Origin of the sequence: Teredinibacter turnerae T7901, from assembly GCF_000023025.1 — a bacterium.
GTDB lineage: Bacteria > Pseudomonadota > Gammaproteobacteria > Pseudomonadales > Cellvibrionaceae > Teredinibacter > Teredinibacter turnerae_B.
Genome location: NC_012997.1, coordinates 576,716 through 692,058, shown reverse-complemented (window position 1 = coordinate 692,058; position 115,343 = coordinate 576,716). Strand labels below are relative to the sequence as shown.

The following is a 115,343-nucleotide window of genomic DNA, read 5'->3' as shown; positions in this document are numbered from 1 at the left end:
GCGCCGGGCACGTCATCGCCAAGCCAAGCCACCAATTTTCAGGCAAAAAAAACCACACCCGAAAGTGTGGTGAGCAAGCTACAAACTCTAAACCACACTCAGTACCCCGAGAGGTAGCTGAGTGTGTAATCGAGGGCTATGTCTAATTAGAAACTGGCTCGAATACCCAGTGTGTAAGTCGCGCCAGGATAACGCAGGTTAAAGGTGTTGCCATCGCTCTCAAACACTGAACGCATGGGTTCGTTGGTCAGATTGTAGGCGTCCAGCGATACAGTCACGTTGTAATCGCTAAACATCGGCAGATCGTAGCTCGCAGATAAATCCAACTGCGCGCGATCATCCGCCAGCAACGGCGACCAACCACCTCCGGTTTCCGTACCCTCTTGCAAGGTGTAAGTCACACGGGTTTGAAAACCGAAATTTTCATAGTATGCGGTGAAGTTGGTGGTATCGCTGATACCGAAGATCTCACCATCCGGGTCACTGGCGTCCTGATCGATTTTGTTCATACTGGCGTTAAAACCTAAGCCCTGTACGATGAAATCCAGCGGCATAACCCAAATGGCTTCCCAACCAGTGAGGGTGGTAACACCTTCGATGTTCACATCGTCAGAGATGTTTGTCATGCACGTACCTTCTTCAATACCACCGCAATCGGCAACCGCAGCCAGCTGAATATCGGTCAACGAGTCTTCGGAAACTTCGAAGTCATAGCCAAGCGCTTCCACAGCGGCTTGAACTTCGTTCAGCGGAATCTGTCTGTCGCGTGGTTTTACGAAGCCGGTAATGTCTTTCTGATAGTAATTCAGGCCGACATAACCCAGATCACCGAAGTACCATTCGCCACCTAGGTCGAAGTTGGTGGATTCGAACGGTTGCAGCTGGTAGTTGCCCACCGCCACTTCGTCGACACCAGAACCATTCCAGGCGGCGGAGGGGAACATGGAAGACGGATTCGCACGAGTCAAACTGCGTGATGCACTACCGCGGACTTTAAAGCTCTCAGTGACGTCATATACAGCGTTAAAGCTTGGCAAAATACGGCTGTAGTCCGACGTTTTAGTCAAACCGTTGGCAGAGATGGTTTGCTCGGTATCGACCAAACGGACACCAAAGTTGGTACGGAACGGACGACCGGCAACTTCGCTCTCACTGTTACCTTCCACGTAGACCGCAAAGATTTTCTCTTCGATGTCGCCGATAGTGGAACCAAACTGGTCGCCGCCAGCGCTGCTGTCTGGTACGAAGTTGTCGTAATCAACGGCGTCCTTAACGGCCCCCCAGTTAACGCTCGCGATCCCTTTCACACCTTTACCGGTGAGATCAGTGATCGGCGAATCAATCACATAATTTGCGAAATTATCGTTGAGGTCGGAAGTGCGCACCCTGTTATTCCAATCATCGCCACCGGTAAAGCCCGTGGTATCAGAAATGTTTTCATCCCAGTGAACGCCGAACTTAATGCCGCTGATATCCGCGTCTTCACCCAGCGCGAAATCGGCTTTAAACGATGTGGTTTCGGTGGTGCGGGCATTGCGCTGAAAACGGAAGTCCCCCGCCTGGTAAGCATCGCCTTCGGTACCCGGGCCTGCGCCGAAGGTCCAACCGGAACCGGCACTAGCTACATCTACCGAGTGGGTGACCGTGGGCATTTTGCTGTTGTAATCGTGAGTCATTACCCCGGGCGCGGAGTAATAGAGCAAGTAGGGCTCATCGCGGTCAAAGTCAGATTCGGTGCGTGAACCGGACAGGTCCATCACAAACACGTCGCTTATCTGCCAGTGTAAGCTCGGCATAATCGAGGTATAGGTCAGCTCTTCTTCGTATGCCCGAGAACCGACCCAAGCGCGGTTGTTGTAAAAGGTTCCGCTTTGCACCACACCGTCATCATTCAACTGAATGTTTTCTGGAATCCAGGCGAGGCCATACTGCAAATAGTTGCGGCGATAAATGTTAACCAATTCGTTACGCACGAAGGAACGATCAGCTTCCGCACGCAAAATATCCAGCGATGCTTCGATGTTTTCGTTGGGTCGGAACTGCGCGGAGAGAATCATCGACAGGGAGTCGCGATCACCGTAGGTGTACATCGGACGGCCGATGTAAGGCAGCTTCATGTTATCCAGCTGTTCATCGGTTAAGCCAGAGACGGCATTCAGATCGAGTTGATCGCCAACATTAACGCCGGGATGCGCCGCTGCGTAATCGGCGGTCGCGATGTCGGTATAGTTGAAGGTGTTTGCTCCAGTGCTTTGATAGTAACCTTCACGCCCTTCCGTATTTCCGATACAGCCGGATTTACGTCCTAATGGCTGATCATCGTCATCAACGGCGTCATACCAATGCGCAACACAGCCATCCTGGTAATTACCCACGGACTCAAAACCATCGGTGCGCGATTTGCTGTTTTTACCTACGATACCAGCCAACACGCCGAATTTTTCGGTGTCATAGCCGTACATAAAGCTGTATTTCGGGCTGGTTTCGCCGCTCATTTCGTTGTAAGCCCCTTCCAGGCCTACGCGAAAGTGGGAGCCATCCCCCATATCAGAAGCTCGTATGGTACGCATATTCACATAACCAGACACACCACCTTCCACCTGCTGCGCGCTACTGGTTTTGTTTACCGCCAACGAGCTGAACAATTCCGGCGGGAACATATCCAGATCCACCTGACGTCCTTTCTGACCAGAGCCCAGACTGCCGTCGGATGCAACCGAAATGGAGTTACCATTCATCACCACTTTGGTAAATTCAGGCCCCAGGCCACGTACAGAAATCTGCTGACCTTCACCAGTAACTTCGCGCTCGATGCGCACACCAGGAATTCGCGACAGCGATTCCGCCAGGTTCTGGCTAGGCATCTTGCCGATATCGTCCGAGAACACTTCATCGGAAAACCCAACGGAATTGCGCTTTGCCGCCGTTGAATTGAGAAGACTGGCGCGATATCCCGTCACCAGGACCTCTTCTTCCAGATTTGATGAATTTTGGGCTTGAGCCATACTCGCCGCTACACAAAGGCTCAAGAATCCGGTTTTGCTAATTGAGAATCTATTTCTTATTTTCACTGAGATACCCTCAAGGGAATTTATTATTAGTTCCGCACTTCTAAATATCGAAACCTCTCCGAGCTTTGGAAGCCGGCAACTGAGGGAGCGCCATTATTAGAAACATGTTGGCACCTTAACGCATACATGTATACATGAATGCATGAGCGACACAATGCTAACCCTTTAGTATGTGCTGGTCAACGTATCGTTGTTGTTGGGTGCTTCTTTGGTCTGAGAGTTCAATCGAGAGTCTTACTTTTAACGGGCTAACTTATCCACAGCGAGGCTCAGGCGTAGATGGAAAGCAGAGGGCGATAGTCGTCGGCATACAAGGTAAAACAAGAAGATAAATACAAATATGAGATGTTTTTGACGCCAAAAATGGTTTTTTTGACCTCTCCGCCAGCGCGGCCGAAATCGGCAATCTCAACCAGCACCAGCCAATGACGGGGGCGATTTGACTCAGTATTTGCGCTGAAATTGCGACACTAGCTGCGCTGGAAATATCAGCGGCGAACCCCAATAATAGGCCGCTCAACCCGTCGGGAGCAGAATCATGCAAGCAAAACAGCCACGAGCCGTCGTCGCAGATCCGGTTTGGGAGACTATTCGCCAGGAAACCCTGCAAGAGGCGGAGCAAGAGCCAGCGCTCGCCAGCTTCCTCCACGCCACAATTCTCAATCACTCCACGCTGGAAAGTGCGCTGAGTTTTCACCTCGCCAACAAACTTGCTAGCCCGGCGCTAAGTGCGTTGCAAGTTCGGGAAATTATTGAGGACTCGCTGGAAAACCATTGCGATCTTGGCGATATCGTGCGCGCGGATATTAAAGCCGTATTTGATCGCGATTCTGCCTGCGATTCTTATCTACTGCCGTTTCTCTACTTCAAAGGTTTCCACGCACTGGAATCCTTTCGCGTGTCCAACTGCTTATTTAAACAGGGGAGAAAATCCCTTGCGTTTTTTCTGCAAAGCCACATTGCGTTAACGTTTGGGGTCGATATTCACCCTGCCGCCAAGATCGGCCGGGGCATTATGCTCGACCATGCCACCGGTATTGTGATCGGAGAGACCACCGTCGTTGACGACGATGTATCCATCATGCAAGCGGTAACCCTGGGTGGAACCGGTAAAGAAGCGGGCGATCGGCACCCAAAAATTCGTCGCGGTGTGCTGATCAGCGCGGGCGCCAAGATTCTGGGCAATATCGAAATTGGCGAAGGTGCCAAGGTAGGGGCTGGTAGTGTGGTTTTAAAACCGGTCGAACCTCACACTACCGTGGTCGGGGTGCCTGCGGTAACTGTAGGCAAACCCAATACAGATAACCCGGCGCTGGATATGAATCATCAAATCAGTTGTGATTGCTAGGGTTTAGTCGCATCGGGAGGTGCCGTGAAAACTCATAACCTCGCCAATATGTGCGCAGCCCGAGGCGCACATAAGCAGGCGATCAACCCCCAGAGCCACCCCGGCGCATTCGGGCAACCCGGCGTCCAGCGCAGCAAGAAAATCGTTATCTAGCGCCATTTCGGGTTTGCCCTGCGCGACCCGGGCTTTGTTGTCCTGCATAAACCGCGCTCTTTGCTCCTGTGCATCCACCAGCTCCCAATACCCGTTCGCCAGCTCGATTCCGCCCCAGTAAACCTCAAACCGGCGTGCGACCGGCACACCGGTTTCGTCTGGTACGACCCGCGCCAAGGCACACTGGCATGCGGGAAAATCACGAATAACCACCAGACCGTCTCCCAGTTGCGGCTCGACACAATGGGTAAAAAGCAGATCCAGCCACAAACCGCGAGGCTCATCGAACCAGTCCACCCCCAGGTGAGCACGCGCATAGTCCGCCAACGTCTCAGTACTGCAGGTGTGCGGATTCAGGCCAGTATGCTGTTCAAATACAGCGCCGTACTCGGTAACCACGACAGCAACACCCGGTTGAATCGCGCGGCACAACGAGACAACCTCGTCACTCAGCGCACGGTCATCCATACCGCAGCGATACCACTCCAGCATGGTGAATTCAGGGTTGTGTATGCGGCCGGATTCATCGGCGCGAAACGCCTTGCCCAGGTAATAGATATCACCAGAACCCGCAGCGAGAAGCCGCTTCATAAAAAATTCCGGTGAGGTCTGCAAATAACCGGATAGGGTGCTGCCGGCGCTCCCCACCGCACGAGTAACACACAGACTGTCCAGGTTGAGATCGGTCACGGTGGCTCGTCCGATCACCGGTACATCGACCTCCAGTACTGAGCGGGCAGCAAAAAACGCCCTCACCTGCTGAATCATTTGAGCGCGTCGCGCGAGTGCATCCATTGTTGCAGTGGGTTGCCAGCTCATACTCTTTCTTTTCTCAATCGCGTTAGACGAAAAAAAAGCTGACTTATGTCAGCTTTTTCTAGCAGTTTCGCGACGCAATAGGCATCGCAAATCGACCAAGGCGCAAATTACTTGTTCGCGCGCCCCAGGTACTCGCCAGTACGGGTATCAACGCGGACAGTCTCGCCTGTGGAAAGGAACAAAGGTACTTTAACCACGGCGCCGGTAGACAGCGTGGCTGGCTTGGTGCCGCCTTGCGCGGTATCGCCTTTCAAACCCGGGTCCGTTTCCACAATTTCCAACTCGACATGGTTAGGCGGCGTTACTGCCAGTGGGGAACCGTTATACAGGGTTACAACAACAGTATCCTGCTCGTTCAACCATTTTGCAGAATCACCGACCACAGACGCGTCGCCCTGGAACTGCTCGAACGATTCAGGCTCCATAAAGTGCCAGAACTCGCCGTCGTTGTAGAGATATTGCATATCGCGATCAACTACATCAGCACCTTCGAGAGATTCACCCGATTTAAAGGTGCGTTCCCAGACGCGGCCGGATTTCAGGTTTTTCATTTTTACGCGGTTAAACGCCTGGCCTTTACCAGGCTTTACAAATTCGTTTTCGACGATGGAACAGGGATCGCCGTCGAGCATAACTTTTAAACCGCTCTTGAATTCGTTGGTAGAATAGGTAGCCATTTTGACCTCAAAAGTACGTGAATCTTTGCTGTATAGAAAAAAGGCGCTAATGATACCTCACACCATTCCAACTTGGCAGCACAAAAGCTGGCAGGAACAACTTACTAATCAAATTACCAAACCCGCAGATCTCCTGTCGCGTCTCAGCCTGGACAACCAGTGGTTGCCAGCGGCAGAGCGTGCAGCAGCGCTGTTCCCGTTGCGCGTCAGTGAGGCCTTTGTGTCACGCATGCGTCCAGGCGACCCAAACGACCCGCTGTTGCTACAGGTATTACCCCTGGGAGAAGAATTCGCGGTAACGCCAGGCTATTCTGAAGATCCGCTAGAAGAAGAAAAAAGCAATCCTGCACCAGGGCTTATCCACAAATACCACGGCCGCGTGCTATTAATCGCCGCGCCTCACTGCGCCATCAATTGTCGCTATTGCTTTCGCCGGCACTTCGATTACCGCCAAAACACCCCCTCGCGCACCGAGTGGCAGGCGGCGCTGGCGTACATCAAAACTCGCCCGGAGATCGACGAGGTGATCCTCAGCGGTGGCGACCCCTTGATGCTGGGCGATAAACAATTGCGCTGGTTGTTAACCGAAATTGATGCCATCCCCCATATCACTCGGATCCGAATTCATTCCCGACTACCCGTTGTATTGCCGGATCGATTCACCTCAACACTGCTGGAACTGTTGAGCGCCACCCGCGCGCAAATGGTTGTCGTGGCGCACTGCAACCACTCGCAGGAAATCGACCAGAGTGTCGAGGCTGTCTTCGAAGCTCTCAAGCAGGCAGGAATAACCTTACTTAACCAGACAGTACTGCTAAAAAACATCAATGACAGCGCAAACATTCTGATCGAGCTAAGTAAACGGTTGTTCCAAAGCGGCGTACTACCTTACTATCTCCACCTGCTGGATCGCGTATCCGGTACCGCTCACTACGAAGTTGATGAATTAGACGCCAGGCGACTCAGAGAAGAGCTTCTCGCCCAACTCCCGGGTTATCTGGTCCCCACGCTAGTCAAGGAAGAGCCCGGAGCCCCGAGCAAAACACCCATTCGCTAGCTACTGCAATCTGACGCTAAATCCGCGAAAAACGGTGTCAGATGCAGAAACCGCTATACTTTAGCAAATGGATCGGGGATGGAGACACCCAGAGTTAGAATGAACCAGCCGAGTTTACCTGAATACATTAACGACCTGCAGTTGCCAACAACGGACCTCACCAAGTTGAGCTTCTGCGCGACTCGTCCGGCGAAAGTGGAAGAGTGGGCAAACGAATTTCGCGCCACTCAAACCACAGAAACCAGTATTCTGCTCTACCACAGCCTGCCCGAAGCTGCCCGTTTAAAATGCAGCTATGACACGCGTCTCGAGATCCTCGAAGCGTTGCGTCCAGCCGCGCAAAACGCGGTTCAGGGTCTAACCCGCAGCTTTCTGCAACAGCCGATAAACCTTCCGGAGAGCGCACAAAAAACCGCAATCATTGCCCAGGCAATTCAAAAATCGATGATTGACGGCTACGGCCGGTGCGTTTCGGATATTTGCGCCCAAAAGCGCTTCAAGCCCGTGGTTATGGAAGCGCTCGCCAAAGCGTTGCATCGCGCAATTACCGGCATCGGGTTGATCTTTTTCCGCAATTATCAACTCTATACCCAATTGCCCACGGGCTTTTGGCACCAGCTACACGTCTATTTCCAAATTGCAGAATACTTTGACCTGCTCGCCACTCCGGTAAAAGACCCGCTGCTGCTGAGCCGACCAGCGACCAATATCCAAACCGCGTATATGCGTGTGCTGTTGATGGCGACCGCCCGCATGAATCAATTGAGCCGCAACGATATCGCTCATATTTACAATGCACTCGAGAGCTGGTCACAATATGCGCGCCTGCATCCATCCGTGCTGCAGGACAAAGACAACTTTTATCTAATCAATTTAAGCCGCGATCAGGGGCCAATCTATAAGTCGCGCTTCAACGGCAGCGAGATGGACCGCGTATTGGAGTTGGACTTTAGAGTACTCGTTAACCAGCTAAGTAAATACGCCCCCTCGTCCGACGAAGATCCGGATGTTCCCATTGGTGGCTCAGCCGCTATATCGGTTCCATCAGGGTTCCCACCGCCCTTGCTTGATCATCTCATGCAAAGCTGGAGCAGTATTGCCCAGCGCAAACAAGAACGTCGCGCGGTGCAGTCCCTGGCAGAGGTCAGTGTAGGAATGGTCGATACCCACTACCTGCTGTGCGGTGAACAACCCTTCGATGAGTTTGCGGCAGAAGATGTGTTTGACGAGGGCTTTGAACACTCAGTTATCGATATGCTCAACACAGGTATCGGCTCCGGTGACGATAGCGTAACCAAGCGCAAAGCTTCAATTGTTTATCAGGTTCATATCCAAAACGTGAGCGCCGGGGGTTGCTGCCTGCTGTGGAAGGGTGAGATCCCCACAAAACTCCGTGCCGGGGAGATCATGTCTATTAAAGAAAGCGGTCGTCACAGCTGGAGCCTCGGTGTGGTGCGCTGGGTACGCCAATATCGCGGCCAGTCTCAGTTGGGCATTCAAACCCTGGCGAACCATCCCAGACCCTACGGGATCGCACAAGGGTTCGATATGGGCGGCTACTCGGACTATATGCGAGCCTTTTACCTGCCTGCGAGCAAAAACGGTCGTCAGCCCGAATCGCTGCTAACCGCCAGCGCACCTTTCAAAGAATTGGATAAAGTTAAGCTGTTTGATGGCGACAGTTCGGTCTCCGCAAAACTTAACAAACTGGTATTTGCGACCGGCGCTGTTCAACAATTTATATTTAACACGTTGGATGCACCACAAACCCAACCGAAACGCGTTGCAGGCAGCCGCACACAAGAACAATTCGACGACGAATGGGATTAATATTTCGCAACCCAATTCCATTAAAGTTGAGCCACGTCTGGGGCTACACGGGTATTTCTAGTACACTCGAAATTACGCAACGCATTAACTGGTCAGGGATTAGTCACTACAGTCCGGTTACAATTCATACGTACCTCTAAAATTTAGCTGCAGTTAGCCAATCTATGTCGCAAACCAAAACCATCAGGTTGCTTATTCTCAACGACTCTCGCGCTGAAGCGGAGCGCCTTATCAGCATGCTCCACAATGCCGGACGGCCGGTGCGTGCGCAACACGTAGAGAATGACGAAGCACTGAACAAATTGCTTCAGGAAAAGGTGTGGGACCTTATGGTCGGCCTCGACACCACGACCAATCTCAAACCTTTAGATGCTATTCGAATCATCCGCCGGTTGAACAAGGATGTACCGCTCATTCTCCAAACCAACGACGAAACCATTCGCGGTACTGTCGATGGCCTTAAACTCGGTGCGGTCGACGTAGTCAAAGTCGACGAAGACCAGCACCTGTTATTCGTTATTCAGCGGGAATTCAACAACCGCGAAGACCGCGATCGCCGCCGGGTCGCCGAGCGCCGTTACAACGAAATCGAGCGCCGCAACCAGCAGTTACTGGACAGTTCCCGCGATGCAATTGCCTTCGTGCAAGACGGCATGTTTCTGTATACCAACGACTCGTTCGTGGAGCTGTTAGATTACGACAGCCGCGACGATCTCGAATGTATGCCGGTGATTGATATCACCAAAGACCGCGACCAGGATAAAGTTAAGCGCTTTCTTAAAGATTTTATGCTCAAGGGCAGTGACATCGAATCCACCAAGCTGGAGTTTTCGGTGATCACCAAAGACGGCGCGGAACGACCTCTCGCCATTGAGGTGCGCAAATCCACGTTTGAAGAAGAGCTTTGCACCCAGTTCCTCATTCGCACCAGCACGGCGGACAGCCAGGAACTGGAAGCACAAATTCAGCAAATCAAAAGTCAGGATCTCGCCACCGGTTTATACAACCGGGGTTACCTGCTGGACACCTTACACCTGGTGGTGGAAAACGCGGCCAGCGGCGCCAACAACAGTGCGTTAATTCATATTGGCGTGGACAAGTTTCACGAAATCGTGGATGGCAAGCTGGGTATCGCCTCAGCAGATCTGGTGATTGGATCGATTGCCGATTTTGCGAAGTCTCAGGTGAAGGCCGACGACGTTCTGTGCCGCTACAACGATAATTCGTTCATGCTGGTTATTCCCAATATCGACCCCGAAACCGCGTTGGCGCGCGCGAAAACACTCTGTCAGAAGCTCACGTCCCACATTGTCGATATCGACGGCACCACTTTGCAGTTCGCCTACGCTATCGGCATCTCGGTCGTCAACGAGACAACCGCCGACGCAGAAACGCCCATAGGCCAGGCGGTAAAAGCCTACGAACTAGCGCGTGCAGAGAGCTCGAACAACGCCGAGGACAAAGTGCGCCTGTACGAACCGGAGACTCGCGAGGAAACCAAGCGCGACGTTTCCCACTCGGTACAAAAAGCGCTGGACGAGGGGCGCTTTAAACTGCTGTTCCAGCCAATTTTGAGCCTGCGCGGTTCAGACCGGGAACACTACGAAGTGCTACTGCGAATGATTGGTGAAGACGGCAGCGAAATTTCGCCGCAAGAATTTTTGTCCGCTGCAGCTAAAATTGGTGCGACCACCAAGATAGACCGCTGGGTGATTCTGGAATCCATTAAGCTGCTATCGGAGCATCGGAAAAACAGCACCAACACCCACCTGATCATCAATCTCAGCCGTGAATCCGTACTCGATGCCACACTACCGCCCTGGATTAAGGTCGCCTTCAAAGCAGCCAACCTTCCGCCAGACGCCTTGGTATTTCAGCTCAACGAAATTGACGTGAACGACCATCTCAATGTTGCCGCTACCTTCTCGGAGCAGGTGACCAAGCTCGGATCCAGCTGCAGTATCACCCGCTTTGGTTGCGCGTTAAACCCGTTCAACGCGCTCCAACACGTGAAGGCTTCACATATCAAAATCGATGGTTCTTTCACCCAGGAGTTGCAGGAAAATACGCCGGAAGCGGTTCAGGCACTGAACGAGTTGGTTAGCGAGCTGCATAAACTCGATAAAATCACCATTGTTCCGTTTGTCGAGAACGCCAGCGTGCTCTCGAAGCTGTGGCAATCGGGTGTGCATTACATCCAGGGTTACTACCTGCAGGGACCAGCCGAAGAAATGAACTACGATTTCGATACTGAGAGCTAACTGGCCCCGCAATCGTTAAGTGACGCGAATTTTCGCGTCACTCCATTTCCCGATCCCTGAACCCCATAAGATAGAGAATGGCATCAAGGCCCAGCGTAGAAATCGCTTGTTTGGCTTCTGCCCGCACCAAGGGTTTTGCGCGAAAAGCAATTCCCAACCCGGCAATACTCAACATTGGCAGATCATTCGCGCCATCACCCACGGCAACAACCTGTTCCAGACTAATGCCTTCCTGCTCAGCAAGGGAGCGCAACAACTCGGCTTTGCGCTGACCATTAACAATCTGACCGGTAACATTACCGGTCACCTTGCCATCGACAATTTCCAGCTCATTGGCAAACACATAGTCGATACCCAGTTTCTGCTGAATATAGCGACCAAAATAATTAAACCCGCCGGAAAGGATTGCGGTCTTGTAACCCAGTTTGTTCAGGGTGGACACCAGCCGCGCAGCACCTTCTGTCAGTGGCAATCGCTGCGCGATGCCGTCCAGTACAGATTCATCCAACCCTTTTAACAGCGCCATGCGGGCACGGAAGCTCTCGTTGAAATCCAGCTCGCCACGCATCGCAGCCTCAGTAATTGCAGCCACTTGATCACCCACGCCAGCGGCTTTCGCCAACTCATCGATAACCTCGGCTTCAATCAAGGTGGAGTCCATATCAAAACACACCATGCGCCGGGTGCGCCGGAACATGTTGTCCTCCTGGAACGCAATATCCACATCCATGTCCGATGCGATATCAGCGAGCGCCGCGCGCAGAACAGTAATATCCGCGACCCGGCCACGGGCTGAAAACTCAACACACGCCTGCCCTTTGTTTTCGGCATCCAGCGGCACTCGCCCGGTAAGACGGGAAATATTGTCAATATTTAGGCCGTGCTCAGCAAGAATTTCCGCGAGCGCAGAAATGTGGCTAGCTGTAATGTGGCGTGCGAGCAATGTCACAATATGGCGCTGTTTACCTTGCTGCCCCACCCAATCACTGTAACTCTGTTCACTGATAGGCTGAAAGCGCACTTGCATACCCGAGTCGTGCATTCGGTACAAAATATCTTTCACCGCCAGAGCCGAGGCTTCCTCCGACGGTAACTCGACCAACATGCCGAGCGACAGATGATCGTGGATCACCGCCTGGCCAATATCGAGTATGTTCGCGTTGTTGCGAGCGAGGATGGCTGTTACAGATGAAGTAACCCCCGGTCGATCTTCACCAGAGATATTGATAAGAATGAGTTCGCGCACACCTATTTCCTGTTGCCTGCAGCCCAACGAAACGCCGTTGGCCAAAACGACTGCGCATTATAAATGACTAGACCGCAAAAACGAGCATTTGCCAAGCCGCGCCAATCTCACTAATGTATGCGACAAAAACCCGCAGAGGATCGCCCGTTGCGCATAAAACTCGATTTCGCCAGTCTGAACCTCGGCCTGGCATTAGGTATAGCGCTTATTGCGATAGCCACCCTGCCCCATTTTAACCGCCTGCCCGAACGCTACCTCTCGGTGTACGGCCAAAGCCTCGCAACCATGGCAGCGGCACAGGCGATTGAGCCGACATTTAAAAACGATTTAATCAGCCAACAGGCCATTCTGCGGGAAGTGATGGGACAACCCAAAACATTGCTTGCCACCATTCACGATGTAGAACATCACCTGGTGGTGCAGGCGGGTGATTCCCGCTCATTAGACGCACACCTGAATGAGGCTTATACGGCACCGATTCTGTTGCACAACAATATCGCCGGCTACCTGAGCGTGCACCTCGCAGTAGAAAAAACCGGGGCAGAAACCGTGTTTGTGATAGCCGTGCTCGGCAGCGTATTGCTTGCGGCATTTTCCCTGTGGCAATTGCAGCAGCAGGGGCGGCTGCTCTGGCCCGCCTTACCACGGGCCCGCAAAGCGAGCCCGCCGCTAGACGTCGACAACGCTCCGCAAGCGCAGGAAGACGACACAGAAGAGCTGGAATCAAACGAACCCCGATTGGTATACGCGATCATCCATATAAAAAACCTCCGCGTTTTGCAACAGCAACTCAATGCAGATAATTTTCGCAAAACCCTATTGGCTGTTGAGCACACGATCAGCGACGTGCTCGCGCTCTACGGCGGTGACGGCTTCGAGTGGCGCCAAAACCTGGTGGAGTTGCGTTTCCTGGCCAACGACGCTGAAGATGAGGCGCTGTTTCGCGCTGTGTGCAGTGCGTGGTTAATCGTGGAACTGTGCAGTATCGTCAACACCATTCCGTTGGATTTGGCAGCACTGGTTTCTGCCAATCACCAGGATCTCACGCCGAGTGAACTCCAAATTTCCGGATTGGTTCTGGAAACCCAGGCCGCAAACGATGAACTCATCAGCAGGCGGCTGCAACTATTGGAACTGGGTGCCGAAGGTGGACGCATGATAGTTGCGGATATCGTGCAGCCCTACCGTACTCTATTGGAAAAACAGCGTTCACAACTCGCCCAACTCTGACGGGTGCTAACCAAGCACATCACTCGCTCGCCACAAATGCGCACCACCCCGATTTTCAGCTCCCGAAAAACTCGCTCGCCCACAGAGTGTTTGTGGCGATAGCGGGGTGCTCGCTAACCCCTGGACACAGAGCTGACACAATTGAGCGGCTGTGTTTGTCACATATTTTTCAATTAAATCGCATGCGTTTTTGGCGTAGACACTCGCGAGCATACGCCCCGGTAAACAGTGCGTGAAGGTGTGGTAACTAAACATTATCTGCAGCGTATGTTGGCATATTAAGAATAATAGTGAGAGCTGATGTGCCAAGAGATACCCGGCCGGGAACAATAATCAACAGGACAGGTCGATGGATTCAGTCGCAGAGTACGAGATCCGACGACAATCAATCCCGGCGACATTGTGCATTTTAAGGTTTAACCGGTAACGGGATTATTTTGTGAGGAATTCATTCATCGGAAAGTGCATGATATAACCCGTCTGAGAGCGTTTTTGTCATGTAGGTTTCACAATCTCACTTTAGCCTTAGCGCGAATTGGATGGCCCCAAAACCGACCCGTTGTAACAGCGTACGGAGTGCCTATTTGGGACGCTCCACGCGCCAGAGAAAGGCGACTGACCATCCGCACATCGCGCATAGGGATCATTTATGATCAACGTCGAACAAGCCATCACTAATAAATTTCCCACGTTTGCGAGCAAGCCTGCACTTATTCGCAAACCGACACTGTCGCTCCTGAAACGATTGATTCATGAAAATGAAATCAATCAGTTTCTAACCGATAATCAGTCCGCACGCGGTATCGATTTTATCGACAGCGTGCTCAACTACTTTAAATTTGAGTACACAGCAAGCCAGCGTGATATCAACCAGATACCATCAAAAGGTCGGGTTGTGATTATCGCCAACCACCCTATTGGTTCACTGGATGGACTGGCAATTTTGAAGCTGGTCAGCGAAGTGCGCAAAGACGTGAGAATCGTCGCCAACGACATGCTTATGCATTTTGAAAATCTGCGCGACCTGCTAATACCGCTGGATAACATGACCGGCGGCAGTGCGCGCCGCAGCTATAAACGCGTGATTGAGTCGTTAGAGAACGAGCAGGCGATTATCGTTTTTCCGGCAGGCGAAGTTTCCCGCGCTCACGCGACAGGTGTAAAAGACGGTGCCTGGCGCCCTGGCTTTTTACACTTCGCGCGCAAAAGCCACTCGCCTATATTACCCGTGCACATCAAGGCAAAAAATTCTCTGCTGTTCTACGGGGCGTCGGCGCTGTTTAAACCTTTGGGCACCGCACTGCTCGCTCACGAAATGTTTAATAAGCACTCGCGCCGTATCAGCTTCAGTATTGGCGAGCCAATCCCCCATGCTGCGCTGTTCACTGACCAGATTCAGGACCGCACTCTGGTCAAGCGCCTGAAAAAACACGTGTATAGCCTTGCGCACAAGAAAAATAATCCGTTCGCGACCCAAAAACGTCTCGCCGCACCTGAGTCACCGGAAGATCTGGAACGGGAACTGGCAAGCGCGCAACAAATCGGGATGACCCGCGACAACAACACCGTATACCTGGTCCGCTACCGCCCCCACTCCGCAGTCATTCGCGAAATCGGGCGTTTGCGCGAGCTGACATTTCGCGCGGCGGGAGAAGGTACCGGCCAAAAACGCGATCTGGACGAGTTCGACACTTATTACGAACACCTGGTGTTGTGGAATGCCAATGCTCGGGAAATTGCCGGTTCTTACCGTATCGGTAATGGTCAGCACATACTCGCGGAACACGGCATAAAAGGTTTTTACACCAGTACACTCTACCGCTTTGATTCGCGCTTTGCGGAATATTTTGCTCAGGGCGTGGAACTGGGGCGCAGTTTTGTTTCCCCCAAATATTGGGGTAAAGCCTGTCTGGATTATCTCTGGCAGGGACTCGGCGCCTACCTCGCACACAATCCTCATTTGCGCTACCTGATTGGCCCCGTAAGCATGAGTGCGGACTATCCGCGTGACCTGATGGATACCCTGGTATTTTTCTACCGCCGGTATTACAAATTTGAAGCGGACATTGTAAAAGCCAATCATCCGTACCTGCTTTCCACAGAACGCATGGCATTTTTGGATAAAGAGTTCGGCGACCGCGACGCGGATGCAGCCTTCGACTTTATGCAGGAAATTTTTAACGAGCGCGGCCACAAGTTACCGGTGCTATTCAAGCAATATACGGCGCTCTATGAAAAAGGTGGCTTCAAGTCACTGGTATTCAGTCGCGACCCGGACTTCGGCGACTGTCTCGACGGCTTGTGCATGGGCGACATTACTTACCTTAAACCCAGCAAAGCGAAGCGCTACATAGGCGAACCTAAAGTGCCGCTAAACCAGTAACAATAAAAAAAGGGGCGCATGAAACGCCCCTTTTTTATTCCTGATCCCCGACCAGATTAAAGTCAATTAACGCAACGCTTTTTTCGCTTTTTCAGCCAATCCGGCGCTGTAATTCATGATGTGGAAAATCACATTTTGTTCGTTACTGCCGGACACAAGCTCCGCTCCTGGGCCGCGAGCAAAAATAGCAACATCTTCACCCCCGTGGGTTTCTGCATTGAGTGGCACCAGGCTTTCCTGATGGAATCCCGGGTCTTGCGTGTTCACTTTTTCCAGGTTTTTTCGGCCGGCGTCTACCGGGGCTGCATAACGGGAGTCGGCGTCTCGCTCCCCTTCATCAAACGCGAATCCTCGGCCATTCAGGTAGCCCACAGTGGTGTACGGCAGTTTATTTACGTCGCGGGCATAATCACCATCGGCTTTGGGTTTGGACTTGCCTAGAATCGGGTTACCGCGCGCTGAGTAGCCCGCCATAACAAAAACGTGGCTATGGTCAGCAGTAACAATAATCAGCGTGTCGTTGGGGTCCGTCCGCTCGGCTGCCAGCGCGACAGCGTCCGATAACGCGACAGTATCCTGCAGTGCGTTATACGCATTACTCGCATGGTGCGCGTGGTCAATACGGCCAGCCTCCACCACTAACATATAGCCGGATTTATGCTTGCTCAGCACCTCTAACGCGGCATCCGTCATCTGCGCTAGCGAAGGTTGCTGCGCCGCCGCTTCTTCGTGCAGGCGTTGACTTTCATACGCCATATGGGAGTTGCTGAACAAACCGAGCACAGGCCCCTGGGGATTTTCGACTGCCTGCTGAAGACTTTCCGCATCGGATACAAATGCACCACCAGGGTTATTCTGTCGCCACTCTGCCACCAGGTTACGGCCATCCTTACGCTTACCGACAAACTGTTTGCCATCCATCGTCACCGGCGTTTCCGGGAAAAAGTTGCGAGCGCCGCCGCCGAGAATAATTTCCGGTCCATCGATTGCGGGCGCTTTACTCTTTTTACCCGCCAACTGCTGCGCCAACTGATTTAGGCTCGGCGTAAACCCGGCCAACTGCGCGGCAATATCCTCGCACCCAGCCGCTTTCGCCGCTGCTGGCATTTCCGCATCATTTTCCCAATCCCGGTCGGATGAGGTGGCGTAGGTCGCGCCGGGAGTCGCGTGGGTAATACGGGCAGTGGACACCACACCGGTCGCCATTCCCGCCAGCTCAGCCAGCTCAACCGCAGACGCCAACGAGTGATCGTACTGACCACTGCAAGCGCTGCGGCTGATTTCGTCACTGACACTCAACATTCCTGCACGACTCTTAACACCAGTGATCAGCGCCGTCATGGTGCCTGCGGAGTCAGGGGTTTGCATATCGGTGTTGTAGGTTCTCGACAGGCCGGTGTAGGGGAACTCGTCGAAGGCAAGGTTGAACTCCTCGCCAGACTGCCCCTGTAATTGCCCTGCAAAAATACGCGCGGCAGTTACCGTACTCACACCCATGCCGTCGCCAATAAATAGAATTACATTTTTAGCTTTGCCGCGGCTGCGGTCGTGCATCAGCGCCCGCTTTTTCTCAATCGCGTTGGCGCCATCGCTGTACCACTGACGGGCGTCACCGGTGTATTGTAAAAAATCGGCATCCGACAACTTCGCGGCAAGCACACTGGAAGCCGTGCAGCTACCAATCAGCGCCAACAACATAGCGTTCAAATAACATTTACGAATCATGGCTCTCACTTATCCAAACAGGAACACAAACGCTTCCTGCACAATTATTAACAGTGGGAGGAGTGTAACGAATTTCCATGACGAAAAGGGGGGGATTAACGGCTAAAAAAACCCCGTCCCATAACAGGACAGGGTGTTTGGGAATCCTGTGAGTGGATTCACGTCTAGCATCGTTGGGGTGCTGCTAACCGCAGCGGTTGTGATGGTTTGCATGCAACGGGAAGCGTCACTGCTGTGCATCACATATCATAAATATAGGCAAAAAGCCGTATTTTGCTAAAGATCGCTTTTATATGAGCTCCCCGGATTTTGCCATCACTCGGTATATCAGCGCACCATGTTGCGACGCTCGCTTGCCGCTGGCACCTGGGTTCACTATAGTCGCCACTGCGAAATTTGTTCTCAGCCCTCGGTCGAAATACCACCTAAAAAGGCACCAACATGCAACGACAATTCCCTGCGACTCGCATGCGTCGCAACCGTTTCAGCGATTTTTCCCGCCGTCTCGTCCGCGAGAACAGCTTAACGCCCAACGACCTGATATACCCAGTGTTCATAGTGGAGGGTGAGAAACAACGCCAGCCAATCGCGTCCATGCCCGGGCAATATCGGCTAAGCCTGGATGAGCTGGAACGCGAGGTCGAAGAGCTGCTCGCGCTGGGAATTCCCGCAATAGCGCTGTTTCCCAACATCGACGCCGCGCATAAATCACTGAACGGCGAAGCCGCTTACGACGAAAAAGGCCTGGTGGCGCGCGCGGTGCAACGCCTGAAAGCCGCGTACCCGGAAATGGGGATTATCTGCGATGGCGCTCTCGATCCGTACACCACTCATGGCCAGGATGGCATCATCGACGATAACGGCTATGTACTGAACGACATTACCGTCGCCGCCCTTCAAAAGCAGGCGCAAGTTTGCGCGGCGGCGGGTGCAGACATTATTGCCCCCTCGGACATGATGGACGGGCGCGTTGGCGCGATTCGCACTGCCCTGGACGAACAGGGCCACATCAATACCCAAATACTCGCTTACTCGGCCAAATACGCTTCGTCCTATTACGGGCCGTTTCGCGATGCTGTGGGCTCTGCGAACTCGCTGGGTGGCGGCAATAAATATACCTATCAAATGGACCCAGCTAACAGCGACGAGGCTCTGCACGAAGTTGCACTCGACATCAGCGAGGGCGCAGACATGGTGATGGTCAAACCCGGTATGCCGTACCTGGACATCGTGCAACGAGTGAAGCAGGAGTTCGGTGTGCCCACGCTGGTGTACCAGGTGAGCGGCGAGTACGCGATGCACATGTTCGCGATTAATGCTGGCGCCCTCTCTGAGGCCGTGATTATGGAATCGCTGATGTGCATTAAACGCGCTGGTGCCGATGGCATTCTCACCTATTTTGCCAAACAGGCCGCGCTTCAGTTACGAACCCCTTGAGCTACTCCTGGTACCAATCGCCACTAGCTGTGCGGCGAATAAACAGTTGCGAAAACCAGTAAAAACGATCACCCCCTGCGTGTGCGGTGCAGTTGTAGCGACTGCGCCCAACCGGCAGCGGTTTCTCGGCTTGGGCACTGAAACGACCACCTTTACCTTTCACTGAAATCGCGCCCTGACCAGAGGCGAAGCACTGAATTGGCCCGATATGGCCGAGAATCGGCGAACTCAGCTCCAGTATCGGTTGCCCTTCATCAGCGGGTAGCTCAGGCTCATGCAACTGGCGCCCCTTTGAATCACGCACGACCGTTTTCAGTTTCACAAAAGGGACAGAGGCCACTTTGGTACCAAACTGTTCCATAGCGCCGTAACTGCCTCCCATTGGAAATCGTGGGATCAACTGGCGGTTACCGTCCGCTGCCACCGGGCCGGATTGCTGACCGAATGCCAGGTATCCCCCGCGCTTAAGTAGCGAGAGTAACTCGCTGTCGTATTCGCCAAAGGGGTAGGCGAAGAATTTAGGCGCTGAGCCAATTTCCTTCTTGATTCGCCCCTGTGCAAAGGTAATTTCCTTCAGCCGGCGCTCGTTAAACGCCGTCGGAGATTCATTTGCCCGACGCCGGATAAGATGGCTGTGACTATCTGTGTGGTTCGCAATAGTCACACCGCTTTTATGTAACTCTTTGAGTTGCTCCCACGACATAAACAAGGGGTTTTTCTCGTCGTGCGGCTCGCTGTTAACAAACACTGCAAACGGCCAATGGTGCTTTTTTAGCAGCGGCCAAGCCGTGTCGTATATAGATTTGTAGCCGTCATCAAAAGTGATAACAACGGTTTTCTGTGGCAAACTTTTACCATTGGCCGCTGCATCCAAAAGCTTGTGCAACTCTGCCAGCGAAACCACACGATAATTGTGCTTGGCCAGGTAATCCAGATGCTGCTCAAACAGTGCGGGTGAGGTGCTGGTTGACGGTGGCGTAGCGTCAGCAATATGGTGATATTGCAAAACCACCAGCGCAGAACTGGCCTGCGCCCAACCAAGTGCGACTGCAGCCGCTAAACACAGCCCTGCTTTTTTCCAAATATCCAACTGCTGTAACCATGCCCGCATCTATAAATTCTCCCGCAAATCGATTTACCCACAATATTTTAAAAACCTGGCAACACGCAAACCGCACAAAAAACACCTGATATACCTGAGTTTATCCGCAAGTGCCTTTTGCATTTACTTCAGCGGTTAAACCCTACAGGCCGCACAGAGCTCTGCTCAAATCTCAGCGATGTTTAAAACGGTAATATCTGTGACATTCGCAGATGTGAAATGACTCCACAGCGCATATGACCAGCCGTTAATCACCCTGGTTTTTAGCGAGAGAGTCGTTGGCGTTAGTCATATACTCGTCGTAGCGCTGGCGTTGCAGCGCCAGATAATGATCCAGCGAACAGCTGGCGTGGCAGGCAAAATTTTCTGCTAACAATTCAAAATGGCGGATTCGATCCAGTCGAAATGCGCGGTAGGCAAGGCGCAACTCACACCAGCCTACCAATGTCCAGGTAGCTCCCCAAAAAAACAATCCCAGGGGTAAAACACAGCGGTGTGATAACTGGGCCTGCGCATCCTCGTAGTCGATAGCGATTTTTTGCTGACTGCGGATAGCCGCCCGAATTTGCTCACTGTGAACCGAAACACTGAGCTGTTGTTGATAGTCCGGCACCTTGATTGCCGAGGTTTCTTCCAGCTCCCGCAGTTGCGGTGGCAGCACCGCGAGAATCTTGTTGAGCGCACTGCTCGCAGCAGCCGCCAGCTGACGATCGCTCCAGGCGCGAATCATCCGCGCCCCCAACAGCAGAGCTTCCACTTCATCGCGATCAAACATTAATGGGGGTAGATCGAACTGACGCTGTAACCGGTAGCCAACGCCAGCTTCGCCTTCAATAGGTACACCCGACAAACTCAGCGCTTGAATATCGCGATACACCGTGCGCTCAGATACCGCCAGCTGCTCGGCGATTTGCCTGGCCGTAAGTACCGTACGCCGGTTGCGCAACAAGTTGAGAATCTGGAAAAGTCGTTCTGCTTTACGCATATCCAGGGCTGAGTTTTCCGATTATTGCTGTTTTTACGCGACTTCCATCTGCGGATACACCTGAGTCACAATCGAATTCGACTGAAAACTCACTGTGCGCTCATCAATCAAGCTGATAAATGCGTCGAACGCGGGACTGCTCTCAATACGGTTTCCCCGTACACGGGCAGCCTCGGAATTCCAGTACATTATATCCTGCCATTGACCGCCGTCGATCCGCGTCAGGGAGCGATACATAAATCCATCTATCCGCAGTAAGAGCGCGTCCACTTGCGCACTGGCACAGATCAATTGCTCCTCCGACACACCCTGATTTAACTCGAACGTGTAAATACTGACCTTACTCTTCTCCATTGCTGACTCCTTGATCAACATAAACTGAATTTCATCGAACTTTGCTCGCGACCAGCCTGGTTTGCGATGGGTTCAGTGTAATCAAGGGCTCCTGACAGCGTCCTGTCAGGAGGTTTAAGAAGCCGCCTTAGCCACTCGCTTTGGAAGCCGTTGAGGGTTCAGGCTCGGTTGTCAGGTTATTCATCCAACGGCGCAACCGAATACGAATTCGCACCGGCATAAATTTCGCCATATCCTCGACGTACATGAGCAAGTAGATCGCCAAAAAAGGCAGGTTCAACCACAACACCCCCAGCACAAACAGCGGTAGGCCAATACACCAGGTCACAACGGTGTCCATTAACAGGCAGAACCGGTTATCGCCCCCTGCGCGCAGCACGCCCAGAATGCGCAACATGTTCAATACTTTCACCCAAATCAAAAGGGAGAATATCCCCAGGGTATCTGTGAGGAGCGCGGCAGTAGCCTCGTCCATATTATTAAACACGCCTACAATCAGCGGACGGCAGATGAATACGGCCAGGCTGAACAACAGCGCAACGGAAAGTGTGAGGCGGTCGAAGAAGCGGTAGAGCCGCCATGCGTCGTCGTTGCGAGAACCCCCAAGCGCTCGCCCGATCATTACCGCAGACGCATTCGCAAGCCCGATAAACAAAGCAAAAAACAAGCTCTCGATCGGCACAATCACACCCATCACCGCCAGCGCATCGGTACCCGCGTAACCCGTAAGTATGTGATAAGTCGCGTTGCCCACCCCCCACACCACATGGTTAACAATGATCGGCGAGGCAAAATTGAAATACCGCATAAACACCTTGCGGTTTAGCGCCTCGGCAAAATGCGTAATCCGCAACCCAAATCCGTGACCACTCAGGTACACCCAGCACAGTATTCCCGTCAGCTGAAGTACCCGCGACAGTAATGTCGCCCAGGCCGCACCCGCAACGCCCAATGCGGGAAACCCGCCATTGCCGAAGATCAACAAGTAGTTGAGAACCACATTCAGCACCGCGGCGATAGCGGCCATTACCAGCGGCACACCGGTATTGCCCAGCGCCCGCAGACCAGCCTCAAAAATTACGATGATCTGGGTCGAGAGCAGAACTAACGCAGTGATTCGCAGGTAGGTGGCGGTGAGCGCGACCACCTCCGGGTCCGGATTGATCAGGCTCACCCAGAAGTGGCTGAGGAACCCAAACGCCAGCGTAAATGGCACCATCACAGCAGTGCCAAACATCAAGGTCAGCGCCAGCGTGCGCTGACAAGAACGAAAATCGTCCGCCCCGGAATACTGTGCAACCAGTACGCTGCATCCCGCACCTATACCTGCCATTAGCACCAACAGCAGAAATTGCAGTTTGGCGGCCAGCCCAACGGCGGCAATTGCAGTGGGCCCAAGCCCGCCAACCATAATCACGTCTGCCATACCCAGCAGAGATTGAAGTACCATTTGCGCCGCTACTGGCAGCGCAAGGGCTGCAACCCGAAGCCAGAAAGCACGATTGTTTAAGCCTGTTGAATCAGAAGTAGGGGTGGAGTTTGTTGTTGCCATCGAGATACCGCACTCAATGTTGTACCGGCGTACCGGGGTGGAAAAACGCCGTCGAGCGACACTAAAAAACTGGCCGCATTGTAGGTGCTTTCTGCCTTTGGGAATATGGGTTAAGCTCGCATCTTCTATGTGCATTCCTATCATTCAACAGGAGCCACGAGATTGGAGCAAAACTGGGAAGACCGCCTGGAGCTTGGCCCTGACTGTTACGAGCGGTTCGTAGACCAGCAGCGTGTGCCCACGCTCAAGTCGCTAAATGTGGCGATCGCTGGAATATCCCAATTGCGGGGCGACTATTGTGTGGCCCGCAAGAAGCCTGATTACCACACCATCCTGTTCACTCTGGAGGGTGAAGGCGAATTGCACACCCATAAGGGCAGAACTCTCATACCCGCCAACACCCTGACCCTGCTCCCCGCCCGCCAACCCTTTTTGATTACCCTGAGTCGAGAGCACTGGGCCACCACCTGGTTTTGCCTGGAAGATACCGCGCATTGGTCCCACTTGCGACAGCCGGACGCCTCGGTACGCTACAGCTCCGAGGCAGCGGCGCTCTACTACCTTTTGGGACACCTCTATTACGAGAACGACCCAGACATGCAGACCACGCCTTTGTCTCACCTGAGCCACTACCTGCACAACGCGCTGGGAAACAACCGCCAACGCGAACACCTCAGTGAACCGGAACGCCGCCTGGAGCAGTTGTTTGGCGACATTCAGCAGCAACTGCACGTCAATTGGACCATCGAACGCATGGCGGAACGGGTACACTACTCGCCGTCACATTTCCATCGTTTATGCCAACAACACGTAAACCGCAGCCCAATACAGCAGCTCATTCACTTGCGCATGGAACGAGCAAAACAATTGCTATCCGACACGCATTGGTCGCTCAACCAGATTGCCAGTGCCGTCGGCTACAGTGATGTTTTCAACTTTTCAAACAGATTTAAAAAATCCACCGGAGTATCGCCCTCTCAGTTTCGAACCTCGCCTGGTCACCGCTCCAGCGAGCGATTAATGCCCCCTTTGTGAACCATTCTTATAAATTGGAGTTATAAAGGCTACAGGCGACACGCTCCTGTGTTGGCGTTTGGATTGCGACGGACGCAAAAAACATTAGGAGGCCCGCGCATGAAGGCGCTAATTGTGGATTTGAATAACTTTTCTCGCTACCCCACCCTGTCGGTTGGCTATCTTTCAGCGATCTTAAAAGCTGCCGATATCGAAGTAGAAACACTCTCCCCCCTGTTCTTCGGTGTGCACGGCTTTCCACGCCGCACACGGGAACCTGCGGGGCTACACATGTTAAAAATCGCCAATCATATCGGCGCTACCAGTAGCAACCCACTTATCGGCAAACTGCACACGTTTGCCAAACGTCTCGGTGGTGGCACCCCGGTTGACGACACAGCGGTTATTGTCGATTCCTTTAACAAAATGCTCAAAAGCGACATCGATGTTGTCCTGGTCTCCGCCTATACCATGTATTTTTCAGCGACAAAAAAGATTGCCGAGATTTGCGCGCAACGAAATACGCCGCTGTTAGTTGGCGGTAACATGTTTGTGGTGCCGGATATTGCCCGCACCTGGGCAGACATTCCCGGTGTGACCGCAGTATTTGCCGGTGAGCCCGAGAAAATTCTTGTGCAGCTGGTCAGCGATATCAGTGCGGGGAAATCCGTCGCCGGTTGCCCGGGGATAACCACACACGACAGCATCGCACCACCAGCACCGCCACTGCAAAACCTCGACGACGTTCCATTTCCGGATTTTTCTGCCTTTCCGTGGGAATGCTACCCCAACAGAATTGTACCGATCATGACGGGCCGGGGCTGTGAGTGGGCGCGCTGCACCTTCTGCTCCGACGTCTTAACCAGCGCAGGCCGTCAATATCGCAGCCGCAGCCTCGCCAATGTGCTCGCGGAAATTCGTTACCAGAGGGAAAAACACAATGTCGACCTGTTTGTTTTCCTGGACCTCAAGCTGAATTCGGACGTGGAACTATGGCGCGGCCTGGCCCGCGAGATTCCTCGGATAGCGCCAGGAATCAAGTGGACAGCGTCAGTACACGTTGACTCCCGCAAGGACAACGGTCTCAGCCGGGAGGATCTGCAGGCAGCCGCAGACGCGGGTTTGGCCCGCATCACCTGTGGCTTGGAATCTGGCAGCCAGGCCATACTTAACTCAATGAAAAAAGGCGTAAAGCTGGACCGTCTCTCACAATTCATCCGCGACGCTCACGCGGCCAACCTGAGCGTGCGACTCACCAGTATCATTGGCGATCCGGAAGAAGAAGCCAGGGATATCGACGAAACCACTCAGTTTTTGAACAGTCATGCCAACGAAGTGGAAAGAGTGGTTGTCAATCGCTTCGCGCTAGCACCAAATACGCCGGCCACCAACCAGCTAGCCGCAACGGAAACCGATTTTATTTCGCTTCTGGACCTGGACAAAACAAGTTCGCTCATCCCACACACCAATAAGCGGTTTGGTGAATTCCGCCACATCAAAGCGGTTTATCGGCTGCTTCGAATAGCCAACCAAATTAACCGTAAACCCTTAATCGCGCACGCAGCGCCATTTGAAGGGGCCTTCTAACAGGTTTGGAAGGCGCCTATAAACTGGGTATGATGGCGGGCGTTCAAACTTTGGAAAACTTATCATGCACGTAGAAAAAGATCGCGTTGTCTCCTTTCACTACAGCCTTAGAGAAGTTGGCGGCGACCCCATAGAAGATAATAAAGGTGCAGTTCCTATGGCCTATCTACATGGGCACGGCAACCTGTTGCCCGCGCTGGAAGCAGAAATGGAAGGGATGACAGAAGGCGAAACCCGCGTCATCAGCCTGCCACCGGAAAAAGCGTATGGCCTACGCAATGAAAATGCGTTGCAAAAGGTACCGGTTAAGCACCTGATCGGCACCTACAAGCGCCTGATGCCCAAGATGATCGTACGCGTTAACACCAACAAGGGTGAGCGCAATGCGAGCGTTATCAAAGCGGGAAAGTTTATGGTTGAGCTGGACATGAACCACCCGTTTGCCGGCGTCGCGCTGGAGTTTACGGTAGAGGTTCTGAATATTCGTGAAGCTCAAGCAGAGGAAATTGCGCACGGACACGCACACGGGGACGGTGGTCATCACCACTAGGCTCTCTGGCAGAAGCCAACCCTGCACCTGGTAAAGCAAAACGGCGCATAAAAGCGCCGTTTTTTTAAATTTTTCGCAGGCCAGACTAGGCTGCCAGAGGAATGTGCTTTCGCTGAAAACCCACCAGGTTCTACAAATTTAGAAATTTCACATTTAGCGCACAGGTTCAGCTGAACCAGTTGATATTTGCAGCATGTCAGTATCGAACAACGCTAAGTTCAGCGGGAGCAAGCAGACTCAAACCAACTAATTAAACGACGACAACTGAATTATCGGCGCCACATGTATTGGGTACATACTTATCGGCATCGTAGTCGTTTTCCCAGCACTCGCCATCCAGGACATAACGGTATTCGTACTCTTTGCCGGTTTCCAAGTCGATGGTGGTTGCGTAGGTGCCGTCCTTTTGTTTACGCAGGGGCGCATTTTCGTAGTCCCACTCGTTAAATTCCCCCGCCAAAAAAATTTTCTTTGAACGTTCGACCAAAGGTTCGGGCGCAATAAATTTAACTTTACAGACAGGCTTTGATTTTAGATACCTTTTATCCAGGCTCATGGTTTGAAACTCCAGACTTGTGTGGAAAATGCGGTTGCCAACCGGTGCCGGGTGGAGAGGAGAGCCGGCACCGGTTTTCTTCAGATACTTAACAACAATAGATCGCAAATCGCGACAAAAAAAGTAAAGCGCATAAACCAGTTACTATCTAGCAATATAAGCACCAAAAATAAAAAAGTGGCGCAAAAACCAGATAAGAACATGTTTTACATAAATTAGTACAATATTCGACCAGCTTTTCAGCTAGCCAACCATCCGCAGACGACAGAGACGACGTTTCCCCGCGCCAAAACTGGTCGCGCGAACAATTTTAGGGCGCCTCAGAGTTTAACCTCGTCCACTTTTAAACCCGCGGCTCAAGCGCTCTCGATGTTGAAAAGCACGACCAAAGCTCTCGCTCGAAACAAAACCTGCGAGGCAGTCTGCATATAAATCTGTACAATACCGCCCCCTAATAACGCTTAACGTCCAATTTCAAACATCTCTCCGAGCGCAGGCGAACCCTATGCCCACATCACTGACTCCCATTGCAGCACAAGGACCCAAAGTTTCCCGCTTTATCGCCGGCTACTGGCGTGTGAACCAGTGGAACAAAACCCCCCAGGAATTACTGCGTTTCGCCAGTGAGTGCCTGGAACTCGGTATCAGCACCGTCGACCACGCAATGGTGTATCGCAGTGAGGCTACTTTCGGCAAGGCGCTGGCGTTAGACCCCGGTTTACGTTCCCAGCTGCAAATAGTCACCAAGTTCGGTATCAAGCCCATGGGGTTTGGCGAACTTGGCGCGCAAGCAGTTAACCACTATGACAGCAGCGGTGCGGCATTAATTCAATCGCTGGATGCATCCTTACAGGGCTTGGGCACCGACTATATCGATATTTTATTGGTACACCGCCCAGATTACCTAATGGACGTGCGCGAGTTAGCTGCAACCATGGCGACCCTGCGTGCGGAGGGAAAAGTGCGTTACTTCGGCGTGTCCAACTTTAATACCCATCAATTTGAGGTGCTGCAGCGTGAGCTGCGTCAGAATGTACCCGCTGGCCTGGTGACCAATCAGATCGAATTTTCCCCGCTGCATCTAACACCGCTGGAAGATGGCACTTTGGAGCAATGCCAGCTTAACGACTGCCGCCCGATGCTGTGGTCGTGTCTGGGCGGTGGCAATCTGCTCGCGCCCGCGTCCGAGCGACATCAGCGAATTCACAACGCTCTGCGCGTGGTGGCAGACGAGCACGCTGTTGCAGCGCTCGAAACCATTGTGTACGCCTGGGTGAGAGCACTGCCATGTGCACCACTGCCACTTTTGGGTACCAGTAATATCGAGCGGGTTAAAACCGCACTTGCAGCAGAAAAAATTCAGTTAACACGCGAACAATGGTATCGGATCTGGGAAGCGTCTACAGGCCACCCGGTTCCCTGATATTGCATTGCACCCCATGTCCGACAGTCCACTCGATATACTGAATCACGTTTTTGGTTACGACAGTTTCCGCGCGAGTCAACGCGATATCGTCAACTGCGTTACCGGGGGCCAGGACGCCCTCGTCATTATGCCCACTGGCGGCGGAAAATCACTGTGCTACCAAATTCCTGCGCTCGCGCGAACCGGCGTTGGCGTCGTCGTTTCTCCGCTGATCGCCCTGATGGAAGACCAGGTGAGCGCACTCAAGGAGCTCGGCGTTAACGCCGGCTATTTAAATTCCACGCTCGATTACGACACCGTATGGCACACGGAAAATGCGATCCGCAGCGGTGAGCTGGATATGGTTTACATCGCGCCAGAGCGATTGATTCAAGAGCGGACCCTCGCGCTTCTCCACGATGCGGAAATTGCACTGTTCGCCATTGATGAAGCCCATTGTGTTGCCCAATGGGGACATGATTTTCGCGCTGATTATTTAAAACTGGATGTCCTCCACAACCAGTTTCCCAAGGTACCGCGAATCGCGCTTACCGCTACAGCAGACGAACGCACTCGCGCAGAAATTATTGAACGGCTGCGCCTGGAAAACGCCCAGCAATTTATCAGTGGGTTTGACCGCCCCAATATTCATTACCGGATTCAACAGAAAAACAAACCGCGCGAGCAGCTGTTACGATTTTTAAAAGACGAGCAACAGGGCAATTGTGGCGTGATCTATTGTCTGTCCCGCGCCAAAGTCGAAGATACTGCCACCTGGTTATGCCAGCAAGGTTTCAACGCACTGCCGTATCACGCAGGGCTGCCTGCCAGCGTGCGGCAGCAAAACCAAAGCCGCTTTCTGCGGGAAGACAATATTATTATTGTCGCTACCATTGCGTTCGGAATGGGCATCGATAAACCTGATGTGCGCTTTGTCTGCCATTTAGATATGCCCAAAAGTGTGGAGGCGTATTATCAGGAAACCGGGCGCGCCGGGCGCGACGGTCAGCCATCCACGGCGCTACTGCTTTACGGGCTGGAAGACATTGTGAAATTGCGTCAGATGACCGAAAACTCTGACGGCTCGGAAATGTTTAAGCGGCAGGAGCAGCACCGACTTAACGCCATGCTGGGGCTGTGCGAAGTCACCGGCTGCCGACGCCAGGTACTGTTGCGGTATTTTGGCGACGAAATGCCAGAGCCCTGCGGTAACTGCGATAACTGCGACAGCCCGCCGGACACATGGGACGCCACCGAAGCCGTGCGCAAAGCGCTGAGCTGTGTTTATCGCAGTGGCCAGCGTTTCGGCGCCAGCCATGTTATCGCCATTTTACGCGGCAGCGACAATGAAAAAATTCGCACCTGTGGCCACAATCATTTATCGACTTACGGTATCGGCAAAGAATTATCTACGGATGAATGGCGCTCGGTGTTTCGCCAGCTTATTGCCAGCGGATTGCTTGCGGTCGACACCGCCGGCTATGGCGCCCTCCAGCTCACCGAACAGTGTCGGCCTATTCTGCGCAATGAACAGACGATTGCAATGCGTCGCGACAAGCCAGTTCAAACACGCGCAACCCAGCGCAAACCGACACAGGACATCGACGAAGCGCAAATTCCGCTGTGGAACGCACTGCGCCGCGTTCGCAAAGAATTGGCAGACGAACATGGCGTTCCGCCTTATGTTATTTTTCATGACGCAACGCTGAAAGACATGCTCGAGAAGTTTCCACTGAGTGAGTGGGAAATGCTTTCAGTGACCGGAGTCGGCGACCGTAAAATGGCACAGTTTGGCGAAGCCTTTTTAGAAGTATTCCGCGAATTCGAGTATGACCAATAACAGTAGCGCCGGTTGAATACGTGCTTGCAAAGTTCATCGAAAACCTATGGAAGTCGCATTTTTTTGTGGCGATTCTGGTAGGATGAAGAAGGCTGCAACAACGTGGTTAACCGGGCCTGTTACCACTGGTTTGAGCAATCAAAAAAATAATAATAAAAAGTGTATTTCTCGCGTAGTCACACCGACTAAATTACTAAGTTTAAACTAAGCGCTTTAGATTAAAGCAGCAACACCTCATCAATTTCTGTGTGAGTTGACCAGATTTAGTGCTACTAAAAATGTGCTCAACATTGAGGTGAAAAAATTTGTTCGTCTGTCTTGGTGAATTGCGTTTCTACGTCCGCGACGCGGTTTTTTTACGTCGCGGACCAAGAGCGCCTTAGAAGCAAACACCCGACGAATAGGTTGTCAGGCGCTAGCGATGTTTTTAATCGCATATTAAAAACAATTACCCGCTCGCGTTTGCCAGCAACCTGTATCGAACCAAACCAGCGGTAACAGGCCCAGTAAGTTCTCCCGTTTTTGTCAGCCATACAATAAAAACTCAGGAGAAAATCAATGCTATTCAAGCACAAGAAACGAATATTCAAAACGGCAAGCTGCAGCCTTGCGTTTGCCGTTGTGTCTGCGCTGGCAAGCGTAGGCGCGGATGCGGCTGTTGGCAACCCGCGTTTGAACCAAGTGGGCTACCTGCCCAACAGTGCCAAGGTTGCCAGCTACCACGCGTCTAACAACACCCCACAAGCCTGGGAGCTCACCCAAAATGGCGCCCTTATTGCCAGTGGTATGACAGCGCCCAACGGCGTTGATGTTGCGTCCGGGGAAAATGTCCACCACATCGATTTTTCGGCGATCGCTAACACCGGCAGCAATTTTGTTCTCCACGTCGGTGCCGACGAAAGCTACCCGTTCGATATCGGCGAACATACGTTTACGCCTGTACTTTACGATTCCATTCGCTACTTTTACCACAACCGATCTGGTATCGCGATCGAAACCCAGTACACAGGTGGCGGCAACGGCAGCTACGCGGCTAACAGCCAATGGTCCCGCCCTGCGGGCCACATTAATCAAAATTCCAATCAGGGCGACTACGCCGTTCCCTGCTGGAGCGGTAGCGGCTGCAATTACGCACTGGACGTAACCAAAGGCTGGTACGATGCGGGCGACCACGGCAAGTACGTGGTAAATGGCGGTATTTCCGTGTGGAAGTTACTTAACATGTATGAACGCGCACTCTACATCAGTAACAGTGCCGACAAGTACGCCGACGGCACTCTGAACATTCCGGAAAGCGGCAACGGTGTTGCGGATATTCTCGACGAAGCCCGCTGGCAAATGGAATTTTTGATGGCGATGCAAGTGCCGGAAGGAGAAACCAAAGCTGGCATGGTGCACCATAAAATGCACGATGTGGGCTGGACTGGCCTGCCCCTGGCTCCTCACGAAGATAACCGTGAACGCGCCCTGGTACCACCCTCTGTAACCGCAACGCTTAACGTGGCTGCTACAGGCGCACAGTGCGCGCGCTTGTTTGCCGCTGTCGATTCAGCGTTCGCAGACCAGTGTCTGGCCTCCGCCGAGCGCGCCTGGGATGCCGCGCTGGCAAACCCGGATGATCTCTACCCCGGCGGGTACGACAATGGCGGTGGTGGATACGGCGATAGAAGTGCTGCCGATGAATTTTTCTGGGCCGCAGCCGAACTTTACATCACCACCGGCGACAGCCAATACCTTCCCACGATCAACAACTACGAGATCACCCGCACTGATTGGGCGTGGCCAGATACCGAACTGCCGGGCCTGATGTCGTTGGCTATTGTCCCCACCAACCACACTGCTGCTCTCTCCGCGAGCGCGCGCCAACAGCTTATTGCCATTGCCGATGGTCACGTTGCTACCATCAACAGTACCGGTTACATGGTACCGAGCACCGAAGAGGAGTATTACTGGGGCTCCAATAACGTGGTCGCTAACAAAATGGCACTTATCGGGCTGGCGTACGACTTCACCGGGAACGACGCCTACGGTAAAGCCTTCTCCAAAGCCATGGACTATCTGTTCGGTAACAATAGCCTGAGCTTTTCATTTATCAGCGGCCACGGAGAAGACGCCCTTACCCAACCACACCACCGTTTTTGGGCGGGTGCGTTGAGCGGCAGCTACCCATGGGTACCGCCGGGTGCACTGTCTGGCGGACCAAACAGCGGCCTCGAAGACGAAACTGCATCCGGCCAAATTGGCGGCTGTGTCAGCACGCCAGCCAAATGCTTCATCGACAATATTAACTCCTGGTCCACCAACGAAATCACCATCAACTGGAACAGTGCACTGGCCTGGGCTCTGGCATTCTATGATGATTACGCTGACGACAACGGCGGTTCCAGCAGCAGCTCATCGTCCAGCTCGTCTTCGAGCTCCTCGTCTTCGAGCAGCTCATCATCGTCAAGCAGCTCAAGCAGTTCAAGTTCCAGCAACTCAAGCTCGAGCAACTCAACATCGAGTACCTCATCCAGCTCCAGCAGTTCGTCATCAAGCTCAAGCAGCTCTTCCTCGAGTAGCTCAAGTTCATCGGGTGGCGCCTGCGTGGAAATGTGCAAATGGTACCAGGACGCACCGCGCCCGCTATGTCAAAACCAGGATAATGGCTGGGGCTGGGAAAACAATCAGAGCTGCATAGGCCGTAACACCTGCGCCAGCCAGTCTGGCAATGGCGGTATTATCTCCGTGTGCGACGGCGGCAGCTCCAGCAGCTCGAGCTCGTCCAGTTCGTCCAGTAGCTCTTCTTCCAGCTCAAATTCATCGTCGAATTCAAGCAGCAGCTCATCATCTAGCAGCTCTTCGTCTAGTAGTTCATCGTCCAGCAGCTCTTCTTCGAGTGGCTCAGGTGTATCAGGCATCACCTGTGCTGTAACTCGTATGAATCATTGGGGCAGTGGCTATCAGATCGACGTCGCGGTGACCAACAGCGGTAATTCACCTGTTAACGGCTGGACGATTCAGCTCGACTTCGGCGAACCGGCGCAAGTGACCAATTACTGGAATGTACAGCTCAGCTCATCAGGAAATTATGTGACGGCTAATAATATTGCCTGGAACGGCAATATTGGTGCAGGTCAATCCGTAAGCTTTGGCCTGCAGGGCAACTCAGACGGCTCACTCGCTACACCGAGCTGTCGCGGATTGTAATTACGTCCTTGTCTCCCAACGTTGCCTGCGAATAGTCGCAGGCAACGTGTTCCACATTTAACAGGCCATTTAACCTGTAAACTTTATAGTGTCATTATTCCCGTCCCAAAATCTGTCCGCCACCTGCTCAAAATACTGATTTTCCATACCAGGTTAACGGTGTGTTTCGCGCCTATATTTTTTCACTCAATTATTGACAAGTAACAAAGCACAAACGTCTGTCACTGATATTCCCATTATTTATGCTGAAAAATAGCATCTTGTTACCCATCTATAAGAACCAGATCTATATACTCCAGACTAATAGACAAGTTTTTTATTTAAGGTTTTTTTTCGCTTTTTTAATAATAAAAAAAACTAAACTATAAATAAGCGTAATGACCGGCACCGAACTCAAAAGCGGGCCTTTGTTTAAATGCAGTATGCAAAAAGGACTAGCAGTTATGAAAAACAAAGATGCACTGATTATTGCCAACAGCCTGCTCTGCGAAATACGACTCCTGCTCAATCAAGGAAAAGCAGCCCAGGCACAACGCGTCGCGGAAATTGGCCAAACACTGCCTACAGACGAAGCCAACATCACCCGGGAAGTAGTCACTTACGAAAAATTGTTCAACTATATGAACGATTTTCCCGATCGTCAGGACCTTCTCCACTTTATGCCACTCTTGCAAGTAGAAACACAGCAGGTGGCTCAGGCCTAAAAACCTCGACCGGGAGCCTAAAGCTCCCGGTTTTTTATTGCCCTAACAAACAACGCTATTCTCAGTGCGTGCACAAACGTTAAAATGAGATCTTTTACGTCTTATTTAACGTGACTACAGTAAAAACTTCATCCGCACGACTTCCTCAGCTCCCCATCGCAACGCTCTTGGATGAGTTAGCGCTCACACTACAGCATCACCACCAACTGGTACTCGACGCGCCGCCCGGCGCAGGCAAAACTACACTGGTTCCCCTGGCGTTGCGTACAGCAGAGTGGCTTCGCGGCCGTAAAATAGTCATGCTGGAGCCGCGCCGAGTCGCCGCGAAGGCGGCAGCAGTGCGCATGGCAGAATTGTTGGAAGAGCCAGTTGGCAAAACCATCGGGTACACCATGCGACTTGAGCAGAAATGCTCGCGGGACACCATTATAGAAGTCGTTACGGAAGGCATACTGACGCGCCGACTCCAACAAGACCCCTCGCTGGATGACACCGCACTGGTGATTTTTGACGAATTTCACGAACGCAGTATGCATTCGGACCTCGGTCTGGCGTTGTGCATGCAGAGCCGTGAATTACTGCGCGACGATACCGACCCACTCAAACTATTGGTCATGTCAGCCACGCTCGACGCGCAAGCAATCGCAGACTTGCTCGGCGGAGCGCCCAAGTTAACCAGCGCCGGCCGCAGTTTCCCGGTAGAAGTCACCTACGCGCAACACACTCCCAGTCGCGCCGACCTGGTGTCGATACTCGCCACGACAGTGGTCCAGGCGCTGAATAAACACAGCGGCGACTGCCTGGTTTTCCTGCCTGGGCAGCGAGAGATTCATCAACTTAAAGCCGCTCTGTCGGAGTCGCTAAGCAACGAAGTTGCGGTAATGCCGCTCTACGGCAGCTTGTCACTCGCTGAGCAACAGAAGGCAATATCACCTCTCACTACTGATCAGATAAAAACCCGCAAAGTAGTACTGGCAACAGACATTGCCGAAACCAGCCTCACCATCGACGGGGTTCATATCGTTGTAGACAGCGGCCTTGCACGCAAGCCGAAGTTCGACCCGCGCACCGGGATGACCCGCCTGCATACAGGGCCGATTTCTATTGCATCCAGCATTCAGCGCGCGGGACGGGCGGGCAGGCTGGCGCCCGGCAACTGCTATCGCTGCTGGACCGAAACCGCTCAACACCAGCGCGCAGCGCAAGCGACACCCGAAATATTGCAATCGGATTTGGCGCCCCTGGCGATGCAATTGCTGCAGTGGGGTGTCAACGATCCGCAACAACTGCAATGGTTGGATGAACCACCAAAGCCCGCGTTTCAGCAAGCCTGTGATCTTCTGTTCAGGCTCAAAGCCATTGATACCCCCACCGCTTGCGTATTAAACGAACACGGCCAAGCAATGGCCATGCTGCCCCTGCACCCGCGTCTCGCGCATCTACTCCTTGTTGCAACCGAGTTTGGACGCCTACCCCTAGCCGCCAGTGTTGCCGCAATCCTAAGTGAAGCCATACCAGATATAGGGCAGCACACAGATCTGATGTTTGTAGTCGAGACAGTTGAGGGGCGCCGCTCACTGCCCTCTCAACACCGAGCCTGGCTTCAGCGTATTCGCCAACAACGCGGACTCTTGCTATCGCTGCTCAGCCACAACCGAGAAGCCAATAGTACCGATGAGGACCTAAACGCGCTGGGATTGCTGATCGCCAGCGCCTACCCGGACCGGATTGCCCGCAAGCGAACCCAGAGCCGCAATCGATACTTACTGGCCAATGGCCGCGCCGCCCAACTCTCACCCAACGATTCCCTGGCGGGCACGGAGTGGCTCGCAATCGCGGATATCGGCGGGGTCACCAATCAATCGGAAGACCGGATATTCGCCGCTGCCAGCTTGACCAAAGAAGATTTAAATAGCGGCCTTGCGGCACAAAAAACACAGGAACGCGTTATTGAGTGGCGGGAAAATCGCGTACTCGCTCAGGATCAAGTACGCATAGGTGCGATACTGGTTGAACAACGTGCGGCATCAAACGTAACTGCGGAAGACCGCACTGCGGCAACCTTGAACTATATCCGCCTGCAGGGGCTTGGGGTGCTGCCATGGAATAGCGATATCAACCAGTGGCGCGCGCGCGTGGCCTTAGTACGTGAGAACGATAACTCGTCAGCGCTATGGCCAGACTTAAGCGATGAAGCACTGATGGAAACAATCGACAATTGGCTCGCCCCCTACCTCATTGACATCGATAACCTGCAAAGCTTAAAGCGCCTGGATCTGGCAAGCATTGTCCACGCACAGCTTCCCTGGTCGCAGCAGCAACTTTTGGAGCAACTCGCACCAACACGAATCAAAGTGCCTTCCGGAAATCACATCAGTATTAACTACCTGCAGTCGCCACCGCAACTGGAAGTGAAATTACAGGAAATGTTTGGTTGTGAGGAGACCCCGAGCATTATCAATGGCAAGGTTGCCCTGCTGATTCACCTGCTTTCACCCGCTCGGCGGCCATTACAAATCACCCAGGATCTCGCCGGGTTCTGGCGGAACGGCTACGAAGCCGTCAAGAAAGAAATGAAAGGCCGCTACCCAAAACATCCCTGGCCAGACGACCCGCTCTCCGCACAGGCAACTCAGTTAACAAAGAGACGTTTAAGCGCGGACGCAAAAAAATAACGGCGATCCTTCACCCCCTAGAAATTCGAACACAGAACGCTGCGTATGGAAAATCTCAGCTGGAATATTAGCGCGCCAACAATAGACGACTGAGTCTTTTTTATTCATCGCGACTCCCCGCTCCAGCGTCTAAAATTTGCGATAAAAGCGACTCCAGCCACTTTTACATAAAAGAGCGCGGGTTGGTTTTTGTCACTTCCACTATAATGCGCGTTCATCTCGGCTTAAGCGAATCCAAATCAGTCGAGCCTGGTAAATTAGTGTGAGCACTGATCGTTCAAACATAAAAATTATGCTTACAACTTTATTTACACGTTTACCGGGCACCCCCAGCAGCCTGAAAGAGTCGAACGCGTAACAAACTTTACCGCGCGCCACAACGCCCTATGAAATTGAATTTGGACAGCAAACAAAAAATTCGCCTCGGTAACACGCTCCTCGCCGCAGTCGGCGGACTGGTGCTTACCGTTCTGTATATTTATGCCTGCGAAGTGGGTGACTGCCTGACCAGCCCTCAGGAAGTCGGCATAACACTTATCGTGTTCTGGACCGTCAATATAGGTTTTATCCTGACCTTTTTAACGCGTCTCAATCTGCGTTTTCGCGAACCGTCACTTACCCTGCCGGAAATGTATTGGGCAGCACTTTTTTGCCTCTATATATTTTATCAGCTGGATGAGCTGCGCCACCTGGTGCTATTGTTTTTGTTTCTGGTCACCATATTTGGCACCTTTCGCTTAACGCAATCACAATTCATTACCTACGTGGCCGTGATAACGTTAATCTTTACCTTTAACCAGTTCGATTATGCTACGCGCAAGGGCACACCCGAAATTCGTCAGACAGACCATTTGATTGCATGGCTGGTATTCACCTTCGGCAATATTACGCTGGGCGTTATCAACTCAGCGATGATCCGTCTGCGCACACGGCTGCGGGAAAAAAATGTCGCACTGGAAAAGGCGCTAAATGCGAAAAGTACCTTCCTGGCGAATATGAGCCACGAACTGCGCACCCCACTCAATGGGGTAATTGGCATGGTTTCGCTACTCGAGGAAACACCATTAAACGCAGAGCAACGGAAAATTTCCGGCATTATTTCCACCTCTTCGAAAAATTTGCTGGAGGTCATTAATAACATTCTCGATTTTTCTAAAATCGAAGCGGGCAAGGTCGCGCTCACCCAAGCACCATTTGACCCACACAAAATAGTTAACGAAATTTACAAAATCTCCACTGCTAATGCACGCGACAAGAAGCTGGATTTCCGCTTGAATATTGCGCGCAATCTGCCGAAAAGACTCATTGGTGACGCATTCTATCTGAAACAGGTTTTATTAAACCTCATTTCCAACGCAATAAAATTTACCCAAATGGGCTATGTCGAATTCGCGATTGAAGTTATCAAACTGGAAGCCGACCGCACATTCTTACGGTTTCGCATATCGGATAGCGGTGTTGGTATCGACAAAAAACAGCAGGCGGTGGTATTTGAAAAGTTCGCACAGGAAGATAATTCCACTACCCGACAGTTTGGCGGCACAGGGCTTGGACTTTCTATTTCATCCCAGATTGTGGCCAGTATGGGGAGCCAAATAAATCTCAGCAGTGCGAAGGGGCAAGGCTCCAGTTTTTGGTTCGACCTGGAACTTCCGGTCGAATGGCAAGGGCCAGAAAACGAGAAGGTGACTACCAGCTTTAGCCGTATCCCGAATAGTGGCAGCCTCAAACAACGCTTCCAGGCCGATGCACTGGTAGTGGACGACGACAGTACCAATCAGCTGGTCACAAGCCAGCTGTTGCGGCACTTGGGTTGCAATGTTCGAATTGCGAAGAATGGCGTTGAGGCTATTGCATGTTCGATGGAAGAGGCGTTTGATCTGATTTTTATGGACTGCCAAATGCCAATCATGGACGGTTATACGGCGACAGAAAAAATTCGCCACGTGGATAACCCCAATTGCCGCACCCCAATAATTGCACTAACGGCCAACGCGCTTATCGACGATGGCACCAAATGCCTACAGGCGGGAATGGATGCCTATTTACCCAAACCGACAGAGCTGAATCGTATTGCGGAAATACTGGAAATCTTTTTGGATCAATAATTTTAGATCAATAGAACGGTGGCTCGCCCGCCGGACGATTTTTGAAGCGTTTTATCGTCCACCAGTAGCGCTCGGGAAACGGCCGGATTATATGTTCGATAGCCCGATTAATCTGACGCGTATCTGCAACGGCATCTTCGCTGGGAAAACCTTCCAGCGGCGGAAAAAACTTCAGGGTATAGGTATTATCGGAATTGCGGTAATGGCCGAATGGTAAGATTACCGCATTGCCCGCCTGTGCGAGCTTGCTCAAGCCAGCAGTAGTTGAAGCAGGAATACCCATAAAATTCGCGAACACCGAGTTTTTATTTTTGACCTCAATATCCGGCGCATACCAGACAACGCCCTGCTTTTTCAGCAAACGAATAATACCCACTAAGTTGTTGACTGGAAAAAAATGGTCCGCATAGGGCGTGCGCTTTTCTACCAGAAACCGGTCAACCAGTTGGTCGGATGGCTTACGGTAGGTGAAGGCATATTTGCGATACTTACGTACCTGCAAGCCCGCGAGCGTTGCGTTCAGGTCCAGACTGCCGTAATGGCAGGACAACAAAATAATGCCGCGCTCCCGCGCCAGTGCCGCGCGCCAATGGTCTTCGCCTTCCAGCTTTGTGCGCGAGCCATAAAATTTTTCGGCGTCCCCAAACCATACACGAAAAGTCTCCACCACCGATATTCCCAACTCGCGAAAGCTCTGCTGCAGAATACGTTGCTGTGCTTCTGGCGCAAGGCTTGGATAGCAACGGGTAATATTGACATTCGCTATGTGCTTAACTCTTCCACCGCTGCGATAGATCATTGCCCCTATTGCGCGCCCCAGAGAAAGCAAGATTCGGTACGGCAAATGTGATATAGCGGAGAGTAAAAGTATGGCGAGCCCAAGCAGCCAATATTTTGGTGAAGGCTGTAGAAACAGGGAAATAATTGCAGAAGAGCGACCCTGTGGGTCGCCCTTGCTATCGGTATCAGCCACGGCGCTGCTCGCCTGCTGTTAGTGGTGAAACCATGTTGTCCTCAGCCTAGTTCGCATTACCGGAGCAGAAGGTGTCGCTAACATACTTGCTCTGCTCAACAACAGTAGGCGTGAGCGCGTCGTCTACTTCAATATCGAATACATGCCAACAGCGCGTGCCCGTGGTACCTGGCGCTTCCGTGACAAAGTACACATATTCTACCCTGCCGGTGAACAACGCGATCCTGGTTGGAGAAGCGAACATATTCGAGCTTCCGGAAAACAGATGCGTGTAGAATCGATAGGTGCCAGCGCTTGGGAAGCGAGGAATAGTAATAACCTCTGGGCCATAACTGGTGACATCGTCCACATCGAGGTAAACCGTTGTGTTATTCACGGTTGTCTGTTTCGCCGCATAGTAAATATGGAAATTGCCACCGGAACCGTTGGGCCCGTATAAGTGGCTATCGATATCCGCCGGATTCTCACCCCAGGTCAAGGTGATGGTGGTGGTATTCGGGTCAACAACCAAACAGCTCGAGCGAATCACGTCCGCCGTTTCAGTGGTCACACTGAATGTCTGGCTGGCCACATCAGAGCGGGCGTACAGGAATACTGTTGAATTGGTACGGGCGCGAACCGAATAGGTTCCGTATTTATCCGTATAATCCAACAGGCGCCCAATATAGCTCTGGCCCTGTGTAATAATTAGGGTGTCCTTTACCGGGTTGCCATTCATATCCCGCACGCAACCTTTAATGTTGACCGTTGGATAACTACTGAATACACCCCAAACGGTAGATCGGTCCGCGGTAAGCTCGTAATCCGCTGTTCCACTAATCGCAGCCATTCCCGCCGCAACCCAATACCCGCTTTCACGATCAAAATAATAGGCCTGCTCAGAGGCCGGCGCGCTACCCTGGGCGCGCACCGCGATGGGAAACCGAATGGTCGCTGCGGCGTTCTCCGCAAATACCAGCTCTTCATCGCCCAAAAAGAAGCGCACGCTAGCGGCACCGAAACTTTCCAGTGCTTCGTCTTCACTGTTCAGATAGGCGCCGGGAAGCAGCTCGGGTGCAAAAGAGGCATCCAGCGGTGAGGTTCTCACTGTGACCATGCCGGTTGGAATTTCGCCGGATTTGGTGCGCAGGCTGTTGGAGGGTAAGTCAATTTCAACAGTACCCAACGTCAGCGCCTGGTCTTCCGTGGGCGAAAAGGTAGCGCTGTTGGCTGGGTCGGTAGGTGTATAGTTTTTGTCCTGATAAAGTTCCGACGGCGAATCGCTGATTGGCAGGCTGAAAAGTTCGTAATCCGGGTGCTCGATGGTGAGCGTCATGCGCGAAAAGCCAATCAGGAGGATGTCATCCAACAGATAGATTCCGTCATCGCCTACCGTATCGCTTACCAAAGTCACAGGCTCTGCGGAGTCGGTATAGCCACGCACAGTGACGACTGCACCTGGTAAGGGCGTCTCGGTGCCCGGCTGTAAGATTTTTCCGGTGAGCGTTAAAAGATCATCGCACTCAATAACCGCAACGGTCTCAGAATCCAGGGGAGAGGTCAGCATTTGAGTTTCAGTAAACAGACATTGCTGCTGATCCGGGAAAGCCCCTATAGCGCCGGTAAGCTCGCCTAGCGGAAGATTGCGCAATGGCACATAGCCGTTAGTATTGATCGAAAATGTCTGTCCACCGGCGCTTAACTGCAACTCACCGCGCAATCCTCGCATTAACACGACCACCTGCTGACTGGTTGGAGTACCGCCCGGCGCACCGCTGCTTGAGGTAGATGAGCCATCGCCGCTGCTTGTACCTATATCGCTGGAGCCACCACATGCTGCCAGAAGCGCAAAGAATCCACCGAACGCCACCGAGCGCAGCATGCCTAGTTTTGAAATGAACATTTAACCCCGTCCTCCGCACGAATGAATCGCCAGGTTACAACCGCTATACCGATTTCCATACCCACCAACAACCTCTGCCGATGGCATAAACAACGCTAACCAGCTATGAAATAGTGACCGTTTAGCCTGGCTAGTGTGTCGCATAATAAGCGTTGAAGCTTACCACTATCTTATGAATAAATTTAGCCAAAATACTGATAAAACAGTAACTTATTTAACAAAGTTCGAACATTTAAAAGGAATTAAAAATCTGCTGGAGTGTTGCGCCATGTCTCATTTCCAGACAAAAACACGTTGCACGTCCGCGCGCACCGACAAGCGGTCACGCGTAACCCATCAGTGGTCGCTCGGGCTGGAGTCATAAAGCCAGGGTATTTGCACACTAAAGGGTTCACCTGAGGTCTTTGCGTGTCTATATTTACTACTGTCTATATTCCAGATATACCAAAACGCCCCGTTCTTCAGGACCGGAATAAGCATAAAGGCGTGTAATTTAGGAGTGATTGCGGTGACGTACGGCGTACCAGGTAAGTTGGTTCTGATTGCCTCCGTAGTGGCGGGAACGCTGCTGTCGGCAGGAGCGGCGAGTTCTACCTACCTACCACGAAATGAAATGGTCGTTCGCCACCCCACGTCCAACAACACCTATTTCCTGCAACGCGACAGGTACTTTTTGCAGCTATTGCAACTGGCGTTAGACAAGAGTGGAACGAGCTACCGGCTGTCGCCGGTGCAGTTACCGCCGATGAGTGAAAACCGTAGCGAAAAATATTTGCAGGCGAAACGCTACGATGTGCACTGGATGATGACCAACATGCGACACGAGAACAGCCTGATACCGGTCCGCATTCCCCTTTACAAAGGGCTAATTGGCTGGCGCCTGCTGCTCGTACACCGGGAGGACGAGACTGATTTTGCCACTATAACAACTCTCGCCCAGCTCAAAAGAAAGCTGGCAGTGCATGGTCTCGACTGGCCTGACACGGGCATACTGGTTGCCAATGGATTTCGTTTGCGCACGTCACTGGATTGGATGAGCCTGTTCCGGCTGCTGGACACTCACGACGTAGACTATTTTCCGCGCAGCGTGGCTGAAATATGGCAGGAAATCGACAGTTCCCCCAGTAGCAATATTGTGGTGGAGGATTCCTTGGCTGTGCACTATTACGCCGCCTATTATTTTTTTGTCAGCAAAGATAACGCACAACTGGCAGAAGAGATTGAAAAAGGTCTGAATGCAGCCATAGCAGACGGTTCGTTCGACCGACTATTTAATGCCAGTTTCGCCAACGCGATTGCACGCGCCAACTTACCCCAGCGTCGGGTTTTAACCGTAAATAACCCGTTACTACCCGCAAAAACGCCAGTTCAGCGCAAGGAACTCTGGTTCCAGCCCCGTTAGTTCGATCCTCGCTGCACCAGCGCGTATTGGCAGAACTTAATACTCCGAATATTTTTTTGCGCTGCCACGCACTTTGTCAGGAGGATAACGCTGCTCATTATCCTCCGACTTGGCGGCGCAGGCCGCAAGAATATCCACATCAAGAACCTGGGCGAGCCGGGCAAGATACATGAAAACGTCCGCCATCTCCGCCGTTACTTCTGCCAACTTATCTGGACCCAGAGTCTTCGACTGCTCTTCACTCAACCATTGAAAGTGCTCAGTCAACTCCGCAACCTCAACCGACAACGCCATCACCAGGTTTTTCGGTGCGTGAAACTGCTCCCAATCTCGCTCTTTGGCGTAGGAGAGAAGGTAGGTTTGAAGCTCATCAATGGATGCAAATTGACGTGGTTTTGTAGACATGGCGCACCTGTTAAATTGGCTTACTCAGCCTGGGAGAAACCAGGTGAAAAACGAGGACGAGAAAAGAGACGTCTGAAATACAGAGGTTTGAAAATCGGAGCCCAAAAACCAAGCAAGTACTCACTCACAGACGTTGAATACCTCGGCAGACCATTTACTGTAGCGGCACCGATACTGGTGGCACCTCCCTGCCCCACCAGCCAATAGTCACTGTGTGATTACGCCAGGCGATGAGCCAGGTCGAGTAAACAGTCTTTGAACGGGCGCGACATATTTTCGAGCGCGTCGATAATATCGTGATGCACCAGTTCGTTAGCCTGGATTCCCACGCAACGACCGCCGTATCCCTGACGCAGCAGCTCTACAGCGTAAGCACCCATACGGCTCGCCAATATGCGGTCAAATGCTGTCGGCGCTCCCCCGCGCTGGATATGCCCCAGCACGGTGGCACGCGTTTCCAGGCCGGTTTCCTGCTCAATGCGCTTGGCGAGCCGGTTTACATCAGTGATCTTTTCGGTGATACAAACAATCGCGTGGTTTTTGCCGTGACCCACCTGATCGCGCAACTGCTCCAGGAACTTGTCTTCGTCGAACGGCATTTCCGGCACAATAGCGTATTCCGCACCGCTGCCGATAGCGGACCATACGGTCAAATCACCACAGTGGCGCCCCATGATTTCCACCACAGAAATACGCTTGTGGGAGCTGGAGGTATCACGCAAGCGGTCGAGCGCATCCAGTACCGTATTGAGCGCTGTAAAGTAGCCAATGGTGTAGTCGGTACCAGCAACATCGTTGTCGATGGTGCCGGGCAACCCGATACAGGGGAACCCCATCTCGGTGAGTTTCTTGGCGCCCATATACGAGCCATCACCACCTACAACCACCAATGCGTCTATCTCGTGCTTGCGCAGATTTTTGATCGCCTCCTCACGCACGGCCTCTTCCTTGAACTCAGGAAACCGCGCAGAACCCAAAAAGGTGCCCCCACGGTTTATCGTATCGGCAACGGAGCGGCGAGTCATCGGCTGTATCTCATTGCGATACAACCCCAGGTAACCGTTGTAAATGCCATACACCCCGACGTCGTAGTGCAGCGCGGTGCGAACGACAGCTCGTACCGCAGCGTTCATTCCGGGGGCATCGCCACCGCTGGTAAGCACACCAATATTTTTTACCATGTCAGTTTCCTGTTGTGAAAAGTCCGCAACCCTTGATTGCAGTGTGTTCTGGCTCGATTCTAGTGCACAGTGAACCGGTACATGTTGAACCGAAAGTAGGAAGGTTTATGCCCTGGCGTGGGTAAATCCTGTTTTTTTATAAGGATGTCGGACGGCCCGCACATCCGGGCTGCAATTATAGCAAGACAGGCACAGGGAAACAGATGTTGTTAGATCAAACCGAAAAAAGTTTGCCCCGCCAACCCGGTATTTGCTTCGTTTTAATGAGATTTATGCTGGTCGGCGGGTTAAAAATTCACCAGCCGTTACCTGAAGAGCCGTGGCGATCATTTTTCGACCTCTTGTACACAAGCTAGATCACCGATCCCTGCGAGCCTATTAACTGGGCAGTGAAAATTGCGAAGTTAACAGGCAGGTCTGAGAAGCACCGCCATTGCCAGATCGGCAATGTAAATCGTTGAAATATCAGGAAATTCAGACATTTTCGTGAGTATTTCAAGGACCCGCGATTAAATAGGTAGGATCATCTATTTAATCGCCGGTTTAATAGAAACAACAACCCGAAATAGCAGCCGCACAACGCTGAATGCCTTGCCATTTGCACTCAGCCAACGTGAGGTGGTAAAACGGATGCAACGGTTGCGTTCAAGCGAGCCGTTGGCCACGCGCAAATGTTATCGCGTTAACAACCTAACGTAAAATGACAACACTCTAAGCAGTAGATCGTACACCAGAGATTGGCAGCAAAACAGGGAAATAAAAATATGGAAATGGCTCTCTATTTCTACGTTTGTTCTCTCACCGTGTTATTCACGCTGAGCGCCGCTGTAAAAATCATATTAAAAATGCGCGGCAGATACGAACAGACGCCACGCATTGTGCAATGGGAAGAAGCAATTATGTTTGTTTATTTCGCGCTGGGCTTCGCCGGGTTGCTGTTGCATTACCACCAGCTGCCAGTGGGGCCAGCTCTTCTTTGGCAAGCCTACGCCATCGGGCTGTTTTGTTATGCTGCGGCAACGCACTGGTTTCCTAAAATGCATTGGATTGAGCGCGCTGCCTCACGTAGAGCCTATTTGACAACCCTGTTTGCAGGGCATTTTCTCGCGTTGCCATTTTACTTTCTCGTCGCACGTCTGGCATTGCTGGATATTTGAATAAAACGATAAAAGTCGACTGGCTGTCATGATAACCGGTCACACTGCCGGGCATGGACGTCTTCATACAGTGTCACCACAGAGGCATACTCATGGACACTAAAACTATCAATAAAAGTAAAAGTAAAACGAACACGAAAACAACGGTTGCGGATACCGCTTTCTGGGTCGCCAGTTACCGCGCACAAGAAACGCTGCGTCCCGATGCCTTGTTTCACGACCCTTACTCTGCTTTGTTACTTAACGAACGCACTGAACAAATGGCCAGGTCAATGAAGCCGTTTGCCAAGTATGGTTACTGGTCAGTCACTATTCGCACACCAATTATCGACGACTTTATTCTTCGCTACCTCCAGCAATCCTGCAACACGGTAATTAATTTGGGGGCCGGGCTGGATACGCGCCCGTATCGACTGGACTTACCGCCGGAAACGCGCTGGATCGAAGTCGATTTCCCAGATGTGGTTGCGTTCAAAAGTGAAAAATTGCGCAACGAAACCCCGCACTGCCAGCTGGAGCGTGTAGGCCTGGATCTATCCAATACAGATGCGCGAAAAAACCTTTTCGCCGAACTCAATAACACATACGGACCGGCGATTTTACTTACCGAAGGCGTCACACCCTATTTAACTGAAACGGACGTCATCCAACTGGCGCAAGACCTATATAGACAGCCGAACTTTAACTATTGGATAAACGAGTATTACTCGAAAGACCTATATCCAAGATACCAATCACCTAAATTTCAGAGCGCCCTGGGCGACGCAGTGTTTCGGTTTTTCCCCACCGACTGGTTTGGTCTGTTTGAGGATAATGGCTGGATAAAACACGACATCCATTTTTTAGCGGATTTCGCGGCGAAACACCAGCGAAGCTTTCCACTACCCTGGTGGGTAAACCTGCTTAAACGACTGTTCGGCGAAGATAAGATAACAGGAAAAATGCGCGAGTATTCGGCTTACATCGTGTTTGAGAAAAAGCAGGATTACAAAAAATAACAGGCAAACTGCGCAAGTGAAGCGCACACTCCGTGTACTTCATTACAAAGGACATAACAATGAATATCGCACGTAAAGCTACAACCATATTGCTGCCACTGTTTACGTCCATTGTGTTGCTGGGGTGTAACGGCGACAACAAAGATCACAGCACCAAGGAATTAGACGAGGCGCGCGCAATATGGAGCAAAGCAAATTTAAGTTATTACCAATTCACCTATCGCCGATTTTGTTTTTGCCCACAAACAGAAGCTCTGATTATCGAAGTACAAAACAATCAGGTGACTAGCGCCTTTTACACCCCGAGCGGCACTTATTTAAGCGATGAAGAACTCGCCTATGTGCAAAACATCGACGAGCTTTTTGATACGATTGAGGAGCTCATTGTAGACCAAGCTGATGAGGTAACAGTGATCTATAACAGTACCTACGGCTACCCCGAGCAAGTGGATGTCGATTTATACAAAAACGCTATTGATGACGAGTTCACCTTAAATATTACCGATTTCAACCCCATCCAAATCTAGAAGAGTGCCTAGTATGCCATCAACAATTTCTGGTTCCTGCCTGTGTGGCAAAGCCCGTTTTTCACTCACCGGTGACTATGCCGCTTTTTTTCTGTGTTATTGCTCTCGCTGTAGAAAAGACACGGGCTCAGCCCACGCGGCGAATATTTTTGTACGTGAAGCCGCACTTAATTGGGAAGGCAATACCGATACGATCAATACCTACAACCACGAAAATTGCAGACATGTAAAGAGCTTTTGCACCCATTGTGGCTCTGCACTACCCACCCAAATAGACGACACTATGGCACTTGTTCCCGCAGGCAGCCTCGACGAAGAGCCCCCAATCCCCGCGGGAGCCAAAATATTTTTTGCTGATCGTGCAGACTGGGTCGACCCGGACGCACCCACATTCGACGGATTTCCACCACAACAGTGATAAGTGAGCGTTGGCAAATGGCCTGACGAGAAAATCCACGTTGCACTTCGTAGTACAATTACGACCTTACAACCACCTTGGCGGAAGGACGACCACAATGGGTAAGCAATTTTCGGAACTCAAAGAAAATCACATAGAGTTTATCGCGCAGCAAAAAATCTTTTTTGTCGGCACCGCAACCGACACCAGCAAAGTCAATATTTCTCCTAAAGGTTTGGATTCGCTGCGGGTAATCAACACCAACCAAGTCGCATGGTTAAACGTTACCGGCAGCGGAAACGAGACTGCCGCACACGTGCAAACTCATCCTCGTATGACCATTATGTTTGCCGCATTTGAAGGTAAACCGGTAATTTTGCGATTGTACGGAACTGCAACCGCAATTCATCACAACGACGACACCTGGCAGGAAACCTACTCTCTGTTCACTCCGCAGCCAGGAGCACGGCAAATATTTGTGCTGGACATCGACATGGTACAAACCTCGTGCGGTATGTCAGTGCCATATTTTAATTATGTGGGCGATCGCGAATTGCTGAATGATTGGGCTGAAAAGCAGGGGGAGCAAGGCATCAAAGAGTATTGGGGCAACAAGAATCAGCAGAGTCTGGATGGAATTCCCACCAGAATTGCTGAAAAAAACCTTTAGCCCCGTCGATACCAACATTTGATGCACTGCTTAGTGTGGGCCAAGCCAGTGCGGCTCTTCCCACACTTAGGTGACATATTTTACAATTTAAAAATTAAGCAACCAGCGGGCAAGTGTAAGGGTAATTAACGACACCCAGACAATAGAAAACACGTTAAGCATTACGCCAGCGGAAACCATATCTTTTATTTTTAAATGGCCGGATGAAAAAACAATTGCGTTCGGTGGCGTCGCCACCGGCATCATAAACGCGCAACTCGCAGCAATTGCAGCAGGTACAACCAGCATCATCGGCGTTCCAGCGAGGGTTAACGCAACCGGCCCCAAAAGCGGTAAAAAGCCTGCTGCCGTCGCTGTATTACTGGTCACCTCGGTTAGAAACACAATCACGCAGACCACCGCACCAATCATGATCCAGGTGGGCATGCCCTGCAGCAGTTCCACCTGTTCGGCAATGGCAAGTGCCAGCCCGGAGCTCTTGATCAGAACCGCCAGGCTCAAACCACCGCCAAACAGCATCAACACTCCCCAGGGCATTTTTGCGGTGTCGTTCCAGGTCAGAATACGCGTACTCTGCTTATCCACAGGAATAATAAAGAGCGCGCAGGCGGCTGCCATGGCAATTACCGTATCGTTCAATTTCAAGTGCAGTAGGTCCGCCAGCAAGGGGCGAAACATCCACGCAAATGCGGTAACCGCGAACACCATCAGTACAAGTTTTTCCGGTCGCTTCATCGGCCCCAATGCTCGCAATTGTTCGCGAAACAAATGCTTGGGGTTGTCCAAAGTGACCCGATCAACTTTATAAGTCACGTGAGTCAGGGTGTACCAGGTGAACAACAACAGGCCAGCAGAGAGAGGAACACCCACATACATCCATTCCGCAAAGCCGATGTTAATTTCAAAGTTATCGTTGAGGTAAGCCGCCATCAACGCATTGGGTGGCGTACCAATAAGAGTGGCCAAGCCACCAATAGAGGCAGAGTAGGCGATCCCCAGGAGAAGTGCATTGGCAAAGCCCGCAGACTCCAGCTTCCCACTGCGCAACATATCAATCACCGACAGCCCGATTGGCAGCATCATAACCGCAGTTGCCGTATTGGACATCCACATAGACAAAAAGCCCGTTACCGCCATCATGCCACCAATCTGCGCACTGGGTTTTGCGCCGATCATCAAGAGCGTATTGAGTGCCACCCGTTTGTGTAGCTCCCACCGCTCCATCGCTAATGACAAAACAAAACCGCCCATAAACAAGAAAATGAGCGGATGTGCATAGGGCGCTGCGGTTTCCTTCATGGAAGCAATACCCAATAGTGGGGCGACAATCAGCGGTAAAAATGATGTCACAGGAATAGGTACTGCCTCAGTGATCCACCAGATGCCCATCCAGAGCACCAGACCGATGGTTGCCCAGGCGGCATCATTCAAACCTTCTGGCGGTGGCACCCATGCAAAAATCAACATGCATACAGGACCAATCAGCAAGGACAATAGTGGGTAAGCCGAGTTATTAGTGGAATCGCTGTGCGATTGGATGACTTCAGACATGACATTCTCTCCTTGTCCACGCGCAGACTGGTGTATCTATAATTGGCAACGAACCTGTGAGGCTGAAACCGACCACAGGGGAGATTGCAGAGACAGAGCAGGACATGCGCGCTAGGCTTTTAAAGCCTCGTTATAGTTATTGTTTATTGGCATAGTTATTGTCTGTTGGCATGATTACAGTGCGCGACCTGTCGTTAAATATCGCACCCATATAAACGCGCAACTGCTCGCGTTTATCTACCAATCCTGCAATAGTAAACGCACACGAATTAGTCTCCCTATACTCCGAATCTATGGGCAATATCGGCCAAACTAATAGGTTACGGCTGAATTCCGTGCTATCGATTTTTTACAGTGCTACAACAACTGTCATAGATCGCGGTTTTAATTTTCTTGTCAGAAGTTTACGCAACTCCTGTTGCCCTAAAGGTGCGCCATGCTCTCTCCACGGCAGTTTTTTATACTTGTCCTTCTGGGCACTCAAATCTTTTTTGTCGCCTGCACGGGAAAAATGCGCCACTCAGGTCAATCGCAGCTACTTTCGCAGGCAATCGATAGAAGTGCAGAAGATGGCGCCCAGAGAGCTGCACCCTAGCACTCACTCGTGAGCAGGGCGCCGTCGGTGTGATCTGCAGATAAACCGGTGGAGGCAATTCACAAAGGCAACAACACCTTTCCCAAAACGCTGCGCGCACATCTGCCGCCAACTCCAAAATTACCTGTCGAATTTTCGGTTGTTGCTAAACCCGCCTCACGCAATACTTGCCATTCTCCTGCGCCCCATGTGGACGCCAAGTGTCATCCGCCGAAAGAGAACAGCTGACTGCCATGCCCATCCGAGATGCTGCAACCATCGACCGCTACTACCGCGCACTTGTCGCTCGCGACCCGGATTTTCTCGGCAGCTTCTACGTTGGCGTTAAAACCACCTCGATCTTCTGCATAGCCACCTGTCGCGCCCGTAAGCCTAAACAGGAAAATGTGGTTTTTTACACCGATCTGGACGAAGTGCTTAGAGACAGGTTCCGTCCCTGCAAAGTGTGCAGGCCCACGGAAAATGCGCACCAGGCTCCTCCCGATGTCGCCACCGCCATGCGCTGGGTACTGGCGCAACCAAAACAAAAAGTGTCTGATACCCAGCTCCGCGCGCGCGGCTTGAGCCCGGAAAAAATTCGCCGCTGGTTTAAAGCACACTATGGTATGACCTATCAACAATTCCAACGCATGTACCGAATAAACATGGCGGTAGAAGAACTCAAGCTGGGACAGAGTGTGACCGCGAGTGCAATGGACAGCGGTTACGAATCGCTAAGCGGTTTCGGCTATACGTATAAAAAGTTGATCGGGCACTCGCCAGCATCGCGAGTGAATGCTAGTCCGATCCTGTTGCACCGTATTACCACCCCAATTGGACCAATGTTTGTTGCCGCGAGCTCGCGCGGTATTTGTTTGCTGGAGTTTGTCGATCGTCGGATGCTGGAAACAGAATTTAAGGATCTGCAACGTTTATGCAAGGCCCCTATTATTGCCGGCACCAACGCGCACATTCATCAAGCCGAACAAGAAATAGCACAGTACTTCGTTGGCGAGCGCACGCAATTTAGTGTACCGCTGGATACTCCGGGTACCGAATTTCAGCAGAAAGTCTGGCGCGGCTTAATAGATATTCCTTATGGCAGCACCGCCAGCTATCAGCAGCAAGCCTGTCGCATTGCTGTGCCTTCAGCCGTGCGCGCGGTAGCGCGTGCAAATGGCCACAATCGTGTTGCGATAATTATTCCCTGTCACCGGGTGATTGGCGCAGACGGCAAGCTGGTTGGCTACGGCGGCGGATTAGAACGCAAGCGCTGGCTGCTCGAGCACGAAAATAAATTTTGCAGTTAACATCACCGGCCAACAAGCAACAACATCATGTAAACTTGGAGCTAAGAATAAATCGCTATCTGAGCTAACATGCCGTTCACCCCATTCCATCTCGGCCCCGGCCTGCTTTTCAAAAGTCTGCTGCAAGGCAGCTTCAGCCTCGTGATATTTGCCTGGGCGCAAATCGTCATGGATATTCAGCCGTTGTTGGTACTGCTCACCGGCAAGGGCCATCTGCACGGGTTCACTCATACACTGCTCGGCGCAACTTTGTTGGCAATTTTTAGCGCCGTGAGTGGCAAATACGCAATAGATAACCTGTTAAATCGGTGGCCCAACCACATTAAGGTAGGTTTATTGGTAAGCTGGCCCACGGCGACTATAAGCGCCCTGATCGGCTGCTACAGCCATGTTGTTCTCGACGCAATCATGCATGGTGACTTGCTGCCGTTCGCGCCTTTCACTACAGATAACCCCTTGTTACACATGCTAAATGTTAACGACCTGCACTGGCTCTGCGTAGCGGCAGGGGCAGTGGGGGCGATCCTCTACTTTCTGGTGCTGGCCTGGCACCGGCAGGCACGGAGCCGCTAGAACAACACAGGTCCACCTGCGCCGTGAAATCGCGCAGGTTTGCACCCACACGCCTTCGCCTGATAAATTTTCCCCATTGCGATAACCACACGGCGAGTTTTTCAACAGGCTGCTAAAGTAGGGTAAGATTATCAGCATTACCTTATGTCAGATTTTATTGAACATTATTTATCCGACTTGTTTGCCCCCCAATCCATCGCGGTTTTTGGCGCAAGTCAGCGACCGAATGCCACAGGATCGGTGGTGTTCCGCAATCTTATTGCAGCAGGATTCTGCAACCAGCTTTACGCGATCAACCCGAAATACACCTCCGTTGATAATCACACCTGCTACCGCTCTTTGGATGACATAGACGATCATATCGAGCTGGCCATCATTACGACACCTGCGCACACGGTCAAAGACATTCTCAAGCAGTGCGGCAAACACAAAGTAAAAGCTGCGGTGATTTTTGCCGGCGGTTTTGCGCAGCCAGACGAGCCGGGTAAGGTCTCGGAGCAGGCATTGGTGGAAATCGCGCGCAAATATGGCATTCGGTTTATCGGCCCGAACAGCCTGGGAATCGCTCATCCGAGCACCAACATTAATGCGACCTTCGGCCCTGGTGAGGTCGCATCGGGCAACCTTGCACTGGTTTCCCAGAGCGGCGCCGTATGCACTGCCGTCATGGATTGGGCAGCGGTGCAGGATATTGGTTTTTCGAGTGTAGTCTCTATCGGAGCCTGCGCCGACCTGGACTTTGGCGATATTCTCGACTTTCTGGTAAGTGACGGCAAAACCCGCAGTATTTTGCTTTACGTTGAAGGTATACGCGATGCCCGCTCCTTTATGTGTGGGCTGCGAGCGGTCGCCCGAGTAAAGCCCGTTATTGTGATAAAGGCGGGACGCCACAAAGCTGCGATTGAAGTCACACAGTCCCACAACAGTGCCCGTGTTGGCGACGACGACGTATTTGCCGCGGCGCTTAAACGTGCCGGTGTCGTGCGCGGTATGCACCTGGGCGATCTGTTGGCAGCCGCCAATATTCTTGCGCGCGGCACGCGACTGCGTGGCGACAAGCTGGCAATTATCACCAACGGCGGCGGGCCCGCGGCAATGGCGTGCGACCGTGCCAGCGACCTTCACATTCCACTGGCGCCACTCGGGGAGGAGGCGCACAAAAAACTGGACAAATTGCTGCCGCACTATTGGTCACACAGCAACCCGGTCGACATTCTTGGCGACGCGGATGCAGACCGTTATGCTGCAGCGCTGGAAATTATGCTGGCCGATACAGAATGCCACGGGGTGATGGTCATGTTGACGCCCCAGGCAACCACCGACCCTGTCGCTATTGCCCAGCGCCTGATCGACATCATTAAAAAAACATCGAAACCGGTTATTGCGTGCTGGATGGGCGAGAATCGCGTACTGCCCGCACGCCGCTTATTTGCCTCTGCCGGTATCCCAATTTTCAGACTCCCAGAAACGGCAGTGCAGGCGTTCGCTTACCTGGCGACGTTTTTCCGCAACCAGAAATTGTTGCTCCAGACTCCGCCGCCACTAAGCCAAACCATTACAGCAACGATTGAAGACGCGCATACCGTGATCGACACCGCGCTGCGCAGCGAACAATTTCAATTATCAGAAACCGAATCAAAAACAATTCTGGCCGCGTTTGGGATTCCCATCGCGCCAACCATTCTTGTTCACAGCGCCCAGGAAGCCATGGAAGCCGCCACTGAAATTGGTTTGCCGGTAGCGATGAAAATTCACGGCAGTAACCTCAGCAACAAAAGTTCTCATGGCGGCGTGCAACTTAATATCCGCACCTTGCCGGCGGTAAAAAACACCTACGCAGGTTTGCGTCGAATTCTGGAGAATCTACCATTTGCCGTGGAAAACCCGGGCATAGTGATCGAACCCATGATTCTCTCGCCAGCCGCCAGTGAGTTGCGTCTGGCTATCGAACAGGATCCGGTGTTCGGCCCTTTTATTTCCCTCGGCCCGGGCGGGGTTGCCGCGAAGCGTACCCGGGTAGTCTCCTTGCCTCCACTCAACCGATTACTGGCTGCCAACCTTATCCAGGAATCCGAGCTCGGCGACATGCTCTCAAAAGAGGGTCAGCAACCTGTAATTGCACTGGCGGCACTGGAAAACTGTTTGATGAGTATTTCCGATATTGCTTGTGAGTTACCGGAAGTGCTTGAGCTTGAAATTAACCCGCTACTAGCGGACAGCAACGGCGTAACCGCTGTAGACGCACGTATTCGCCTGCGCCCCAAACCACCGGGGCTACCCTACTCCCACACCGCGATTCATCCCTACCCCAGCCACGCCGTACAAAAAGTGACGGTCGCCGGCTGCGTGCCTTGTACGATTCGTCCAGTGCGTCCTGAGGACGCCGAACTCGAACGCGCATTTATCGAAGGGCTTTCTGAAAACAGCAAACATTTTCGTTTTATGAACACGTTTCGAAAGCTGCCACCAGAAATGCTGGCAAAAATGACACAAATTGATTACGACCGCGAAATGGCTTTTGTGGCAGTGATCAACAATAATGAAGAGGAAGAAGAAATTGGTTCGGCCCGCTACGCAATAAATATTGACGGGCAAAGCTGCGAATTTGCGGTGTCTGTTGCCGATAATTGGCAGGGTAAAGGAATCGCGACCAAACTTATGCAAGCACTTATCGACTACGCAGGTCATAGAGGACTGACGCGAATGCAGGGAGAAATTTTGGCCGATAATGTCCCCATGCAAGAACTCGCCAAAAAACTGGGCTTCAGTTTGCAATTGTCACGGGAGGATAAAACAATCGTGATAGGCAACCGCCCCCTACGCCCCCCTGCAAAATAAATTACCAACCTCGATTTTAACTGCGCAGCAACACGCGTGGTCTGTGTACGTATAACTCTGGACAACTGAATGGCTGACACACACTTCCGGATCGAACGGGTCTACGGGCCTGCGCTGCGACACCTGGTCGAAGACCTTGCGCGGTTGCGGCTGACAGTATTTTCTGAATACCCCTATCTTTACGCAGGCAATCAGAATTACGAATCCAGCTATTTAAAAACATTCTGCACCGCGCAAGACGCAATCATTGTAACCGCGCGCGATCAGCGCGGTGAACTTGTCGGTTGCTCGACGGCGTCATCGTTAAATGGTCACCACACGGATTTTTCGCAACCGCTGGTCCGTGCCGGATACGATCTTACACAAATGAACTATTTTGGCGAATCCGTATTGCTGGAACACTCTCGAGGCAATGGCATAGGCCACTCTTTTTTTGATCAAAGAGAGCAACACGCGCGCAACAAAGGTTATAAACTTGCCTGCTTTTGCGCGATTGAGCGACCCGCAGACCACCCCAAAAAACCTGCGAGTTATCGTGATCACACCGTGTTCTGGCACAAGCGCGGTTACCGTAAATTGAACGACATCTCGACCAGTTTCGCGTGGCCGGAAACACGCGATGGCCCAGAGATATCCCACCCAATGGCCTATTGGCTACGGAAGCTGTAAATGTCACACCTTGTAAGAATTGCCGCGGCGCAATATCCCATCGACGAACCCTCGACGCTGCAAGCGTACTTGGACAAAATCAGCCAGTGGGTGGCAGAGGCCGCAGCGCGCGCAGACCTTCTGGTGTTTCCAGAATACGCCGGCGCGGAGGCGATGGCGGTGTTCGGCCGCGACATCAATAAAAACCTGCTCCAGGCCACGTTCGAGCTGCAAACCCTGGTACCAGCAATCGACGCGCATATGGCTGACCTCGCTCGCCGCTACGGGGTCTATATTCTCGCCCCCAGCCTGCCTGTCGCGGCCGCCGATGGTTCGCTGCGCAACGTCGCCACTATGTACGGCCCGCAAGGTTTTGTTGGCGCACAGCGCAAACGGGTGCTCACCCCATTCGACAAGCAAGAGTGGCAGCTCACCGCAGGTGAAGCCTACACCCTGTTCATCACTCCATTTGGGCTGATTGGCGTGGCCATTTGTTACGATGTGGAGTTTCCGCTCCAAGTCAGGGCCTTATGCGAAGCCGGCGCGACATTAATTCTTTGCCCTTCATGCACAGACTCAGTCGCAGGTTACTGGCGAGTACGACTGGGTGCGATGGCGCGCGCACTGGAAAACCAGTGCGTGGTGGTACAGTCTCCCACGGTTGGCACCGCCGAGTGGACCACCGCACTGGACGTAAATTGCGGCGCAGCGGGGATATTCGCCCCGCCGGATTCCACCCTCAGCAACGACGGCGTATTAGCACTCGGGGAAATGGACAAACCGCAATGGCTCTACTCCACGGTTAACCTCGAAGACATTCTTCGCTTGCGGCAACATGGCGATGTGCGGGGTTTCAGTGACTGGCATTTGCAATTAAAAAGCGGCGGTGGATAAATCTGACGCCAAAATCATCACCGCAATTTGACACGTTAATCAACAAATAAGCTTATGTTGATCAATTTGTTGGCTTCGTCTTGGACAAGTTAACTCTTAAAACCCCGCCGTTATAACCTGGTGACGCAATGTTAAATATATTCATCATGGCAAATCATCCATAAGCCAATGTTTTTACGAAAGTTTTAATCCGGCCTCGAGACTAAGCGCTTAATTTAAAACGGTTAATTTACGTACATTCAGTATGTTTTCCGCGCTATACAATTGTAAAAATTATGGTACTTTTAACGGCCATTGTTGCCGCGACACGAGCAACACTCTGATAAAAAGGCACGCTGACGCGAAAGCCCAGCACGCAAAATTACCGGTCTAAGGACTCAAGGTCTACGACAGCGGGATCGCCAGAGATACGCCACCGCCACGTTTCATCAGCGTCCTCTGTGACTGTCTGTACCGGTTTAACAACATACCTGAACCGACAATCGACGGGTGGCCAACATGCTCTCTCTCGAACAAAAGGAAGTACACGTCTCACAGCTTAAGCACGGCATGTTTGTATCGCGCCTGGATGTTCCCTGGGAGCGAACGCATTTTCCGCTGCAGGGTATTCTTATTCGCTCAGAAAGCGACATCGAACAAATTGCTGCCTACTGTAATTTCGTGATTGTGGACGAAACACGGTCATGCAAACCGGCGCGTATCGACAGCCCAATGGGCAAAGCACAAAACAGAGCAACCTCATGCAACACCAAGCCCGCCTGGCAACGCAGGCACTGTGTGGAAAAATACCCGGTCCGCGCAACGGTACGGGAAGAAGTGCACCTGTCTCACAGCTTGCTGAGCACCATGGAGCGCCAGATTTATCTGATTTGTGAACATACGCTACGCTGCAAGCGGGCGAACATTGAGCAGTTGGTCGACAGCAGTTCTGAGGTTGTCGAGAGTGTTATCCGCAACCCGGATGCGCTCGCCTGGTTGTGTCGCGTGCGCGCCTCGCGCCGACCTATCTACATGCACACTATCCGGCTGGCGGTGTGGGGTACTATTGTAGGGCGACAGCTCGGCCTCAATCGATTTTCGTTAAACCATATGTGCACGGCTCTGCTGATGACAGGCATCGGCAAAAGCAGTGTGTCTGATAAGGCACTGGCCGGCTACAGCCCCACAAAACCCTCGCTCGAATACCGGCAACACTTGCAGGAAACCCTCTACCAACTAGAGCAACTGCGTTTTTACAGTGACGACATTACCGATACCATTGCCCACTACTGCGAGCGCATCGACGGCAGCGGCTACCCTAACCAAGTGACCGGTTCGGAGATCCCCTTTCTTGCACAAATTTGCGGCCTGGTGGAAACCTACGAGTTGTTGATCAACCCCTACCACTGTACCCGCGCAATTTCCCCGGCGAATGCGGTTGTTTACCTTAACAAAGCAAAGAACCAGCAGTTCGATGCCAGCCTGGTAGAAGAGTTTATTAAGGCCATTGGTATTTACCCTACCGGGACCGTGGTGGAACTTAGCTCGGGAGAGTTGGGCGTGATTGTGTCGCAAGACAGTAAAAAACGCTTGCGGGCCAGCGTGATTCCGGTGCTGAGCGCGCAGGGCGACATTCTTAAAAATTACCGACTCCTGGACCTTTCTTACGCGAGTGGGCGGGACGAAGACCAGACAATGGCTATTCGCCGTGGCGTACCTTCGAGCGTCGTTCCGCGTGGAATTCTTGAAGAAACCCACAGCTGGTTGTTTGATCGCCGTTCCGATCGCACACGCGCCTGCCGCTGATTATCTCGGGTTTCTTCCACCCAGAGAGCAAAAAATCCGCTTCCAGACGATTGCAACGGTTCCAACCTGAACCGTTTGGGGTAAGATTGCGCCCGCAATAATCAACGCGCAATAAGTGGCGCCGACAACAACCAAGTTTATGGGCTCTTGTCGTTATAATCCCGAAGCAGGCAAACAACAATATTGGCAATGCCTTATCTCCCCCCAATAAAGTGATAAACAATGAAGCGAGCGGAATACAAAATTATCAGTGGCCCAAGCGGCCTGCCCCAACTGGAAGATCGCATCACCGAATTTTTGAATAAAGGCTGGAAGCCCGTTGGCGGAATCGCCTTTAATGCAGGCTACCCTTATCAGGCGATCGCCCGGGTTGTGACTGTCGACGAAGACGATAACCTCACACGTAACCCCGAGCCTGCGCTTTAGCGCTTTGGGTCGGCCGGCTAAACGTAGCCGGCAGAATCCAATGTGCAATTATGGTTACTGGGGCCAGGGCCGAACGGGTTGACTAACATGATCAGGTTTTCACCGTCCGCCATCCACTGCACACGAAATCGGCTCGAATTGCTGAGGTCGGTAAAATCCGCAAAATTGTTCTCGCCGGTGAAAATATACGCAGCGGCAGGGGACGTGACGGTACCACTCGTGTAGTAGGTAACGCTCCCCGTGCTCACCACGCCGGATATCTCAGGATTTGGGCCAGCACCAAAGACGACCCCGGAATCGCTCACTGCCTCGACATTCATCACCAGCGTTGCATCAATTCCACCCAGGTCGCAGGTAAATTCAAACCGCGCATTATTTGATGGCGGTGTTCCGCCGTTGCCCCCACCGGTGCCGGGATTCTTGCTATTGCCGCCGTCAGAACCACCACCGCATCCAGTCAGCATTAGCTGACTTACCAAGCTTAATAAACATAAATATAGGCGCAGTCGGAACATGCAAAACTCCTTGTTGATCTGTTAACTGAATTGAAACGCGCACCGGTGCCACGCCGCCATAAGCAGCGGCCGCCCGGTAACTATTGCTGAATACAAAGGACAGGAAGAAAACTATCAGAGAGTGTTGGCGCTGAGTTGAGGGCGTACAAAAATTGGATGCTTTTGTCCGTTTTTTAATGCTTTGCCAGAGGCTGACTCAAAAGCCGAACACCGGACGCATCGCAAATAACGCGCTCGGAATCGCTCACCAAGTTCATCAGTGCTTCCTCACTCAAAGGCTTGCTGTAAAAATACCCCTGCACTTGATCGCAACCCCGTTCGCCCAGCCATTGGCACTGGCTGGCACGCTCTACTCCCTCGGCGATAACTTCCAGTGACATATTGTGGGCGAGATCAATGATAGATTTTGCAATCGCCGCCTCTTGATCGTCGCGGTCCACGTTAGTGATAAAACTGCGGTCAATTTTTAATTTTTGGATCGGAAAACGTTGCAGGTACGCCAGCGAGGAATAGCCAGTACCAAAGTCATCAATCGCCAGTGATAACCCCATGTCGCTTAAACAGTTAAGCATATTGATTGTATTGGCGGCGTTTTCCATTGCCGAGCTTTCGGTAATTTCCAGCTCCAAGCACTGTGCAGGCAATCCGGTTTTTCGCAATACCTGCGCTACCGTATGTTCAAACCCTTCCTGCCTGAATTGACGTGTGGAAAGGTTAACCGCCACCTTACACAGGTCAATGCCTGCCGCAAGCCAATGCTGAAAACGCGCACAGGCCTGTTCCAACACCCAGGCACCTAAAGGTTCGATTAACCCGGTTTCTTCCGCCAGAGGAATAAAGTGCACCGGCGACATCAAACCGCGATCTTTGTGTTGCCATCGCACCAGCGCTTCCAGGCCAGTAATCCGCCCAGTGTTCAAATCCACCTGTGGCTGATAGAAAACCCGTAATTCATTCTGCTCCAGTGCACGGCGTAGATCATTTTCTAACAGCAGGTAATTGACCGCCGAATCAGACATCGCGCTAACGTAGAACTGTGCCCGGTTTTTACCTGCCGCCTTCGCTCGGTACATAGCGGTATCAGCATGTTTTAAAAGCTGATCAATAGAGTCACCGTCGTGGGGGAATACGCTGATGCCAATGCTCGCGGTACAACTTATCGGGTGCCCCTGAATAACCACCGGCTGTTGCAGGCAGCCGAGCAGTTTGTTGGCTATCGCTTCTATTGATTCACTGCAGGTGACGTTTTCCAGTACGACTACGAATTCGTCGCCGCCGAGCCGGGCAACTGTATCGGTATCGCGCAACTCGTCGACAAGGTGTTGTGCGACCGCTTTCAAATAGCGATCACCCGCCTCATGACCAAGACTATCGTTAACATTTTTAAAGCGATCCAGGTCCAACAGCATCAACGCGAGACTGGATTTAGTGCGTTTAGCGCGCGCAATGCTCTTGTTCACGCGATCGTAAAACAGCGACCTGTTTGCCAGTCCAGTGAGAGGATCGTGGAATATCGCGAAATTGAGATGACTTTTGTGATCACGTAAAACCGATTCAGCCAGTTCGTCTTCTGTAATATCGACACCCACAGTGTAAATAACGTCGTCGCTGGAGGCCTGGATTTCCGGCTCGCCCGCGTAGCCAGGCAACAACCGGTGGCAGGCAATACGTGTGCGACGCATTTTGTAAAGGTGAGTGGAGCCATCTTTATGTTTAGCGGTTAATTCCCACTCACATTCCATCGCCGAGGTAGACTGAAGTTGCTGCAGACGCGCGCGAGCGGAAGCCGGGTACAACTCGGACTCTTCTGTTAACTCATTGATATTATTAGAAACGTCAAAAAGAAGTGCATGATGCCGACTGGCAAAAAGTACGTCTCCTGTTGGCGTAACGACGGAAGCGAGCACAGGAATATGTTCCAACAGTAAACCAAAATAGGTCCGGATCTCGGCCGTTGTTACGGCCACTTGGCAGGAAACAGAGGTTACAGACTTCTCCATGAGCATCGACATTCGCATACTGTGGCTAAAAAATTGACTCGCACCAGCGTGCCACAGTTAAGTTACATCCAGAGCGGTCACCATAATAAGCACAGAGCGAGCCAGCTAACTGGCGCGTAAAAAGAAGGGGAAATATCAGTGGGATAAGAGAGAAAATCGAGAGTTGCCCCAGAGTTGTCCTGGGGCGTTGATACGGTAGCTTTACGAAGCGACAATCAGGCTATAGGGGCTCTGCCCAGATATCGTATTCATCCGCGGCGGTAACACGCGCTTTAATGAGACTTCCAGCGGGCAGGTGGGCGCTGTCTTCAACAATAACCACACCGTCGATTTCCGGTGCGTCGGCGAAACTGCGGCCAAGTGCATTTACGCCTTCACTGCGATCGATTAACACATCAATAGTTTTGCCGATTTTCGCCTGCAACCTGGCCGCAGAAATTCGCTGCTGCGCCGCCATAAACCGCTCCCAGCGTTCCTGCTTCACCTCTTCCGGCACCGGGTTTGGCAGTGCATTGGCCGCGGCCCCCTCCACCGGCGAATACTGGAAACAGCCAACACGATCCAGTTGGGCGTCTTCCAGCCAGTCGAGTAACAATTCAAAATCCGCATCGGTTTCACCGGGGAAACCCACAATGAACGTCGAACGCAGCGTCAGATCCGGGCACATTTTGCGCCAAGCGTGAATCCGATCCAGGGTTTTTTCTTGATGTGCCGGGCGTTGCATCGCTTTCAACACCGTTGGGCTCGCGTGCTGGAAAGGGATATCCAAATACGGGAGGATTTTGCCCTCGGCCATCAATGGAATAACGTTATCCACATGCGGGTAGGGATACACATAGTGCAGCCGAACCCACACACCCATCTCACCCAGTGCCTCACACAGTTCCTGCATGCGGGTTTTTACCGGCCGCCCCTGCCAGAAGCCCGTGCGGTATTTCAGGTCCACCCCATAGGCGCTGGTATCCTGAGAAATCACCAACAGCTCACGGGTACCGGCATTCACCAGACGCTCGGCCTCGTTCAACACGTCGCCAATCGGGCGGCTTACCAGATCGCCCCGCATATCGGGAATAATGCAGAAGGAACAGCGGTGGTTGCAGCCTTCAGAAATTTTCAGATAGGCGTAGTGACGCGGCGTTAACTTGACGCCCTGCGGTGGCACCAGGTCCACATGCGGGTTGTGGTCACGCACCGGCGGAATGTACTCGTGTACCGCACCCATGACTTCTTCGTACGCTGCGGGCCCGGTGACACTGAGAACATTGGGGAAGCTTTCGCGGATAATTTCCGCGTCTTTGCCTTTACCCATACAGCCGGTAACAATCACTTTGCCATTTTCGCTCATGGCTTCGCTGATAGCATCCAGCGATTCCTGCTTGGCGCTATCGATAAATCCACAGGTGTTTACCACCACCAGATCAGCATCGTCATAGCTCGGCACGACACTGTAGCCGTCCAGTTTTAACTGGGTGAGAATTCGCTCGGAATCCACCAAGGCTTTGGGGCAACCGAGAGAAATAAAACCAACTTTTTGAGTCATAGCCTTTGTCGCTGTAAATAATGAATCGCTGAAATTTAGATAGAGAAATGAGATGGCGGAAGGAATGCGTGCTTAACGCTCTGCACCGACCCGCTTTTCTAACACGGAAACCGCGTTGCCCTGTACCAGCCCGTTGTGGGTAAATGTCCAATCGCGTTTTTGATAGTAGGCGGCTTTATCCCGCGTGTAGAGCCGCAGCTGAGCAAGACCATGGCCTTCGGCATAGGTTTCAATATAGTTCAGCAACTGCTGGCCGACACCGCGACAACGGTGCTCCGGTTCAACAAACAAATTCGTCACCCACTCACTGGGTTTGCGACTTTTGGTGAATTGATAAAAAACCAAACTAACCGAACCTACAGGTACGCGCGCTTCTTCCGCCACACTTGGCAGATGCGCGATAAAAGTAGCCGGAATAGGATCGGTATCAAAATGCGCACGCAGGTTGTGCTCGCGCTCGCGAATGTCTGCCCCCACTTCCTCGCGAGAAGCGCGTTCACCGCCCGCACGAAAACTGCGCAACCATTCCTGGTGATGCCAGGCCGCCACGGTTTTCACCCACTGGGGAAACTCCCGCAGATGCGAAATCTCTATCGTTCCGTTCATTAGGATGAAGCGCGGCCTTATTTGACGACTTCGCCGTGCGCTTGCTTGTCCGCGTGGTACGAGGATCGCACCAACGGTCCGCAGGCGGCGTGCACAAAGCCAAGCTCTTTGGCTATTGCACTGTACTCGTCGAACTCAGCAGGTTCCACATAACGGGCCACCGGCAAGTGGTCGCGCGAGGGCTGAAGGTACTGGCCAATGGTCAGCATGTCGATATCGTGTGCGCGCATATCTTTAAGCACCTCGATAATTTCCTCCTTGGTCTCGCCCAGGCCAACCATCAACCCCGACTTGGTCAATACCTCGGGCTTGCGCGCCTTATAGCGTTGTAGTAGCTCCAACGACCATTTGTAATTGGCACCGGGGCGCGACTGACGATATAGCCGGGGCACCGTTTCCAGGTTGTGATTAAACACATCGGGCGGCTCCTGCGCGAGAATGTCCAGGGCGATGTCCATGCGGCCACGAAAATCCGGGGTCAGAATTTCAACTTGCAACTCGGGTGACAGCGCGCGGGACTCGCGAATACAGTCGGCAAAATGCTGCGCTCCCCCATCGCGAAGATCGTCGCGGTCGACCGAGGTGATCACCACATATTTCAAGCTCATGTCGGCGATAGCTTCCGCAAGATTGCGCGGCTCATTGGCGTCCAGGGGGTTGGGTTTGCCGTGGCCCACATCGCAGAAGGGGCAGCGACGGGTACATATATCCCCCATGATCATGAATGTCGCCGTCCCACCGCTAAAACACTCGCCCAAATTGGGGCAGTTGGCTTCTTCACAGACGGTGGAGAGCGCGTTTTTACGCAACAACTTTTTGATGCGATCGACTTCGGGCGAGCTGCTGACTTTAATTCGAATCCAGTCCGGTTTACGCAGCATCGAATCGCTGGTAATTACTTTGACCGGTATGCGCTCGACCTTATCGGCATCGCGCAGTTTTTCACCCTGTTGGATGCGCCGCGTGCGTTTGACGGGGCTAAGATCCTGTTCAGACATAGGTTCTCTACTTTAGAAGCTCGAGCAGGCGCGCACTGTAGCGATCGGCAACCTCTGCCACGCTTGGGGGCTCTGCTGTGTAATCAGTTAGCTGCACCATCGCCAGACCCGCATATCCACAGGGGTTAATATTAGCGAAGGGTTGCAAATCCATATTCACATTGATGGCCACACCGTGATAGCTGCAGCCTTTGCGCACTCGTAATCCGAGCGACGAAATCTTTTTACCGTCTACATAAACGCCGGGCGCATCTGGCCGCGGCTCGCCGATAATACCGTAGTCGCCCAGCAGGCGAACAACAGAATTTTCAATGAGTGTAACCAGATCTCGCACGCCTAACTTGCGGCGCTTCAGGTTAAGCAGAGGGTAAGCGACCAGTTGGCCCGGCCCGTGATAGGTAATCTGGCCGCCGCGGTCAGTTTGCACCACGGGAATATCGGTCGCGGGCAGTAACAAATGTTCTGGTTTGCCGGCCTGCCCCTGGGTATAGACCGGAGGGTGTTCCACCAACCATAGCTCATCATCTGTCGCGGCGGTGCGAGTATCAGTGAAGTCTCGCATCGCCTGCCAGCAAGTCTCGTATTCCAGTTGGCCGAGGTTTTTAACAACAACTGCGGACAATCACAGCACCATTTTCGTTTCTGGCAGTTTTTTCAAATCTTCGTGGATCGCTTGTAACTGCTCAATGCCGGTCGCGGTAATAAATACGCTGACCGACTCAAAAGTCCCGTTGCGACTGGGGCGCACACTCACTTTGTTGGTATCGAAACCGGGCGCGTGCCGCTCCATCACATTGAGTACGGCCTCGCGGTAACCCGCTGTCGCCGTGCCCATGCATTTAATCACATAGTCAGGGCAGGGAAATTCAATTTTAGGAGGCTGCTGCTCGCTCACAGGTTATTCCTCAAACAACCGCAAAATTGCATCCCAGGCGCGATCCACCAGCCCGGCTTCCGCTATATCCGTCGCCGCAACCAGGTCAGTTTCAACGATAACCTCATCATCAAGGGAAATCTTCAATTTACCCAGCGGCTGATGCTTGGCAATGGGCGCTTCAATATTGGCGTTGGTCTCGATTGCGGCTTTCACATTCTTCGCGCCGCCACGGGGAATGGTGGCAAGAATGTCATGGTCGATTGTAAGTACCAGTTCTTTGGGATCACCGCCCCATACGCGGGCGCTACCGAGCTCATCGCCAGCGCTGTACAACTTGTGAGTTTGATAGTAGCGAAACCCATACGCCAGCAGTTTTTTCGACTCGGCCGCGCGCGCATTTTCTGACTTAGCCCCCATTACCACCGATATCAAACGCATCCCGTCACGCTTGGCGGAAGCCACCAGACAATAGCCTGCAGCCTCGGTGTGCCCGGTTTTAATGCCGTCGACGGTATTATCGGTGAACAACAATTTATTGCGATTAGGCTGGCTGATACCGTTGTGCTTAAAGTGCTTTTCGGAATAGAGCGCGTAGTGCTTCGGGTGATCGTTAATAAGCGCTTTGGCGAGTATTGCCAGGTCGCGCGCTGTAGTCAGGTGGCCTTCAGCCGGCCATCCGGTCGCATTTCTGAAGTGACTGTTGGTCATCCCCAGAAGTTGCGCCTGCTGGTTCATGATCTCGGCGAACGCTTCTTCACTTCCGGCAATATGCTGAGCCAGCGCGATAGAGGCGTCGTTGCCCGATTGGATGATAACCCCGCGCAGCATGTCAATTACCGGTACCTCAGAGCGCGCCTCCAAAAACATCGTAGAACTACCGCTCTTTGCACCGCCACGGCGCCAAGCATCGTCACTGACTCTTACCAGATCGGTTTCCTGCAGCCGGCCAGCGTATATTTCCTCAGACACAATATAGCTGGTCATCATTTTGGTGAGGCTGGCTGGCGGTAACTGCTCATCAGCATTGTGTTCGACAATAACCTTGCCGGTATCCGCATCAATCAGCAGGTAAGCTGTCGCCGCAAGCTGTGGCGGAGCAGGAATAATAACCTGGCTGGCATTTGCCGCCATTGGAGTAACCAGGATGAAGAGGTGTGCTAGAACAAGCGCAGCGCGCGCAACAGAAAATCGCATCGTTTAAACGTTTAACCTTGTGCCGAGGGAGTGTATTTCTGTTAGAGACAGGCGCACGTTGGATAAGTGCCGCCCGAAGGGGAAAGGATTGTAGCAGTAATCTACGCCTAATGCAGGCGGCTTGCGCCGCCTGATGTCGCGATTAGTCCGCCATAAGGCCCGCCAACACGTAGACCAGGGGGGCGTTCCAGTTAATGGCAATCTCGTTAGAGGCATAGCTACACCAACTGTCGACATAGGATTTAGCTGGCGCCAGCGAGCGGTAATCACAGTTGTCCTGCTGGCCAGCATTGGGGCCACCCACCAGAAATCCCGGTACCGGTGCTTTTACGCTATCTGCTTCAGATGGGCGGTGATGAATGTGCTCGGGTGGCTTGCTGCCAACAGCCGTGACATAGCTGTAATCCATTGGATTCTTGCCTAAAAGATAGTCAACAATTCCGAGCGCTGCTGCGCGATATTTATCTTCCCCAGTGAGCCGGTACGCCTGCAACAAGATAAATGCCTGATTAGCCGCGCCGCTGTTGCTGCCCCACACAAAGTCCTGAGTGGTCATCGAGACCCGGTATGCGCTATCGCGGTAGCGATCTACCAACCCGTTTGCAGTACTCACTAGAGCGTCTACAGACGCCTCGTACTCTTTACTGGAAAGGCTGTCTTTGCTGTGGAAGGCGAGCGACACGTGGGCCAGCGGTGCAACATATCCCCAGGAAGGCACGCCAGCGCCAGCACCTACTGCCTTAAATGCGCGGTAGTACACCTGATCGCCGGTGGTAATAAATAATTCCGCCGCAGCCCAGGCGCGCTCGTCAGCGAAATCGCTGTCTCCGTACTCTCCCGTATGCACATCCTTCGGGTTGCTAAACACCACCTGCGGATTGGCTTCTGCCCAGCGCCAAGCGGCAACAGCTGCCTCTCGATAGCGTATCGCCTGGGCCGCGTCCCACTTCACAAATACTCGACTCGCCGTCGCCATAACCGCAGCAAAATCAAGCGTTGCCGCAGTGCCTTTCGCCACCATGTAGCGCTGCTCGATAGCCTCTGCTGGCATTACATCACCGGAAAAATTCAAGGTAGTGAGCTTGTGGTAGACGCCGCCGTCGGCGGGGTCCTGCATGGTTTCCATCCAGTCGAGATTCCACAAAATTTCGTTGAGCAGGTCCGGCAACTTGTCGCCAGACTCGGGGATATTCCAAGTGCGATCATCGTAAAAACGGCTGAAATGTTCGTACGCGGCGAGCAGGGTATAAGTGGAGATACCCGAATTAACGATGTATTTGTTGTAATCGCCCGCATCGTACCAGCCCTTAGGCGACGCCAACACAGTGCCCTCAGGTCGCATTCCGGAGGCAGCCGACCAGTGAACTTTCACTCGATCATCCGGGTGGCCTTCCGGGCGCGCCCAGGCACCGGCAAAGGCATCGGGAAGCGCTGTGCTGGCGCGGTTAAAGTAATAGGCCTTTATCGCAGCATCATGCGCATCCGAATACACATCCTCGGCTATGACAAATGCAGGCGAGAGTGGAAAACCCTCCACTTTCACCCTGTACCGGCCGGGTTGCTCATAATCGCTGAAGTCAGCCAGCGCGACTCGCTCCTGTGCAGGCTCCCAACCGGCCGTTTTTTCGAGTTTGCCTTTGTAGACTTCTTCGCCATTACCATCAATCAAAAAGAACTGACGCACAGCCGATGCGGGTACGACAGCAAACTTTTGCCCATCTGGCAAATACCCCACCTGGTTCACTTTAATCAGGCCGAGTTCAGCAGCCTGCTCGCTAGCGCTGGCAGGATCACTGATCTCCGATTTGGAGCCTCCCCCGCTGCTGCAGGCGACGAGCGCACTGCTGATAGCCGCAAAAGAAAGGCTGGCTAAAAAATGTCTCATGTTCTATTAAATCCTGGCTGTGTGTATCAGGCTGTCGTAGTCAATCGCGCGACAGGCATCTTTCGGTGAAGCATCTCGCACAAGCGCGCAATGTAGGCTGCAGAGTAAGTATCAGCTTACCCTATGGATAGACAACGTGCGGTTCGGGCAATCCCTCCGCCGCGATTTTGGCACGCAAAGCCTGTAAATCAAAATTGTCCCGCAACGGCCCAATCCTCACCCGGTACAACGCTGGTTTGGCCGTTGCCTGCGGCTCCAAAATTGTGACTGGGTATGGGGTGAGCTTGCGGATAGTGGTTTGCAACGCCTGGGCACCCGATATCTGGCTAAAAGCGCCGACCTGTAAAAAAGTATTTTCTGGTAATTGGTAGCCGTTGGAGTTTGCCGGCGCGGGGGCGGCCGGCTGTTGATCACCGGAAACCAACACCGGTGCTGGGGTATTTTGCAGCGGCTGGTAGGTCAGCGGGTCGATATATTCAACCACTACCCGACCGGTACCCGAGTCAACGATGTCCAGCTTTTTCGCTGCAGCATAGGTGAGATCAATAACTCTGCCATCGTGAAACGGACCACGGTCGTTCACCCGCACAATCACCACGCGTCCGTTGTCCTTGTTGGTCACTCGCACATAGCTGGGAATCGGCAGGGTTTTGTGGGCGGCGGTCATACCGTACATATCGTAGATTTCGCCGTTAGAGGTTTTGTGGCCGTGAAATTTCAGGCCATACCAGGACGCCATGCCCTCCTCCCGATACCCAGTTGGATTGGTGGCAACCCAATAGGTTTTACCATTGACGGTATAGGGGCTTTTGTTACCTGCGGCAGTTCGGAGCTCGACCTGTGGCACGGCATCGGGGATATGGTCTACCCGCAGAGGTTGACTGGGGCCGCTATCGTGCTTTTGTTGATAGCGGCTGGGGGCTTCGCAACCGGCGACGAAAACTAGAATGGAGATGACGACTACTACAGCCGCACGCAATGAATAGGTCATTAATTCGATTACCGCTGCTGCGGGATAAGTCGTAACAGGTCAACCACGCGCAGACGGCGCTTACTATCGCATTACTATAATCTACCGCACCTGCTTTTCAAAACCATAACGCAATTCTTCGCTGAGCTGGTAGGCCGCCATTGCGTACAACTGACTGCGGTTATAGCGCGTGATTGCATAGAAATTATTGAAGCCCAGCCATATTTCCTTACCGTATTCACCATCGTAAGACAGAGGAACCGCTTTATCGGCACCTTTAAGCTTGGCGTTAACTGGCGTGTAACCCCGTTCAGCCAATTCACTCAGGGTGAAATGGGGGCGGATTTTTTCGTTAAGCACAGACTTGTCGTAGTTGCCGGCGATATGCGCTCGAGTAACGACAATCTCCCCTCGCTGCCAGCCATGACGACGAAAATAATTCGCGATACTCCCGATTGCATCTACGGGATTATTCCAGATATCGGCTTTGCCATCGCCGTCGAAATCGACAGCGTAAGCTCGGTAACTGCTGGGAATAAACTGACCGTAACCCATCGCGCCCGCGTATGATCCAGTCAGCTCCGGGAGCGCCACTTTTTGCTCGCGCGCCAGCAAAAATGCATTCTCCAATTCTTTAAGAAAAAATTTGCCGCGCGGGGTGTAGTCGAACCCCAGGGTCGCCAGCGCATCCAACACGCGATAGCCACCGGTATGTTTGCCGTAGCGGGTTTCGATACCCAAAATCGCAACGATCATTTGTTCGTCGACGCCAAACTCTTCAGCAGCGCGCGCCAGTGTGGCTTTGTTGTTGTTCCAGAATTCGATCCCTTGTTGGATACGAGGCTCGCCGAGAAAAATTTTGCGGTAGTCCTTCCAGGGCTTGGTTTTTTCAGCGGGGCGCGCAATCGCATCGAGAATACTCTGCTTTTTTTCCGCCTGGCGCAGCATATCCAGAACATAACTCTCTTCGAATTGATGTTCCTGCACCAGGGTTTTTACAAACGCCTGCGCACCGGGGTGGGTGGAATAATCGGCCAGCACCGGAGTAGAACCCATTAGAAAAACAACAACAGAACAGAATTTTTTTAGCACAGCTAAGCAACAACCTTTTTCTTTTCGGTGGCAATGGCCATCAGCAGACCAAAGCTCGTCATCAGGGTAACAATGGATGTTCCGCCCAGGCTCACCAACGGCAGGGGCACTCCAACCACGGGCAGCATACCAGCCACCATTCCGATATTCACAAACACGTACACAAAAAACGTGAGCGTAATACTACCGGCTAACAAACGGTTAAACGTATTTTGCGACGTCCACGCAATATGTAACCCGCGCGCAATCAACAATAAATACAGCGATAATAAAAAGATCACGCCAATCAAGCCAAGTTCCTCAGCCATAACCGCGATAATAAAATCGGTGTGTGATTCCGGCAGAAAATCCAGCTGCGACTGAGTACCGTTGAACAGACCTTTGCCGTGCAAACCGCCAGAGCCAATCGCGGTTTTCGACTGAATAATGTTCCAGCCTGCGCCCAGCCGGTCCGCTTCCGGATCGAGCAGTGTGAGTACCCGCTGCTTTTGGTAATCCTTCATCACCCAGTGCCACATCGGCCAAATGCTGATGCCGACCATCGCCAGACTGCCAAAAATATAGCGCCATGGCAGCCCCGCCATAAACACCACAATAATGCCCGACGCAGCAATGAGAATGGCGGTACCCAAGTCTGGCTGCATAAAAATCAGTACCGCCGGGAGCATGATAATTATCATGCTGACGACGATATCGGTGAATTTGGGCGGCAAGCTACGCGTCGAGAAATAGGCAGCGGTCATAACCGGTACGGCGATTTTCATCGCTTCTGACGGCTGAAAGCGCACGACGCCAAGGCTAATCCAGCGCTGCGCGCCTTTGGCCCCAACACCGACCAGAATCACCAGCATAAGCAGAATAATGCCCCCCACATAAAGCCACGGGGACCAGCGTCGCACCATCTGCATATCCAGTTGCGCCACCACAAACATCACACAGTACGCGATACTGAAAAACACGAACTGGCGCTTCACCATCGACTCACTCTGGCCGCTGGCGCTATACAACACCACCAGTCCGAAGCAGGTGAGTGCCAATAAAATTAGCAATAGAATCGGATCAATATGCAGCCGCTGCCAGAGTCCTTGCTGGCGACCAAAATGGTGGCGAGAATCGGGCAGCCGGCGGACAAAATCCTGCGAGAGTTTCATGGCTTGGCGTTATCCTCTGCCTGCATGGCGAAATAGGTATCGAATACTTCGCGGGCAATGGGACCGGCCGCACTGGATCCGTGCTCACCATTTTCCACAATTATTGCGACGGCAATTTGAGGGTCTTCCACCGGCGCGAACCCGATAAATAACGCATGATCCCACTGGCGTTCATCCAGTTTGTCGGCGTCATATTCTTCATCCTGTGCGATACCCACAACCTGTGCCGTACCGGATTTACCGGCCATCTTGTAGCCGATTCCGCGGCTGATTCGGTGAGCGGTACCGCGCGCACTGTGAACGACGCCTTCCATCGCACTGTGTACATAATCCCAATACTGGGGCTGCACCTCGATCTGGTCGACCACCTCCCGCTCGGTGGGCTGGTCGCCCAACTGCTTGACCAGGCGCGGCCTCAGGTGTGTGCCGCGGGAGGCGATAGTCGCGGTCATCACCGCCAATTGCAAAGGGGTGGTCAGCACGTCGCCCTGGCCAATACTGATATTCAAACTATCGCCAGGGAACCAATGCAGCCCTCGCACCCGCTCCTTCCATTCCCGCGACGGCCACAAACCTGGCCGCTCACTGGGAATATCCAGACGCGTGCGTTCGCCCAGGCCAAATTTGTCGCCAAACGGGTGCATGCTATCCACCCCCATCCGAAACGCCATATCGTAGAAAAACGTATCGCAGGATTCGACAATCGCCTGGCGCAGATCCACGCGGCGGCCGTGCCCACCCTTTTTCCAATCCCGATAGAGGCGCTCATCGTTTTCCAACTGGTAATAGCCCGGGTCAAATATATGCGTATCGAAATCCACTACCCCGGCTTCAAGCCCGCCCAAACCCAGCATGGGTTTAATGGTGGACCCCGGTGGATACTGCCCCTGAATTGAACGGTTAAACAATGGCAGGTCACGCGATTCATTGAGCGCGCGATAATCTTTGTAGCTGATACCGTTGACGAACAGGTTCGGGTCATAGGCCGGAGCGCTAACCATCGCTAATACACCGCCGGTTTTAACGTCTATGGCGACTACCGAACCGCGCCGCCCGGCCAGTTGATCGACCGCGACCTGCTGCAGCCGTGAGTCTAAAAACAGATAGAGGTCTTTACCTGGCTGAGGGTCCGTGAATTCAAGCGTACGCAACACCCGGCCGTGCGCGTTGGTTTCGATATTTTCGCTGCCCACCTGGCCCAGCAGCTCCGATTCGTAATACCGCTCCAAACCGATCTTGCCGATACTGTGGGTGCCGCTATAGCGCTCGTAGGTTGCCTGATCGAAACTGCTCAACTCGCGCTCGTTTATGCGCCCGACATAGCCCACCGTGTGCGCAAACAGCGCCCCTTTTGGGTAAGCGCGCGTTAGTTGCGCTTCAATTTCCACCCCCTCCAGCTCAAACTCGTTGACTGCGATACGGGAAATTTCTTCTTCCGTTAGCCGATACCGCAGCGGTACCGCCTCGAACGGGCGTCGCCGCTGACGCAAACGCTTCAAAAAGTTTTCCCGATCACGCTCACTCACTTCAATCAAATTCGCGAGGTGGTCCAGCGTCTGCTCCAGGTTGGAGGTGCGTTCAGACACCACGGACAAGGTAAATGTGGGGCGATTGTCGGCGAGTAATTGGCCCTGCGCATCGTAGATAAGGCCGCGATTCGGGGGTATCGGGCGCACATGTATTCGGTTGCGATCGGAGCGAGTGGCGTATACCTCGTGGTCAGTTACTTGCAAACGGTAGTAGCGGGCAAGTAAAACACCGAACAAGGCCACGACCATAAGAAAGGAGATGGCAGCACGCACTGCGAATACACGGGCTTCGCGGTGGTGATCTTTAAACTGGTGGAGTTGTTCCCCGGCCCACATCATCTGCGGCGAGGTCTCCAGTACAACTTGTTGTCGTTATGTCTGCGCACTCTGCGGGTGCCTATTTGTGGTAGGGATGATTCTGCAAAATTGTCCACGCGCGATACAGTTGTTCTATCAACAATACGCGCACCAACGGGTGGGGCATTGTCAGGCCGGAAAGAGACCATTTTTCATCGGCCCGCTGTAGACAACTTTGCGACAGGCCATCGGGCCCGCCGATAACAAGACAGGGGTTTACCCCGTCCATTTGCCATGCAGCCATTTTTTCTGCCAGCATTTCAGTGCGCAACGATTTGCCCAGTACATCGAGACAAATCAAGCGCTTGTGACCGGGGGCATTGTCGTAGGCACCGAGTATTTGCTCGCCCTCGGCCTGCTTTACCGCGTCCACACTGTAGCTTTTAGAGCGATTTGCCAGCGCAAGTTCCACCATGCGCGGCTCTATTTCGCGTGGCAACCGCTTGGCGTATTCCGCGTAGCCCTCCTGTACCCAGGCGGGCATTTTGCCACCCACGGCCAGTATCGAGATCTTCATGCGCGCCGTCAGAACTGGGTTACGGAGATTCTGTCGGGTTGTTTTTGCGGCCGGCAGGCTCAGTGGACCACAATTTTTCCAACTCGTAAAAAGCGCGGGTTGTTTCCAGCATCACGTGCACAACCAGGTCGCCATAGTCCACCAGCACCCATTCACCACTTTCCATGCCCTCGACGCCAATGGGACGGAAATCGTGCTCTTTACCGTCTTCCACCACATTATTCGCCAGCGATTTTACATGGCGGTTTGAGGTACCGGTCACAATCACCAGCGCATCGGTGACATCGCTCAATTCGCGCACATCCAATTCGACAATATCCTTGCCCTTCAAATCCTCGAGAGCATTTATCACTACTTTATTCAGTTCTGTTTGCATTGATTTACCAATTCAACGGCCTCGCGGCCATAACATGTTAATTGCGAATATAGTTGACGCTGCCCCCAGACAGCGAATTTTTCCGCAAAGAAAAAGAGAAAGGCTCCAGAGGGAAGCCCCTGGAGCCCACGGTTGTCTCACTCAATAATTGTTGATGCTTAACCTCAATTGAGGATTTCGCCATCGCCAAACACAATCCACTTCTGTGATGTCAGCCCTTCCAACCCAACAGGGCCGCGAGCGTGGATTTTATCGGTAGATATACCGATTTCAGCTCCCAGTCCATATTGGAAGCCGTCGGCAAAACGGGTGGACGCATTCACCATCACCGATGCGGAATCCACCAGCGCCATAAATTTGCGCGCTTTCGTGTAGTTCTCTGTAACGATGCTTTCGGTGTGCGCCGAGCTGTGGGCGGCGATATGGTCCATCGCTGCAGTCATATCGTCAACCACCCGAATTGCGAGAATCGGCGCCAGATATTCAGTATCCCAATCTTCCGGTTTCGCGGCATTAATGTTGGGCAGAATTGCGAGTGTGCGATCGCAACCGCGCAACTCCACAGACTTTTCTGCATAAGCGGTGGCTAGCCGAGGAAGAATTTTCTCTGCGACCGAAGACGCCACCAACAGGGTTTCCATGGCATTACACACACCGTAACGATGGGTTTTACTGTTGAGTGCGATGTTAAACGCTTTATCCAGATCGGCATCGTCGTCGATAAAAACATGGCAGATGCCGTCCAGGTGCTTGATCACACTCACCTTAGCATCGTTACTGATGCGCTCAATCAAGCTGCGACCACCGCGGGGAACGATAACGTCGACATATTCCGCCATGGTAATCAGTTCACCTACTGCCGCGCGGTCCGTTGTTTCAACCACTTGCACGGCACTGGCAGGCAAACCGACACTTTCCAACCCCGCCGCAATACATTTGGCAATGGCCTGATTGGAATGAATTGCCTCGCTACCACCACGCAAAATAGTCGCATTACCGGATTTCAGGCAGAGACTCGCAGCGTCGATGGTCACATTCGGCCGCGATTCGTAGATGATACCAACCACCCCCAAGGGCACACGCATTTTGCCCACCTGAATACCGGACGGGCGATACTTTAAGTCGCTGATTTCACCACAAGGATCTGGCAATGCCGCCACCTGACGCAAACCTTCAATCATGCCGTCGAAGCGCGCCGGAGTAAGCTCCAGGCGATCCAGCATTGCGGGCTCGAGACCGTTGGCGCGGCCGTTTTCCAAGTCGCGTGCATTCTCTTGAATTATCAGTTCACGGTTAGCGGTAATTGCATCAGCAATTGCTACCAGCGCGCGGTTTTTGTCGTCCGTACTGGCGGCAAGCATATCCCGTGAGGCCGCGCGAGCTTGGCGCCCCAGTTGTTGCATGTAATCTTTAACAGTCATTGTAAGTCTTAAACGCTCGTTGTGTTTACTTCAGCGACAGTGCCTGAATCTTGAGCATTATACCGGCAAGGCACGAATTCGCCTAAATCAAAAATGGTCCTGCGCAAAGGCGATACGTTCAGCAACCGACAGCCGAGCCGGATTGCGCAACGCTTCAACTTCCCGCAAACGGGGCAAGAGGCCAGCACCATTGGCAATTTGGATGGACAACCCCGGCCGCGCATTCAGCTCGAGCAAGGCAGGGCCCAGGTGTTTATCCAGCACCAGGTCAACGCCCAGATAACCCAGCCCTGTCATATCGGCACAATTACAGCCTAACTCCAGCATTTCCTGCCAGCGCGGTACTTGTAACGCCCGCAGATCCATACCTGTATCCGGATGGCGTTTGATAGGAGCGTCTTTTTGTACGGCCAGCACCGCGCGGCCGTCAGCAATACTGATTCCCACCCCGACTGCGCCCTGGTGCAAATTGGCTTTGCCGTGAGACGCTGCGCAGGCGAGACGCATCATCGCCATAACCGGCACGCCCTGGAACACAATCAGCCGCAAGTCAGGCACGCCTTCGTGAGAATATCCAGTAAGTGAAGGGTCACACTCCAGCAGCGCCTCGACAAGTACCTGATCCGGCGCACCGCCCAGAGAAAACAGCCCGGCGAGAATATTGGACATGTGACGACGCAATTCCTCGGATGAAATCACCTGCCCGTTACTGCGCAAGTAGCCGCCCTCGGCACCGCGCCGGATCACCATAATTCCCTTGCCGCCGGAGCCTTTAGCCGGCTTCAGGCAAAACCCTGATTGCTCGCGCAAAGCAAGTTCGGTGGTCGCAATCCCGTGTTGACTGGCCACCACGCCAAGTAATGCAGGTACGGAAACACCAGCCTCAATTGCCAAGCGCTTGGACGTGAGTTTGTTATCCACCAATGGATAAAGCCGGCGTTCGTTATAGCGGCCAATATAGCTGATATTGCGCCGATTCATGCCGAGCACGCCCTTTTTGCGTAGATCCTTAAGTTCACGCAATAAATTCAGCACGTTAGTCGCCTTTGCCTAACACGCTGAAGCGGCGCAATTCGAGCAATCGATACCCGGTATAACCGCCGAGCAACAGCACCAGTGCCATAAACACCAGTTGTAAGCCGATAAAATTAAATGTGAGATGACGAACGATATCATTCGTCATTAACAGATACGCGATCAGCGCAACCAGTAAAGAACCACCACCCTGTACAAACACTTCGTGCGGTCCCTCTTCTTCCCACAAAATCGACATGCGCTCGATGGTCCAGCTCAAAATAATCATGGGGAACAGGGTAATCTTCATCCCCTCGTTCAAGCCGAGTTCATACGCGATTACTGTAAACACGGCAACCATCGCGATGACCGAAATAATGACTGCCGAGATACGGGCCACGAGCAGCAAACTGAGGTGCGATAGATAACTGCGAATCACCAGGCCCACACCCACTATCAGGAGGAAGCCCGCCAAGCCGGTTAACAGACTGGTTTGAATAAACGAGAGCGCAATCAACACCGGCATAAAAGTACCGGATGTGCGCAGGCCAACTAACACCCGCATCAGCACCACGACCAATACACCCACAGGTACTAGCAAAATACCTTTAAACAGCGCCTGCTCTTCTACAGGCAGGGAATGAATAGAAAATTCCAACAGCGAGAAATGATCGCCCTCTTTTTCCAGCCCCTGGGACACCGGAATTTCCTGATTGATAATGGAAAAACTCACATCAGACTGGCTGCCACCAATTAATTCCAACACGCTGCCAGAGCGGTACTCCCACATCACCTGATTCGGGCTTAAACCCACTCGCCCGGAGCGGGGGTCGAACAGCTGATAGTGGTCGCCCTGAAAAACCTGCAGGTACGTTTGTAAACGCTGACGGCGGCGGCCATCCTCCAAGGTCAGCACTTTTACTTCCCGCGCAGGTACCTGCGCGTAATTGAGCAATTGCTTCAACCAGCGACTGCGCGCCTGACGTTGCTCCAAAAAGCCGGCGCTTTGTTTTTGCAGATTAAATTCGAGAATTAATTCCCGTGCGAGCGTGAAATTATCAGCGGAACGTTCGACAGCATTGTCGAGGAGGTGCAATGCTGAAGTGGCGTGGGGGGAATCATCAAACAGGTTGCTTGGAGCCTCCAGCGGAGGTGCGGTATCGGCTACCGCCAAACTTGGATCGACCAGAAGATCGAGGCGATAATAAAGCGTTTGCGGTCCATCCGCATTGCGAATAGACCACTCCGCCCGACGCTCACGGCCATTTTCAACAAACGCCAAGCCGTAGCCTGGGCTCGCGGTATATTCCGCGAGGCGTTCAAACCGGGTTTGAGTCTGAGGAACGGCCAGTGAAACTTTAACCGGCTCGCCCTGGGCTTCAAACTCCACCCGCGCCTCCACTGACCACACCTGCCGTTTTTCGCCGGGTAACCAGGGCACATCGTGAGTTTTATGGCGCAGCCAAGTCATACTCAGCCCAGCAACAAATAACAACGCAATTAATGCGTAAAACGGAGCTCGGGATTGTCGCAATGGTTCCTCACGGATCGCTGTAAACAAGCGCAAAAATTAATTTTGATCGAGAGTCAGCTCGACTTTGGGTTGGGTAAACTTGCGGGAAACATCCACCAGCGCAATATCCTGCAGGAAGTCGCGGCCCAGTGTGACAGTATATGTCGGCGCCTCGGATTCCTGCTCTAACGCGAACTCCACATACTCTGCCAAGGACCCCATACGCACCATTAACGCAACGCGATTACGGCGCGCATTTTTTTTCAGTGGTGCTTCCACCGGTTCCGCCTGATCGTGCAACGTAAAACGCACCCAACTCTCACCATTGCGCTCGAACTGTTGCACGGTGGCGACCACCAGAGATGCGTTGGCCACACCGGTATCGATACGGGCCTTCAGGTGCGCCGACAAAATATCCAGCCACACCCATTCCACTCGCCCCAACAGCAGTTTAGCGTTGCTATTCGTGCGAATTTTGCGGCCGGGTTCTGTTTGCGCCAGTAATTCCGCCACGGGTTTGACCTCCCCGACCGTCTCCGGTTCGCTGGCGACAGGGGTAGAACCCGTCTGCAATTCGCGAATTTGCGCTTGGGTTACGCGCAGCTCGGTGAGGAGGGCCTGCTGGTTATCCGACAGCATTGCCAGTGTCTGCGCCTGGTTTTCCAGTGTCGCGGACTGCGCTTCGAGTAGTGCTTGCGTCGGCGAGCTGTCGCTTTCACGGGAGTTGGTAAAGGTACAAGCCTGCAACACAAGCAAACCTGTCAGTGGTAGGCATCTTAAAAAACGCAACATCATGATTATCTGGTTATTCGTCGGCGGCGCGACTTTCACGTAAGAAGAGAAGGCGGTCATAATAACAAGCTTTGGTGCCTTTGCGACCCCACCGGGTTTGCATTCACAGTTAACATAAAATCCATAGGAGGAAACCAGGTGTCCCTACGCGGTATTATTTTTGATCACGATGGTACATTGGTCGACAGTGAAGGCGTGCATTTTTCCATCTGGCAGGAAATTCTCGCAAGCATGTCGGTCAGTTTCACCAAGGCGGAATACCTGCTGCACTACTGTGGCGTACCCACCCGCAAAAACGCCGAAGATCTGGTGGCATTGCACAAATTACCCATAACTGCAGAGGAGCTTTACCAGGTTAAACAACAGCGGCTTGAGCAGCGCCTCAATGCGATACCGTTTCCCTCGATGCCCGGCGCACGTACCGCCTTGGCACAATGCCAGCAGGCAGGCCTGAAAGTAGGTATAGCCACCGGTGCCAACCGGTTTGAACTGGATACGTCCATCGCCGCCCACCAATTTGGCGATTTTGTGCAAGCCACCACCACCCGCGATGATGTCGCGCGCAGTAAGCCCGCACCAGACACCTACCTGCGCACCCTCGACCAACTCCAATTGTCAGCCAGTGAGGCTGTCGCGGTAGAAGACAGCGCGACCGGTATCTCAGCCGCCAAAGCTGCGGGCATGCGCTGCATTGCCGTCGCCTATGAATTCGCCAAGGGGCAGGATCTTTCCGCAGCCGACTACCAAGTGGATGACCTCACCGCTGCCGCCGCGCTGGCGATATCACTGCGCTAACCTGCACCAACACAAAATCCCGCAACTAATTTTAGGCGAGTCAAAACAGGTTCAGGATGCATTCAGGCAAACCCCACTAATCTGGCAACAACTCAACAGAGGAGTCAGATCATGAAAGCACTTTCTGGAACTATTCTTAGCCTCAGCCTGTTAATCGCCCCCCTGACCTGGGCGGCCAAACCGCAAACCATCGATTACGCGCAGGTCACCCATGTAACGCCTGTCTACAAAGTGGTAGAGCACCGTCAGCCGGTGCAGAACTGCTGGAACGAACGCGTGAGAGAATCTGCGCCACGCCGCGGCTACCAGACTTCAGCAGATGCCCGTGCGGTTGGCACCCTGGTTGGCGGTATTGTCGGTGGCAGCATTGGCCATGCGGTTGGGCGGGGCGATGACAACAAACGTATTGGAACCGTAGTGGGCGCAGTTATGGGAGCCGCTATCGGCAACGAAGTCGCGCACACCGCACATATGCAGCAGGTACGCTACCGCAACGTCGAGCGTTGCGAAGTGCAACAACAGGTTCAAAAGCAACGCGTCATTGACGGCTACGATGTCACCTACCGCTATCATGGCCAGCAATATCACACGCGCACCCGCAACCACCCCGGCAAGCGGATTAAAGTTGCACTGACAGTGCGCCCACTGGAGCACTGACTGCGAAGACAGGGAGGTTTCGGGTAGAATGATCCTCCCTCAAACCCACACTGCGGACGCGCCGATGAAATACTTACTTGCCTGCCTGCTGCTTGCCTTACCTGTGACTTCTGCCATAGCCACACCTGTCCATGCCGCAGAACCGCTGCAACTGGCTCAGGGCGGCGGCGAACTCAGTAAAAGTGAAGCGGCGGCCATTGCCCAGCGCAAACATGGCGGCAAGGTTCTGAATGTCAGCCGTTCCGGCAGTGTCTACCGAGTAAAACTGCTGCTGGATTCGGGCCGGGTAAAAATCGTTACGGTTCCCGCCAGCCGCTAATTGAGGGCTTAACGCCATGAAAATGTTGATCGTCGAAGACGAAGCCGCCATTCGCCAACAATTAACCGATTATTTCAGCAGCCAGAACTTCGTCATCGACGCAGTGGCCGATGGCGAAGAGGGCGCCTGGCAGGCCGTGGAATACGACTACGATTTCGCGGTGATAGACCTTGGCCTGCCAAAATTGGACGGTATGGAAATAATCCGCCGCCTGCGGGCAGCCGGTAAAAAGTACCCCGTACTGATTCTGACTGCTCGCGGCCACTGGCAAGATAAAGTCGAAGGGTTAGAAGCTGGCGCCGACGACTACTTGGTTAAACCCTTTCACAACGAAGAGCTACGCGCCCGCGCCAATGCGCTAATTCGCCGCGCCGCCGGCAGCGCCACACCGCAACTGCAGTTCGGCCCCATTGCTATAGACACCGCGCAAAAACGGGTACTGGTATCCAACGTTGCGATAGAACTCACCAGTTACGAGTACAACACCCTGGAATACCTGGCATTGCACGCTGGCAAACCGGTGTCGAAAACGGAGCTGACGGAGCACCTTTATCATCAGGATTTTGAGCGGGACAGCAACGTGATAGAAGTATTTATCGGCCGGCTGCGTAAAAAGCTCGATCCCGATAACCAACTCAAACCCATTAGCACAATACGGGGCCAGGGTTACCGGTTTACCGTCGAAGCCAGCTAAGGTGAGGTTGTCGTTAGCGGCGCGCCTCGCCGTATCCTCGCTGTTGGTTTTGCCCGTTATTCTCGGCTTCTCGGCCTTCGCGCTGGATCGCGCCTTCACCGATAGTCTGCGCAAAGCAGAGCTGGAAGCCCTGCGCGCGCAACTCTATTCCCTGCTCGGCGCGGCCGAACCCAGCGACCAAAACCGCGTATTGCAATTGCCGGAGGTGCTGGCAGAACCCCGCTTTAACCGCCCACTGTCCGGTTTATACGGCCGGGTTTTGAATACAGAATCACAGGTTCTCTGGCAAAGTGAATCCACTCCGCCTTCTCCGCCAGTCGGCAAACCCGCACCTGCATGGCAAGCGGGGACGGAACAATTTGGCGAACTAGAAGTGAACGGTGCGCCCTACTTTGTGCTGCGCTTTGACAGCCTGTGGGAAATCGCGGGCACCGACACCCTCTTTCGATTCGAAATATTTCACAGTCAGGATAACCTGCGCACGGAGTTGGCCAGTTACCGGCATTTGTTATGGCAGTGGTTGGGTGGGCTGGCACTGCTGTTTGTTCTCGCCCAGTTATTGATCACCCGCTGGGGCTTAGAGCCCCTGCGCCACCTGGCCCAAGAGTTAAAAATATTTCAGCAGGGCGGCCAAAAACAGCTCGCAGGGCAGTACCCACCTGAAATCGCGCCCGTCATCACCAACTTGAACTCACTGCTGGAAGCAGAGCAGGCGCAGCGCAAACGCTATAAAAATACCCTCGCCGACCTCGCCCACAGTTTGAAAACACCACTGGCTATTATTCGAGCCGACCTCGAACAGCGCAGTGATCATCTCGAAACGATTGATGAACAGCTGACCCGAATGGCCAATATCATCCAACACCAGCTGCAGCGCGCGACCCTGACCACCACAACATCGCTGCGCGAAAAAACCCTGTTAGCGCCAATTTTCGAGCGGCTCACCGGCGCCTTGAGCAAGGTGTACCGGGAAAAAGGGTTTACGATTGAACTCCAGGTAGATAAAGCGCTCTATTTTCCGGGCGACGAATCAGACGCGTTGGAAGTGTTTGGCAACCTACTGGAAAATGCCTTCAAGTACGGTGAACGCCTTGTACTGGTGGAAGCCTCCACCCGCGATAAGGCGCTCGTTATTGATATCTCTGATGATGGGCCAGGTGTTGCGGCTGACATGAAGCAAACGATCCTGGCGCGTGGCGCCCGAGCGGATAGCAGTATCCAAGGGCAAGGCATAGGCCTGGCCATAACCACCGATATTTTAAGCAGTTACAGCGGCCAACTGGATGTGACCGACGCTGTCCACCCTCGCGCGAAAGGCGCGCGATTTAGAGTGACCATTCCCCTATGAACCACCCCTTAAATAACGGCGCGTACGCTCTCTTCTACACTTCGCCCTGGCAATGGCTGCGCATCGGACAGCTGGCTGCCGCGCTGTTGATCTTTGCTTACTACGCGCTTAAGCCTCCCGGCGCGCCAGGCAATGGCCCGTTCAGCGACGAGGTTTTGCATTTTAGTGGCAACGTGTTGCTCGCACTTTCCTGCTGGGTGGCATTTTTTGGCCGTTGGAATTTGCGTTACCTGGTGCTGGCCGCGTTTATTTATTCCATGGCGATTGAAATTGCCCAGGGACTGACACCAGCACGTACTCCTGATATGGCAGACGCGCTGATGAATACCGCTGGCCTCTCTGCGGGTACAGCGATTGCGTTCTTACTGCAACGCTGGCTGCGGCACGTTAAACGGCTTAAAGAGCAATAACAGCCGAGGCAGCAGCAGTAAGGCGCCAAGCAGCGACATAAACATGGCGAGGCCGGTGAGAAGCCCAAAATAAATCGTAGGGATAAACGCAGACAACACCATAATCGAGAAGCCGAAAATAATAATTACCGAGGTGTAAAACATCGCCCGCCCAATGGAACCGTGAGCGATGTACATACACGCGGTGTAATCCCCTTTTTCCATCAACTCCCGGCGGAATCGGTGGACGTAATGGATAGTATTATCCACCCCGATACCCACCGTAATGGCCGCTACGGTAATCGTCATCATGTCCAGCGGCAGGCCGAATATCCCCATAAATCCAAGAATCGACACCGCCGCCAAAATAGTAGGCACTATTGCTACTAAAGCGACTTTTAGCGAGCGGAACAACACGATAAACATGATAAATATGCCAAGCAGCACCGTCCCCAACGTCGCAATCTGCGAGCTGAAAAGGCTTTGCAGCATATTATTATAGAGCACCAAAAGGCCGGTAAAGCGCACTTTTTCCGGTTCAAACAGTTCCATACTGTTGATGTGATCGCGCATGCGCTCAACCAATTCTGCGCGTTGTAAGCCCGGGTAACCGTCGTGAATTCGCATGGTAATACGGGTTTGATCTTCTTTCGCCGCCAGATACGGGGCAACTAACGCAGCGCTGACTTCCTCAGGTAAAGATTTCTGCATAATCGCCAGCTCAAAATCATTGAGACTGCCGTTAATATCTTTACCAACCTTATACAGCGTGGCGAGAGACTGCACCTTGCCCACTTCAGGCAGACTTTCCAAATAATCGTGTACCTGCTCGACCTTGCGCAAGCCTGCCACCGTCATCCAATAGCTGCTGCTGGCATCATCGCCATGCTCAGAAAACGGGTCCGCTTCCGCAAAGGGGTCGGCTTCGGTGATCGGCTGCAGGGTTTCAAAGGGGTCCGCCTCGTCGAAGGCATCCGCCTCAGCAAAAGGATCGGCTTCATCGGCATAGGTCGCACTGCTCACCGTATCTTGGTCACCATTGTTGATAACGATATCGAGCGAGGTTGTGCCGCCCAGATCCTTATCAATCACCGATAAGCCTTTGTAAATTTCCGTGCTTTTGTGGAAATAATCAATAAACCGGTTTTCCACCTGCAGGCGACTGACACCCCAGGCGCTGGCGAGCCCAATCACCAAACTCACGGCCAAGATCACGTTGCCGTGTTTTTCCACGGCGCGCGCAAAATAGTAGGTCGCTGGCTTTTTAGGTTTTGTGGCATCGGTCGCTTGCCCTTGGCTATCGCTATTTTGCTTGCGCAACAACACCAATGACGCAGGTAACACGGTAAACGCCAGCACAAACGCCAATCCCAAGCCAATGGTCATCAGCCAGCCAAAATCGATGACCGGACGGATATTGCTCACCACCAAAGAAACGAAAGCCACAATGGACGTAAGTACCGTGTATAAACAGGGCAACACCATAAATTTCGCGGTAGCCATCACCAGTTCCCGCTGGGTCCATTCCGGCTGCTCTTGCGCAAACTCACGATAGCGAACAATCAGATGAATAATGATGGCGAGCGAAATAATCAGCAGCAGCGCGGCGAAGTTTGACGAGATAACGGTAAGACGCCAATCCACCCAACTCACGTAACCCAGCACCAGCAACACTGCCGTAATGCACGTGACCATGGGAATAACAACGAAACGAATAGAGCGGAAAATAACCGCGAGTACCGCAATCATGAATAGCAAAACGGCGGAGCCGAAAATCACCAGATCGTTTTGAATGAACCGAATCATATCGGCGGTAATCATGGTGAGACCACCGACATAAATCTGTGCGTGGTCGCGATACTTCTCCACCACTGCGCGGATTTGCGCCACGCGCTCCCGCGACTGTTGCGCTTCTTCGGTGGTGTGCGCGCGCAGTTCTGCCCGCACTTTCTCCAATTCGCTGACTTCCTCAGCACTAATGTCGCCTTTATCCTGCTTCAAACTCAGCGCATCGCGCGTGCGGTAGAGGTCAATGGCTTTATCGTCTACTGCCAGATTCAGCTGCAGTGCGGTGGTCTGACCATTGGGAGCAAGAATCAAATCCTTATATACCGGACTCGACAAAAACTCCTTTTTAGCCATGTCGTAATCCATGCCGGGCGTCAGCAAGGTGCGTGGATTCTTTACCATTTCCCGCAGTGGTTGCACCGGGCTGTAAAGCAAGGGTACATCCAGAATTGAATTAATACTGACCACACCATCGATTTGCGCCAGCTCATCGCGCAGTGCCTGCAGCGTTTGCAACGATGCTTGCGTGAATAGCGAAGCTTCCGGCCGATAGGTCACTACCAGGAAATCACCACTTTGATACTGTTTAATGACTTCCCGGTAGAAGTCCAGATCCTTGTCGTGCTCGAGAGTCAAAGAATCGGAAGACGCATCCAATTTAAAGTTGGGCAGGCCGGTCAGGGCTGCTATCAGCACAATTGCCAATACGCCAAGGGTGAGTTTTGGAAAGCGGGTAACCCCACGCAAATAAAAATCAAAAAAACGACTAAACATTCGCTTGGAAAAATGGTCCTAAGTCTGACGTAACGTCAGGGAGTGGAAGGATTGCGCCGGGAAGCGCGCGCCATCACGGCATCTTTATGGTGAATTATGTTTCACTGCCCGATCTTGCGGCGGGCATTATACTGACAAGAATCCACCATACATATTTCAATATGTTAAAAATTAGATCCCTCAATTTTGATCGCGCACCTTTCTGGGTGACCGAGCGCAATTTCACTATCGGCCGCAGCGACACTAACAACCTGACGCTGGAAGATCCGTCGGTGGACAACAATCACGCTCGCATCCAAAGAGAAAAGGACGCGATAGTGTTGCGCGATCTAAACAGCGCAACTGGCACTTATGTTAACGGAGAGAGGGTTAACGCTAGGCCAATATCCTGTGGTGATTCATTTCGCCTGGGCAATCTGGAATTCGAGGTCATGGACCCGATTGCAGAAACCCTTGCCGATGGCAACGAATATTGGTCGCTGATCGGCGATTCCAGCTGGCTCGCCGGTCAGGAATTTCCACTGGATTTCAGCACTTCGTCAAGCTTGTTATTAGGGCGCGGCAAGCAGTGCGACATTGTATTTGCCGGCACTCACCTTTCCCGTGAACACGCGCGCATAACACGCGTGAGCGGCACCGAACTCATCCTTGAAGACCTAAAATCTGCAAACTCCACCTTTCTAAATGATAAAAAAGTGGAGCGGGCACCGCTAAAAGCCGGGGATCAAATCCGCTTGGACGTGTACAGCTTCCGCCTGTTCGGCCGCGGAATTCGACTCCATAAATCGGCCACACGCCCCCAGCAAACGCCGCTGCCGGGCGATCACACAGATAAGCCGCGAACGCCAGCCGAGCAAAAACGCTGGAAAACCGCGCCAACCTCGCCCGGTAATCGCGAAGAGCCAGCCGCGCAAACCAGCTCGTGGGTCACCTGGTTTATCGCTTTTTTGCTGGTGCTGCTGCTCGCTGCCGTGCTCGCCCGTGTGTTATTGCTCTGACGGCGCTTCACCCCAGGGCGGAATTAGACTCTGTTCCAACCCCAACTGGCTGAGAATTCGTGCGACCACAAAATCGATAAGATCTTCAATGGTGCTGGGGGCGTGATAAAAGCCAGGGCTCGCAGGAATAATCACCGCCCCCATACGGGTTAACGCCAACATGTTGGTCAGGTGGATTTCCGAATAGGGTGCTTCGCGTGGCACCAAAATCAGTTGGCGGCGCTCTTTTAACGCCACATCCGCCGCCCGCTCGATCAGGTTGTTACTCGCACCATTGGCAATTGCCGAGAGCGTGCCGCCACTGCATGGACAGACCACCACCGACGACACTGAACTCGACCCAGAGGCGACCGGCGAGAACCAATCCTTGGCGCCGAACACCTGTAACTGCCCCTCGGTTGCACCGCACAATGTCGCCATGAATACCTGCTGCTCGGCGAGAGCCTGCGGTACGTCGATACCGGCTTCCACCCGCAACACGACCTGTGCAGCCTCCGACAACAACAGGTATACCCGGCAGTTAGCGGCTACCAGCGACTGCAACAACTTGATGCCATACTGCGCACCTGACGCGCCGGTCAAAGCGAGGGTTACGGTTTTAGCATATTGATCAGGCATCTCGACTCTCTCCACCGGCATCGCGTTCAAGTTGATTACACAACCGCTGGTGCAGCCCCTCAAACCCGCCATTGCTCATAATCACCACATGGGTTTTTGCTGGTGCTTGTGCCAGATAGGCGCGGACTGCCTCAATGATCTCTGCCGTACCCTGCATCACCCGATGTTCAGCGGCCACCACCGACTCGAGCGACCAGTTCATGCCGGGGGGCTGAAACCAAATAACCGCGTCGGCGGGTTCCGTTGCCGCCGCAAGTGATGCCTGGTGCACCCCCAACCGCATAGTGTTCGAGCGCGGCTCAATTACCGCAAGAATCGGCTCATCGCCAACTTGCGCGCGCAACCCCTCGAGCGTAGTGGCAATCGCCGTAGGGTGGTGGGCAAAGTCGTCATACACCGTCACGCTTGGTAAGTCGACGCGCACCTCCATCCGCCGTTTCACTCCGTTAAACTCACACAATGCGGCACAGGCAAGCTCGGGAACCACGCCCACGTGGCGCGCAGCGGCCATCGCACTGAGCGCGTTGCGCATATTGTGTGAACCGGTGAGCGACCAACTGATCTCACCAACAACCTGGCCGCCAAACGCCACCGTAAACCGGGTGCCTGCGGCATCCCGCTCAGCAATCAACCAATCGGCATTAGCTGCGAGCGCGGTGGTCTGCCGTGGCGTCCAGCAGCCGCGGGTGATGACCTGTTCAACGGCAGTGTCCCCGGCGGGCGAAATCACCAGGCCGTTATTTGGCACAGTACGCAACAGGTGGTGAAACTGTGTCTGTATCGCAGCAAGATCAGGGAAAATATCCGCATGGTCATATTCCAGGTTGTTAATCACTAATGTGCGCGGTTGGTAGTGAACAAACTTGGAACGCTTGTCGAAAAAAGCGGTGTCGTATTCATCCGCTTCAATCACAAAAAAATCGCTTTCGCCAAGTCGTGCAGAGGTGGCGAAATTGCCAGGCACACCACCAATGAGGTATCCCGGCGCCATGTGGGCATATTCCAGAATCCAGGTAAGCATGGTTGCGGTGGTGGTTTTGCCGTGGGTACCCGAGACACCGAGTACCCATTTACCACGCAGCAGGTTTTCCGCAAGCCATTGCGGCCCGGATACATAAGGCAGGCCTGCGTCCAAAATCGCTTCCATCAACGGGTTACCACGGCTCACCACGTTGCCAACGACAAATACATCCGGTTTAAGATTAAGTTGTTCCAGGCCAAAACCGTCAATCAACTCAATACCCGCCTGTTCGAGCTGAGTACTCATGGGCGGATAAACATTGTGGTCAGCGCCAGTAACCCGATAGCCTTTGGCCCGAGCCAGCTGCGCAAGGGAGCCCATAAAAGTCCCACATATGCCGAGAATGTGAATATGCATTAATTCTGCTCTGCGCTCACGCGCGTTCCAATGATAATAAAGCGACAAACTTTACCACGCCCCTGTCAAACAGGCATCCGCACCATGCCCCGCTAGCCGCTATATCGCCGGCAGCCACAAATGATCATTTAATCTAAAGCCTGTTTTCCCGCCCGCGTATACTTTTTCTTACGGGCTGGATTTTGAGCGGCAAGGTATTGTCATGAACGTGAGACGTGGGGAGTCGGAAGACAGGGTTTGGTATCGTTCGGAACGTTTTTTTCGCGTCGATGGCCAATGGTATTTTTCGACCAGAGAAGGTGTTGAGGTGGGACCCTATCCGAGCCGCTCCTCTGCCGCAAATGGCTTGAAACTTTATATCAGGTATATGCAGGTGAACCCAATGCAGGGAGCACTTTACGCCAGCGCAAGGCGTCGCGCAGGCGAGCGTTTTTTCTTCCATTAATGACCTTACGACGTTACCCGCAGCTCGATATACATTGACAGCACATCCAGTAAACGATCGCCATCGATAGGTTTGCGAATTACATTGTTAAAGCCAATCTCCTGAAGTTCTTTTTCGCTCACCGTTTCGTTATCACTGTTAATGGCAACTATGGGCGTGTTGCGGTAGGTATTGGTCGCCCGCAACCGGCGAACCACCTCGCGGCCACGTAAATCCGGTAGATCCAGCGCGACAAAAATAAGTTTATAATTTTTCTCCAACACGCGCTTAAGTGCATCGCGACCTCCGCTGGCGAGATCGTGTCCAAGCTGCATATCCTGCAACAACCAGCCAATTATCGCAGAGCTGTCGGAAGCGGCATCCACAACCAGAACGTTAGTCGCAGGCAGCTTGGCGGGCGTCTGTATTGTGCGGGCACCGGAGTCGGGAACATCTTCGATTTGTAACCGCCGGTTAACATCTTCAATGTGCATCAGGCGCTGACGTATGCGTCGCCTCACCCCGAGAAAGGCGTCCACCAGGGTAAAACAGGTCGGCTCAACTTCACGCACTTCCCAACGGGTCAAACTATCGTGGCGGGTCAATACGTCGGTTTCAAGCCCGTTGTACAAAATAACCGGCAACCGGGCGTGATGTTCGTCATTGGTTAAAGCGACGACTAATCGCGCAGACTCAACTCTGGGGTTGCCCAGGTTGACAACCACCATGTCAGGTAAAAATTGCGACAACTTCTCCTGCGCTAATCGATGGTCCGCCACAAAAAACGTATGCACGGACATGTCATCAAAACACTGCGCCAGGCGCTCTTGATGCTCGTCCTCTACACCGATAAGAACCACGCTCGATATATCCCGGTAGACCAATCGCCGGACCCGCTCCACTAAATCTTCTGAATTAAAGGGTTTGGCGAGAAACAAATCGGCGCCGTTGCGCAGCGCATTTCGCTCGTCGTCGTGATTATCCGACATTGCGATTTTAGGAATGTCTTTCAGCAGATTGTGTGCAGCAAGTTGCGCAAGTAACAACTGCTGGTCGAACGTACCGCGGCCGGTGTCAAAAAATATCACATCAGGCATATGCTCCTCAGCCAGCGAGATCAGCGCTTTTGGTGTTGGCGCACTGACCGCCTGGACGCCTTCCTGATCAAACGCAATCTCCAAATAGCGCGCAGTGTCTGGGTCCGGCTCGCCGCACACCACGCGAATACCGGACGCAAGCACATCGCCCTCCACTTGCGCGGTCCATTGCTCGGTCGCGCTCAGCGCAGTTGGAAAACACACGCGAAATTCACTGCCGACGCCGAATTCACTGTCGAAGTCGATCGCACCTCCGAGTACCTGTACCAGCTTCGCTGAAATCATCAACCCCAGTCCGGTCCCTTCGGCACCACTGTTTATAGCGGCCTCGGTGCGACTGAATTCGACGAACAGTTTGTTTTTCTCACTTTCTTCGATGCCGATGCCGGTATCCCGCACACTGATTTTGACCACCTCTCCCAATTCTTCGTGGTCCGCCCGCTCAATACAGATCACTACAGAGCCGCGCTCGGTGTATTTCACCGCGTTCGAGCAGAGATTAATCAACACTTGCCGCAATTTGGCCATGTCGCTGACCAGGCGTAAATTCCGCGCGTAGTTCAGCAACTGAAACGTGAGCTGTTTCTTGTCGGCGAGCGGCTCCAACATCTCAAACACTTCCTGGATGACATCGCTCAGCAGGAATTCAGATTTTTCGAGCGTAATAGAGCCGGTCTCTATTTTCGACAGATCGAGGATGTCGTTAATAACCCCTAACAAGTGTGTGCTGTTGCGGAAGATTGCCTCCACCGCACGGTGCTCTTTAGAACTCTGCTCGTTGGAACGAGACTTCAACAACACCCGGCTAAAACCGATCACCGAATTGAGCGGGGTACGCAATTCGTGGGTCACACTGGCGAGGAACTCGGTTTTAAACCGGTTGGATTCCTCCAGACTGCGGTGGCTTTTTAACAGCTCGTGCGTGCGTTCCTGCAGCTCGCGATAAGTCTGATGAAGCTGATTGGTTTTCAGCGTATCCAGATGGTAGGTATAGTGGTGATCGAGCAACAACCCCACAAACGGCACGCTGTAGCTGAGTATTTTCAGGCCGTGCGCGGCAAAGTCATAATGATCGTACAAGGCGCTGGAGCCAAAAATCATATAAATTTCTGCCGCCAGCATCGGCAGCAAACTCACCAGCAGTGCCTCGGCGAGTACATCGCCCTGGCGGCGGAGCAAGCGCACGAGCAGAAGCCCGCCAACCGCAAGGTTCAGCAGCAGCGGCACCACATCCAGAGGGTGTTTCAACAGACGTTCTGGGAACAGCGTGTTCGGCAATTCCGGCCAGCGTACCAGCGTGATAATTAAACCAATGCCGAGTAAGAAGAAAATCAGCCCGAGCACATACGGGAGATTCGCCATGCGCGCGGACAAGTGCCCGCGACCGGTGAGCATCAGTAGAGTTAACCCCACCAGCAGTACCACAGCACTGACAATGCGGGCAACGGCCCAACTGAACGAAATCATCGCGTTACTGGCCGTTTGTGTATCCACCAGGCGCAACGAAACTAAAGTATGAAACAGGTCCATGGACGCTGCGCACAACAGGGACAACCCGAGGATAGGTGCAATTATTTTACGGCTGATCCGATAGTGACTCAGCGCCAGCGCGCCACTGAGCAGAGCCATAATTATCGCGACACCTTCGAGCAGCGCGTGAGCGAGAATGGCGGGTGTAATCTGGGAAGTGGCACTACTGGGAAGTACAGGAGGGTTGGTAACGACAAAAGAGAACCCGGCTAAATCGCACAGCAGAGGCAACGCACACAGCGCCGTAATGCCGAGAACAAAATTAATCGGTACATGCGGCGCCAGCCCAGTTCGGCCTGGCGAGCGCGCTACACCCGGGTTTGTCACGCTTAACTCCTTCCCTGATCACGCTCACGGCCCTTGCGAGAGCCATTTCGATACCGCGTGTGAGCTAAAGGGAGAACCGAGGTTCTGGTGCACAACAACGCCGATTCGGGTTGTTGGCGTTCCCCTTGTGCTTACTCCTGCACAAGTTCTTGCACATGTCCTGGGCGCGTCTCGCTTGTACCGCTGACACGGATGTAGCAGGCACGGGATATAGTGAGAAGCACTCTTTTCAATCGCTATTTTTAATATAGCTTCTAAGCTGGCGACAAATTCAAATTACGCCAAATTCAGCCAGTAAATTTTCACAGTTGTCTAACAGGTAACATTCTCAGAATATTGCCCTTATCAAATCACATGCGAGCTATAAGCCTTCGGCTTGTGCCCCGGTGCCATATGCCGAGGGCAGTGAACGGCGTCCCGGCTGGCCCTGTGGGGGCACGATTGAGATGCCGAGAGCTTATGTTACAATCCCGCCCCGCTTTATTCACATTGTTTCCAAACCCAGGAAATGGAAACTTTGTCCAACCCCCGTTTTATCGAGTTCACGATAAACCACAAATAACCAGGAAGTCACTATGAGCTTGCACCTCGTTCCAACTGGCGATGATGCGCCGGATATCGTTAACGTTATCATTGAGATCCCAATGGGTGGAGAACCCATCAAGTACGAAGTGGACAAAGAGTCCGGGGCGCTATTTGTGGATCGCGTGCTGGGTACCGCTATGCACTACCCCTGCAACTACGGCTATATCCCACATACCTTGTGTGGAGATGGCGATCCCGCTGACGTCATGGTCTACATGAATCGTCCGTTACTGCCCGGCTCCGTTATTCCCTGCCGTCCACTGGGCGTTTTGAAAATGACTGACGAGTCCGGCGAAGATGCAAAAATTCTGGCGGTCCCTGCCAGCTCCGTGACCAAATTCTACGATCACGTACACAGCATTGAAGGGCTGTCGCAAATTAAAGTGGATCGCGTAGCGCACTTCTTCGAGCACTACAAAGACCTCGAAGAAGGCAAATGGGTAAAAATTGATGGCTGGGGCGATGTAGACGCCGCCAAGCAAGAAATTCTCGACGCGATCGCGAACTACAAGAATCAACCAGACGCACCGCGTTTCTAAGATTCGAGCTGAAGACCACTCACATCCGGTGCCGCTGGTGGTGCCGGCTGGGGTGGTGCAAGATTACTTTCAGACAAATCCATTGCCAACCCGGAGATGTCCACGTCCACCGCTCGCACGGGTTTCCGCTCTTCCGCCCGCAACACGGGAGCGCCAACATCGGCCAATCCAAAATCGGTGACTGGCACAGGCACCTCGGGTGCACTCGACTGTCGTTCTTTGGCGTCCAGCAAGTCTCCTCCAACCGCCCGCAAGCTCAACGCCGATGTATCGACTGAAATAACAGGGTCCGGCTGACGCGCAGTTGCAGGCAACATCTCTGCGCCTAATGGCGCCAATGACAACCCTGCAGATTCAGTGGCAGCAGATGCGTCAGGTGCGGGGTTTCGTTGACCCGTAGCCGGACTGCTTGAAGAAGGTGACGTACCAGGGATAGTTCCAGGAATAGCGCCGACGGGTTTTTCCGGGACCGGCGTGTCGCTGTCGGGCACCGCGAAGGTTGCTTTGCCACTGACTTTTGCCTCGCGCACCAGCACTATATCAACCAGGGCACCAGCTTTTTTGATGGCAACGCGATACTTGTTTGCCGCATCAGCGTCGAGACCGCGCTTCAAAACCAGTGGTTTACCGGAAAACATTGCGTCCACTTTGGCAGCGTTAATTTTGAAAAGACTGGCAATATTGTTTTTCGCTACTGCCAGCTCAACGCCCTTCACCAACTGACCTTTAAATACCAGATCGTATTTGTCTTGCGTCATGATGCCCTGCACTTGGGTGAGCGGCTCTCGTCGGTAGAGAGCGATCACCATCATTGGTTTATAAGTACTTTATAACGCCAACGGCGTTTACTCAAACTATCGCAGGTGTGCGGCGTTATCTTCTGACCCAACAGACATTATCTGACACGTTTTGGCACGAATGACCGCTGGTAAACGAGCGCAATTCTACCCATACTTTTCGCCATTGAAGCCGCAATTTTGCGGCTTTTTCCGCTAACGCAAGAACGCGATGCAAGACTGTCATGGAACCCAAAAGCGACAAAATTCTGGCTATCGGCCAGCAACGTATTCACGTCACCGCGATAACCACCAAGATCCACGAAGACATCGCATTTCTCGAAAGTAAAATCGAACGTATGAAAAAAATGCGTTCGCCCAGCCGTACGGTATTAGCGACCTACGAATCAATGCTCGCCAGTCGCCTGTCCGTACTTAAATGGCTGGAAAATCACGATATGATCAGCAATCAACACGCTGCTCAGCACAGCGATGCATCGGGCTAGTCCGTCGGGCAGCTGAGACTTTTGCGAAAACCTGACCACTATTGCGATAGCGTCGCAGATTGCCAACAGGCCCCAGGTAGCAAAAAAGACGCGTTAGCAGCCTCTTGGCAGTAGTAGCGCCAATAAATCCTGCATTCGAGCGAACTTTCGCAAGTCTGGTTGCGCAGCAAAATTCTCCATCGGATCGTAAACAAACAAATGCATGCCCGCACTTGTTGCCGCTCGTACTCCGGCAGCGGAGTCCTCAACCACCGTGGTGAAGGCCGGCGGCACGCCCATCGACTCAGCAGCGTACAGAAAAAGGTCTGGCGCAGGCTTTCCGGTCGCAACATCATCGACACTAAAGCAATTACCTTTGTCTCGGCTGAAATAGCGCGCCAATCCCGTTATCGCCAGAGAGTTGGCAATTTTTTTGTGCCCACCGTTGGATGCCACGCAATAGCTGATATGGCGGCGCTCAAGCTCCTCGACTACAGCTTTAACGCCGGGTACTGCCTGCAGCTGCTGGCTGAAGGTACTATCAGTTGCGACGCTGAGCTGGGCGGCAAATGCGTCGGGCAACCGACAGTCAAACTTGCGCTCAATCCAGTCAAAACAATAGGCCAGGGAATGGCCGTGAAATTCGCGATAACACGCGTCGGCAGACATGGACAGCCCCAGGCGCGCCAGCTCCGCAGAAAAAACGGCGGCGGCAAGCGGTTCACTGTCCACGAGCACGCCATCACAATCAAAAATTACTAACACGGCAAAACCACAAATTTGCTATAGATTGAATGAAAGTTGTCGAGAATAGCGTCTTTCAATGCAATGTCCGTATTCTCGATAAGCGATTGTAACTGCGCTTGATTCATCGCAGAGGCAAACTCATCCGCCAAAGGACGATAACTCAGGTGCCAGAGTTCAGGCGCCACACCACCGCGATCCTCCGCGTAGGGACGAAAAAAACCATCATCCATTAAACCGGATTCATCCAGCCAGCGGCTCAAGAGCTGGAATGGCCCGCCAGGCAAATACTCCTCCGGTACCAGGCGCAGAGCGTAATCGCGAGGCACCGCCGCTGCGTCGTAAACATCTACGTCGCACCCCCAGTGGTGGCGAGATGCACCCGGTAACGCCGACCACCGCAGAATGGCGAAAACCAGCGTTTCGTCGTCTACCGTCGCCACATCAATTGCCTCGCTGCGATCATTCAGCACCGGGCGCGTGCCATTGGCTTTAGCGTTCCATAACATCAGCTGTCTGGAAAAACTGCGAAAGCCGCTTGCGACCCGCATTTGTATCCCTCGCGCCGCCGCCCGCTCAGCGAGCAGACACCACGGCTCCACCAGTGCTTTGTGGACAGGGCAGTCTGTTGCATTGCTGACAATGTGGGTGTCCGTCTGCCCGGTCAACTGGGCAAAAAGCGAGGTATTCAAAAGGCGCACTCCTGGCATTCAGTTTGCGTCGGTGTCATAAGTCTGTATGATTAATTTGCTGTTAGTTAATGAATCGGCGCTGGAAGTGCTAAGCTCCAAATTAAGCGCTCATAAACTAACAGGGTCGGACAACATGTGCTGTGTTATTTGCTGCAATAAACGGCAGGTTCCTGTCACCCAATATCCAGCACTCCTGCCGATACACACAAATCCAATCGATTCTAATAATAACGACCTTGGAGATCGGATGTGATGAATACAACGAATGGCCGCAGCCCTCACGGGGAGCTGTTGGGGTTAAAAAATCTCGGTATGGCGTCAGTTAATATTTTACATGCAATTGGCGTTAACAATTACGAAGACTTATCTAAAATGGGGGCCGTTGAAGCCTACAAGCGTATTAAATCCCGCGGGATTCATGTCTCAAAAGTCATGCTTTACGCGCTGCAGGGCGCATTGATGGATGTGCACTGGAACGATTTGTCCCCCGATTTAAAAAAGCAATTGGTGGAAGAGGCCGAAAGCACTGAATCCGCGTAGCTCCCCCATTCCGCCCTCACGGGCTGTTAATTCTCTGAGGTAATTTTGAGTATCAAGCTTTTCTCTCTATCTGCTCTACCGGAAGGTGGAGCAGTTTCCTTCCCCTACAAAAACCAGCCAGCTTTTGCCGTCAAGCGCGATGGCGAGATATTCGCCTACGTCAATTCATGTCCGCATCTGGGTATTCCGCTGGAGTGGCAGGAAAACAATTTTCTCGACGATGATGGCGAGTTAATTCAGTGTGCCACGCACGGCGCGTTGTTTCTGATCGAAACAGGCGAATGTATTTCTGGCCCCTGTAACGGTGAGCACTTACAACCAATTAACATCAACATTATTGCGCAGGATGTCTTTGCTGAATAAATTGTTTCGCAAACACGTGACAGAAACTAAAGCACCACCGGTAACAGTTCGCGTAACTTTATTTCACAGCTGCCAAGCGTAGCTCGCACCGCAAAAATTTCCACCCCTGCACCGGCAGCCTCACGCAATAATTGGCCGTACACTGCATCTATATCGTCTGCTGGCGACACCAGATTAACCCCCGTGTGCTGCACACAAAAAAATAGTACTGCGCGATGCCCCTGAGCACGAACATACATCAACTCGCGCAAATGTTTCGCCCCGCGTACACTCACCGCATCGGGAAACAGCCCCTGGCCTCCGGGTTCGGCCAAGGTGACATTTTTAACTTCTACAAAACAACGCTCTTCGCCACGGCTTAGCAGCAAATCTATTCGACTGCCCTCTTCCCCATATTTTTGTTCGCGCTGAATCTGATAGCCCGCCAATTCCGGCACCACGCCCGCGCGAATGGCCTCCTCGACCAGAGCGTTTGCGCGCCCGGTATTCACACCCGCAAGATCGCCATCAGGTGTAGTCACCAGTTCGAGGGTATAGCGGTATTTTCGTTTTGGATTGTTGGAGTCAGATAGATAGCAGGGGCTATGCGGCACCACACAATTTTTCATGCTGCCAGTGTTGGGGCAATGCACGGTTATCTCTTCACCGGATGCAAGTACGACATCGGCCAAGAAGCGCTTATAGCGGCGAACCAGGGTGGCGGAAATGAGTGGCGGTTCGAAAAGCATCTAGAGTCCTCATAAAATCGTACAAACGCCCGATGTTTTACTGGAAGCAAAAGGGCATTTGCCATAAATCGGGTGCCTGGCACAAAGCCCAACATTTTAACCAATTTACCCTGCTGAAACGGTTGAAATTGCTGGCGTGAGAGAAATGAATCTGGTAGCTTTCACCGCTTGATTCTGCTCAGACACGGCCTTCCGGCCACTAAAAGCAGATTGGGGGGTGCACAACGAACCGAAAATGAGGTGAGGCGCAAGCCCAAACCTTGAAAAATAATTGGGTAACCCCATGTGTGTGCGACGTTAGCAATGAGGCGCAAAGTTTATGCCTGAATCCCAAGCAAAAACCAACTTCGCTCTTCGCGACATTCCGGCTTATCAAGAGCAGGAAGGTGAAGAGTATATGAACGACAAACAGAAAGCCCACTTTCGTGAGCTTCTGTTAGCCTGGAAACGAGAGCTGATGGAGGAAGTTGATCGCACCGTTAGCCATATGAAAGACGAGGCAGCCAATTTCCCCGACCCGGCCGATAGAGCAAGCCAGGAAGAGGAATTCAGCCTCGAATTGCGTACCCGCGACCGCGAACGCAAGCTGATCAAGAAAATTGACAGCACCCTTGAACTGTTAGATACCGACGACTACGGCTATTGCGATGGCTGCGGCGTCGAGATCGGCGTTCGACGCCTCGAGGCCCGCCCGACAGCGACTCTTTGCGTTGACTGTAAAACGATCGACGAAATCAAAGAAAAGCAAACCTCTCTTTAATTTCTGCAAAACAGGCGACTCACAAGGTCGCCTTTTTTCTTGTGTACCACGACTTACCCAACCCAGCCAAGGTTTACCGGGGCCGCTTTGCGCCATCGCCTTCGGGCTTGCTGCACTTAGGCAGCCTGTTATGCGCATTGGCAAGCTTTCTGGATGCACGCGCCAACAAAGGCGCCTGGCTGATCCGAATTGAAGACATAGACCCGCCTCGCGAACAACCTGGGGCCTCCTCGGCCATCCTCTCCACGCTCGCAGCTCACGGCATGCATTGGGATGAGCCGCCGCTTTTCCAAAGTCGATGTCACGCGCGCTACCGAAGTCGACTGGATGAGCTCTCGACGGCAAAGCTGAGTTACCGCTGTGCCTGCACCCGCGCACGGCTGAAATCCCTTGGCACCAGCTATGACGGCCATTGCCGCAACTCACCACCTGCGGAGAATGTTCCCGCCGCAATACGGCTGGACGTTAGTCGCTGCTGCAGCCAGTTGGCAGCAGAGGATGCGATGTTATTTGGAGAGCTGGAGGACTTTGTCGTACACCGTAAAGATGGCCTGTTTGCGTACCAGCTGGCAGTAGTCGCCGATGACATCGCGCAGGACATTACTCACGTAGTCAGGGGGCGCGACCTCGCACCCATGACATCCGCCCAGCAACTGCTGTTTAACGTGTTCGGCGCTGAACCACCGCGCTATGTGCATACCCCACTGGTGGTCGACAACCTTGGCAACAAGCTCAGCAAGCAGAATCGCGCTAAAGCGGTTGCCGATACACAACCGGTACACAATCTGCTCGCCTGCTGCAGTTTGCTCGGCCTAATAGACGGAGAAGTCACCGAAACAAACCTTGCAATCAGCAGCCTTGACGACATACTTGCCTGGGCGATAAGCCAATGGCAGGTAAATCGGCTGCCAAAAGAGGATAGAATGGCACCGCCGGAATATCAGGGTAAATTCCCAGAGCCACCCGAGAACCTGTAAGGTATTGCCGACACGAGGGCGGGGACCTGTCCTGACCACAACCCAGAAGAACAACGACCGACAGCGGAATACCACTATGAAAAAGCAGGGGCCACTCCTTCTCCTGGTACTGGTGATCTATATTTTCTCTCCCACACTGCTCGACTGGGTTATTCATCCCGGCCTCGCCTGGTACCGCCCCTACATCGTCTGGTTTCTGGTGGTTATTGTTGCTTTTATTCTGCAATTTCGCGGCACCAGCGACAAAACTGTCCTTTAACTTTTTCTTTTCCTGATCAAGCGGCACACTCATGAACTTTAGCGTAATTCAGGTCGGGCTCATTTGCCTGACCTACCTCAGCGTTCTATTTACCATTGCCTACTGCACTGAACGTGGCTTGATCAGCAGCCGGTTGGTCCACCATCCGGTGACCTATATTTTTTCGCTGGGCATTTTCGCCAGTGCCTGGGCATTTTACGGAGTGATCGACCTCGCCGGTAAATTCGGCTATGGCGCTCTCGCGTACTATCTGGGTACCGGCACACTGTTCCTGCTGGCACCCGCTGCGCTAAAACCTTTAATGGAGCTCGCGCGTCGCTTCCAGATCAATTCTACCGCCGACCTGCTGACATTTCGTTACCACAGCCATGGCGTTGGCGGCCTCGCTACCCTGTGTATGCTGCTGGCGATGGCACCGCTGCTCGCGTTGCAAATTCAGGCGGTGGCGGAAACTATCCACATTGTGACCCGCGATAACGGCGGGACGGTAGCGATGCCAGGCAGCAATTTCGACAGTCGCCAGCTGCTGGCGCTGGCTTACTGTCTAGTGGTTGCCAGTTTCGCGGTCACCTTTGGCTCAAACCGCGAGCACCACAAAGGGCTAATCACCTCCATGGCGTTCGAGTCCCTGGTGAAAGTCTTCGGCTTGTGTGCCATAGGTCTGTTCTCGCTCTACCAGGTGTTTGGCGGCCCGGACGGTCTCGAGCAATGGCTGGTGGACAACCCGGTGCACCTGCAAAACCTCAATTCCCCACAAACCGGTGAATCTGCCCACACTCTGCTGCTAGTGTTTATTGCCACCGCTGTTTCAATGCCGCATATTTTTCATATGACAGTGGTGGAAAACCCGGTGAAGAACGTCAGCCGCACCATAAGCTGGGCTTTCCCGCTGTTCTTGCTGGTAATGGCGCTACCGATCTTCCCTATTTTGTGGGCCGGACTGAAGCTCGGCAGTGTATTCCCGACAGAATACTTTCCACTGGCGGTGCCCATTGCCGCCAACAGCAAGGCTTTTACCGTTATCTCCTTTGTCGCTGGCTTATCTGCCGCGACCGGCGCGATTGTGGCGATATCTCTGTCGATCGCCACAATGATTTTGAACCACTGGATTCTGCCCGCGTCCCCCTTGCGCACACACAAGGGCATTTACGGCCAGGTCATCTGGATGCGACGAATCCTGATCGCCGCAGTGGTACTCGGCGGTTACAGTTTCTACCTCTTACTGTCTCACCGCTTCAACCTCACAGACCTGGCACTGACCGCCTTTATCGCCACACTGCAGTTTCTGCCGGGCATTATCGCCGTGGCCCACTGGTCGCCCGGAAACCGCAACGGGCTGGTGGCTGGCCTTTTGGTGGGCACTGGCGTGTGGCTGGTTGGCTTGTTTATCCCGATGGTGATGGGACAGCACGCGTTGCCGCTCACGCTTTTTAACTGGGACATCGTGGTCGGCATTGATAGCTGGGAACGCGTCACCCTCTGGTCGCTCGGTCTCAACACCTGCGCATTTGTCATTCTGTCTCTACTCACCCGGCAGTCCAATGATGAGAATTACAGTGCCGAACTCTGTGCGGAGGATGAAATGAGCCACCCTATCCGCATGGCCCTGGATATCCGTGCCCCGGAGGAGATCGTGGAGCGGCTGACCCACCGCATTGGCGAAACCACCGCCCGCGCAGAGGTCAACCGCGCCCTGGAGCAACTCGGGTTCAACGTCGGGGAAAGCCGCCCCTACGCACTGCGCCGGTTGCGCGATGAAGTTGAAGCCAACTTGTCCGGGTTGATGGGGATCTCGATGGCCACCGAAATTATGGATAGCGAGCTACCCTACAAAATTCCGGAAGTCGACGGCGTGGCGGATATCAACCTGATGGAAAGCCGTGTTAATGAATATCGCGACCATCTCACCGGTCTCGCCGCCGAGCTGAACGACCTGCGGCTCTATCACCGGCGCACCTTGGAAGAACTGCCAATGGCGATCTGTTCGGTCGGCAAGGATATGGAAGTGCTGATGTGGAACAGTGCCATGGAACAAATGACCGGCATTACCGCGGACCATGTTACCGGGTCCCGCCTGCCGCAGGTATTAGAGCCCTGGGGCGAGCTGTTGAGCCGCTTCGCCAATTCGAGCGCGCCGCATTTCTATAAGCAGGAAGTGGAGCTGGCTGGCAAAACCCATTGGATTACACTTCATCAGGCCGCAATTCACTCATCCCTTGCCCACAAGGCCAGTGGTCTGGTGATCATGCTGGAGGATGTCACCGAGATGCAGCTGCTGGAGCAGGAACTGCTGCACAGTGAACGCCTCGCATCCGTCGGCCGGCTGGCAGCGGGCGTCGCTCACGAGATTGGCAACCCTGTTACCGGCATCGCCTGTATCGCGCAGAATATGAAATATGAAACCGAAGACGCTGACCTTTTGGAGTCTGTTGATCAGATACTCTCGCAAACCGACCGTGTAAGCCGCATTGTGCACTCATTAGTAAATTTCTCGCACTCTGGTCAGCAGCAGCAAGAAGACAATGCGCAATTGCCCATCGACCTGCGTGATTGTGCGCAGGAAGCCATCGATCTCATCAAATTGCAGCAAAAGGGCGACATCACGTTCGAGAATACAGTCGACTCCGGTCTAACCGCTATGGGCGACACCCAACGCATGATTCAAGTGCTGGTGAACTTGTTATCTAACGCCCGCGATGCCAGCCCGGACGGTGGCCACATCGTCGTAAATGGCGATTTGCGCAAGAACTGGGTTCACCTGTCAGTTACCGACGAAGGCACGGGAATCTCGCCGGAGTTACGCGACCAAATCTTCGAACCCTTCTTCACCACCAAAGAGCCAGGAGAAGGCACCGGCCTAGGTTTGGCCATGGTTTACAGCATCGTCGAGGAACATGGGGGCCTGTTAGAGATCATAAGCCCTGTAGATGAGGTGTTACAAAAAGGCACAAAATTTGTGATTAAGCTACCCAAACCCCTTGAAACCGCTGCCACGACAGGTAACACTAGGCGTTAAAATTTTCACCAGGTATGCCATGCGTACATTCTTTGGTGCAGCGACAAATAAAGAGATTATGAGCAAAATACTAATAGTTGAAGACGAAGACATTATTCGCACAGCGTTGCGTAAGTTGCTCAACCGCAATAAATATGATGTCGAAGAAGCGGGCTCCGTCAGTGAGGCCACCAACAAATACAAACTTGGCAATTTCGACCTGATCATTAGCGATCTTCGCCTTCCTGGCGCGCCTGGCACCGACCTCATTCAGATGGCAGGAGAGATTCCTGTGCTCATCATGACCAGTTACGCAAGCCTGCGCTCGGCGGTAGATTCAATGCGTATGGGGGCGGTGGACTATATCGCCAAACCCTTCGATCACGACGAAATGCTGGCCGCCGTAAAGCGAGTAATCGGCAAGTCCAGCGCGCGCAAGCAGCAATCGCAGGAACAACATACCGATGGCGATAACCAGGCAGCTATCGAGGGCATGATTGGCAGCAGCGCCGTAATGAAGTCGCTGTATGCCAAAATTCACAAGGTAGCCCCTACCAACGCCACCGTGTTGGTCCACGGCGAAACTGGTACCGGCAAAGAGCTGGTGGCCCATGCCCTGCACGATGAAAGCCCTCGCCGCAGCCGCCCACTTATCTCGGTCAACTGCGCCGCTATCCCGGAAACACTCATTGAAGCCGAGCTCTTTGGTCACGAAAAAGGGGCGTTTACCGGTGCCGCATCCACCCGCGAGGGCCTGGTGGCCGCCGCCGATGGCGGTACCCTGTTCCTGGACGAAATCGGCGAGCTGCCGCTGGAAGCCCAGGCGCGCTTGCTGCGTGTGCTGCAGGAAGGCGAGGTCCGCCCAATCGGCTCCGTGGAATCGCGCAAAGTGGATGTCCGCCTGATCGCGGCAACCCACCGCGATCTGGGTAAACTGTCGCGCGAAGCGAAGTTCCGCGAAGACCTTTACTACCGCATCAACGTCGTTCAGCTCAAATTACCGCCCCTGCGCGAACGTGGTAAAGACATTCTCGCGCTGGCAGAGGCCTTCGTTAAACGCTTCTGCCTGGAAATGGACAAACCCGCGCTTAGCCTGACGCCAGAAGCCATCCAGGCGATTACCACTTACACCTGGCCAGGCAACATCCGCGAGTTGGAGAACGCGATCCAACGCGCCGTTATTCTGTGCGAAAACCAGACCGAAATCGACCATGAGCAATTGGCGATCGATCTTGATCTTGTCCGTCTGGACGATGATCCCCACGAATTCGCCCAAGCCAGCCGCGCCAGCAACAGCACTAAACCACGCAATGAACCTACTGAAGACCTCTCGCTGGAAGACTACTTCCAACGCTTTGTACTCGAACACCAGGATACGATGAGTGAAACTGAGCTGGCCCGCAAGCTTGGCGTCAGCCGCAAATGTCTCTGGGAGCGCCGCCAGCGCCTCGGGATTCCACGCAGTAAACCCACTCAAAAATAACCGCACCACCCCCGCTCAATCCCGCTTTGAATTCCCTCCAGCAACCCTGTGTTGCTGGAGCGCTACCGCACGCTAAAAATCCGTTACCTCAGCCGGGGAACAATTGTTACCGAAACCTGTCACGCCGTAACAAACCCGAGACAGAAAGTAACGAATCACTGTTTTTCGAGCGAATAAATCGGACCTCAAAAGTATCTATACCATTGTTTTATAAGGATATTATTTTGTTGGCACGAGCTGTGCTCTATATGATTCACAATAACAACAATAAAGAATAATAAGAAAGTGCTACATAGCAAATAACAACAATAAATAATAAAAAGAACAGAAGAAACACATAACAACAACAAATAATAACAACGAAAAAAGCGTATAAACTGACTTGTGTACCTTTGGAGAGGTGTTGCCCAAAAGGCAAACTAGCGGACAGGGAAGTGTCCAGTTGATAAAAAAACGATAAATCAACACAATCCAGATTAGACGGGAAAGCCTTCGGCTTTCCCGTTTTGGTATCTGCCCCCCCAAAAAGAATGGCCGTGCTCTAAGCTTCTAAATGAATCGGCAGCGATGTGGTAGACTGCGCGCCACACGTTGGTTTCAAGCCCAGCTACGGAGAGAAAGCCTTTCAGCAATGCTAAAACAGCTACTGCAATTCAATAAGTCCCGCAACGAGAAGCGATTCGGGAATGCCCGAGGACCTCTCGGTGCCACCGTCATCCCTGAAAAAGCCCACAATATTCCACGGGAGCTGATAAGTCGCAACGCTATCCGCGTGATCGACCAGCTGTTGGATGCCGGTTACGAGGCTTATTTGGTGGGCGGCGGCGTCCGCGATCTGTTACTGGGCGGGAAACCCAAGGATTTCGATGTAGCCACCAGTGCAACCCCCGAACAACTCCGTGGAATATTTCGCAATGCTCGTATTATCGGCAAACGCTTCCAGATCGTTCACGTCCGGTTTGGGCGGGAAATTATCGAAGTCACTACCTTCCGCGATAACCACGCGGTTGCCGATGATAATCAGCAGGCAAAACAGTCTGAACATGGCGTATTACTGCGCGATAACGTCTATGGCAATCTAAAAACGGATGCTGAACGGCGAGACTTTACTGTCAACGCCCTCTACTACAATCCGCGCAGCCGGGAGTTACTGGAGTTCAGTACGGGCCTGGAAGACCTTAACGACCGGGTGATCCGCATCGTGGGCGATCCGCAAACCCGCTACCGGGAAGACCCAGTGCGACTGCTGAGAGCGGTGCGCTTCGCCGCCAAACTCGGGTTCACCATCGAACCCGTTACCGAAGCGCCGATTCGCGAGCACGCCGATTATCTAACGCACATCCCGCCAGCCCGCTTGTTCGAGGAAGTGTTAAAGCTGTTTATGTCCGGGTCGGCGACAGCTACCGTCAATCTGCTGCGCGAATATCATTTGTTCAAGTACCTGTTCCCGGATACCGACTTCTGCATGGAAAATGGTCGTGAGCCTGATCGGGCCATGGTTATGAACGCCGCCGCCAACACTGACAAACGCATTCGTCAGGGCAAAAAGGTGACCCCGGCATTTATCTATGCGGCCTTCTTATGGCCGGCGCTGCGCGCAAGTATGCGACACCTGGCGAAAGAGCAGAACTTGCCTACGCAGGAAGCCATGCAGCGGGCTGCGCAGGGTATTATCAGCCAGCAGCTGGCCTACACCAGCATTCCAAAGCGGTTTCTAATCCCCATGCGCGAAATCTGGACGTTACAGCTACGGCTGCCACGCAGGCAAGGTCAGCGCGCCTTCGCGATGCTGGAGCACCCCCGTTTTCGCGCTGCATACGACTTCCTGTTATTGCGTGAAGAATCCGGTGAGAACTGCCAGGGGCTCGGCGACTGGTGGACGCGGTTCCAGGCTGACAGCCAGGCGCGCGACCAGATGGTCGAAGAGCTTTCGCAGCCGGAAGCTGCAACCCCCGCAGCAGTCCGCCGACCCAAGCGCCGCCGCCCGCGTCGCTCCGGCAGCAATCCCCCTAGCACCGACTAAACCTTCGTGCAGGTTTTTATCGGTCTCGGCAGCAACCTCGATAACCCCGCTGCGCAATTAAAATCCGCGTTGGCGGCGATACGTGCGCACTCAGAAATAGCGTTAATCTGTTGCTCACCGTTTTATCGCAGCATCGCCGTAGGGCCCCCACAACCCGACTATGTTAACGCTGTCGCTGAACTGCAGACCAACCTTAAGCCCGAGCCACTTCTCGATGCCTTGCAGGCGATTGAAAATGACCACGGCCGCGTGCGGACAGAGCATTGGGGCGCGAGAACGCTGGATCTCGATCTGCTCCTCTACGGCGACACTACCCTCAATACCGTGCGCCTGACCGTGCCGCACCCCTGGATGACAGCCCGCAACTTCGTGCTCCGCCCCCTCTGTGATATAGCACCCGAGCTGGTGATTCCCGGTGGCGATGCAGTGGAAAGCTACCTGGCAGGCGTCGGCGACCAGGGGTTAATTCGGTTAGACGAAGACAACTAGAAGGACACCACTTTGAGTGAACACGACATCCAACAGGTGGACCTGCAGGGTCAAACCATTCCTCGTTATATCGCGGTAGAAGGCCCGATCGGGGTAGGCAAAACGAGTCTGGCGCGACGCCTCGCGCTCACGTTCAATTACGAAACCCTGCTCGAGCGAGCAGAAGATAATCCCTTTCTCGAGAAGTTTTACGCCAACGAAAAAAACGCTGCTTTACCGACCCAGCTATTCTTTTTGTTTCAGCGCATGCAGCAGCTCAACGCGTTACAACAACACGACATGTTCGAACCGGTGCGCGTCGCCGACTTCTTGCTGGAGAAAGACCGTCTGTTTGCACAAGTGGTGCTCGATGAAGACGCTCTACGTATTTATCACCAAGTGTACGATCACCTCACTATCGACGCCCCCAAACCCGATCTGGTGATCTACCTGCAGGCGCCCGTTCAGGTACTCACCGAACGCATCCAGCGACGGGGGGTCGCGTTCGAGCAAACCATCAGCGCCGCCTACCTGGAAGAACTCAATCAGGCATATACGCGCTTTTTCCACTACTACGACGCAGCGCCACTGCTCATCGTAAATGCGGCAGACATCGACTGGGTAAATAACCCTGACGACTACCGCAACCTTGTCCAATATATGTTGACCATCAAAAGTGGACGACATTACTACAACCCGCAGCCAACCATGCTGCGATAAGTTTGGAGGCCCGAATGGCGTACGCAAACACTGAAGCGCTTGAAAAATCTGTATCGATTAAAACCCTGCAGGCGATGAAAGATCGCTGCGAAAAATTTACCACGGTCGCGCTCTACGATGCGCCCATGGCCGCGATGGCGCAGAACTGCGGCGTCGAGTCTGTGCTCGTGGGGGACAGCCTCGGAATGACGGTGCTAGGTTACGACAGCACCTTGCCCGTCACCATGGAACACATGATCTATCACGTTGAAGCCGTGGCGCGGGGCAACAAGAAATCGCACATTATGGGCGACCTGCCCTTTATGACCTACGCCACGCCAGAGCTGGCAATGCACAATGCCACCCGTATTATGCAGGCGGGTGCGCACGCGGTAAAAATTGAAGGCGGCGCCTGGCTTGCCAGCACCGTAAGCATGCTGAGCGAGCGGGGTATTCCCGTGTGTGCACACCTGGGGCTCACCCCGCAGTCGGTGAATAAATTCGGCGGCTTTCGGGTGCAGGGGCGCGAACGTGAACAGGCAGAAACCATCCTTGCCGATGCCATGTTACTGGCCGACGCCGGTGCAGACCTTCTGGTTCTGGAATGTGTACCCGCTGAACTGGCCGCCCGCATCACCAAAGCGATACCGATTCCTACCATTGGTATTGGCGCTGGTCGCGATACTGACGCTCAGGTACTCGTAATCAACGATATTTTAGGGCTCACCGAAACACCACCAAAGTTTTCTAAAAACTTCCTCAGCGAAGCGGGCGACATTCCCAAAGCATTAAAAAAATATGTGGCGGATGTGAAAGCTGGCGTGTTCCCTGAAGACAGCCATATTTTTAGTTAGCCCCTGTTAGCGCTAATTATTTTAATCGCTACTGTTAATGGCGCTGTTTGTCGTTTTAAAGTTGCTCGCAAGCCAGTCGAGCAACAATCCGTCCACCCGTTGCGACTGCGCCATGTGAATCAGGTGGCTGCCGCCGTCGATACGCTCCACTCTTACCCCGGCGGGCGTTTTTAATGCGGCAGCAAAATCCGCGTTTCGTGGATCAACCAGCGTGTCTTCGGTGCCCTGAATGACCATCATGGGTACCGACAGATGCGACCAGTAGTCACTCATCGCCGCAATATTTTCATCAAGCGCAAGAACTTCATCGTTCGCGTAGCAAATTTCCCGGGGCAGCAGTGGTCTCACCCACGGCCAGGCAAGCACAGTGTTGTACCACTTTTCTTCGAGATACTCCGCACTGAGATCGCCGGCAATTACTACCACTGAATCCACCGCTTGCGGGTAAACCATTGCGATCATCGGCACCAGGCTCGCGCCGAACGAGTGACCAGCCAGCGTCAATCGCGCATTCGGGTAGTCCTCACGCAAGCGCAACAAAAGTGGTGCAATCAACCCCGCCTGCTCGCCGAGCGATGTTTCAACACGCTCTTCTTCAAAAAAAGATCCGCCCCACGACGGGCGATCGATGGCAACCAGTACTGCCCGCGCCGCCAGGCGTCGATCCGCAAGCTGCTGACCGAAACTGCGCCAGTCACCGGGCGTGCCATGCACAAACACCAGCAACTCCGTCACCTCGTTGGCGGTTAAAGCACCCGCGCTGAACTCTAACTGTTCGCGCACCGTATAATGGAGTCGAGCGCGCTCTACCATTATGTGATCCGATTGAATAACCTGCTGCCGGTAAAGCGCGTCGGCCTGCGATTCGGTTTCTTCAATAATTTTGGGCATGCACCCAGTCAGGCCGACTGCAGGTAGTATCGCGAGCCATAACACGATTTTTTGTAGGGATTTTTTTTCACACCAAAGGCGGGTTATTCTCATAAATTGGCACCACATAATTTCTTATATACGGGGATAGTGACTGTCGAATTCTGGAATCCCTACCGTGAAACCCATACAATGCATGTCCCCTCAGTAATTTGATAGTCGCTTACCAGGGCTATTCCCACAGAGTTGTTCAGGTTAATCAAATCCATCATTCACCCGAGAAAAAGATTTTACTATGCAGAAATTACCGGAAACATTGCGCGAAAACGTGAGAATGCTAGGCGATTTGCTCGGCGAAAACTTGTTGGAACACCAGGGTCCAAAACTCTTTCGCAAAGTCGAGGAAATACGTGCTTTCTCAAAACAGCTCGCCAAATCCGACCGCAGCAGTGACGCACACAAAGAAGCGGTTGAATCACTGCTTGAATCCTTAAGTCAGGTGGAAGATGCGGATATTCTTCCCATTGCACGAGCTTTTAACCAATTTCTCAACTTAGCCAATATTGCCGATCAGCATTACTTTTACAGCAGCGAAGCGCGTGAAGAGGATGCCCTCGACGAGATTCTGGAAAATCTGGCCGATGCCAAAGGCAAAGACGATCTGTATAAATTGGTGAACGAGCTGAACATTGAGCTGGTGCTAACCGCCCACCCGACCGAAGTCACCCGTCGCACCTTGATCCGCAAATACGAACAAGTGGCGAAAGCACTGAGCGATCTGCGCCGCAACGACCTGCTCGATTACGAAGTCGCGCAAATTAAAGAAAGCCTGCAACGCTATATTGAGGAAATCTGGCACACTAACGAGATTCGCACCACACGACCAACCGCTGTCGATGAAGCCAAGTGGGGTTTCGCGGTAATCGAGAACAGCCTTTGGCACGCAGTACCCGATTTTATTCGCCACCTGGACAGCGTGTGCCGCCGTCGCCTGGGCAAACCCCTGCCACTGGGTATTACGCCTTTCCGCTTCTACTCCTGGATGGGCGGCGACCGGGACGGCAACCCGAACGTCACCCACAAAGTTACCGAACAAGTATTGCTGATGGGGCGCTGGCGCGCGGCAGACCTCTACATCAAGGATATCAACGAAGTTGCTGGCGACCTGTCCATGCACGCTGCCAGTCACGAATTACTCGAGTTGGTCGGCGAAGATAGCGCCACTCCCTATCGCGATCTACTCCACGGCCTGCGCAACCGTCTGCAAGCCACCCTGAACTGGGCAGAAGCGCGCATGAACGACCCAATGTTGCCGGAACCTGCCAACATTATTCACTCGCGCAACGAACTGCTGCAGCCGCTGATGCTGTGTTACGAATCACTGCACGAACTGGGCCTTAGCCAAATCGCCAACGGCAGCCTCACTGATTTAATCCGCCGAATCCACGCTTTCGGTATCAACCTGGTGCCGCTGGACATCCGCCAGGACGGCGACCGCCACGTGGAGTTGCTTGACGAGTTGACCATCTACCTCGAACTGGGCAGTTATCGCTCCTGGGACGAAGAAAAGCGTCAGGCCTTCTTGCTGGAACAGCTGGAAAGCAAACGCCCGCTGCTGCCCGAAGAGTGGCCCGTAAGCGAGGACTCCCGTGAAGTTATCAACACCTGCCGCGTAATCGCCGCACAACCGCGCGAAACACTCGCCCACTACGTCATTTCCATGGCCCAGCAGCCTTCAGATGTATTGGCAGTAGCCCTGCTGCTCAAAGAGTGTGGCGTGCGCTGGAAAATGCCAATCGATCCACTGTTTGAAACTCTCGACGACCTCGATCGTGCGCCGCGTGTAATGAACGCTTTGTGGCAAATGCACTGGTATCAACGTTATATCGACGGCCAGCAAACCGTGATGATCGGCTACTCCGACTCCGCCAAAGACGCCGGTAAATTCGCCGCCACCTGGGCTCAGTACAAGGCGCAGGAGAAACTGGTGAGCCTGGCAGACCAACACGACGTGAAATTAAACCTCTTCCACGGTCGCGGTGGCACCGTCGGCCGCGGTGGCGGCCCAGTTGAAAAAGCAATGGCCTCGCAGCCGCCAGGCTCCGTTAAAGCCCGCATCCGCGTTACCGAACAGGGCGAAATGATCCGCTATAAATTCGGTATGCCGCGCGTCGCCTTCGCCAGTTTGAGCAACTACGTATTAGCCACCCTGCGCGCGACCGAAACTCCAGCCCCCAACCCCAAGCCCGAGTGGCGCGAGCTGATGGAAAATATGGCGCAAGCGAGCCTCACGGCCTACCGCGGCGTAGTGCGCGGCCACGAGAGCTTTGTCCCCTACTTCCGGAGCCTGACCCCGGAACAGGAACTCAGCAAGCTTGCACTGGGTTCGCGCCCACCCAAGCGCAAGGCGAGCGGTGGCGTGGAAAGCTTGCGTGCCATTCCGTGGGTTTTCGCCTGGACTCAGGTGCGCCTCAACCTCCCAGGCTGGCTCGGCACCCGCCAGGCGCTGGAATACGGCCTGCAAAATGAGCAGGACACCCTCAAAGACATGCAACAAAACTGGCCGTTCTTCAACAGCTTTATCGACCTGCTCGAGATGGTGCTGGGCAAGGCGGATACCTCCATTTGCGCGCACTACGAAGAGCAGCTGGTCGACAAAGACCTGCGCCCACTCGGCGAGCAACTGCGCGGCGATCTGGAGGCGCTGGCGGGGCTGATCAACACGATGAAAGAGCAGCCGGAGCTATTGGAGAACACGCCACTGTTACAGCAGTCGATCAACATCCGCAAACCGTATATGGACCCGCTCAACTACCTCCAGGCGGAACTGCTGAAGCGCGAGCGCAAGGCCGGAGAAATCAGCCCCGATCTTGAAAGGGCTCTCAAAGTCACGATGACCGGCATTGCCGCCGGTATGCGCAATACCGGCTAACGGCTTTGCAGGCGGGCGGGGAGGCTCTACAATCCCCGCCTTTACCCCATCACATTTGCGCCAATGTTTTACCAAATCCCCAATCAGCGCCCTGCCACTCCCCTGCTCGACAGCATCGATACCCCTGCAGATTTGCGGCGCCTGAGTGCCGAGCGCTTAGCCCAAGTCGCACAGGAGCTACGTGCATTTTTACTGTACAGCGTGGGGCATACCGGCGGGCACTTTGGCGCCGGTCTGGGCGTGGTTGAACTGACTATCGCGCTGCACTATCTGCTGCACACTCCGGAAGATCGGCTGATCTGGGATGTTGGTCATCAGGCCTACCCCCACAAAATACTGACGGGACGGCGTGAGCAACTGCTCACTATTCGCCAGCAAGGCGGTATTTCCGGGTTTCCCAAGCGCGCAGAGAGTGTGTTCGACAGCTTCGGTGTGGGTCATTCAAGTACCTCGTTGAGCGCCGCCTTGGGCATGGCGCTGGCGAGTGCACAGCAAGGCATTCCCCGCCAGTGTGTTGCCGTGATCGGCGATGGTGCGATGACCGCAGGAATGGCTTTTGAAGCGCTGAATCACGCAGTCCACACCCAGGCGGACCTGCTCGTGGTGTTGAACGATAACACCATGTCGATTTCGCCGAATGTAGGCGGACTCGCCAGTTACTTTGCTGGTGTACTGGAGAACAGTGCTGAACAGGCGGGAGCACATGCCAAAGCGCAGGTGCAATCTGCGCCTCCCGCTTCGGCGTCCAGCAGTGCTTCCGCGCTATTCACAGAATTAGGGTTCAGCTATAGCGGCCCGATTGACGGCCACGACTTCGACCAACTTTTGCCGGCAATCAGCAGCGTATTAAACACATCGGGCCCGCGCCTGCTGCATGTGGTTACCCGCAAAGGCAAAGGGTTTGCGCCCGCCGAAAAAGACCCTGTTGGCTACCACGCGTTGAATAAAATTGAGCGCGAATCCGCGTCGGTTACGCCCGATAAGCGGCGGCGGTACCAACAGGTGTTTGGCGATTGGCTCTGTGATACTGCCGCTCGGGACGAGAGGCTGATCGGTATCACCCCGGCAATGAGCGAGGGCTCGGGCATGGTCTCTTTCGCCCAAACCTTCAGCGATCGGTTTCACGATGTCGCCATCGCCGAGCAGCACGCCATTACCCTGGCCGCAGGACTCGCCTGCGAAGGTATGAAGCCGGTGGTCGCGATCTACTCTACATTTTTGCAGCGGGCTTACGATCAGCTGATACACGACGTGGCTTTACAAGACCTCGACGTCCTGTTTGCGGTGGATCGCGCAGGCCTGGTCGGCGAAGACGGCGCCAGTCACGCAGGCAGCTTTGATATCTCCTTTCTCCGCTGCATTCCAAACATGGTGATCGCTACGCCCAGTGACGAGCGTGAGTGTTACCAATTGTTGGATGCCGCATATCAATACCCGGGCCCGGCAGCGGTGCGCTATCCACGAGGCAAAGGGCCCGGCGCCGAGCTGACAGATACATTAACGCCACTCGAGGTCGGCAAAGCCCATCAGGTACGAGAAGGTGAGCAGCTGGCGATACTCAATTTCGGCGCACTTCTGCCAGAAGCCTTGGCCGTGGGCGACACCTTGCACGCTACGGTATGTGACATGCGCTGGGCCAAACCACTGGATCACGCGCTCCTTCGGGAAATCGCCAACAGCCACCGGGCAATTGTGACTCTGGAAGAAAACGCGGTCGCCGGAGGTACGGGGGCAGGCGTGCTTGAGTGGCTGCAGGCAGAAGGCATTACCGTCCCTGTCCTAAATCTTGGCCTGCAGGATGTCTTTTATGAACACGGTAGCCGAGTACAGGTATTAGCGAGAGCGGGGCTAAACACAGAGGAAATAGAGGCACGTATCCGCAACTGGCTGAAACGCCACGATTAATGCGGACTGAGGACTGGTGCGCCCAACTATCAGTAAAAGGACCTACTGACACGGCACTCATCAGTTCAAGTAGTGCAGTAAGAGGTACCACTTAGAGCAACAGGCCTTAAGACTGTAGTGGTGGAAAACTCACCAGAGTTTATACTTTAATGCGTGCAGAAATTAGCTTAGTGTATGAAGACCGCAAACCTTATCACTGTTGAAGGCTTGCGGACTCCATAATTGTCCGCGCTGCGGAGTCATAAGACCCTACTGGCGCCAGCCGCCGGTACCAGCATAACTTGCTATGAATAGATTGGGCTTTATAAGGAAATTCAGACAACCCCAATGGGGGTTAGCAGCCTATCTTCTGATATTCACGCTGCAATACTGGATTAGCGCGGTAGAGGCGCGCCCGGACACAGTGAGCGCCAAAGAAGCACAGGTACGCGCCCTGATTATCGCACGCACGCTGACATTCATTACCTGGCCACCCGCCATGGGTAGCGATATCAACATCTGTCGGCTGGGTGAAAGCCAGGCTTTCGACGAGCTTCACCGTACCCCCCAGATTCAAGATATTCTCAAACCGTTTAATGCTAATTTTGTCGCGGATTTATCGCCGCTCACCGACTGTCACGTACAGATAGTGGGCCAGTCCGACGCCCCCTTCCCCGACTCCATCAAGGACAACGCACTGCTGACCATCTGCGACGACTGCGTCGACGGGGAGGAATTTGCCACCATACGGCTCTTGAAAATTCACGACCGCATAAAGTTCACCGTGAACTTACCTCTGGCACAGCGGCAAAACCTCAAGATCAGCTCTTCGTTGTTGGAGCTGGCGCACCGGGTGACTAAACGCAATGACTGACGAAACCCTCGCACAGCGGTCCACCATCAAACGGCGGCTGATGCGCAGCATCGGCTCCACCCTGATTGTGGCGGTGATTATGGTCGCCGGCATACTCACCTGGGTGGGCAACCGGGATGCCAAAGCCAATTTAATCAACGATCTCACCGTGATCGGTCAGATCATCGCCAACCGCTCGTCAACAGCGATGTTTTTCGCGGACTTTACCGATAAGGACGTAATCGAAAAAAACCTTGCCTCCGCCGGTTTTCACAGTGCCATCGACCTGATTTGTGTGTTCG

97 protein-coding genes and 1 riboswitch (1 of these 98 cut by a window edge) are annotated in these 115,343 nt (G+C 53.2%); of the genes, 54 read left to right on the top strand and 43 right to left on the bottom strand.

Annotated features, from left to right (window positions below; genetic code table 11):
- Nucleotides 1-146: 146 nt before the first annotated feature.
- A complete protein-coding gene (locus TERTU_RS02920; RefSeq protein ID WP_041590034.1) occupies nt 147-3,005 on the bottom strand; it encodes a TonB-dependent receptor in 2,859 nt (952 codons plus the stop codon).
- A 604-nt stretch (nt 3,006-3,609) separates the two neighbouring features.
- Between TERTU_RS02920 and cysE the strand changes: the two genes are divergently transcribed.
- The gene (cysE, locus tag TERTU_RS02915; protein ID WP_015820039.1) at nt 3,610-4,419 is read left to right on the top strand and encodes a serine O-acetyltransferase; all 810 of its coding nucleotides are present in this window, start codon (nt 3,610-3,612) and stop codon (nt 4,417-4,419) included.
- A 3-nt stretch (nt 4,420-4,422) separates the two neighbouring features.
- Here the strand turns inward: cysE and epmA are convergent, their stop codons facing one another.
- Nucleotides 4,423-5,391: an EF-P lysine aminoacylase EpmA gene (gene epmA, locus TERTU_RS02910; protein WP_015819597.1), complete on the bottom strand. Its 969-nt coding sequence runs from the start codon at nt 5,389-5,391 to the stop codon at nt 4,423-4,425.
- A 107-nt stretch (nt 5,392-5,498) separates the two neighbouring features.
- The gene (gene efp, locus TERTU_RS02905) at nt 5,499-6,068 is read right to left on the bottom strand and encodes an elongation factor P (protein ID WP_015818878.1); all 570 of its coding nucleotides are present in this window, start codon (nt 6,066-6,068) and stop codon (nt 5,499-5,501) included.
- A gap of 49 nt (nt 6,069-6,117) precedes the next feature.
- Here efp and epmB point away from each other — a divergent pair, with 49 nt between their 5' ends.
- From epmB to TERTU_RS02890, 3 genes are all read left to right on the top strand, one after another.
- Entirely contained in the window at nt 6,118-7,125 is a 1,008-nt protein-coding gene (gene epmB / locus TERTU_RS02900) for an EF-P beta-lysylation protein EpmB (RefSeq protein ID WP_015817932.1), read from the top strand.
- A gap of 99 nt (nt 7,126-7,224) precedes the next feature.
- Nucleotides 7,225-8,955 carry a PilZ domain-containing protein gene (locus TERTU_RS02895; protein ID WP_015818318.1) on the top strand — a complete coding sequence of 577 codons (1,731 nt, stop codon included), beginning with the start codon at nt 7,225-7,227 and terminating at the stop codon, nt 8,953-8,955.
- Nucleotides 8,956-9,119: 164 nt separating this feature from the next.
- Nucleotides 9,120-11,216, top strand: coding sequence for a GGDEF/EAL domain-containing response regulator (locus TERTU_RS02890; RefSeq protein WP_015817597.1), 2,097 nt, complete (start codon nt 9,120-9,122; stop codon nt 11,214-11,216).
- A 37-nt stretch (nt 11,217-11,253) separates the two neighbouring features.
- Here the strand turns inward: TERTU_RS02890 and serB are convergent, their stop codons facing one another.
- The gene (gene serB / locus TERTU_RS02885) at nt 11,254-12,462 is read right to left on the bottom strand and encodes a phosphoserine phosphatase SerB (protein WP_015817102.1); all 1,209 of its coding nucleotides are present in this window, start codon (nt 12,460-12,462) and stop codon (nt 11,254-11,256) included.
- 117 nt (nt 12,463-12,579) lie between these two features.
- Between serB and TERTU_RS02880 the strand changes: the two genes are divergently transcribed.
- Nucleotides 12,580-13,692, top strand: a complete 1,113-nt coding sequence (locus tag TERTU_RS02880) for a hypothetical protein (protein WP_015819296.1) — start codon at nt 12,580-12,582, stop codon at nt 13,690-13,692.
- 649 nt (nt 13,693-14,341) lie between these two features.
- The gene (olsF, locus tag TERTU_RS02875) at nt 14,342-16,075 is read left to right on the top strand and encodes a bifunctional ornithine lipid synthase OlsF (protein WP_015820739.1); all 1,734 of its coding nucleotides are present in this window, start codon (nt 14,342-14,344) and stop codon (nt 16,073-16,075) included.
- Nucleotides 16,076-16,141: 66 nt separating this feature from the next.
- Here the strand turns inward: olsF and TERTU_RS02870 are convergent, their stop codons facing one another.
- Nucleotides 16,142-17,800: an alkaline phosphatase gene (locus TERTU_RS02870; protein ID WP_015820278.1), complete on the bottom strand. Its 1,659-nt coding sequence runs from the start codon at nt 17,798-17,800 to the stop codon at nt 16,142-16,144.
- A gap of 441 nt (nt 17,801-18,241) precedes the next feature.
- On the opposite strand from TERTU_RS02870, the gene hemB reads away from it, so the two are divergent.
- Nucleotides 18,242-19,237, top strand: a complete 996-nt coding sequence (gene hemB, locus TERTU_RS02865; RefSeq protein WP_015816905.1) for a porphobilinogen synthase — start codon at nt 18,242-18,244, stop codon at nt 19,235-19,237.
- A 1-nt stretch (nt 19,238) separates the two neighbouring features.
- On the opposite strand, the gene TERTU_RS02860 is transcribed toward hemB, so the two are convergent.
- The 4 genes from TERTU_RS02860 to TERTU_RS02845 all read right to left on the bottom strand — a co-directional run bounded on the left by TERTU_RS02860 (nt 19,239) and on the right by TERTU_RS02845 (nt 23,230).
- Nucleotides 19,239-20,348: a polysaccharide deacetylase family protein gene (locus TERTU_RS02860; RefSeq protein WP_015818565.1), complete on the bottom strand. Its 1,110-nt coding sequence runs from the start codon at nt 20,346-20,348 to the stop codon at nt 19,239-19,241.
- Nucleotides 20,349-20,586: 238 nt separating this feature from the next.
- Entirely contained in the window at nt 20,587-21,324 is a 738-nt protein-coding gene (locus TERTU_RS02855) for a helix-turn-helix transcriptional regulator (RefSeq protein WP_015819416.1), read from the bottom strand.
- Between the two features lie 33 nt (nt 21,325-21,357).
- Entirely contained in the window at nt 21,358-21,678 is a 321-nt protein-coding gene (locus TERTU_RS02850; protein ID WP_015819357.1) for a hypothetical protein, read from the bottom strand.
- Nucleotides 21,679-21,805: 127 nt separating this feature from the next.
- Nucleotides 21,806-23,230, bottom strand: a complete 1,425-nt coding sequence (locus TERTU_RS02845; protein ID WP_028876271.1) for an MATE family efflux transporter — start codon at nt 23,228-23,230, stop codon at nt 21,806-21,808.
- Between the two features lie 162 nt (nt 23,231-23,392).
- Between TERTU_RS02845 and TERTU_RS02840 the strand changes: the two genes are divergently transcribed.
- From TERTU_RS02840 to TERTU_RS02830, 3 genes are all read left to right on the top strand, one after another.
- Nucleotides 23,393-24,265, top strand: a complete 873-nt coding sequence (locus tag TERTU_RS02840) for a helix-turn-helix transcriptional regulator (RefSeq protein WP_015820161.1) — start codon at nt 23,393-23,395, stop codon at nt 24,263-24,265.
- 99 nt (nt 24,266-24,364) lie between these two features.
- On the top strand, nt 24,365-25,831 hold the full coding sequence (locus tag TERTU_RS02835; RefSeq protein WP_015818652.1) for a B12-binding domain-containing radical SAM protein: 1,467 nt from the start codon (nt 24,365-24,367) through the stop codon (nt 25,829-25,831).
- Between the two features lie 64 nt (nt 25,832-25,895).
- Nucleotides 25,896-26,381 (top strand): FKBP-type peptidyl-prolyl cis-trans isomerase, encoded by a 486-nt coding sequence (locus TERTU_RS02830; RefSeq protein WP_015817265.1) that lies wholly within the window; start codon nt 25,896-25,898, stop codon nt 26,379-26,381.
- 250 nt (nt 26,382-26,631) lie between these two features.
- Here TERTU_RS02830 and TERTU_RS02825 read toward each other — a convergent pair whose 3' ends face one another.
- The gene (locus TERTU_RS02825; protein ID WP_015819792.1) at nt 26,632-26,937 is read right to left on the bottom strand and encodes an isoamylase early set domain-containing protein; all 306 of its coding nucleotides are present in this window, start codon (nt 26,935-26,937) and stop codon (nt 26,632-26,634) included.
- A gap of 505 nt (nt 26,938-27,442) precedes the next feature.
- On the opposite strand from TERTU_RS02825, the gene TERTU_RS02820 reads away from it, so the two are divergent.
- The 6 genes from TERTU_RS02820 to TERTU_RS02795 all read left to right on the top strand — a co-directional run bounded on the left by TERTU_RS02820 (nt 27,443) and on the right by TERTU_RS02795 (nt 38,858).
- Nucleotides 27,443-28,360 carry an aldo/keto reductase gene (locus tag TERTU_RS02820; protein ID WP_015820650.1) on the top strand — a complete coding sequence of 306 codons (918 nt, stop codon included), beginning with the start codon at nt 27,443-27,445 and terminating at the stop codon, nt 28,358-28,360.
- A gap of 16 nt (nt 28,361-28,376) precedes the next feature.
- Entirely contained in the window at nt 28,377-30,182 is a 1,806-nt protein-coding gene (gene recQ, locus TERTU_RS02815; RefSeq protein WP_015819076.1) for a DNA helicase RecQ, read from the top strand.
- A gap of 558 nt (nt 30,183-30,740) precedes the next feature.
- Entirely contained in the window at nt 30,741-33,371 is a 2,631-nt protein-coding gene (locus TERTU_RS02810; RefSeq protein ID WP_015820743.1) for a glycoside hydrolase family 9 protein, read from the top strand.
- Nucleotides 33,372-33,814: 443 nt separating this feature from the next.
- Complete coding sequence (locus tag TERTU_RS02805) at nt 33,815-34,075, top strand: hypothetical protein (RefSeq protein WP_015818301.1); 261 nt, start codon at nt 33,815-33,817, stop codon at nt 34,073-34,075.
- A gap of 110 nt (nt 34,076-34,185) precedes the next feature.
- Complete coding sequence (gene hrpB, locus TERTU_RS02800) at nt 34,186-36,750, top strand: ATP-dependent helicase HrpB (protein WP_015818771.1); 2,565 nt, start codon at nt 34,186-34,188, stop codon at nt 36,748-36,750.
- A 386-nt stretch (nt 36,751-37,136) separates the two neighbouring features.
- A complete protein-coding gene (locus TERTU_RS02795) occupies nt 37,137-38,858 on the top strand; it encodes an ATP-binding protein (protein ID WP_015817520.1) in 1,722 nt (573 codons plus the stop codon).
- 7 nt (nt 38,859-38,865) lie between these two features.
- Here TERTU_RS02795 and TERTU_RS02790 read toward each other — a convergent pair whose 3' ends face one another.
- Entirely contained in the window at nt 38,866-39,831 is a 966-nt protein-coding gene (locus TERTU_RS02790) for an LpxL/LpxP family acyltransferase (protein WP_015818066.1), read from the bottom strand.
- A 46-nt stretch (nt 39,832-39,877) separates the two neighbouring features.
- A complete protein-coding gene (locus tag TERTU_RS02785; RefSeq protein ID WP_015819445.1) occupies nt 39,878-41,713 on the bottom strand; it encodes a YfaP family protein in 1,836 nt (611 codons plus the stop codon).
- Between the two features lie 508 nt (nt 41,714-42,221).
- On the opposite strand from TERTU_RS02785, the gene TERTU_RS02780 reads away from it, so the two are divergent.
- Nucleotides 42,222-43,115 (top strand): type 2 periplasmic-binding domain-containing protein, encoded by an 894-nt coding sequence (locus TERTU_RS02780; protein ID WP_037988470.1) that lies wholly within the window; start codon nt 42,222-42,224, stop codon nt 43,113-43,115.
- A gap of 36 nt (nt 43,116-43,151) precedes the next feature.
- On the opposite strand, the gene TERTU_RS02775 is transcribed toward TERTU_RS02780, so the two are convergent.
- On the bottom strand, nt 43,152-43,520 hold the full coding sequence (locus TERTU_RS02775) for a nucleotide pyrophosphohydrolase (protein WP_015817554.1): 369 nt from the start codon (nt 43,518-43,520) through the stop codon (nt 43,152-43,154).
- A 218-nt stretch (nt 43,521-43,738) separates the two neighbouring features.
- Nucleotides 43,739-44,701, bottom strand: a complete 963-nt coding sequence (pfkA, locus tag TERTU_RS02770) for a 6-phosphofructokinase (protein WP_015817073.1) — start codon at nt 44,699-44,701, stop codon at nt 43,739-43,741.
- Nucleotides 44,702-45,465: 764 nt separating this feature from the next.
- Here pfkA and TERTU_RS02760 point away from each other — a divergent pair.
- The 5 genes from TERTU_RS02760 to TERTU_RS02740 all read left to right on the top strand — a co-directional run bounded on the left by TERTU_RS02760 (nt 45,466) and on the right by TERTU_RS02740 (nt 48,450).
- On the top strand, nt 45,466-45,858 hold the full coding sequence (locus TERTU_RS02760) for a hypothetical protein (RefSeq protein WP_015816830.1): 393 nt from the start codon (nt 45,466-45,468) through the stop codon (nt 45,856-45,858).
- A 92-nt stretch (nt 45,859-45,950) separates the two neighbouring features.
- Nucleotides 45,951-46,856, top strand: a complete 906-nt coding sequence (locus tag TERTU_RS02755; protein ID WP_015817506.1) for a class I SAM-dependent methyltransferase — start codon at nt 45,951-45,953, stop codon at nt 46,854-46,856.
- 59 nt (nt 46,857-46,915) lie between these two features.
- On the top strand, nt 46,916-47,383 hold the full coding sequence (locus tag TERTU_RS02750; protein WP_015818855.1) for a DUF6174 domain-containing protein: 468 nt from the start codon (nt 46,916-46,918) through the stop codon (nt 47,381-47,383).
- A 13-nt stretch (nt 47,384-47,396) separates the two neighbouring features.
- Nucleotides 47,397-47,801: a GFA family protein gene (locus TERTU_RS02745; RefSeq protein ID WP_041590031.1), complete on the top strand. Its 405-nt coding sequence runs from the start codon at nt 47,397-47,399 to the stop codon at nt 47,799-47,801.
- Nucleotides 47,802-47,898: 97 nt separating this feature from the next.
- Nucleotides 47,899-48,450 (top strand): pyridoxamine 5'-phosphate oxidase family protein, encoded by a 552-nt coding sequence (locus tag TERTU_RS02740; protein WP_015820045.1) that lies wholly within the window; start codon nt 47,899-47,901, stop codon nt 48,448-48,450.
- Nucleotides 48,451-48,537: 87 nt separating this feature from the next.
- On the opposite strand, the gene TERTU_RS02735 is transcribed toward TERTU_RS02740, so the two are convergent.
- A complete protein-coding gene (locus tag TERTU_RS02735; RefSeq protein ID WP_015817643.1) occupies nt 48,538-50,001 on the bottom strand; it encodes an SLC13 family permease in 1,464 nt (487 codons plus the stop codon).
- An 828-nt stretch (nt 50,002-50,829) separates the two neighbouring features.
- Between TERTU_RS02735 and TERTU_RS02730 the strand changes: the two genes are divergently transcribed.
- The 7 genes from TERTU_RS02730 (at nt 50,830) to TERTU_RS02700 (ending at nt 59,049) form a co-directional block, all read left to right on the top strand.
- Nucleotides 50,830-51,885: a bifunctional transcriptional activator/DNA repair enzyme AdaA gene (locus tag TERTU_RS02730; protein ID WP_041590030.1), complete on the top strand. Its 1,056-nt coding sequence runs from the start codon at nt 50,830-50,832 to the stop codon at nt 51,883-51,885.
- A gap of 69 nt (nt 51,886-51,954) precedes the next feature.
- Entirely contained in the window at nt 51,955-52,458 is a 504-nt protein-coding gene (locus tag TERTU_RS02725) for a metal-dependent hydrolase (RefSeq protein WP_015819022.1), read from the top strand.
- Nucleotides 52,459-52,602: 144 nt separating this feature from the next.
- Nucleotides 52,603-55,296: a bifunctional acetate--CoA ligase family protein/GNAT family N-acetyltransferase gene (locus TERTU_RS02720; protein ID WP_015820491.1), complete on the top strand. Its 2,694-nt coding sequence runs from the start codon at nt 52,603-52,605 to the stop codon at nt 55,294-55,296.
- A gap of 69 nt (nt 55,297-55,365) precedes the next feature.
- Nucleotides 55,366-55,965, top strand: a complete 600-nt coding sequence (locus TERTU_RS02715) for a hypothetical protein (RefSeq protein ID WP_015820764.1) — start codon at nt 55,366-55,368, stop codon at nt 55,963-55,965.
- Complete coding sequence (locus TERTU_RS02710; RefSeq protein WP_015820171.1) at nt 55,966-56,838, top strand: carbon-nitrogen hydrolase family protein; 873 nt, start codon at nt 55,966-55,968, stop codon at nt 56,836-56,838. It abuts the gene before it with no gap.
- 319 nt (nt 56,839-57,157) lie between these two features.
- Nucleotides 57,158-57,244: riboswitch (cyclic di-GMP riboswitch) on the top strand.
- A 92-nt stretch (nt 57,245-57,336) separates the two neighbouring features.
- Entirely contained in the window at nt 57,337-58,623 is a 1,287-nt protein-coding gene (locus TERTU_RS02705; RefSeq protein WP_015818749.1) for a cyclic di-GMP phosphodiesterase, read from the top strand.
- A gap of 222 nt (nt 58,624-58,845) precedes the next feature.
- A complete protein-coding gene (locus TERTU_RS02700) occupies nt 58,846-59,049 on the top strand; it encodes a DUF1737 domain-containing protein (protein ID WP_015819394.1) in 204 nt (67 codons plus the stop codon).
- Between the two features lie 17 nt (nt 59,050-59,066).
- Here the strand turns inward: TERTU_RS02700 and TERTU_RS02695 are convergent, their stop codons facing one another.
- From TERTU_RS02695 to TERTU_RS02605, 19 genes are all read right to left on the bottom strand, one after another.
- Nucleotides 59,067-59,513 (bottom strand): hypothetical protein, encoded by a 447-nt coding sequence (locus TERTU_RS02695; protein WP_228378251.1) that lies wholly within the window; start codon nt 59,511-59,513, stop codon nt 59,067-59,069.
- Nucleotides 59,514-59,737: 224 nt separating this feature from the next.
- A complete protein-coding gene (locus TERTU_RS02690; protein ID WP_041590029.1) occupies nt 59,738-61,570 on the bottom strand; it encodes an EAL domain-containing protein in 1,833 nt (610 codons plus the stop codon).
- 214 nt (nt 61,571-61,784) lie between these two features.
- Nucleotides 61,785-63,104, bottom strand: coding sequence for a 30S ribosomal protein S12 methylthiotransferase RimO (gene rimO, locus TERTU_RS02685; RefSeq protein ID WP_015820126.1), 1,320 nt, complete (start codon nt 63,102-63,104; stop codon nt 61,785-61,787).
- A gap of 72 nt (nt 63,105-63,176) precedes the next feature.
- Nucleotides 63,177-63,710 (bottom strand): GNAT family N-acetyltransferase, encoded by a 534-nt coding sequence (locus TERTU_RS02680; RefSeq protein ID WP_015817049.1) that lies wholly within the window; start codon nt 63,708-63,710, stop codon nt 63,177-63,179.
- Nucleotides 63,711-63,727: 17 nt separating this feature from the next.
- Nucleotides 63,728-64,708, bottom strand: a complete 981-nt coding sequence (gene lipA, locus TERTU_RS02675; protein ID WP_015820827.1) for a lipoyl synthase — start codon at nt 64,706-64,708, stop codon at nt 63,728-63,730.
- A 7-nt stretch (nt 64,709-64,715) separates the two neighbouring features.
- Nucleotides 64,716-65,330 (bottom strand): lipoyl(octanoyl) transferase LipB, encoded by a 615-nt coding sequence (gene lipB, locus TERTU_RS02670; RefSeq protein WP_015817360.1) that lies wholly within the window; start codon nt 65,328-65,330, stop codon nt 64,716-64,718.
- Complete coding sequence (locus tag TERTU_RS02665) at nt 65,331-65,603, bottom strand: YbeD family protein (protein WP_015817300.1); 273 nt, start codon at nt 65,601-65,603, stop codon at nt 65,331-65,333. It abuts the gene before it with no gap.
- Between the two features lie 3 nt (nt 65,604-65,606).
- Nucleotides 65,607-66,779 (bottom strand): D-alanyl-D-alanine carboxypeptidase family protein, encoded by a 1,173-nt coding sequence (locus TERTU_RS02660; protein WP_015818372.1) that lies wholly within the window; start codon nt 66,777-66,779, stop codon nt 65,607-65,609.
- Between the two features lie 142 nt (nt 66,780-66,921).
- On the bottom strand, nt 66,922-68,664 hold the full coding sequence (locus TERTU_RS02655) for a glycoside hydrolase family 9 protein (RefSeq protein ID WP_015817897.1): 1,743 nt from the start codon (nt 68,662-68,664) through the stop codon (nt 66,922-66,924).
- 121 nt (nt 68,665-68,785) lie between these two features.
- Complete coding sequence (locus TERTU_RS02650; protein WP_015820316.1) at nt 68,786-69,655, bottom strand: septal ring lytic transglycosylase RlpA family protein; 870 nt, start codon at nt 69,653-69,655, stop codon at nt 68,786-68,788.
- Between the two features lie 81 nt (nt 69,656-69,736).
- The gene (mltB, locus tag TERTU_RS02645; RefSeq protein ID WP_015819876.1) at nt 69,737-70,726 is read right to left on the bottom strand and encodes a lytic murein transglycosylase B; all 990 of its coding nucleotides are present in this window, start codon (nt 70,724-70,726) and stop codon (nt 69,737-69,739) included.
- A gap of 2 nt (nt 70,727-70,728) precedes the next feature.
- Nucleotides 70,729-71,877, bottom strand: coding sequence for a rod shape-determining protein RodA (gene rodA, locus TERTU_RS02640; RefSeq protein ID WP_015817659.1), 1,149 nt, complete (start codon nt 71,875-71,877; stop codon nt 70,729-70,731).
- Entirely contained in the window at nt 71,874-73,745 is a 1,872-nt protein-coding gene (gene mrdA / locus TERTU_RS02635) for a penicillin-binding protein 2 (RefSeq protein ID WP_015816917.1), read from the bottom strand. Before mrdA ends, rodA begins: the two co-directional genes overlap by 4 nt.
- Before the next feature lie 58 nt (nt 73,746-73,803).
- Entirely contained in the window at nt 73,804-74,280 is a 477-nt protein-coding gene (gene rlmH / locus TERTU_RS02630) for a 23S rRNA (pseudouridine(1915)-N(3))-methyltransferase RlmH (protein ID WP_015818599.1), read from the bottom strand.
- Nucleotides 74,281-74,299: 19 nt separating this feature from the next.
- Nucleotides 74,300-74,656, bottom strand: coding sequence for a ribosome silencing factor (gene rsfS / locus TERTU_RS02625; protein ID WP_015817999.1), 357 nt, complete (start codon nt 74,654-74,656; stop codon nt 74,300-74,302).
- Nucleotides 74,657-74,820: 164 nt separating this feature from the next.
- Nucleotides 74,821-76,077 (bottom strand): glutamate-5-semialdehyde dehydrogenase, encoded by a 1,257-nt coding sequence (locus tag TERTU_RS02620; protein ID WP_015818058.1) that lies wholly within the window; start codon nt 76,075-76,077, stop codon nt 74,821-74,823.
- An 87-nt stretch (nt 76,078-76,164) separates the two neighbouring features.
- The gene (locus TERTU_RS02615) at nt 76,165-77,112 is read right to left on the bottom strand and encodes an alpha-L-glutamate ligase-like protein (RefSeq protein WP_015817321.1); all 948 of its coding nucleotides are present in this window, start codon (nt 77,110-77,112) and stop codon (nt 76,165-76,167) included.
- A 1-nt stretch (nt 77,113) separates the two neighbouring features.
- Nucleotides 77,114-78,562, bottom strand: a complete 1,449-nt coding sequence (locus tag TERTU_RS02610) for an inactive transglutaminase family protein (RefSeq protein WP_049772832.1) — start codon at nt 78,560-78,562, stop codon at nt 77,114-77,116.
- 99 nt (nt 78,563-78,661) lie between these two features.
- Entirely contained in the window at nt 78,662-79,456 is a 795-nt protein-coding gene (locus tag TERTU_RS02605) for a putative ATP-dependent zinc protease (RefSeq protein WP_041590028.1), read from the bottom strand.
- Between the two features lie 78 nt (nt 79,457-79,534).
- Here TERTU_RS02605 and TERTU_RS02600 point away from each other — a divergent pair, with 78 nt between their 5' ends.
- From TERTU_RS02600 to TERTU_RS02575, 6 genes are all read left to right on the top strand, one after another.
- Nucleotides 79,535-80,191 carry an HAD family hydrolase gene (locus tag TERTU_RS02600; protein ID WP_015819857.1) on the top strand — a complete coding sequence of 219 codons (657 nt, stop codon included), beginning with the start codon at nt 79,535-79,537 and terminating at the stop codon, nt 80,189-80,191.
- 111 nt (nt 80,192-80,302) lie between these two features.
- Entirely contained in the window at nt 80,303-80,848 is a 546-nt protein-coding gene (locus tag TERTU_RS02595) for a glycine zipper 2TM domain-containing protein (RefSeq protein WP_015819282.1), read from the top strand.
- A gap of 64 nt (nt 80,849-80,912) precedes the next feature.
- A complete protein-coding gene (locus TERTU_RS02590) occupies nt 80,913-81,167 on the top strand; it encodes a PepSY domain-containing protein (RefSeq protein ID WP_228378248.1) in 255 nt (84 codons plus the stop codon).
- A 16-nt stretch (nt 81,168-81,183) separates the two neighbouring features.
- Nucleotides 81,184-81,861, top strand: coding sequence for a response regulator transcription factor (locus TERTU_RS02585; protein WP_015820189.1), 678 nt, complete (start codon nt 81,184-81,186; stop codon nt 81,859-81,861).
- A gap of 1 nt (nt 81,862) precedes the next feature.
- Nucleotides 81,863-83,209: an ATP-binding protein gene (locus tag TERTU_RS02580; RefSeq protein ID WP_041590027.1), complete on the top strand. Its 1,347-nt coding sequence runs from the start codon at nt 81,863-81,865 to the stop codon at nt 83,207-83,209.
- Nucleotides 83,206-83,619: a VanZ family protein gene (locus tag TERTU_RS02575; protein WP_015817811.1), complete on the top strand. Its 414-nt coding sequence runs from the start codon at nt 83,206-83,208 to the stop codon at nt 83,617-83,619. The genes TERTU_RS02580 and TERTU_RS02575 overlap by 4 nt, the downstream gene beginning before the upstream one ends.
- Here the strand turns inward: TERTU_RS02575 and TERTU_RS02570 are convergent.
- Nucleotides 83,572-86,160 (bottom strand): efflux RND transporter permease subunit, encoded by a 2,589-nt coding sequence (locus TERTU_RS02570; protein WP_015817499.1) that lies wholly within the window; start codon nt 86,158-86,160, stop codon nt 83,572-83,574. The two genes, TERTU_RS02575 and TERTU_RS02570, sit on opposite strands and share 48 nt — an antisense overlap.
- Nucleotides 86,161-86,321: 161 nt before the next feature.
- Between TERTU_RS02570 and TERTU_RS02565 the strand changes: the two genes are divergently transcribed.
- Nucleotides 86,322-87,158 (top strand): FHA domain-containing protein, encoded by an 837-nt coding sequence (locus tag TERTU_RS02565; RefSeq protein ID WP_228378247.1) that lies wholly within the window; start codon nt 86,322-86,324, stop codon nt 87,156-87,158.
- On the opposite strand, the gene TERTU_RS02560 is transcribed toward TERTU_RS02565, so the two are convergent.
- Both TERTU_RS02560 and mpl read right to left on the bottom strand, forming a co-directional pair.
- Nucleotides 87,147-87,776, bottom strand: coding sequence for a flavin prenyltransferase UbiX (locus TERTU_RS02560; protein WP_015818407.1), 630 nt, complete (start codon nt 87,774-87,776; stop codon nt 87,147-87,149). The genes TERTU_RS02565 and TERTU_RS02560 overlap by 12 nt on opposite strands.
- Nucleotides 87,769-89,202, bottom strand: a complete 1,434-nt coding sequence (gene mpl / locus TERTU_RS02555; protein WP_015820703.1) for a UDP-N-acetylmuramate:L-alanyl-gamma-D-glutamyl-meso-diaminopimelate ligase — start codon at nt 89,200-89,202, stop codon at nt 87,769-87,771. The genes TERTU_RS02560 and mpl overlap by 8 nt, the downstream gene beginning before the upstream one ends.
- Before the next feature lie 154 nt (nt 89,203-89,356).
- Here mpl and TERTU_RS21945 point away from each other — a divergent pair, with 154 nt between their 5' ends.
- On the top strand, nt 89,357-89,599 hold the full coding sequence (locus TERTU_RS21945) for a DUF6316 family protein (protein ID WP_155238689.1): 243 nt from the start codon (nt 89,357-89,359) through the stop codon (nt 89,597-89,599).
- 5 nt (nt 89,600-89,604) lie between these two features.
- Here the strand turns inward: TERTU_RS21945 and TERTU_RS02550 are convergent, their stop codons facing one another.
- A complete protein-coding gene (locus TERTU_RS02550; protein ID WP_015817421.1) occupies nt 89,605-92,532 on the bottom strand; it encodes a response regulator in 2,928 nt (975 codons plus the stop codon).
- A gap of 575 nt (nt 92,533-93,107) precedes the next feature.
- On the opposite strand from TERTU_RS02550, the gene ppa reads away from it, so the two are divergent.
- A complete protein-coding gene (ppa, locus tag TERTU_RS02545; RefSeq protein WP_015816923.1) occupies nt 93,108-93,656 on the top strand; it encodes an inorganic diphosphatase in 549 nt (182 codons plus the stop codon).
- Here the strand turns inward: ppa and TERTU_RS02540 are convergent.
- Nucleotides 93,653-94,414, bottom strand: a complete 762-nt coding sequence (locus TERTU_RS02540; RefSeq protein ID WP_228378246.1) for a hypothetical protein — start codon at nt 94,412-94,414, stop codon at nt 93,653-93,655. The two genes, ppa and TERTU_RS02540, sit on opposite strands and share 4 nt — an antisense overlap.
- A 263-nt stretch (nt 94,415-94,677) precedes the next feature.
- Between TERTU_RS02540 and TERTU_RS02535 the strand changes: the two genes are divergently transcribed.
- Nucleotides 94,678-94,938: a hypothetical protein gene (locus TERTU_RS02535; RefSeq protein WP_015820265.1), complete on the top strand. Its 261-nt coding sequence runs from the start codon at nt 94,678-94,680 to the stop codon at nt 94,936-94,938.
- 93 nt (nt 94,939-95,031) lie between these two features.
- Here the strand turns inward: TERTU_RS02535 and TERTU_RS02530 are convergent, their stop codons facing one another.
- The gene (locus TERTU_RS02530) at nt 95,032-95,682 is read right to left on the bottom strand and encodes an HAD family hydrolase (RefSeq protein ID WP_015816969.1); all 651 of its coding nucleotides are present in this window, start codon (nt 95,680-95,682) and stop codon (nt 95,032-95,034) included.
- Nucleotides 95,676-96,362: a M15 family metallopeptidase gene (locus tag TERTU_RS02525; protein ID WP_228378308.1), complete on the bottom strand. Its 687-nt coding sequence runs from the start codon at nt 96,360-96,362 to the stop codon at nt 95,676-95,678. Before TERTU_RS02525 ends, TERTU_RS02530 begins: the two co-directional genes overlap by 7 nt.
- A 243-nt stretch (nt 96,363-96,605) precedes the next feature.
- On the opposite strand from TERTU_RS02525, the gene TERTU_RS02520 reads away from it, so the two are divergent.
- Both TERTU_RS02520 and TERTU_RS02515 read left to right on the top strand, forming a co-directional pair.
- Nucleotides 96,606-96,893, top strand: a complete 288-nt coding sequence (locus TERTU_RS02520; RefSeq protein WP_015819829.1) for a TfoX/Sxy family protein — start codon at nt 96,606-96,608, stop codon at nt 96,891-96,893.
- A 45-nt stretch (nt 96,894-96,938) separates the two neighbouring features.
- Nucleotides 96,939-97,256, top strand: coding sequence for a Rieske (2Fe-2S) protein (locus TERTU_RS02515; protein WP_015817896.1), 318 nt, complete (start codon nt 96,939-96,941; stop codon nt 97,254-97,256).
- A gap of 26 nt (nt 97,257-97,282) precedes the next feature.
- Here the strand turns inward: TERTU_RS02515 and sfsA are convergent, their stop codons facing one another.
- Nucleotides 97,283-97,984, bottom strand: coding sequence for a DNA/RNA nuclease SfsA (sfsA, locus tag TERTU_RS02510; RefSeq protein ID WP_015818351.1), 702 nt, complete (start codon nt 97,982-97,984; stop codon nt 97,283-97,285).
- 319 nt (nt 97,985-98,303) lie between these two features.
- Here sfsA and dksA point away from each other — a divergent pair, with 319 nt between their 5' ends.
- From dksA to panB, 9 genes are all read left to right on the top strand, one after another.
- Nucleotides 98,304-98,744, top strand: a complete 441-nt coding sequence (gene dksA / locus TERTU_RS02505) for an RNA polymerase-binding protein DksA (RefSeq protein WP_015818383.1) — start codon at nt 98,304-98,306, stop codon at nt 98,742-98,744.
- A gap of 41 nt (nt 98,745-98,785) precedes the next feature.
- Nucleotides 98,786-99,721 (top strand): tRNA glutamyl-Q(34) synthetase GluQRS, encoded by a 936-nt coding sequence (gene gluQRS / locus TERTU_RS02500; RefSeq protein WP_015816982.1) that lies wholly within the window; start codon nt 98,786-98,788, stop codon nt 99,719-99,721.
- Nucleotides 99,722-99,797: 76 nt separating this feature from the next.
- A complete protein-coding gene (locus tag TERTU_RS02495) occupies nt 99,798-99,980 on the top strand; it encodes a hypothetical protein (protein WP_015817448.1) in 183 nt (60 codons plus the stop codon).
- A gap of 31 nt (nt 99,981-100,011) precedes the next feature.
- Nucleotides 100,012-102,996, top strand: a complete 2,985-nt coding sequence (locus tag TERTU_RS02490) for an ATP-binding protein (RefSeq protein WP_015819038.1) — start codon at nt 100,012-100,014, stop codon at nt 102,994-102,996.
- A gap of 19 nt (nt 102,997-103,015) precedes the next feature.
- Nucleotides 103,016-104,458, top strand: a complete 1,443-nt coding sequence (locus TERTU_RS02485) for a sigma-54-dependent transcriptional regulator (RefSeq protein ID WP_015820513.1) — start codon at nt 103,016-103,018, stop codon at nt 104,456-104,458.
- Between the two features lie 631 nt (nt 104,459-105,089).
- Entirely contained in the window at nt 105,090-106,481 is a 1,392-nt protein-coding gene (pcnB, locus tag TERTU_RS02480) for a polynucleotide adenylyltransferase PcnB (protein WP_015819938.1), read from the top strand.
- A 6-nt stretch (nt 106,482-106,487) separates the two neighbouring features.
- Nucleotides 106,488-106,970, top strand: coding sequence for a 2-amino-4-hydroxy-6-hydroxymethyldihydropteridine diphosphokinase (gene folK / locus TERTU_RS02475; protein WP_015817800.1), 483 nt, complete (start codon nt 106,488-106,490; stop codon nt 106,968-106,970).
- 12 nt (nt 106,971-106,982) lie between these two features.
- Complete coding sequence (locus TERTU_RS02470; protein ID WP_015817174.1) at nt 106,983-107,669, top strand: deoxynucleoside kinase; 687 nt, start codon at nt 106,983-106,985, stop codon at nt 107,667-107,669.
- A gap of 14 nt (nt 107,670-107,683) precedes the next feature.
- On the top strand, nt 107,684-108,502 hold the full coding sequence (panB, locus tag TERTU_RS02465) for a 3-methyl-2-oxobutanoate hydroxymethyltransferase (protein WP_015818718.1): 819 nt from the start codon (nt 107,684-107,686) through the stop codon (nt 108,500-108,502).
- 21 nt (nt 108,503-108,523) lie between these two features.
- On the opposite strand, the gene TERTU_RS02460 is transcribed toward panB, so the two are convergent.
- Entirely contained in the window at nt 108,524-109,486 is a 963-nt protein-coding gene (locus tag TERTU_RS02460) for an alpha/beta fold hydrolase (RefSeq protein ID WP_015819594.1), read from the bottom strand.
- 181 nt (nt 109,487-109,667) lie between these two features.
- On the opposite strand from TERTU_RS02460, the gene ppc reads away from it, so the two are divergent.
- From ppc to TERTU_RS02440, 4 genes are all read left to right on the top strand, one after another.
- Entirely contained in the window at nt 109,668-112,304 is a 2,637-nt protein-coding gene (ppc, locus tag TERTU_RS02455) for a phosphoenolpyruvate carboxylase (protein WP_015819050.1), read from the top strand.
- Nucleotides 112,305-112,367: 63 nt separating this feature from the next.
- The gene (dxs, locus tag TERTU_RS02450) at nt 112,368-114,209 is read left to right on the top strand and encodes a 1-deoxy-D-xylulose-5-phosphate synthase (RefSeq protein WP_015820536.1); all 1,842 of its coding nucleotides are present in this window, start codon (nt 112,368-112,370) and stop codon (nt 114,207-114,209) included.
- Between the two features lie 286 nt (nt 114,210-114,495).
- The gene (locus TERTU_RS02445) at nt 114,496-115,062 is read left to right on the top strand and encodes a YfiR family protein (protein ID WP_228378245.1); all 567 of its coding nucleotides are present in this window, start codon (nt 114,496-114,498) and stop codon (nt 115,060-115,062) included.
- A protein-coding gene (locus TERTU_RS02440; protein ID WP_015820037.1) for a bifunctional diguanylate cyclase/phosphodiesterase crosses the window boundary here: on the top strand, nt 115,055-115,343 show its start. Its footprint extends 2,135 nt past the window's final position; only the first 289 of its 2,424 coding nucleotides appear in the window; the start codon lies at nt 115,055-115,057; its stop codon lies beyond the right edge, outside the window. Before TERTU_RS02445 ends, TERTU_RS02440 begins: the two co-directional genes overlap by 8 nt.

Excerpts from the sequence above, each read along its gene's own strand:
- TERTU_RS02690 (WP_041590029.1), bottom strand. The coding sequence starts at position 61,570 with ATGCTCATGGAGAAGTCTGTAACCTCTGTTTCCTGCCAAGTGGCCGTA.
- TERTU_RS02650 (WP_015820316.1), bottom strand. The coding sequence starts at position 69,655 with ATGACCTATTCATTGCGTGCGGCTGTAGTAGTCGTCATCTCCATTCTA.
- TERTU_RS02620 (WP_015818058.1), bottom strand. The coding sequence starts at position 76,077 with ATGACTGTTAAAGATTACATGCAACAACTGGGGCGCCAAGCTCGCGCG.
- TERTU_RS02775 (WP_015817554.1), bottom strand. The coding sequence starts at position 43,520 with ATGTCTACAAAACCACGTCAATTTGCATCCATTGATGAGCTTCAAACC.
- dxs (WP_015820536.1), top strand. The coding sequence starts at position 112,368 with ATGTTTTACCAAATCCCCAATCAGCGCCCTGCCACTCCCCTGCTCGAC.
- TERTU_RS02860 (WP_015818565.1), bottom strand. The coding sequence starts at position 20,348 with ATGCGGGCATGGTTACAGCAGTTGGATATTTGGAAAAAAGCAGGGCTG.
- TERTU_RS02700 (WP_015819394.1), top strand. The coding sequence starts at position 58,846 with ATGAAGCGAGCGGAATACAAAATTATCAGTGGCCCAAGCGGCCTGCCC.
- TERTU_RS02895 (WP_015818318.1), top strand. The coding sequence starts at position 7,225 with ATGAACCAGCCGAGTTTACCTGAATACATTAACGACCTGCAGTTGCCA.
- TERTU_RS02575 (WP_015817811.1), top strand. The coding sequence starts at position 83,206 with ATGAACCACCCCTTAAATAACGGCGCGTACGCTCTCTTCTACACTTCG.
- TERTU_RS02485 (WP_015820513.1), top strand. The coding sequence starts at position 103,016 with ATGCGTACATTCTTTGGTGCAGCGACAAATAAAGAGATTATGAGCAAA.
- TERTU_RS02845 (WP_028876271.1), bottom strand. The coding sequence starts at position 23,230 with ATGGCAACAACAAACTCCACCCCTACTTCTGATTCAACAGGCTTAAAC.
- TERTU_RS02565 (WP_228378247.1), top strand. The coding sequence starts at position 86,322 with ATGTTAAAAATTAGATCCCTCAATTTTGATCGCGCACCTTTCTGGGTG.
- cysE (WP_015820039.1), top strand. The coding sequence starts at position 3,610 with ATGCAAGCAAAACAGCCACGAGCCGTCGTCGCAGATCCGGTTTGGGAG.
- TERTU_RS02835 (WP_015818652.1), top strand. The coding sequence starts at position 24,365 with ATGAAGGCGCTAATTGTGGATTTGAATAACTTTTCTCGCTACCCCACC.
- TERTU_RS02710 (WP_015820171.1), top strand. The coding sequence starts at position 55,966 with ATGTCACACCTTGTAAGAATTGCCGCGGCGCAATATCCCATCGACGAA.
- TERTU_RS02540 (WP_228378246.1), bottom strand. The coding sequence starts at position 94,414 with ATGACGCAAGACAAATACGATCTGGTATTTAAAGGTCAGTTGGTGAAG.
- TERTU_RS02805 (WP_015818301.1), top strand. The coding sequence starts at position 33,815 with ATGAAAAACAAAGATGCACTGATTATTGCCAACAGCCTGCTCTGCGAA.
- hemB (WP_015816905.1), top strand. The coding sequence starts at position 18,242 with ATGCAACGACAATTCCCTGCGACTCGCATGCGTCGCAACCGTTTCAGC.
- panB (WP_015818718.1), top strand. The coding sequence starts at position 107,684 with ATGGCGTACGCAAACACTGAAGCGCTTGAAAAATCTGTATCGATTAAA.
- olsF (WP_015820739.1), top strand. The coding sequence starts at position 14,342 with ATGATCAACGTCGAACAAGCCATCACTAATAAATTTCCCACGTTTGCG.
- rsfS (WP_015817999.1), bottom strand. The coding sequence starts at position 74,656 with ATGCAAACAGAACTGAATAAAGTAGTGATAAATGCTCTCGAGGATTTG.
- TERTU_RS02495 (WP_015817448.1), top strand. The coding sequence starts at position 99,798 with ATGAAAAAGCAGGGGCCACTCCTTCTCCTGGTACTGGTGATCTATATT.
- TERTU_RS02920 (WP_041590034.1), bottom strand. The coding sequence starts at position 3,005 with ATGGCTCAAGCCCAAAATTCATCAAATCTGGAAGAAGAGGTCCTGGTG.
- TERTU_RS02520 (WP_015819829.1), top strand. The coding sequence starts at position 96,606 with ATGAATACAACGAATGGCCGCAGCCCTCACGGGGAGCTGTTGGGGTTA.
- TERTU_RS02740 (WP_015820045.1), top strand. The coding sequence starts at position 47,899 with ATGGGTAAGCAATTTTCGGAACTCAAAGAAAATCACATAGAGTTTATC.
- rlmH (WP_015818599.1), bottom strand. The coding sequence starts at position 74,280 with ATGAAGATCTCGATACTGGCCGTGGGTGGCAAAATGCCCGCCTGGGTA.
- efp (WP_015818878.1), bottom strand. The coding sequence starts at position 6,068 with ATGGCTACCTATTCTACCAACGAATTCAAGAGCGGTTTAAAAGTTATG.
- TERTU_RS02535 (WP_015820265.1), top strand. The coding sequence starts at position 94,678 with ATGGAACCCAAAAGCGACAAAATTCTGGCTATCGGCCAGCAACGTATT.
- TERTU_RS02705 (WP_015818749.1), top strand. The coding sequence starts at position 57,337 with ATGCTCTCTCTCGAACAAAAGGAAGTACACGTCTCACAGCTTAAGCAC.
- ppc (WP_015819050.1), top strand. The coding sequence starts at position 109,668 with ATGCAGAAATTACCGGAAACATTGCGCGAAAACGTGAGAATGCTAGGC.
- pfkA (WP_015817073.1), bottom strand. The coding sequence starts at position 44,701 with ATGGTAAAAAATATTGGTGTGCTTACCAGCGGTGGCGATGCCCCCGGA.
- recQ (WP_015819076.1), top strand. The coding sequence starts at position 28,377 with ATGTCCGACAGTCCACTCGATATACTGAATCACGTTTTTGGTTACGAC.
- epmA (WP_015819597.1), bottom strand. The coding sequence starts at position 5,391 with ATGAGCTGGCAACCCACTGCAACAATGGATGCACTCGCGCGACGCGCT.
- TERTU_RS02445 (WP_228378245.1), top strand. The coding sequence starts at position 114,496 with ATGAATAGATTGGGCTTTATAAGGAAATTCAGACAACCCCAATGGGGG.
- TERTU_RS02870 (WP_015820278.1), bottom strand. The coding sequence starts at position 17,800 with ATGATTCGTAAATGTTATTTGAACGCTATGTTGTTGGCGCTGATTGGT.
- TERTU_RS02585 (WP_015820189.1), top strand. The coding sequence starts at position 81,184 with ATGAAAATGTTGATCGTCGAAGACGAAGCCGCCATTCGCCAACAATTA.
- TERTU_RS02850 (WP_015819357.1), bottom strand. The coding sequence starts at position 21,678 with ATGGAGAAGAGTAAGGTCAGTATTTACACGTTCGAGTTAAATCAGGGT.
- TERTU_RS02460 (WP_015819594.1), bottom strand. The coding sequence starts at position 109,486 with ATGAGAATAACCCGCCTTTGGTGTGAAAAAAAATCCCTACAAAAAATC.
- TERTU_RS02745 (WP_041590031.1), top strand. The coding sequence starts at position 47,397 with ATGCCATCAACAATTTCTGGTTCCTGCCTGTGTGGCAAAGCCCGTTTT.
- TERTU_RS02785 (WP_015819445.1), bottom strand. The coding sequence starts at position 41,713 with ATGTTCATTTCAAAACTAGGCATGCTGCGCTCGGTGGCGTTCGGTGGA.
- TERTU_RS02490 (WP_015819038.1), top strand. The coding sequence starts at position 100,012 with ATGAACTTTAGCGTAATTCAGGTCGGGCTCATTTGCCTGACCTACCTC.
- TERTU_RS02605 (WP_041590028.1), bottom strand. The coding sequence starts at position 79,456 with ATGACCGCCTTCTCTTCTTACGTGAAAGTCGCGCCGCCGACGAATAAC.
- ppa (WP_015816923.1), top strand. The coding sequence starts at position 93,108 with ATGAGCTTGCACCTCGTTCCAACTGGCGATGATGCGCCGGATATCGTT.
- TERTU_RS02820 (WP_015820650.1), top strand. The coding sequence starts at position 27,443 with ATGCCCACATCACTGACTCCCATTGCAGCACAAGGACCCAAAGTTTCC.
- lipA (WP_015820827.1), bottom strand. The coding sequence starts at position 64,708 with ATGTCTGAACAGGATCTTAGCCCCGTCAAACGCACGCGGCGCATCCAA.
- TERTU_RS02890 (WP_015817597.1), top strand. The coding sequence starts at position 9,120 with ATGTCGCAAACCAAAACCATCAGGTTGCTTATTCTCAACGACTCTCGC.
- TERTU_RS02830 (WP_015817265.1), top strand. The coding sequence starts at position 25,896 with ATGCACGTAGAAAAAGATCGCGTTGTCTCCTTTCACTACAGCCTTAGA.
- epmB (WP_015817932.1), top strand. The coding sequence starts at position 6,118 with ATGATACCTCACACCATTCCAACTTGGCAGCACAAAAGCTGGCAGGAA.
- TERTU_RS02595 (WP_015819282.1), top strand. The coding sequence starts at position 80,303 with ATGAAAGCACTTTCTGGAACTATTCTTAGCCTCAGCCTGTTAATCGCC.
- sfsA (WP_015818351.1), bottom strand. The coding sequence starts at position 97,984 with ATGCTTTTCGAACCGCCACTCATTTCCGCCACCCTGGTTCGCCGCTAT.
- TERTU_RS02590 (WP_228378248.1), top strand. The coding sequence starts at position 80,913 with ATGAAATACTTACTTGCCTGCCTGCTGCTTGCCTTACCTGTGACTTCT.
- TERTU_RS02560 (WP_015818407.1), bottom strand. The coding sequence starts at position 87,776 with ATGCCTGATCAATATGCTAAAACCGTAACCCTCGCTTTGACCGGCGCG.
- TERTU_RS02720 (WP_015820491.1), top strand. The coding sequence starts at position 52,603 with ATGTCAGATTTTATTGAACATTATTTATCCGACTTGTTTGCCCCCCAA.
- TERTU_RS02880 (WP_015819296.1), top strand. The coding sequence starts at position 12,580 with ATGCGACAAAAACCCGCAGAGGATCGCCCGTTGCGCATAAAACTCGAT.
- mrdA (WP_015816917.1), bottom strand. The coding sequence starts at position 73,745 with ATGATGTGGGCCGGGGAACAACTCCACCAGTTTAAAGATCACCACCGC.
- rimO (WP_015820126.1), bottom strand. The coding sequence starts at position 63,104 with ATGACTCAAAAAGTTGGTTTTATTTCTCTCGGTTGCCCCAAAGCCTTG.
- TERTU_RS02660 (WP_015818372.1), bottom strand. The coding sequence starts at position 66,779 with ATGCGATTTTCTGTTGCGCGCGCTGCGCTTGTTCTAGCACACCTCTTC.
- TERTU_RS02735 (WP_015817643.1), bottom strand. The coding sequence starts at position 50,001 with ATGTCTGAAGTCATCCAATCGCACAGCGATTCCACTAATAACTCGGCT.
- TERTU_RS02795 (WP_015817520.1), top strand. The coding sequence starts at position 37,137 with ATGAAATTGAATTTGGACAGCAAACAAAAAATTCGCCTCGGTAACACG.
- TERTU_RS02750 (WP_015818855.1), top strand. The coding sequence starts at position 46,916 with ATGAATATCGCACGTAAAGCTACAACCATATTGCTGCCACTGTTTACG.
- TERTU_RS02855 (WP_015819416.1), bottom strand. The coding sequence starts at position 21,324 with ATGCGTAAAGCAGAACGACTTTTCCAGATTCTCAACTTGTTGCGCAAC.
- TERTU_RS02695 (WP_228378251.1), bottom strand. The coding sequence starts at position 59,513 with ATGCTGACTGGATGCGGTGGTGGTTCTGACGGCGGCAATAGCAAGAAT.
- TERTU_RS02755 (WP_015817506.1), top strand. The coding sequence starts at position 45,951 with ATGGACACTAAAACTATCAATAAAAGTAAAAGTAAAACGAACACGAAA.
- dksA (WP_015818383.1), top strand. The coding sequence starts at position 98,304 with ATGCCTGAATCCCAAGCAAAAACCAACTTCGCTCTTCGCGACATTCCG.
- TERTU_RS02610 (WP_049772832.1), bottom strand. The coding sequence starts at position 78,562 with ATGACTTGGCTGCGCCATAAAACTCACGATGTGCCCTGGTTACCCGGC.
- TERTU_RS02680 (WP_015817049.1), bottom strand. The coding sequence starts at position 63,710 with ATGAACGGAACGATAGAGATTTCGCATCTGCGGGAGTTTCCCCAGTGG.
- TERTU_RS02725 (WP_015819022.1), top strand. The coding sequence starts at position 51,955 with ATGCCGTTCACCCCATTCCATCTCGGCCCCGGCCTGCTTTTCAAAAGT.
- TERTU_RS02655 (WP_015817897.1), bottom strand. The coding sequence starts at position 68,664 with ATGAGACATTTTTTAGCCAGCCTTTCTTTTGCGGCTATCAGCAGTGCG.
- TERTU_RS02730 (WP_041590030.1), top strand. The coding sequence starts at position 50,830 with ATGCCCATCCGAGATGCTGCAACCATCGACCGCTACTACCGCGCACTT.
- rodA (WP_015817659.1), bottom strand. The coding sequence starts at position 71,877 with ATGAAACTCTCGCAGGATTTTGTCCGCCGGCTGCCCGATTCTCGCCAC.
- pcnB (WP_015819938.1), top strand. The coding sequence starts at position 105,090 with ATGCTAAAACAGCTACTGCAATTCAATAAGTCCCGCAACGAGAAGCGA.
- TERTU_RS02715 (WP_015820764.1), top strand. The coding sequence starts at position 55,366 with ATGGCTGACACACACTTCCGGATCGAACGGGTCTACGGGCCTGCGCTG.
- TERTU_RS21945 (WP_155238689.1), top strand. The coding sequence starts at position 89,357 with ATGAACGTGAGACGTGGGGAGTCGGAAGACAGGGTTTGGTATCGTTCG.
- TERTU_RS02570 (WP_015817499.1), bottom strand. The coding sequence starts at position 86,160 with ATGTTTAGTCGTTTTTTTGATTTTTATTTGCGTGGGGTTACCCGCTTT.
- TERTU_RS02810 (WP_015820743.1), top strand. The coding sequence starts at position 30,741 with ATGCTATTCAAGCACAAGAAACGAATATTCAAAACGGCAAGCTGCAGC.
- TERTU_RS02825 (WP_015819792.1), bottom strand. The coding sequence starts at position 26,937 with ATGAGCCTGGATAAAAGGTATCTAAAATCAAAGCCTGTCTGTAAAGTT.
- TERTU_RS02760 (WP_015816830.1), top strand. The coding sequence starts at position 45,466 with ATGGAAATGGCTCTCTATTTCTACGTTTGTTCTCTCACCGTGTTATTC.